This is a genomic window from Paenimyroides ceti, from assembly GCF_030409925.1.
Genome location: NZ_JAUFQU010000001.1, coordinates 519045 through 634387, shown reverse-complemented (window position 1 = coordinate 634387; position 115343 = coordinate 519045). Strand labels below are relative to the sequence as shown.

Annotated in this window: 106 protein-coding genes, 5 tRNA genes and 3 pseudogenes (2 of these 114 cut by a window edge); 54 read left to right on the top strand and 60 right to left on the bottom strand. The window is 35.7% G+C overall.

Annotated features, from left to right (window positions below; genetic code table 11):
* On the bottom strand, positions 1-77 hold the beginning of the coding sequence (locus QW060_RS02950) for a 3-oxoacyl-ACP synthase III family protein (RefSeq protein ID WP_290362216.1). Its footprint begins 931 nt before the window's first position; 77 of the gene's 1008 nt are visible here — the first part of the coding sequence; the start codon lies at positions 75-77; its stop codon lies off the left edge, out of view.
* Between the two features lie 130 nt (positions 78-207).
* On the opposite strand from QW060_RS02950, the gene QW060_RS02945 reads away from it, so the two are divergent.
* Positions 208-2628 carry a S9 family peptidase gene (locus QW060_RS02945; RefSeq protein ID WP_290362215.1) on the top strand — a complete coding sequence of 807 codons (2421 nt, stop codon included), beginning with the start codon at positions 208-210 and terminating at the stop codon, positions 2626-2628.
* 34 nt (positions 2629-2662) lie between these two features.
* Here the strand turns inward: QW060_RS02945 and QW060_RS02940 are convergent, their stop codons facing one another.
* The gene (locus QW060_RS02940) at positions 2663-3601 is read right to left on the bottom strand and encodes an ABC transporter ATP-binding protein (RefSeq protein ID WP_290362214.1); all 939 of its coding nucleotides are present in this window, start codon (positions 3599-3601) and stop codon (positions 2663-2665) included.
* A 186-nt stretch (positions 3602-3787) separates the two neighbouring features.
* Between QW060_RS02940 and QW060_RS02935 the strand changes: the two genes are divergently transcribed.
* The 4 genes from QW060_RS02935 to QW060_RS02920 are packed head-to-tail and all read left to right on the top strand — an operon-like array spanning position 3788 to position 7528.
* Positions 3788-4801, top strand: coding sequence for a DHH family phosphoesterase (locus QW060_RS02935; protein ID WP_290362213.1), 1014 nt, complete (start codon positions 3788-3790; stop codon positions 4799-4801).
* Positions 4802-4830: 29 nt separating this feature from the next.
* Positions 4831-5373, top strand: coding sequence for a gliding motility-associated peptidyl-prolyl isomerase GldI (gene gldI, locus QW060_RS02930; protein ID WP_290362212.1), 543 nt, complete (start codon positions 4831-4833; stop codon positions 5371-5373).
* Positions 5374-5375: 2 nt separating this feature from the next.
* A complete protein-coding gene (locus QW060_RS02925) occupies positions 5376-6446 on the top strand; it encodes a peptidylprolyl isomerase (protein ID WP_290362211.1) in 1071 nt (356 codons plus the stop codon).
* Positions 6447-6454: 8 nt separating this feature from the next.
* Positions 6455-7528, top strand: coding sequence for a peptidylprolyl isomerase (locus QW060_RS02920; protein WP_290362210.1), 1074 nt, complete (start codon positions 6455-6457; stop codon positions 7526-7528).
* A gap of 37 nt (positions 7529-7565) precedes the next feature.
* Here QW060_RS02920 and QW060_RS02915 read toward each other — a convergent pair whose 3' ends face one another.
* Both QW060_RS02915 and QW060_RS02910 read right to left on the bottom strand, forming a co-directional pair.
* The gene (locus QW060_RS02915) at positions 7566-7916 is read right to left on the bottom strand and encodes a hypothetical protein (protein WP_290362209.1); all 351 of its coding nucleotides are present in this window, start codon (positions 7914-7916) and stop codon (positions 7566-7568) included.
* A 51-nt stretch (positions 7917-7967) separates the two neighbouring features.
* Positions 7968-8933, bottom strand: coding sequence for an FKBP-type peptidyl-prolyl cis-trans isomerase (locus tag QW060_RS02910; protein WP_290362208.1), 966 nt, complete (start codon positions 8931-8933; stop codon positions 7968-7970).
* 79 nt (positions 8934-9012) lie between these two features.
* Between QW060_RS02910 and QW060_RS02905 the strand changes: the two genes are divergently transcribed.
* From QW060_RS02905 to QW060_RS02895, 3 genes are read left to right on the top strand one after another with little or no spacing between them, the layout of a single operon-like run.
* Positions 9013-9396: an RNA-binding S4 domain-containing protein gene (locus QW060_RS02905; protein ID WP_290362207.1), complete on the top strand. Its 384-nt coding sequence runs from the start codon at positions 9013-9015 to the stop codon at positions 9394-9396.
* A complete protein-coding gene (locus QW060_RS02900; protein ID WP_290362206.1) occupies positions 9383-9964 on the top strand; it encodes a methyltransferase domain-containing protein in 582 nt (193 codons plus the stop codon). Before QW060_RS02905 ends, QW060_RS02900 begins: the two co-directional genes overlap by 14 nt.
* A gap of 1 nt (position 9965) precedes the next feature.
* Positions 9966-10463, top strand: a complete 498-nt coding sequence (locus QW060_RS02895; RefSeq protein WP_290362205.1) for a phosphoribosyltransferase family protein — start codon at positions 9966-9968, stop codon at positions 10461-10463.
* Here the strand turns inward: QW060_RS02895 and QW060_RS02890 are convergent.
* Positions 10455-10973: a shikimate kinase gene (locus QW060_RS02890; protein ID WP_290362204.1), complete on the bottom strand. Its 519-nt coding sequence runs from the start codon at positions 10971-10973 to the stop codon at positions 10455-10457. The genes QW060_RS02895 and QW060_RS02890 overlap by 9 nt on opposite strands.
* A 136-nt stretch (positions 10974-11109) precedes the next feature.
* Between QW060_RS02890 and QW060_RS02885 the strand changes: the two genes are divergently transcribed.
* From QW060_RS02885 to QW060_RS02865, 5 genes are all read left to right on the top strand, one after another.
* Positions 11110-11182, top strand: a tRNA-Lys gene (locus QW060_RS02885).
* 44 nt (positions 11183-11226) lie between these two features.
* Positions 11227-11299 (top strand) — tRNA-Lys (locus QW060_RS02880).
* Between the two features lie 43 nt (positions 11300-11342).
* Positions 11343-11415 (top strand) — tRNA-Lys (locus QW060_RS02875).
* Between the two features lie 27 nt (positions 11416-11442).
* Positions 11443-11527: transfer RNA gene (locus QW060_RS02870), tRNA-Leu, on the top strand.
* Between the two features lie 27 nt (positions 11528-11554).
* Positions 11555-11627, top strand: a tRNA-Lys gene (locus QW060_RS02865).
* A 269-nt stretch (positions 11628-11896) separates the two neighbouring features.
* On the opposite strand, the gene QW060_RS02860 is transcribed toward QW060_RS02865, so the two are convergent.
* Positions 11897-12568, bottom strand: coding sequence for a YciE/YciF ferroxidase family protein (locus QW060_RS02860; protein ID WP_290362203.1), 672 nt, complete (start codon positions 12566-12568; stop codon positions 11897-11899).
* Between the two features lie 51 nt (positions 12569-12619).
* Positions 12620-13456: a stress-induced protein gene (locus tag QW060_RS02855; RefSeq protein WP_290362202.1), complete on the bottom strand. Its 837-nt coding sequence runs from the start codon at positions 13454-13456 to the stop codon at positions 12620-12622.
* Between the two features lie 665 nt (positions 13457-14121).
* Here QW060_RS02855 and QW060_RS02850 point away from each other — a divergent pair.
* The 4 genes from QW060_RS02850 to QW060_RS02835 all read left to right on the top strand — a co-directional run bounded on the left by QW060_RS02850 (position 14122) and on the right by QW060_RS02835 (position 17489).
* Entirely contained in the window at positions 14122-14976 is an 855-nt protein-coding gene (locus QW060_RS02850; RefSeq protein ID WP_290362201.1) for an SDR family oxidoreductase, read from the top strand.
* Between the two features lie 49 nt (positions 14977-15025).
* On the top strand, positions 15026-15517 hold the full coding sequence (locus QW060_RS02845) for a CinA family protein (RefSeq protein ID WP_290362200.1): 492 nt from the start codon (positions 15026-15028) through the stop codon (positions 15515-15517).
* Between the two features lie 734 nt (positions 15518-16251).
* Entirely contained in the window at positions 16252-16431 is a 180-nt protein-coding gene (locus tag QW060_RS02840; protein ID WP_290362199.1) for a hypothetical protein, read from the top strand.
* Between the two features lie 914 nt (positions 16432-17345).
* Complete coding sequence (locus QW060_RS02835; RefSeq protein WP_290362198.1) at positions 17346-17489, top strand: hypothetical protein; 144 nt, start codon at positions 17346-17348, stop codon at positions 17487-17489.
* On the opposite strand, the gene QW060_RS02830 is transcribed toward QW060_RS02835, so the two are convergent.
* On the bottom strand, positions 17468-18283 hold the full coding sequence (locus tag QW060_RS02830) for an AraC family transcriptional regulator (protein ID WP_290362197.1): 816 nt from the start codon (positions 18281-18283) through the stop codon (positions 17468-17470). The genes QW060_RS02835 and QW060_RS02830 overlap by 22 nt on opposite strands.
* 145 nt (positions 18284-18428) lie before the next feature.
* Between QW060_RS02830 and QW060_RS02825 the strand changes: the two genes are divergently transcribed.
* The 3 genes from QW060_RS02825 (at position 18429) to QW060_RS02815 (ending at position 20673) form a co-directional block, all read left to right on the top strand.
* Complete coding sequence (locus QW060_RS02825; RefSeq protein ID WP_290362196.1) at positions 18429-19340, top strand: GNAT family N-acetyltransferase; 912 nt, start codon at positions 18429-18431, stop codon at positions 19338-19340.
* A 134-nt stretch (positions 19341-19474) separates the two neighbouring features.
* Entirely contained in the window at positions 19475-19795 is a 321-nt protein-coding gene (locus tag QW060_RS02820; RefSeq protein ID WP_290362195.1) for a hypothetical protein, read from the top strand.
* Positions 19777-20673, top strand: a complete 897-nt coding sequence (locus tag QW060_RS02815; RefSeq protein WP_290362194.1) for a 3-hydroxyacyl-CoA dehydrogenase — start codon at positions 19777-19779, stop codon at positions 20671-20673. Before QW060_RS02820 ends, QW060_RS02815 begins: the two co-directional genes overlap by 19 nt.
* A 61-nt stretch (positions 20674-20734) precedes the next feature.
* Here the strand turns inward: QW060_RS02815 and mqo are convergent, their stop codons facing one another.
* The 4 genes from mqo to QW060_RS02795 form a co-directional block, all read right to left on the bottom strand.
* The gene (mqo, locus tag QW060_RS02810; RefSeq protein ID WP_290362193.1) at positions 20735-22327 is read right to left on the bottom strand and encodes a malate dehydrogenase (quinone); all 1593 of its coding nucleotides are present in this window, start codon (positions 22325-22327) and stop codon (positions 20735-20737) included.
* Positions 22324-22584, bottom strand: a complete 261-nt coding sequence (locus QW060_RS02805) for a hypothetical protein (protein WP_290362192.1) — start codon at positions 22582-22584, stop codon at positions 22324-22326. Before QW060_RS02805 ends, mqo begins: the two co-directional genes overlap by 4 nt.
* A gap of 98 nt (positions 22585-22682) precedes the next feature.
* Positions 22683-24035: a cation:proton antiporter gene (locus QW060_RS02800; protein ID WP_397386085.1), complete on the bottom strand. Its 1353-nt coding sequence runs from the start codon at positions 24033-24035 to the stop codon at positions 22683-22685.
* A gap of 57 nt (positions 24036-24092) precedes the next feature.
* On the bottom strand, positions 24093-24293 hold the full coding sequence (locus tag QW060_RS02795) for a hypothetical protein (RefSeq protein WP_290362191.1): 201 nt from the start codon (positions 24291-24293) through the stop codon (positions 24093-24095).
* 269 nt (positions 24294-24562) lie between these two features.
* On the opposite strand from QW060_RS02795, the gene QW060_RS02790 reads away from it, so the two are divergent.
* The 3 genes and pseudogenes from QW060_RS02790 (at position 24563) to QW060_RS02780 (ending at position 30671) form a co-directional block, all read left to right on the top strand.
* Positions 24563-24904 carry a DUF6660 family protein gene (locus tag QW060_RS02790; RefSeq protein ID WP_290362190.1) on the top strand — a complete coding sequence of 114 codons (342 nt, stop codon included), beginning with the start codon at positions 24563-24565 and terminating at the stop codon, positions 24902-24904.
* Between the two features lie 127 nt (positions 24905-25031).
* A pseudogene (locus QW060_RS02785) lies at positions 25032-29395 on the top strand (CusA/CzcA family heavy metal efflux RND transporter).
* A 7-nt stretch (positions 29396-29402) separates the two neighbouring features.
* Entirely contained in the window at positions 29403-30671 is a 1269-nt protein-coding gene (locus QW060_RS02780) for an efflux RND transporter periplasmic adaptor subunit (RefSeq protein WP_290362189.1), read from the top strand.
* Positions 30672-30731: 60 nt separating this feature from the next.
* Here the strand turns inward: QW060_RS02780 and QW060_RS02775 are convergent, their stop codons facing one another.
* The 3 genes from QW060_RS02775 to rho all read right to left on the bottom strand — a co-directional run bounded on the left by QW060_RS02775 (position 30732) and on the right by rho (position 33276).
* Positions 30732-31259, bottom strand: coding sequence for a DUF4252 domain-containing protein (locus tag QW060_RS02775; protein ID WP_290362188.1), 528 nt, complete (start codon positions 31257-31259; stop codon positions 30732-30734).
* Positions 31256-31504 carry a hypothetical protein gene (locus tag QW060_RS02770; RefSeq protein ID WP_290362187.1) on the bottom strand — a complete coding sequence of 83 codons (249 nt, stop codon included), beginning with the start codon at positions 31502-31504 and terminating at the stop codon, positions 31256-31258. The genes QW060_RS02775 and QW060_RS02770 overlap by 4 nt, the downstream gene beginning before the upstream one ends.
* Before the next feature lie 98 nt (positions 31505-31602).
* Positions 31603-33276: a transcription termination factor Rho gene (rho, locus tag QW060_RS02765; protein ID WP_290362186.1), complete on the bottom strand. Its 1674-nt coding sequence runs from the start codon at positions 33274-33276 to the stop codon at positions 31603-31605.
* Positions 33277-33455: 179 nt separating this feature from the next.
* Here rho and QW060_RS02760 point away from each other — a divergent pair, with 179 nt between their 5' ends.
* Positions 33456-33866, top strand: a complete 411-nt coding sequence (locus QW060_RS02760; protein ID WP_290362185.1) for a DUF4293 domain-containing protein — start codon at positions 33456-33458, stop codon at positions 33864-33866.
* Between the two features lie 57 nt (positions 33867-33923).
* Here QW060_RS02760 and QW060_RS02755 read toward each other — a convergent pair whose 3' ends face one another.
* Positions 33924-34403, bottom strand: a complete 480-nt coding sequence (locus QW060_RS02755) for a DNA-deoxyinosine glycosylase (RefSeq protein ID WP_290362184.1) — start codon at positions 34401-34403, stop codon at positions 33924-33926.
* On the opposite strand from QW060_RS02755, the gene QW060_RS02750 reads away from it, so the two are divergent.
* A complete protein-coding gene (locus QW060_RS02750) occupies positions 34394-34612 on the top strand; it encodes a hypothetical protein (RefSeq protein WP_290362183.1) in 219 nt (72 codons plus the stop codon). The two genes, QW060_RS02755 and QW060_RS02750, sit on opposite strands and share 10 nt — an antisense overlap.
* Before the next feature lie 61 nt (positions 34613-34673).
* On the opposite strand, the gene QW060_RS02745 is transcribed toward QW060_RS02750, so the two are convergent.
* The 3 genes from QW060_RS02745 to QW060_RS02735 all read right to left on the bottom strand — a co-directional run bounded on the left by QW060_RS02745 (position 34674) and on the right by QW060_RS02735 (position 39174).
* Complete coding sequence (locus QW060_RS02745) at positions 34674-35168, bottom strand: DUF1648 domain-containing protein (protein ID WP_290362182.1); 495 nt, start codon at positions 35166-35168, stop codon at positions 34674-34676.
* Positions 35169-35454: 286 nt separating this feature from the next.
* Entirely contained in the window at positions 35455-37347 is a 1893-nt protein-coding gene (gene dnaK, locus QW060_RS02740) for a molecular chaperone DnaK (protein ID WP_290362181.1), read from the bottom strand.
* 153 nt (positions 37348-37500) lie between these two features.
* Positions 37501-39174 (bottom strand): T9SS type A sorting domain-containing protein, encoded by a 1674-nt coding sequence (locus QW060_RS02735; RefSeq protein WP_290362180.1) that lies wholly within the window; start codon positions 39172-39174, stop codon positions 37501-37503.
* Between the two features lie 201 nt (positions 39175-39375).
* Between QW060_RS02735 and QW060_RS02730 the strand changes: the two genes are divergently transcribed.
* The 5 genes from QW060_RS02730 (at position 39376) to QW060_RS02710 (ending at position 44283) form a co-directional block, all read left to right on the top strand.
* Positions 39376-40797, top strand: coding sequence for an L-serine ammonia-lyase (locus QW060_RS02730; RefSeq protein ID WP_290362179.1), 1422 nt, complete (start codon positions 39376-39378; stop codon positions 40795-40797).
* A 208-nt stretch (positions 40798-41005) separates the two neighbouring features.
* The gene (panB, locus tag QW060_RS02725) at positions 41006-41824 is read left to right on the top strand and encodes a 3-methyl-2-oxobutanoate hydroxymethyltransferase (protein ID WP_290362178.1); all 819 of its coding nucleotides are present in this window, start codon (positions 41006-41008) and stop codon (positions 41822-41824) included.
* 57 nt (positions 41825-41881) lie between these two features.
* Entirely contained in the window at positions 41882-42577 is a 696-nt protein-coding gene (locus tag QW060_RS02720; protein WP_290362177.1) for an RluA family pseudouridine synthase, read from the top strand.
* A gap of 43 nt (positions 42578-42620) precedes the next feature.
* Positions 42621-43478 (top strand): KPN_02809 family neutral zinc metallopeptidase, encoded by an 858-nt coding sequence (gene ypfJ / locus QW060_RS02715; protein WP_290362176.1) that lies wholly within the window; start codon positions 42621-42623, stop codon positions 43476-43478.
* 55 nt (positions 43479-43533) lie between these two features.
* Positions 43534-44283, top strand: coding sequence for a hypothetical protein (locus tag QW060_RS02710; RefSeq protein ID WP_290362175.1), 750 nt, complete (start codon positions 43534-43536; stop codon positions 44281-44283).
* 140 nt (positions 44284-44423) lie between these two features.
* Here the strand turns inward: QW060_RS02710 and QW060_RS02705 are convergent, their stop codons facing one another.
* The 13 genes and pseudogenes from QW060_RS02705 to QW060_RS02650 all read right to left on the bottom strand — a co-directional run bounded on the left by QW060_RS02705 (position 44424) and on the right by QW060_RS02650 (position 59309).
* On the bottom strand, positions 44424-45959 hold the full coding sequence (locus tag QW060_RS02705; protein WP_290362174.1) for a YifB family Mg chelatase-like AAA ATPase: 1536 nt from the start codon (positions 45957-45959) through the stop codon (positions 44424-44426).
* Between the two features lie 212 nt (positions 45960-46171).
* The gene (locus tag QW060_RS02700; protein WP_290362173.1) at positions 46172-46549 is read right to left on the bottom strand and encodes a hypothetical protein; all 378 of its coding nucleotides are present in this window, start codon (positions 46547-46549) and stop codon (positions 46172-46174) included.
* Positions 46550-46761: 212 nt separating this feature from the next.
* Positions 46762-47259, bottom strand: coding sequence for a hypothetical protein (locus QW060_RS02695; protein WP_290362172.1), 498 nt, complete (start codon positions 47257-47259; stop codon positions 46762-46764).
* Positions 47250-48116: pseudogene (locus QW060_RS02690) on the bottom strand (RHS repeat-associated core domain-containing protein); the annotation flags it as partial. The pseudogene QW060_RS02690 and the gene QW060_RS02695, both read right to left, overlap by 10 nt.
* 175 nt (positions 48117-48291) lie before the next feature.
* Positions 48292-48852, bottom strand: coding sequence for a hypothetical protein (locus tag QW060_RS02685; protein ID WP_290362171.1), 561 nt, complete (start codon positions 48850-48852; stop codon positions 48292-48294).
* Positions 48853-48941: 89 nt separating this feature from the next.
* Positions 48942-49478 carry a hypothetical protein gene (locus QW060_RS02680; RefSeq protein ID WP_290362170.1) on the bottom strand — a complete coding sequence of 179 codons (537 nt, stop codon included), beginning with the start codon at positions 49476-49478 and terminating at the stop codon, positions 48942-48944.
* Between the two features lie 17 nt (positions 49479-49495).
* Positions 49496-50056, bottom strand: coding sequence for a hypothetical protein (locus tag QW060_RS02675; RefSeq protein WP_290362169.1), 561 nt, complete (start codon positions 50054-50056; stop codon positions 49496-49498).
* A gap of 150 nt (positions 50057-50206) precedes the next feature.
* Positions 50207-50416, bottom strand: a pseudogene (locus QW060_RS28440) (RHS repeat-associated core domain-containing protein); the annotation flags it as partial.
* A gap of 78 nt (positions 50417-50494) precedes the next feature.
* A complete protein-coding gene (locus tag QW060_RS02670) occupies positions 50495-51025 on the bottom strand; it encodes a hypothetical protein (protein WP_290362168.1) in 531 nt (176 codons plus the stop codon).
* Between the two features lies 1 nt (position 51026).
* Complete coding sequence (locus tag QW060_RS02665; RefSeq protein ID WP_290362167.1) at positions 51027-54527, bottom strand: DUF6443 domain-containing protein; 3501 nt, start codon at positions 54525-54527, stop codon at positions 51027-51029.
* Between the two features lie 5 nt (positions 54528-54532).
* The gene (locus tag QW060_RS02660) at positions 54533-57274 is read right to left on the bottom strand and encodes a hypothetical protein (RefSeq protein WP_290362166.1); all 2742 of its coding nucleotides are present in this window, start codon (positions 57272-57274) and stop codon (positions 54533-54535) included.
* A 6-nt stretch (positions 57275-57280) separates the two neighbouring features.
* Positions 57281-58819, bottom strand: coding sequence for a T9SS type A sorting domain-containing protein (locus QW060_RS02655; protein ID WP_290362165.1), 1539 nt, complete (start codon positions 58817-58819; stop codon positions 57281-57283).
* Positions 58820-59066: 247 nt separating this feature from the next.
* Positions 59067-59309: a hypothetical protein gene (locus QW060_RS02650; RefSeq protein WP_290362164.1), complete on the bottom strand. Its 243-nt coding sequence runs from the start codon at positions 59307-59309 to the stop codon at positions 59067-59069.
* A 30-nt stretch (positions 59310-59339) separates the two neighbouring features.
* On the opposite strand from QW060_RS02650, the gene QW060_RS02645 reads away from it, so the two are divergent.
* The 5 genes from QW060_RS02645 to QW060_RS02625 all read left to right on the top strand — a co-directional run bounded on the left by QW060_RS02645 (position 59340) and on the right by QW060_RS02625 (position 65687).
* Positions 59340-59786, top strand: a complete 447-nt coding sequence (locus QW060_RS02645; RefSeq protein WP_290362163.1) for a GNAT family N-acetyltransferase — start codon at positions 59340-59342, stop codon at positions 59784-59786.
* Between the two features lie 61 nt (positions 59787-59847).
* Entirely contained in the window at positions 59848-62010 is a 2163-nt protein-coding gene (locus tag QW060_RS02640) for a S46 family peptidase (protein WP_290362162.1), read from the top strand.
* 107 nt (positions 62011-62117) lie between these two features.
* Positions 62118-62345, top strand: a complete 228-nt coding sequence (locus QW060_RS02635) for a hypothetical protein (protein ID WP_290362161.1) — start codon at positions 62118-62120, stop codon at positions 62343-62345.
* Positions 62346-62484: 139 nt separating this feature from the next.
* Positions 62485-65097: a DNA mismatch repair protein MutS gene (mutS, locus tag QW060_RS02630; RefSeq protein WP_290362160.1), complete on the top strand. Its 2613-nt coding sequence runs from the start codon at positions 62485-62487 to the stop codon at positions 65095-65097.
* A gap of 8 nt (positions 65098-65105) precedes the next feature.
* Positions 65106-65687, top strand: a complete 582-nt coding sequence (locus tag QW060_RS02625) for an HPP family protein (protein ID WP_290362159.1) — start codon at positions 65106-65108, stop codon at positions 65685-65687.
* Between the two features lie 24 nt (positions 65688-65711).
* Here the strand turns inward: QW060_RS02625 and QW060_RS02620 are convergent, their stop codons facing one another.
* Positions 65712-67571 carry an ABC-F family ATP-binding cassette domain-containing protein gene (locus QW060_RS02620; protein ID WP_290362158.1) on the bottom strand — a complete coding sequence of 620 codons (1860 nt, stop codon included), beginning with the start codon at positions 67569-67571 and terminating at the stop codon, positions 65712-65714.
* A gap of 101 nt (positions 67572-67672) precedes the next feature.
* Here QW060_RS02620 and QW060_RS02615 point away from each other — a divergent pair, with 101 nt between their 5' ends.
* The 3 genes from QW060_RS02615 (at position 67673) to QW060_RS02605 (ending at position 68912) form a co-directional block, all read left to right on the top strand.
* Entirely contained in the window at positions 67673-67798 is a 126-nt protein-coding gene (locus tag QW060_RS02615; protein ID WP_290362157.1) for a hypothetical protein, read from the top strand.
* 124 nt (positions 67799-67922) lie between these two features.
* Entirely contained in the window at positions 67923-68390 is a 468-nt protein-coding gene (locus QW060_RS02610) for a lipocalin family protein (RefSeq protein WP_290362156.1), read from the top strand.
* Between the two features lie 21 nt (positions 68391-68411).
* Complete coding sequence (locus QW060_RS02605; RefSeq protein WP_290362155.1) at positions 68412-68912, top strand: lipocalin family protein; 501 nt, start codon at positions 68412-68414, stop codon at positions 68910-68912.
* A 42-nt stretch (positions 68913-68954) separates the two neighbouring features.
* Here QW060_RS02605 and QW060_RS02600 read toward each other — a convergent pair whose 3' ends face one another.
* A complete protein-coding gene (locus QW060_RS02600) occupies positions 68955-69575 on the bottom strand; it encodes a hypothetical protein (protein WP_290362154.1) in 621 nt (206 codons plus the stop codon).
* A gap of 32 nt (positions 69576-69607) precedes the next feature.
* A complete protein-coding gene (locus QW060_RS02595; protein ID WP_290362153.1) occupies positions 69608-71209 on the bottom strand; it encodes an ABC transporter substrate-binding protein in 1602 nt (533 codons plus the stop codon).
* 96 nt (positions 71210-71305) lie between these two features.
* Between QW060_RS02595 and mtaB the strand changes: the two genes are divergently transcribed.
* A complete protein-coding gene (gene mtaB, locus QW060_RS02590) occupies positions 71306-72640 on the top strand; it encodes a tRNA (N(6)-L-threonylcarbamoyladenosine(37)-C(2))-methylthiotransferase MtaB (protein WP_290362152.1) in 1335 nt (444 codons plus the stop codon).
* 46 nt (positions 72641-72686) lie between these two features.
* On the opposite strand, the gene QW060_RS02585 is transcribed toward mtaB, so the two are convergent.
* Positions 72687-72968, bottom strand: a complete 282-nt coding sequence (locus tag QW060_RS02585) for a GNAT family N-acetyltransferase (protein WP_290362151.1) — start codon at positions 72966-72968, stop codon at positions 72687-72689.
* 163 nt (positions 72969-73131) lie between these two features.
* Between QW060_RS02585 and QW060_RS02580 the strand changes: the two genes are divergently transcribed.
* A complete protein-coding gene (locus QW060_RS02580) occupies positions 73132-73842 on the top strand; it encodes an alpha/beta hydrolase (protein WP_290362150.1) in 711 nt (236 codons plus the stop codon).
* Entirely contained in the window at positions 73823-74728 is a 906-nt protein-coding gene (locus QW060_RS02575; protein ID WP_290364674.1) for a lytic transglycosylase domain-containing protein, read from the top strand. The genes QW060_RS02580 and QW060_RS02575 overlap by 20 nt, the downstream gene beginning before the upstream one ends.
* A 32-nt stretch (positions 74729-74760) precedes the next feature.
* On the opposite strand, the gene QW060_RS02570 is transcribed toward QW060_RS02575, so the two are convergent.
* A complete protein-coding gene (locus tag QW060_RS02570) occupies positions 74761-75276 on the bottom strand; it encodes a DUF2892 domain-containing protein (RefSeq protein WP_290362149.1) in 516 nt (171 codons plus the stop codon).
* A 220-nt stretch (positions 75277-75496) separates the two neighbouring features.
* Between QW060_RS02570 and rpmH the strand changes: the two genes are divergently transcribed.
* Together rpmH and carB are read left to right on the top strand one after the other, a co-directional pair.
* On the top strand, positions 75497-75658 hold the full coding sequence (rpmH, locus tag QW060_RS02565; RefSeq protein ID WP_007136275.1) for a 50S ribosomal protein L34: 162 nt from the start codon (positions 75497-75499) through the stop codon (positions 75656-75658).
* A gap of 129 nt (positions 75659-75787) precedes the next feature.
* On the top strand, positions 75788-78640 hold the full coding sequence (gene carB / locus QW060_RS02560) for a carbamoyl-phosphate synthase large subunit (RefSeq protein WP_290362148.1): 2853 nt from the start codon (positions 75788-75790) through the stop codon (positions 78638-78640).
* 46 nt (positions 78641-78686) lie between these two features.
* Here carB and QW060_RS02555 read toward each other — a convergent pair whose 3' ends face one another.
* Both QW060_RS02555 and QW060_RS02550 read right to left on the bottom strand, forming a co-directional pair.
* Complete coding sequence (locus tag QW060_RS02555; protein ID WP_290362147.1) at positions 78687-79130, bottom strand: hypothetical protein; 444 nt, start codon at positions 79128-79130, stop codon at positions 78687-78689.
* 3 nt (positions 79131-79133) lie between these two features.
* The gene (locus tag QW060_RS02550; protein ID WP_290362146.1) at positions 79134-80651 is read right to left on the bottom strand and encodes a GH3 auxin-responsive promoter family protein; all 1518 of its coding nucleotides are present in this window, start codon (positions 80649-80651) and stop codon (positions 79134-79136) included.
* Between the two features lie 103 nt (positions 80652-80754).
* Between QW060_RS02550 and QW060_RS02545 the strand changes: the two genes are divergently transcribed.
* Positions 80755-81549: a DUF2797 domain-containing protein gene (locus QW060_RS02545; protein WP_290362145.1), complete on the top strand. Its 795-nt coding sequence runs from the start codon at positions 80755-80757 to the stop codon at positions 81547-81549.
* A gap of 31 nt (positions 81550-81580) precedes the next feature.
* On the opposite strand, the gene QW060_RS02540 is transcribed toward QW060_RS02545, so the two are convergent.
* The 6 genes from QW060_RS02540 to sppA form a co-directional block, all read right to left on the bottom strand.
* Positions 81581-82390 (bottom strand): siderophore-interacting protein, encoded by an 810-nt coding sequence (locus tag QW060_RS02540; RefSeq protein ID WP_290362144.1) that lies wholly within the window; start codon positions 82388-82390, stop codon positions 81581-81583.
* A 22-nt stretch (positions 82391-82412) separates the two neighbouring features.
* Positions 82413-83351 (bottom strand): siderophore ABC transporter substrate-binding protein, encoded by a 939-nt coding sequence (locus tag QW060_RS02535; protein WP_290362143.1) that lies wholly within the window; start codon positions 83349-83351, stop codon positions 82413-82415.
* Between the two features lie 12 nt (positions 83352-83363).
* A complete protein-coding gene (locus tag QW060_RS02530) occupies positions 83364-84125 on the bottom strand; it encodes an iron ABC transporter ATP-binding protein (protein ID WP_290362142.1) in 762 nt (253 codons plus the stop codon).
* On the bottom strand, positions 84122-85072 hold the full coding sequence (locus QW060_RS02525) for an iron chelate uptake ABC transporter family permease subunit (RefSeq protein ID WP_290362141.1): 951 nt from the start codon (positions 85070-85072) through the stop codon (positions 84122-84124). The genes QW060_RS02530 and QW060_RS02525 overlap by 4 nt, the downstream gene beginning before the upstream one ends.
* Positions 85069-86010: an ABC transporter permease gene (locus tag QW060_RS02520; RefSeq protein ID WP_290362140.1), complete on the bottom strand. Its 942-nt coding sequence runs from the start codon at positions 86008-86010 to the stop codon at positions 85069-85071. The genes QW060_RS02525 and QW060_RS02520 overlap by 4 nt, the downstream gene beginning before the upstream one ends.
* A 134-nt stretch (positions 86011-86144) precedes the next feature.
* Complete coding sequence (gene sppA / locus QW060_RS02515; protein ID WP_290362139.1) at positions 86145-87914, bottom strand: signal peptide peptidase SppA; 1770 nt, start codon at positions 87912-87914, stop codon at positions 86145-86147.
* A 125-nt stretch (positions 87915-88039) separates the two neighbouring features.
* On the opposite strand from sppA, the gene folK reads away from it, so the two are divergent.
* The gene (gene folK, locus QW060_RS02510) at positions 88040-89179 is read left to right on the top strand and encodes a 2-amino-4-hydroxy-6-hydroxymethyldihydropteridine diphosphokinase (protein ID WP_290362138.1); all 1140 of its coding nucleotides are present in this window, start codon (positions 88040-88042) and stop codon (positions 89177-89179) included.
* A 76-nt stretch (positions 89180-89255) separates the two neighbouring features.
* Here folK and QW060_RS02505 read toward each other — a convergent pair whose 3' ends face one another.
* Positions 89256-89792: an RNA methyltransferase gene (locus QW060_RS02505; protein WP_290362137.1), complete on the bottom strand. Its 537-nt coding sequence runs from the start codon at positions 89790-89792 to the stop codon at positions 89256-89258.
* A 187-nt stretch (positions 89793-89979) separates the two neighbouring features.
* On the opposite strand from QW060_RS02505, the gene QW060_RS02500 reads away from it, so the two are divergent.
* The 5 genes from QW060_RS02500 (at position 89980) to QW060_RS02480 (ending at position 96415) form a co-directional block, all read left to right on the top strand.
* Positions 89980-90498 carry an FUSC family protein gene (locus tag QW060_RS02500; protein WP_290362136.1) on the top strand — a complete coding sequence of 173 codons (519 nt, stop codon included), beginning with the start codon at positions 89980-89982 and terminating at the stop codon, positions 90496-90498.
* A gap of 142 nt (positions 90499-90640) precedes the next feature.
* Positions 90641-93451, top strand: a complete 2811-nt coding sequence (locus tag QW060_RS02495; RefSeq protein WP_290362135.1) for a TonB-dependent receptor — start codon at positions 90641-90643, stop codon at positions 93449-93451.
* A gap of 60 nt (positions 93452-93511) precedes the next feature.
* Positions 93512-94522: a metallophosphoesterase gene (locus QW060_RS02490; RefSeq protein ID WP_290362134.1), complete on the top strand. Its 1011-nt coding sequence runs from the start codon at positions 93512-93514 to the stop codon at positions 94520-94522.
* A 4-nt stretch (positions 94523-94526) separates the two neighbouring features.
* On the top strand, positions 94527-95600 hold the full coding sequence (locus QW060_RS02485; RefSeq protein ID WP_290362133.1) for a phytase: 1074 nt from the start codon (positions 94527-94529) through the stop codon (positions 95598-95600).
* A gap of 188 nt (positions 95601-95788) precedes the next feature.
* Positions 95789-96415 (top strand): MarC family NAAT transporter, encoded by a 627-nt coding sequence (locus QW060_RS02480; RefSeq protein ID WP_290362132.1) that lies wholly within the window; start codon positions 95789-95791, stop codon positions 96413-96415.
* Between the two features lie 85 nt (positions 96416-96500).
* Here QW060_RS02480 and QW060_RS02475 read toward each other — a convergent pair whose 3' ends face one another.
* Entirely contained in the window at positions 96501-97151 is a 651-nt protein-coding gene (locus QW060_RS02475) for a TetR/AcrR family transcriptional regulator (protein WP_317623161.1), read from the bottom strand.
* A 201-nt stretch (positions 97152-97352) separates the two neighbouring features.
* Between QW060_RS02475 and QW060_RS02470 the strand changes: the two genes are divergently transcribed.
* The 4 genes from QW060_RS02470 (at position 97353) to QW060_RS02455 (ending at position 101348) form a co-directional block, all read left to right on the top strand.
* Entirely contained in the window at positions 97353-98246 is an 894-nt protein-coding gene (locus QW060_RS02470) for a tetratricopeptide repeat protein (protein ID WP_290362131.1), read from the top strand.
* Between the two features lie 201 nt (positions 98247-98447).
* Positions 98448-98762 carry a hypothetical protein gene (locus tag QW060_RS02465; RefSeq protein ID WP_290362130.1) on the top strand — a complete coding sequence of 105 codons (315 nt, stop codon included), beginning with the start codon at positions 98448-98450 and terminating at the stop codon, positions 98760-98762.
* Between the two features lie 192 nt (positions 98763-98954).
* A complete protein-coding gene (locus tag QW060_RS02460) occupies positions 98955-99521 on the top strand; it encodes a hypothetical protein (protein ID WP_290362129.1) in 567 nt (188 codons plus the stop codon).
* Between the two features lie 207 nt (positions 99522-99728).
* The gene (locus QW060_RS02455; RefSeq protein WP_290362128.1) at positions 99729-101348 is read left to right on the top strand and encodes an alpha/beta fold hydrolase; all 1620 of its coding nucleotides are present in this window, start codon (positions 99729-99731) and stop codon (positions 101346-101348) included.
* Positions 101349-101450: 102 nt separating this feature from the next.
* Here the strand turns inward: QW060_RS02455 and QW060_RS02450 are convergent, their stop codons facing one another.
* From QW060_RS02450 to rpsM, 13 genes are all read right to left on the bottom strand, one after another.
* Entirely contained in the window at positions 101451-102719 is a 1269-nt protein-coding gene (locus tag QW060_RS02450; RefSeq protein WP_290362127.1) for a T9SS type A sorting domain-containing protein, read from the bottom strand.
* Positions 102720-102727: 8 nt separating this feature from the next.
* Complete coding sequence (locus QW060_RS02445; RefSeq protein ID WP_290362126.1) at positions 102728-104125, bottom strand: HmuY family protein; 1398 nt, start codon at positions 104123-104125, stop codon at positions 102728-102730.
* A 5-nt stretch (positions 104126-104130) separates the two neighbouring features.
* On the bottom strand, positions 104131-106257 hold the full coding sequence (locus QW060_RS02440) for a TonB-dependent receptor plug domain-containing protein (protein WP_290362125.1): 2127 nt from the start codon (positions 106255-106257) through the stop codon (positions 104131-104133).
* Positions 106258-106417: 160 nt separating this feature from the next.
* Positions 106418-107353 (bottom strand): citrulline utilization hydrolase CtlX, encoded by a 936-nt coding sequence (gene ctlX, locus QW060_RS02435; protein WP_290362124.1) that lies wholly within the window; start codon positions 107351-107353, stop codon positions 106418-106420.
* Between the two features lie 6 nt (positions 107354-107359).
* Entirely contained in the window at positions 107360-108280 is a 921-nt protein-coding gene (locus QW060_RS02430) for a dimethylarginine dimethylaminohydrolase family protein (RefSeq protein WP_290362123.1), read from the bottom strand.
* Positions 108281-108412: 132 nt separating this feature from the next.
* Positions 108413-109696, bottom strand: a complete 1284-nt coding sequence (locus tag QW060_RS02425; RefSeq protein ID WP_290362122.1) for a citrate synthase — start codon at positions 109694-109696, stop codon at positions 108413-108415.
* Between the two features lie 240 nt (positions 109697-109936).
* Positions 109937-111229 carry a phosphopyruvate hydratase gene (gene eno, locus QW060_RS02420; protein WP_290362121.1) on the bottom strand — a complete coding sequence of 431 codons (1293 nt, stop codon included), beginning with the start codon at positions 111227-111229 and terminating at the stop codon, positions 109937-109939.
* 67 nt (positions 111230-111296) lie between these two features.
* A complete protein-coding gene (gene carA / locus QW060_RS02415) occupies positions 111297-112412 on the bottom strand; it encodes a glutamine-hydrolyzing carbamoyl-phosphate synthase small subunit (protein ID WP_290362120.1) in 1116 nt (371 codons plus the stop codon).
* Between the two features lie 128 nt (positions 112413-112540).
* The gene (gene rplQ, locus QW060_RS02410; protein ID WP_290362119.1) at positions 112541-113029 is read right to left on the bottom strand and encodes a 50S ribosomal protein L17; all 489 of its coding nucleotides are present in this window, start codon (positions 113027-113029) and stop codon (positions 112541-112543) included.
* Positions 113030-113063: 34 nt separating this feature from the next.
* Positions 113064-114056, bottom strand: a complete 993-nt coding sequence (locus tag QW060_RS02405) for a DNA-directed RNA polymerase subunit alpha (protein WP_290364672.1) — start codon at positions 114054-114056, stop codon at positions 113064-113066.
* Positions 114057-114080: 24 nt separating this feature from the next.
* Positions 114081-114686 (bottom strand): 30S ribosomal protein S4, encoded by a 606-nt coding sequence (gene rpsD, locus QW060_RS02400; protein WP_290362118.1) that lies wholly within the window; start codon positions 114684-114686, stop codon positions 114081-114083.
* A gap of 88 nt (positions 114687-114774) precedes the next feature.
* The gene (gene rpsK / locus QW060_RS02395) at positions 114775-115158 is read right to left on the bottom strand and encodes a 30S ribosomal protein S11 (protein WP_290362117.1); all 384 of its coding nucleotides are present in this window, start codon (positions 115156-115158) and stop codon (positions 114775-114777) included.
* An 8-nt stretch (positions 115159-115166) separates the two neighbouring features.
* Positions 115167-115343 carry the final stretch of a 30S ribosomal protein S13 gene (gene rpsM / locus QW060_RS02390; protein ID WP_290362116.1) on the bottom strand. The gene runs 198 nt beyond the window's last position, so only the last 177 of its 375 coding nucleotides appear in the window; its start codon lies off the right edge, out of view; its stop codon occupies positions 115167-115169.

Genomic DNA, 115343 nt, shown 5'->3' with positions numbered 1-115343 from the left:
AATTGAGACAAATCCTGATTGGTAACAACATTTTCCGGCACATAATATCCCAGACCGCTTATTTTTGAATGATACATAGTCTTTTTTTTAGGTCCATAAAATTACACTTTTTAGCTAATAAAAGTACTTTTAAAAACAAGGAATTTTCTCACAATTGGCTGTATAAAATAAAAACCTTATTTTTAGAAAATATATAAACTACTAAATATGAAATTAATTTACTGTTCCATTTTAGCGCTACTTATTGCAAATACATCTATGATTGCACAAGAAAATATTACTTACCAAAAACCTTCAAAAGAAATTTTAGCACTGGCTGATTTCGAACGGGCACCAACCGTTTCAATTGATTCAAAAAAAGAAACGATGGTATTGTTATACCGAAATACGTATAAAGAGTTAGACGACCTCAATCAGGATGAATTGCGTCTGGGCGGTCTTCGAATCAATCCGAATACCAATATAGGAAGTACGACTACCTTTGTCAATAACCTCAAAGTAAAAAAGATAAATGAAGGTAATGAAATTCAGGTAAATGGGCTTCCTAAAAACCCCAGAATTGCCAATCTTAGCTGGTCACCCGATGAATCAAAAATAGCCTTTACCCATACTACTGCTACAGGAAACGAACTGTGGGTCTTAGACATTAAAACAGTAACGGCAAAAAAACTTACTGAAGCTGTATTAAATGCTAACCTTGGCAATCCGATAACATGGTTCAAAGATGCTCAGAGTATTTTAATAAAAACATTACCTGCAAACAGAAAAGGTATTATTGATCCATCAAAAAATATTCCGGAAGGACCTATTGTGTCAGTGAGCGAACAAGGAGTGGTTTCACAAAACAGAACCTATCAGGATTTATTGAAAAACAAAACTGATGAGATTAATTTTGAAAACATCACTACATCCGAGTTGTATAAAACGGACCTCAACGGAAACAAAACACTTTACAAACCGGCAGCTATGTATTATGGAGAGTCTTTTTCTCCGGATGGAAAATACATTATGCTCACTGTTATTGAAAAACCATTTTCCTATATTGTTCCATTAAGCCGTTTTCCAATGAAATCAACTGTCTATGATGAAAAAGGCAACCCGATACGATTAGTAAATGACGTTGCCTTGTCAGAAGTAATGCCAAAAGGTTTTATGGCGACACGAAAAGGAAAAAGAAGTATGAGCTGGAGAAGTGATAAAGCTGCAAGTTTATTTTTTGTGGAAGCTTTAGATGAAGGAAATCCTGCAAATGAAGTAGCTTTCAGAGATGCTCTTTACAGCTGGGATGCACCGTTTAACAGTGAACCAAATCTGCTTACTCAGACTCCACAGCGCTTTGGAGGGATTCAGTGGGGTGATGAGGAAACAGCCATTGTCTACGATCAGTGGTATGATACCCGAAATATAAAAACTTACTTATTCAACCCGACGACAAAATCAGAATTAAAAATTATTTCTGACAGAAACTATCAGGATATCTATTCTGATCCCGGAGATTTTCAAACTGCTAAAAACGAATTTGGAAGATACACCTTACAAAAAGAAAACAATCAGTTATTGCTTGTAGGCGAAGGACATACCAAAAACGGTCAGTTCCCGTTTATCGATGCATTGGATTTAAAATCTCTTAAAACAAAACGGTTATATCAATCACGCTATACCGATAAGATAGAATCAATCCAGTCTATAAATGATTTAAAAAAGGGATCAATACTCGTAAACATTCAGTCTAAAACAGACTATCCAAATTATTACATTCGCAACATCAATAAAAAAGAAGATTTAAAACAAATCACTTTTAACAAGAACCCTTTTGAGAGTATTAAAGATGTGCATAAAGAAATCATTAAGTACAAAAGAAAAGACGGAGTTGAATTATCCGGAACTCTTTATTTGCCAGCCGGTTATGACTTAAAAAAGAAAAAAGAAAAATTGCCTTTACTGATTTGGGCATATCCTACCGAATATGTAGATAAAAATAGTGCAGGTCAGAGCAGTGCTAACCCGAATGAATTTACCTTTCCTTTTTACGGTTCGTTTGTATATTGGGCTGCAAAAGGGTATGCGGTATTGGATGATGCTTCTTTTCCTATTATTGGAGAAAATAATGAGCAGCCAAACGACACCTTTATTGAGCAATTGGTAGCCAACGCAGAAGCAGCAATTGATGCGGTAGATAATCTTGGTTATATAGATCGTAAAAAAGTTGCTGTAGGCGGACACTCATACGGTGCCTTTATGACAGCCAACCTGCTTACCCATTCTAACTTATTCAAATGCGGTATTGCAAGAAGCGGTGCTTATAACCGTACCCTTACCCCTTTTGGTTTTCAGTCAGAACAACGGAACTATTGGGAAGTACCAACTGTTTATAATACCATGTCTCCTTTTATGACAGCTGATAAAATGAAAACACCTATGTTACTTGTACATGGTGAAGCAGACAATAATCCGGGAACTTTTACCCTGCAGACAGAGCGTTATTTTCAGGCTCTAAAAGGATTAGGAGCTCCTGTGCGTATGGTTATACTTCCTAAAGAGAGCCATAGTTATGTAGCAAAAGAAAATATTCTGCACCTTCTTTGGGAACAGGAGCAATTTTTAGACAAGTACCTCAAAAACGAATAAAAAAAGCGGATTTAAATCCGCTTTTTTTTATTGTTTACACTACTGTTATACAGATAAAAGTATCCTCAATTAGAGGTTCAGCATTATTTACATACACCGTTCTTTCTTCAATTATTACCTCAATAACGTAATGCGTTCCCAAATAATAGTTTTTTTTCACTCTTCCTGTAATTCCTTTAGCTGATATCTTCAGTTGCTGCGGTCTCAGATATATATCTTCTTTTTCATCAATACCAAACCAATGCGCAGGTAAAACATTTACTTCGCCCAACAAGCGGGCAACATATAAAGAACGCATATCTTCATACAGAATCTTAGGAGTTCCGGTTGCCATAATAGCACCGTCTTTCACAACAGCAATTTCATCAGCAAATGCCAGCACATCATCAATATGATGAGTAGCAATTACCACCGTCATCTTTTTTTTCCGTACATACGCAAATAAACTGCGTCTTAATTCATTCTTTCTGAAATGATCAATATGACTAAAAGGCTCATCGAGTAACAATACCTGAGGCTCCAGAGCCAGTGCTTTTGCCAAGGCAACACGCTGCATCTGACCACCGCTGAGTAATTTCACTTTCGTTTTGGCAAACTCAGACATATCCACTAAGTTTAACAACTCCTCTACCCTATCCTGTTTAGCTGCTTTATGAATATTAGATAAAAACTGTCCTATATTCTCTTCTACAGATGTATAAGGCATCAGATCAAAATCCTGAGCCAGATATTTCATAAAAGGCATACCGGGAATCAAATGGTATTTTGGTCCTAAAATTTCTGTTCCGTCCCAATAAAGGTGACCTTTTGTAGCATCGAGCAACCCATACATAATACGAAGCAATGTCGATTTTCCGCTGCCACTTTCCCCCATAAGTCCCAATACACTCCCTTTCTTCAGTTCGAGAGAAATGTTTTTTAAAATTAGCCGGGAAGGTTCGTAACCAAAATCCACTCCTTTTACAATCAGCATACTCTTCTTTTTTAATTATAAGGCTTTATATAAACAAATATCGTCTTTGACAGCCGTCCGATACAAAAATAAAACAACCGGTTGAGCTAACCGCACGAATCAATAGATTTCCTTTTTATCAGTAGATATTATCCCTGAATCATATAAATATTTTTAATCAATAAAAATTTAGTTTATTTTCGCAAGATGATGAATCTGACAGATATTGAGTTTTTAAAAGAGTGTTTATCAACTCCAAAACAAATTGCGGTAATACCACACAGAAATCCGGACGGAGACGCTCTGGGTTCAACTCTTGGTTTATATCACGTTTTAAAACAGCTGAACCATAACGTTCAGGTAATTTCTCCTAATGAATTCCCCGATTTCATTGCATGGCTTCCGGGTGCAGATTCAGTAACCATTTTTGAGAAAGATAAAATACAGACTTCTGAATTTCTAAAAAATTCAGATCTTATCTTTACATTGGATTTTAATGCCTTACACAGAACGGGTGATCAGATGGAAATCGTACTCAAAACACTGGATGCTTCATTTGTAATGATTGACCATCACCAGATGCCGGATGATTATGCAAAAGTCGTAGTATCCGATGTCAATTTCGGATCTACTTGTGAACTCCTGTATCGTGTACTTATGGATCTTGAATTAGATGAATTTATTAATACAGATGCTGCTACCTGTATTTATACCGGAATTGTAACCGATTCAGGCTCTTTTAAATTTCCCAAAACCACAGGTGATACGCATCGTATCGTGGCAGACCTGATCGATCGCGGAGTAGATAACCCTACTGTTCACAACCGTCTTTTCAGTACCAACTCATATGCAAAACTGCAATTACTTGGAAAAGCCCTTGAAAATTTAAAAGTTTTACCGCAATATAAAGTAGCCTACACAACCCTTTCCCAAAAAGAACTATACCAGTTTAATTTTATGAAAGGAGACACTGAAGGCATTGTAAACTATGGTTTATCAATAAAAGGAATCGATTTTGCGGCCATCTTTATTGAAAATAAAGAAGAGGGAATTATCAAAATTTCTTTTCGCTCAGAAGGTGATGTTAACGTAAATGAATTTTCAAGAAAATATTTCAACGGTGGAGGCCATATCAATGCTGCAGGCGGAAAATCATTTTTATCACTTAATGAAACTGTGGCACAATTTGTTAGTATATTAGCAAAAGAAAATACTCATTAAAAATGAAAAATCTCTTAAAAATAAGTAGCTTGGGTATACTGTTCTTACTTTTGTCCTGCAAAGAAGAAACAGCAAGAAAACCGATCAGCTATTCTTCCGGAGAGTTTATAAAGGAATCTGTAACCAGAAATAAAGAACTCGTCAATTCAGAAGAAGAAATGATAAAGAATCTTATTAAAAAAGATTCAGCTCATAAATACTACCAGTCTACAAGCGGTTTTTGGTACAAGTACATCAAAGCCAATATACAGGATACTCTTACTCCAAAAACCGGAAATATCGTTGATATCGAATTTGAAATTCAGGATGTAAACGGAACGGTTATTTACAAAAAAGAAGAGACTACTCCGAAAGTATATGTAGTTGACAAACAGGAAATCATGGTCGGACTGCGCCATGCCATTAAATTAATGCGTAAAGAAGAGACTATTTCGTTCATTTTTCCCTCTCATATGGGCTACGGTTATTTAGGAGACAAAGATCGCATAGGATTAAACGAACCACTAATATGTGTGGTAACACTAAAAAACATCAGAACAGAAAAAGATATTCAAACACCTCCAAATCAATAAATATGAAAAAAATAATTACCGGATTCTTACTGCTATTTTCAATTGTGGTAATCGCTCAAAAGAAATATCCTGACGGCTTATATGCGGCGCTGGATACCGATAAAGGACTTATTGTAGTACAACTAACGTATGATAAAACTCCGGCTACAGTAGCCAACTTTGTTTCTTTGGCAGAAGGAACGAACGAATCAGTTGACGCCAAATTTAAAGGAAAAAAGTTTTTTGATGGGTTAAAATTTCACCGCGTCATTGCAGATTTCATGATTCAGGGAGGTGATCCTGACGGAACAGGAGGAGGAAATCCCGGATATCTGTTCCATGACGAAATAGTACCGGAATTGAAACACGACAAAGCAGGAACTTTATCTATGGCTAACCGTGGTCCGGCAACAAATGGTTCACAGTTTTTTATAACACACAAAGAAACTCCATGGTTAGACGGTAAACATACTGTTTTTGGTTATGTAATTGAAGGACAGAATGTAGTGGATAAGATTACTCAAAACGATAAGATAAAAAAAGTAACCATTATTCGCGAAGGAAAAGAAGCTAAAAAATTTGATGCTCCAAAAGTATTTAAGAATGCTGTGGAGAAAAATAAAAAAGAGGCAGAAACGGCTAAGCTAAAAGCAGAAAAACTCCAGAAAGAAACAGAAAAATATTTTGCTGAAATCCGTTCAAAAGCAATACAAACAAATAGCGGACTTGCTTTCTACATTTACGAGAAAGGAAACCAGGGACAGGGTAAACCAAATAAAGGAGAAGAAGTGAAAATTGATTATGCGGGATACCTTGAAAACGGAAAAATTTTTGATACCTCTAATGAAGATACCGCAACAAAATATCTTATTTTAGACCAGCAGAGAAAAGCGGCCAATGCCTATAAACCGATCAATTTTATGTATGGTAACAAAGACGGACTTATAAAAGGTTTTATTGAAGGTCTTGAAAACATGAACTACGGGGATAAAGCACTTATTTTTATTCCTGCTGAATTGGGCTATGGAGAACGTGGTATAGGACCTATTCCAGCCCATTCAAATTTAGTATTTGACTTACACTTAACTAAATAATTTTAACTATGAAGAAAATTTTAGGAGTATTAATGGGAGGATTCTTTTTATTTACAGCCTGTAATAATAAGGAGAGTAATCTACCCGATGGATTATATGCGGAGATCGAAACCAGCAAAGGAACAATTGTTGCACAACTGGAATATACTAAAACACCTGTTACAGTAGCGAATTTTGTATCTCTTGCAGAAGGAAACAACAATTTTGTAGAGGCTAAATACAAAGACAAACCATTCTATGACGGACTGACTTTTCATCGTGTGATCAATGATTTTATGATACAGGGAGGGGATCCTGAAGGAAACGGAAACGGTGGTCCCGGGTATAAGTTTAATGATGAAATTGTGCCTGAATTAAAACACGATAAAGCGGGTATTCTTTCAATGGCAAATGCTGGCCCTGGTACAAACGGTTCTCAATTTTTCATTACACACAATGCTACTCCGCATTTAGATGGCATGCATACCGTATTTGGTCACGTAATTGAAGGACAGGATGTCGTAAATAAAATTGTTCAGGGCGATAAAATCAACAAAATTAAAATCATTCGTTCCGGAAACGAAGCGAAAAAATTTGATGCTCCGAAAGTTTTTAAAGAAGGTTTAGAAAACAATCAGAAAAAACAGGCAGAAATGCAGGCTTCTGTAGAAAAAGCAGTAGCAGAAACCAGTCTCAGAATCGCAGATGCAAAAGCAAAAGCGACTAAAACAGCCAGCGGATTAGGGGTTTTCGTTTTCGAAAAAGGGACTGGCGAAAAACCTAAAGCAGGCGAAGAAGTAAAAGTAGATTATGCCGGTTACTTTGAAGATGGTCGCTTATTTGATACCGGAATAGAAGATATCGCTAACAAATTCAATGCTTTTGATGCACAACGCAAAGCAATGAACCAATATGGTCCTATTCCGTTCCAATATGGCAGTAAAACCGGACTTATTCCTGGATTCATTGAGGGAATTGAAAATTTAAATTATGGTGATAAGGCATTTATTTTTATACCATCTCATCTGGCATATGGAGAAAGAGGCAGTGGACCGATTCCACCAAATACCGATTTAATTTTTGAAATTCATTTATCAAAATAAAAAAAGAGGACAATGTCCTCTTTTTTATATATTATACTTACTGCTGTTCTGCTTCATCAATGATTTTTTGAAAAAAACGTTTGCTGTTATCATCAAAATCAGCATCCTTAAGTAAATTCATGGCTAGATCGGACATTTCTATATAATCCTCTTTAAGCAACTGACCTTCAAAAAATTCATTATAAAAATTGCTAACAATTCCAAAAACACCATTAATTTCTTCTTTTGTAATCGCCTTATTTTTTGTAAAAATGATCCGCATAAAATTGGCAGCTACATAAGCTCCAATCTCAATTGCTGCCGCACTGTCAATAGCAGCATTTCTGCTCTTTAATTCCAAAAAAGTAGTTAAATCTAATGGAATAAGTTCTTCTATAGGTTTTGACATATTAAAACAAATTATATTAAAAAAACCTGTCTAAAACAGGTTTTTAAACTATTAGTAACACGCTTTATCCAAGTGTTTTTTTACAGTTCCACCGGGACAATTCGGAATTTGATCAAACTCATAAAGTTTTTTTATGACATTACCACTTTCATCTACCGTTTCATAGGTTATTTCTTCACGGGTAGTCTTTCCATCGGCATCATCATCCAGATCAAGAAAATCGGGTTTTCCGTCACCGTCTGTATCATCATCCCAAAAATTGCCATTTCCGTTTATATCTTCATATTTTGATAAGATACCGTCGTTATCATGATCCACCTCTTTTTTCATGATCAGAGAAATATCAAAAATAATAGGTGTATAACCTCCAACTGCTCCTGTAGCTGTATTAAAGTAACCTAAACCGGAAGGTATAAAAACAATTAGCCTTCCCGCATTATTAAATCCATAAGTTCCATCCGGATTTTCGTAAATATCACTTGCTGTTTTTATTTGCTGTAGTATTTGTCGGTAGCCTGAAATCAATTCTACATTAGAAGCATAACGGGTTTGTGGATAAGAACTCCAGAAACCATAATCATTCTGATCAAATTTGGTAACGCCATCCAATAAAAACCCTGTATATTTCGTATACACATCATCAATTGTCTTAGCATGCTCTCCTCCTCCTTCATTGATGATCACATAATATACTTTATAAGTAACATCATCTTTAATACGTCCGGTTACGGTCTGAGAAGTATATGCATCATTTTTGAGTTCAACAGATTGCAACGGGTATTCCTGCTGATTCCATATAGAGCCTGAATTTCCTTCTGAAATATCTTCAAAAGACAGATTTCCATTTTCATCAAAGGAAAGTGCTTTTGTTTTTAAAAAAGTTTCGATTTTGCTTTTATCATCGTCATAAACTTCCTGTCGGTCTCTTACCTGTATAGCGCCATCATCGTTTTTCTTACAATTAGCAGCTACCAAAGCAAAACCAGCCAATACAAAAGTTTTTAAGATTCTATTCATTTTTACCACAATTTTAGGGTTGCAAGATACAATTTTCCTGTATTTTTGTTCAATAATTAACCCAAAATTATAACTTCTAATGCGGATTGATAAATATTTGTGGTGTACCCGTTATTACAAAACAAGAAGTATTGCGACTGATGCTGTAAAAAAAGGTCACATTACAGTAAACGGACAACAGGCAAAACCCTCAAGAGATGTTTTCGCCGGCGATAAAATTACTGTTCGTAAAGATCAGATCAATTATGTACTGTTAGTTTTAGATGTTCCTCAAAACCGGGTAGGTCCTAAACTGGTAGACCTGTACAGAAAAGATGAAACTCCTGCAGAAGCTTTTGAACATCTTGAGTTACTCAGACTTTCCAAAGAACATTACCGGGCCAAAGGTCAGGGTAGACCGACCAAAAAAGATCGCCGGGACATTGATGGTTATGTAATAGATGATGAGGATGAAACTGAATAAAGAATTTTGGAAAGAAAAGTACCGCCTTGAAGATACTCCGTGGGATGCAGGGTCAGCAACAACACCTATCACGACATTTATTGACGGACTTGAAGACAAAAACCTTAAAATACTTATACCGGGTGCCGGTAATGGTCATGAATTCGAGTATCTTTACAACAAAGGATTTAAAAATATATATGCACTGGATATCACAGAAGAGCCTTTGGTCAACATCAAAAGAAAATTACCAGAATTACCGGAAAAATATTTAATACTGCAAGATTTTTTTCAATTGACAGGTTCGTTTGACCTCATTTTAGAACAAACTTTTTTTTGTGCATTAGCTCCGGATTTAAGACCTTTATACGCAAAGAAAATAAATGAGATATTAACACAAAAAGGTCAGCTGGCAGGTGTTTTGTTTGATTTTCCGTTAACAGAATCAGGTCCGCCGTACGGTGGAGATATATCAGAATACATCCGTCTTTTCGAACCTTTTTTTAAAATTAAAACACTCGAACGCTGTTATAATTCCATTAAACCGAGAAAAGACAAAGAAATTTTCATCCATTTTTATAAAAAATAAAATGAACAAAAACATAATTTTAACCAAAGAAGAAATAACGCACATCACTAAACGAATTGCCTATCAGGTATATGAGACATTTGTCGATGAAAAAGAAGTGGTCGTTGCCGGAATTGCCAACAGCGGCTATATTTTTGCCCAAAAAATAGCAAAAATGGTAGAAGAAATTTCGGATATAAAAGTGCTCCTCTGCAAAGTAGAAATCAACAAACAACACCCTATTGATGCAATTCATACAAGTCTGAAAGCTGAAGAATATGCCCATAAATCTATTGTTTTAGTTGATGACGTTATGAATTCCGGAGCTACTTTAATTTATGGTGTCAAACACTTTTTAGATGTACCTGTAAAGAAATTTAAAACCGCTGTGTTAGTTGACAGAAATCATAAACATTTTCCTGTAAAAGCAGATTTCAAGGGTATTTCACTTTCTACTTCTTCATTAGAACATATTCAGGTTGTTTTTAATGAAGATGATGCGTACGCTTATTTAAGCTAAAGAAAGCATATCTAAAATTTCATTGACAACCTGCTGTATATCTTTATGATCTACAGTAACGCGATAACGCGCATGGTTGTAATAATAACTTCGCTCAAATAGATGCTGCCCTATAAAAGCCGGCATATCTTCCATATCTTTTAAAAGTGGTCTTTCTGTACCACTTTTTTTAATACGCTCTACGAGAGTTTCTATAGAAGCTTTAAGATAGATACTTTCTACTTCTTTATTCTCAAAAAATACATGATTATTTGCATAGCAGGGTGTTCCTCCTCCGAGGCTTATCACAGCTGAATTATTTTCTGTCAAACAATTTTTCAGCAACACATGCTCCTGCTTTCTGAAAAAGATTTCGCCTTTAGTTTCGAATATAGTGGGTATGGACATTTCAAGGGTTTCTTCAATCAGAGCATCTAAATCTACATAAGGCCAATTTAAGCGTATAGCCAATTCTTTACCGATTGTAGTTTTGCCGGATCCCATATAGCCCGTCAGCAAAATTTTTTTCATCTATATTAATTAATTGTTAACTAACGGCTTATGTTTACACACCCCGTAAACAGACAAATTTAATTAAAAAAAGTGTTGTTTTTAAAAAAAAGAGCTCTATATTTGCACCCGCAATATAGGTAGTAAATATTGCTATGACTCGATAGCTCAGTTGGTAGAGCACAACACTTTTAATGTTGGGGTCCTGGGTTCGAGCCCCAGTCGGGTCACTTTTTTTATTGGTACAATTTCATCTCTTTTTTTTAGAGATTTTGACTCGATAGCTCAGTTGGTAGAGCACAACACTTTTAATGTTGGGGTCCTGGGTTCGAGCCCCAGTCGGGTCACTTTTTTTATTGGTACAATTTCATCTCTTTTTTCAGAGATTTTGACTCGATAGCTCAGTTGGTAGAGCACAACACTTTTAATGTTGGGGTCCTGGGTTCGAGCCCCAGTCGGGTCACAAAAGTTCTTTATAAAATTTCATACAGGCCGCGTGGAGAAATTGGTAGACTCGCCATCTTGAGGGGGTGGTGTCGCAAGACGTGTCAGTTCGAATCTGATCGCGGTCACCACATCAACCAGACCGGTATTAAAAATCAGACTCGATAGCTCAGTTGGTAGAGCACAACACTTTTAATGTTGGGGTCCTGGGTTCGAGCCCCAGTCGGGTCACAAAAAAGGTACTTCTTAGAGGTACCTTTTTTATTTATTCCCTTTTCTAAAATACATAAAGGATATTTAGTACTATACTGAAACTCATAAATAAAAAAGTATAGAATCTCCTATTCAAAATAATTATTCTTCACATCTTTAACCGTTGAATAAAGATTGAGTATAAAACATTTTTTATTACCCTTATATCAAAATAAGGCACAAAAAATAAAGAACTGCCTTATGAGCAGTTCTTTAATAAGTTGAGTTTTTGAAGCGTCAATAACAGACTATTCTTCTTTTGCCTCGAAATTGACATGTTCTTCAGCAATTTCCGTTAAAAGGTGATCTGTTTCTTCCTCTTCATCCAATGTGGTTTCCAATAAATCGGCAATCTTATCATAACCTAATGTTATTGCAATCTGTAAAAGCCCTCCGTAAGTCGCAATCTCATAATGCTCCACCTTTTGTGCTCCAATGATGATAGCTACATCTCTGGTCATAGAACCATCTTTCGTAGATTTTACCATTTCATCAACTTCTTTCAGAATTCCATCGATAGCATCGCATTTCTTCTTTTTAGGCTCCTCACCTAAATGCTTGAAAACTTTTTCCAATCTAAGAATCTGCTTTTTGGTAACCAATTCATGATCTTCTATAGCTTCCTGCAATTCTTCCGACGTTGCTTTACTTTTAATTTTTGCTAAAGATTGTTCTATAGCCGCTTCAGCATAATAAATATCCTGAATAGCATCGGTGAAAAATTTTTCTAATTCCGTATTCTGATCATTGCTTTCCTTTTTCTGCTCTTTTTTACCAGATTTTACCTTATTATCTTCTTTCTTACCATCATCATCAGAGGAGTCCTTTTGTTTGGCTGCACTTTCTGCCTTTTCAATTTCATGAACTTCAGCACTACTATCTTGAGCTGTTTTTTCTGTATTGTTATCTTTCTGATTCATATCGACAAATATTAAAATTTTAAAAAAAGGGGAAGGTATCCCCTTTTCATTCTAACTATTTCTTCTTCCACCGAAACCTGAACGACTTCTACCAGAAGCTAATCCACCCATACGGGCAATTTTCGTTCTTTTGGATTTACTCATAGAAGCAAAACCTCTATTAGAAGTATCTCCTGTACTTCGGTTTGAACCGGAATTTCCTCCTCTTGAACCCGAACCTCCTCTTCCTGAAGTTGAGTTACTTCTTCCTGAAGTTGAATTACTTCTTCCTGAAGTTGAGTTACTTCTTCCCGAAGTTGAGTTACTTCTTCCCGAACCAGAACTTCCTCTTCCTGAACCAGAAGTTCCTCGTCCAGCCCCTGAGTTACTACTTCCAGATCCAGAATTTCCTCGCCCAGATCCAGAATTTCCCCGTCCTGAGTTAGAATTCCCATTCCCAGATCTTCCTGAGCGTGAACTACCACCTCTTGAGTTAGATGAACTTCTTGAACCTCCTCTACCTGATCGTGAATTATTGCCTGAAGATCTTCGGTTTGATTGACGGCCACTTGAAGTAAAACGCCCTTGAGAATCTCTTGGATGTTGCTGATCGAAATCGTCGTCATCGTCGTCATCGTAATCTTCATCATCCCAATCATCGTCGTCATCGTAATCTTCATCATCCCAATCATCTTCATCATCCCAATCGTCGTTGTCATGAGAATTATGATGGTCCTGATTAAAGTTATCTTCAAAATCAGAGAAATCATCATCGTATTCCTCATCTTCTGATCCATCCTCAAATCCGTGTTCATAACCTAATTGATAAATCTCTTCATGTATTCTTCTCATATCGTCGTTTTGAGAACCTTGAGAGCTTCTTGAGCTTCTGTTACTTCTTGAATTCATAATCTATATGTTTAAAGTTAATATTGTACAAGTGCTAGCTTCTTGCATTAAAAATGATACAATAGATATTCCTTAATAATAATAAGCCAATAGTTAGATCTATATACACTTTAAAAAAATATATAAAGGAATCCAGTCAGAAAAAGCATTCCGAGACGAATATCGATTTTAACATTTACACTATAAATAGATCATTAAAGTTGTTAGACATAAGAGTCGTATTTTTCTTTTAAAAAAGAAACGCAACTACAAATAAAAACAATCTTAAAAATGTTAAAAAAACAAGAATAAATCAAAATGATAAAGATTAAAATTTACAAACAACTCAAAAAAAGTTAAAAAATAAAAATAAAAAGTATTTCAAAAATTATTAAAAAAAACAATCGATTAAATAAATTTTATCTTAAAAAACCTCAAAATGTATATCTTTTACCCAGAAAGAAGAAAAGCTCCACATCTTTTTATACAATAAAAAATTCTCATCCATATTTACATTTTTTATTTAAGTATACCCTTATTCTATAATAAGACTATGGGGTATATATCATTCTGAACAAGTCACATTTAACTCGTTTCAAAATATTCTGAATTTATAGTATTACATTATAATGATTTATAGTATAGTAATTGCATTATATAAGATCAACACAAAAAAATATCTCACCATGAAAAAAGAATTATCCCAAAAAACTGATTTTATGTATTCTGAAAGTAAAGTGAATTCATTTATGAAAATAACACCTAAATACAATACAGAAGAATACATTGGGAACAATAAATTACAAGACAAAAATGTAGTCATTACAGCCAGTGACAATGGTGTAGGTAAAGCGATCAGTATAGCTTTTGCTAAAGAAGGGGCAGATATCATTATGGTTTACAACCATATAAGGCATGAAAAAGAATTAAAAGACCTACTGAGCATCATAAAAAAAATAGGAAGAAAAGCCTGGCTTTTTAAATCTTGTACTTTTGATGACTTTAAATGCAAAAGATTATTTGAAAATATCAAGAAAAAAGTAAAACATATCGATATCATTGTTAACACCTTTCCTATACATCATAAAACAGAAACCGAGAAAGGACATTATCTGTTAAGAAAAAACGATACGTTAAAAATACAATCATTATTTACTCTGGGTCGTATAGCTCCAGATTATCTCTCTGCAAACGGCATCATCATCAACTCAGCTACATTATGTGCTTATGCACAACCTGATCAGTTGATCTTCTATTCTGCTCTGAAAGCAGCTATAAAAAACTACACTCAGGAGATGAACCGTATGTTAGCATTTCACAAAAACAACATACGCATTAATGGAATAACCACCGGATTTATTTGGAGTGATATTTTACCTGAGGCATTGCCAAAATATGAAAACCTTCCTATTGGTATGGAATCAATTGCTCCCATGCATCCATATGAAGTAGCACCACTTTATGTATTTCTGGCCTCAGATGAGTCAAAAACAATAGCAGGTGAAACGTTGGATGCCGGAGGTAAAATTTTTAAGTATTAATAAAACAGTAAGTTCACAAAGAAAGGTGTAAAATAAATTTAACAGTCATATGAAAGATAGTAAACTGGTAAAATGTTGTTCGCTTTTAGCCCAGAAAAAATTAAAAATAGCATTTGCAGAAAGTGCCACTTCAGGAGCATTAGCTGCAAGTTTTGCCTTAACACCAAATTCAGGTGATATATTATTAGGAAGTATGGTATGCTATGATGCCGATGAAAAAAGCAATATACTCCAGATTCCCAAAAAAGTAATTGAAGAATATACACCTGAATCATCAGAAGTAACCGCTTTGATGGCTAAAGGTGCTAAAAAAATATTTGAAAAAGCGGATATCATAGTAGCGGTTACGGGACTTATAAAGAAAGGAGGTAGCGAAAAAGTAGGCAAACCAGTGGGTACTATGTTTATTCATTTTATATTCCCAGACTATGAATATAGGTTAAAGGAAGTCTTTCATGGAAATTCAATAAAGATCATGCGTCAGACGATACTTAAAATTGCAGATATAGTTACAGAACAAATTGTAGAAATTAAAATGTAAATCATTCAATAAGCAATTTCACATCTTAAATATTCTGATGTACCGGAAAATTTTCTAAAGTTGTATTTTCTACATTTGCATAATAAAGGAGAACCAAGTGATAAGCTTTCAATATTGATTGCTACTCACCTTTAGTTCTTTTTGGTAGTGCTTATCTTAAAGATAAGCACTATCTTTTTAGATTCAAATAAACGATAATGATGTATCAAAGGTGGCATTAATTTGTTATTTGTTGATATTCGGATAATACTAATTTCACATAATTAATTATAAGAAGAACACTATCACTCAATTATACTATTCTTACAATTTAAAAAACGAATGATCATAGCACTATAAAAATTAAATATTTTAATCTAATTCTAATAATAACCTCTTGCATAGTATCTTTAATAGTTCCTATATTTGTAGACTCACCTTTTAGTTTCAAAAACTCTGTTAATCGATGACTTTTGTCCTCCGCTAATGGGGTTTTTCAACTCAGAAAAGAATTAAAAGGTGAGATATTTAATTTTTGCGGAGGACTTTTTTTAGAATTTCTTTATTGAGCAAAAATACTTCAATAAACAGCTAAGCCAAAAAATTTATTAATATTATCCATCAGATTTGGATAAATTATTCTTTACTCATTACTTATGACCATCTTATACTATAAATAAAAAACAAAAGTTATCGGATATTACTCATAAAAAAACAGTAACTTTATGATTAACAATAATCTCACCTTTTAACTTATGGTTTTTCCTATTAGATTTATACAGCATCCTCATGATGGAAATATGATGGTTGACCTTAAGGACATCATTGCTATTGATATAGCAACAGATCAATATCATACTCACGTCTTTATCAGAAATGGTAGTTGGATCAGGTTAAAACAAAGTTTTCATTATGTTTCCCAGCATATATATTAGTCTGAAATATAATCTTATTTTTGTAAAAAAAAGTCAAAATACCGTTATTCATTCTACAATTGAAGCATAAATAATACTATTTTTTATTTTTAGCTGGTCGTAACTTTAAGAAAAATCCATATTTACATTTATTCTCTTTTTCCATACACTTAATACCTAAAACGCACCTCTTATTACTTCACGTTATGAATTTCTTTTAATGCATAATACCTTTGAAGTGTCCATTCTACTAAAAGCTTCATTATAAAGACTTCTTGATTAGGGTAGGATCAAGAAAGTAACTTCTCTAAGAATCTTTTAGATGGTGACGGAAAAGTATTGAGTTTTAGGTTATTAATTTTTTTCATAATTCCGTCCCATCTGTTCTAAAAAAGATTTACATGCTATGTTCTATAGCATTTTAAAGCGGACAATTAATAGGCAAAGAATTGGTAAAGCATCCTTGTTTTACCAATTTTTATTTTTAGCCTGATTCAAAATAACAAAACATATAATTTCCTCAGATAAAAAACGAATCCTATTCAATACATTAAATTGGTACATAATGAAAGTGGAATGATTAGATACTTATCACTAAATAATATTTGGAAAAAACAACTGTAAGCTTTCATTCATCTCTTCCATAGTCTGTTCAACGACTTTTTGATCAGTGACAAGCCAAGCTGTAAAAACTATTTAAAGATAGAGGTTCATGAATACCAATAAATAAAACCTGATCTGTATTATTTTCCTTGCTATTTTCCATACCCCATAAAAAAACAGTTATTCCTTATTATTCAACGATATAGCTTATATTTTATCACTTACTACTTTGCATTATCACAACTAAAAAAAAACAGTCATCTTTGACATACAAATTGTAATTCGCAAATTAATTCTTCTCTCCATGGTCTTTTTTTGCTGATTTACATAACATGGATGAGGCGGAGCGAAAAGGGTTAATTTCACATAGTTTATTTTTCATAACTCCGCCGATTCCATATTACTTCCAATATCATTTCCCTTCCAATTTATTTTACTACTATAAAACAATTACTTATAGAGTTGATTTTCTGTAAATCAAAGGTGAACTATTTGTATATTTCTTAAAATAACGGCAAAACTGAGAAGCATCAGTAAAATTTAATCGTTCTGCTATTTCATATACTGGCAAATCACTGGCACTTAAATACGATTTAGCCTTAATAATTACCAGCTCTGTGATAATAATAGATATCGATTTACCCGTTCTCTGACGAATAAGAGTGGTTAAATATTTTGGTGTCAGTTTGAGTTTATCTGCATAAAATTGTACTGAACGTTTATTCATATAGTGCTGATGAACCAGATTAAAAAAATTAAAAATAACCAAATCTTTTCTTGATGCATTGGTAAGCGTTTCTTCTTTTTGCGCATAAAACACATTTATCTGACCGATGAGTGAAAACAATAAATACTTTAGAATGCTATCATGAAATATAGAATGAGCCTGCTCTTTGTTGCTCTTCAACAATTCAAAATAGCGAATATACATCTGCGTTTCTTCCAGAGTCAAAGCCAAAATCGGATGCTGTGTCAGCGTATTGAGAAAACGATAATCTGAAGGCAAGATCAATTCTGAAATGGTATCGAAGCGGAACATAAGACAAAAGAATAAACTGCCTTTATCAGCATCTTTTACTGTAATAACACTTTGAGGCATTACCACCAGCAAATCGTTCTGCAACATCTGTTTATTCTGAATGTTTACCGCTACCTGAACAGTACCTTTTACACATAAAGAAATAAGAATGCCATCAGAAGCATATCCTTTTTTATAAAAAATATCCGGTATCAAAACTTCCGATTTTAAAACAATAAAATCATGTATCATCAATTTACAGATTATTAAATTTATTACTCCAATACTTACAAAAATAATTAATAGCCTCTATAAAAGAACCATTTGCACATTATTTAATGCTTTGAGTACAACAGATTGTCACGAATTGTAAGGAATTTTGTAAAAAACATAGAAGATGAAAACAGAAAGTATTTTAGTAAACGATAAAACATATAACTTATATATTGAATATCAGACGGATGAAAAAAAACGTTTTGAGTTCAATAATATGACAGAAAAAGAATGGGGTTTCGATTTTGAGAGCTTTTACCAATCCGGATATTGGAAAAACAATTGTTGTCTCTATTCGATATTTTATAAAGAAGAAATTGTATCCCACACAACGGTAACCTTATTCGAAGTAATAGTAGCGTCAGAGAAAAAAGTTTGGGCACAAATTGGCACTGTGATGACCAAAAAACACTTTCAAAAACAGGGACTATCACGCTATCTTATGCAAAGAATTCAGCAGGATTTTAATGATAAAATTGAGGGGATGTTTCTGTTTGCAAATAATTCGGTTTTAGATTTTTATCCAAAATTTGGTTTTATACCGGTAAACGAATTTCAGGCTGGCAAAAAGATTCACTATAAACAATCCTCTTTTCATGTAAAACAATTAGATATGGATCATGAAAACAACAGAAAGCTATTAGAAACTTATATTGAACATGCGCACCCAAATTCTTTTTTTAACCTTAAGAATCTTGATCTTACTTTTTTCTATTGCTATGCCTATCCTGATTTTGGCTTTAAGAACGCTGTATTTCATATAGAAGCTTTAGACACTATAGCAATAGCACAAATTGAAGAAAACGTGTTGCACCTTCTCTATGTATTTAAATTGAGAAATGTAGATATGAATGACATAATACAGGCATTAAGCAATCCTGAGATTACAGAGGTTGTGTATGGGTTTACACCGCAGGATAAAGACGTAACCTTTACCCCATACAAAGAAGAAGATCTCACTCTTTTTGTTTCAAAAGAGTTAGAAAGTTTATTTAAGGAACATCAGCTTATGATTCCGCTTCTTGCACATACTTAATATCATCTTTTAAAACATTCGGTCTCCTATACAACTTGAGACCGTATGCTATAACATTCCATAGTGAAAACATAGTATTGCTAGCATAAATTTCTTTCATTTTTTATAAACTAAAAGAGTTCGATAAAAATTTTTTGGTTATATTCGAACTAAAGGATTCTAAATCCGAAAAGATGAAGTATACCTGCAAAAAAATAAACGATTCGCATTCTTCTTTTGACAGTTCCCATAAAGAAAAAAGATTTTTTTTTATAAATGAACTCATTTCAGAATATCAAAATCTGATCTTGTTCAGAAACCAATGTTTACAAACAATATGTCATGTCGGCAATCGAAAATATATGCTTTTACTCATATTGATATTGAGTTCAATAGATATAAGTTTATCAGATTCAGACAATATCTCAATAACAAACCTATCTCAAATACATAAACTATGGAAATTAATAATGTAACTGTAGCCGGAAGTGGTGTTTTAGGAGCACAAATTGCTTTTCAAACTGCTTTTTACGGATATAAAGTCACTGTATATGACATCAGTGACGCAATTTTAGAAAAAGCAAAAATAACTTTTAACAGACTCAGCACAGCCTATAAAGAAGACCTGAAAGCTACAGACCATCAGTTAGAAACAGCTTTCAATAACCTCAACTATTCATCAGACCTTAGTTTAGCTGTTAAAGATGCTGATTTGGTGATTGAAGCCATTCCGGAAAATCCAAAAATAAAAATGGATTTTTATGAGAAACTTTCCAAAGCAGCTCCTCTAAAAACCATTTTTGCCACAAACTCTTCAACACTGCTGCCAAGCCAGTTTGCAAAATCAACTCATAGACCTTCACAGTTTTTAGCCTTGCATTTTGCCAATGAAATCTGGAAGCACAATACAGCTGAAATCATGGGGCATTCGGGCACAGATCCGCAAGTATTTGAAACGGTTGTTTCATTTGCTAAATCAATAGGTATGGTCGCTCTTCCGTTACATAAGGAACAACCCGGATATATTGTAAACTCGTTGTTGGTACCCTTCCTAAGTGCAGCGACCAATCTATTGGTGGAAGGCGTAGCTGATGTAGCTACAATAGACAAAACATGGATGGTAGCAACCGGTGCTCCGGTGGGACCTTTTGGTATTCTTGATATTGTAGGGATTACCACTGCATATAACATCAATAAAATGGCTGCAGATTCTACAAAAGATCCTTTAAAAATCAAAACGGTAGAATACCTCAAAACGAATTTTATAGATAGTGGAAAATTAGGTGTTGCGGCAGGCGAAGGTTTTTACCAATATCCTAATCCCGAATATAAAAAAGAAGATTTTCTAAAATAAAACAGAGGCTGCTAATGCAGCCTCTACTTTACTTCTATATAGTAAATTACATATCTTATTTTTATTGATCTACCTTCATATTATATTTATTGGTATCAATTTCTTTCCAAATCAATCCCAAAGTTTCCGCATTGTACTTTCTGATCTCATTTGCCATATCAAGATTTTCAGAAAGCTTTTTACCATAAGAAGGGATCATTTTTTTCATCTTGGCTTGCCACTCAGGTGTTTTCATTTTATCTGCATAGCATTTTTCTACTACTTTAAGCATAATAGATACTGACGTAGACGCACCCGGTGACGCGCCTAATAATGCGGCTACACTCCCATCTGAAGCGGTTACCACTTCCGTTCCAAACTGTAAAATACCGCCTTTTGTAGTATCATCAAGTTTTATCACCTGTACTCTTTGTCCGGCAATCTTAAGATCCCAATCCTTCATTTGAGCTGTAGGCATATACTGTCTTAAAGCCTCTAAACGTTGTTCCGGAGTCAAGACAACCTGTTCTATAAGATATTTTGTCAGCGGTATATTATCAAGCCCTGCTTCTAAAACAGGTCTTAGGTTGTAAAAATTAAAAGATTCCGGAAGATCAGTCCATTTGCCATTCTTTAAAAATTTTGGAGAAAAGCCGGCAAACGGACCAAAAAGTAGTTCTTTTTTTCCATTGATGATTCGTGTATCTAAATGAGGTACCGACATCGGAGGTGAGCCAACAGAAGCTTTGCCGTATACTTTTGCTGCATGTTGTGCAATAATATCAGGATTATTACATACAAGCCACTCACCGCTCACCGGAAAACCACCATAACCTCTTGCTTCTGGGATGTTGGTTTTTTCAAGTAAAGGAAGGGTGGCTCCGCCAGCTCCAATAAAAACAAATTTTGAATGAATGCTTTTCAAAATATTATTTTTGAGATCCTTTACGGTTACTCTCCAGGTAGCATCTTTATTTCGTTTAATATTAATAACCTCATGGTTAAATTCTATCCGCATATTAGATGATTTTTCCATATTAGAGGCTAACTCTTCTGTAAGAGCACCAAAATTTACATCAGTACCAATATCAATTTTTGTAGCCGCAATTTTCTGACGGGAATCCCTTTCTTTCATAATCAGAGGAGCCCATTGCTTGATCAGTTCAGAATCTTCAGTAAATTCCATCCCTGTAAACAATGGATGTTTTTGGAGTGCTAAAAAACGTTTTTTAAGATATTCGCTGTCTTTTTCTCCAATTACAAAACTCATGTGTGAAGTGGGGTTTATAAATTTCGAAGCTGAACTTATTTTATGATTGGCTACCAGATAAGACCAAAACTGTTTAGAAACTTCAAAAGACTCATTTACTTCCACTGCTTTATGAATATCAATGCTTCCGTCACTTAACTCCGGCGTATAATTAAGCTCACACAAAGCAGCATGTCCTGTACCTGCATTATTCAGCGCTGCTGAACTTTCCATACCTACGGCCTCAAGTCTTTCATAGGTGACCATAGTAAGATTGGGGTCTAATTCATGAAGCATATTAGCCAAAGTAACACTCATTATACCGCCACCAATCAACACTACATCAACTGTTTCAGTTTCACTGCTTTTATTATTACAGGAAATAAAAGCAAGAATACACAATAAACCTATTAGTTTCTTTTTCATTTATTACTGATTTGAATAAGCAGATTAATGACTTTTGAAAAAGAGTAAAGAAACAAAAACACAATTGCTCCCGTAAGAAAACTAAAAGCTGGTAAAATCCATGCTCCGGTTCCTCTTGGTGTAGCCAAAAGATAAACAGTGATTATCAATGCACCAATACCTATAACATAGGATAAAAACAAAAAAATTGCCGACAGAATTTTTAATGTTTTTTGCTGTTTGTTGTATTCATTTTGAGTCGCAGTCATATCAATCATATATTTAATTAATGAATATTCTTTCTTAAATATACAAAAAAAATTATGAATACTTTAACAATAAAACAAAATTATCAATAAAACAATTTTATAAATATTTACAGATGACCGGATCCTGTTATTTTTAATTCATTTAAATCAATCTGTACTTCAGCTTTTCTTATTTCTTCATCTTCAAATGCATGCTCCTTTTTTAGTCTGAACAATTCCTTACGCTGCTCAGAATAAATTTTCATAAGTAAAGAATGGTATTTCTTGATTTCTTTATGCTTAATCTCTCCACATTCAAAAGATTCTAAACGTTGCTGTATATTATATACTTCATTTTTTATAGTTGTTCTGTACAAAGCTATCAATTCATTTCCTTCAGCATCTGAGTTACCATATTTTTCGAGTAATCTTATCGCTACATCATCCAGACACAACTGTATACGCGCCTGCTGTTCATCTTCAGGCATAATATCATCAATTTCTTCAATTTTAATAAGCTTGATCACTAAAGGTAATGTTAAACCCTGAAAAACAAGAGTAACAAAAATGACGACAAAAGTCGTAAATATGATCAGGTTCCTTTGTGGAAAAGTTACACCGTTGTCCATAAGAACCGGAATTGACAATGCCGTTGCCAAAGAGACTACTCCTCTCATTCCTGCCCAGCTGATGATTAAAGGACCTTTCCAGCCTGGTGATGGATCTCTTCTTGCTTTGGCACTTAACCATCTCGGAATATAAGCTGAAGGATATACCCACAGATAACGCAATACAATAGTAATTGCACTTATAATCAATCCATAACGAATACCATCGGCAATAGAATAACTTCCTAATCCACGTATGATTTCAGGTAACTCTAATCCAATCAGAATAAACACTAATGCGTTCATGACAAAAATAAGCGTTGTCCATACTCCCAGCATATTCAAGCGGGTACTTCCGGTTTTAAAAACTTCATGAGCTCTGTAAGACATGAACAATCCACCACTCACTACGGCCATTACTCCTGAAAAATGAAATTGTTCTGCACAGAGAAAAAGTATATACGGAGTCATTACCGTTAAAGCCGCATCAATTGGAGGAGTAGTAGGTAAAAAGCGATGAATTACATAAAGAATATGCGCTCCTGCCAGACCAACTACTGTGCCCATACCTGCTACCATAAAAAACTGGCCCGTTGCCTCCTGCATCGAAAAAGTTCCGGTCAATACAGCTGCCAGTGCAAACCGGAAAACAATCAAAGAAGAAGCATCATTTATAAGGCTTTCTCCTTCCAATATTGTCATAAGTCTTTTAGGTACTTTCATTCCTTTTAAAACCGTTGCAGCAGCTACTGCATCAGGAGGAGAAACAATACCTCCTAATAAAAAACCCAAAGCCAGAGTAAAACCGGGAATAAGCAGAGCTGATGTATAGGCAATAATGGAAGACGTAAAAAATACGAGTCCAAAAGCCAGTAAAGCAATCGGTCTCTTCCACTTCCAAAAGTTATTCCATGAAGTATACCATGCAGCTTAATACAGCAGAGGAGGCAGAAAAAACAGAAAAATAAGTTCAGGGTCTAAATGAAGTTCCGGAACTCCGGGAATAAAACTGATTCCGAGACCTGCTATTACTAAAAATACAGGATAAGCAACCCTGATACGCTGTGCCAGCATTACAAGCAAGAAAACAACAAATAGTAAGCACAGAATTAAAAGTAAATTGTGATGCATGATGTAAAAAAATAGTCCATAAATAAAAAACTTCCCATTGAGCAAATCATAAAGACTAAAATGATATAACTCTCAATTGCTAAAAAATGCCTCTGATTCGACAGTATTAAATATATAAAAAAACAGAATATCCCTTTCTAATCCATTAAATTCCATTTCTTTTTGAGGAAAAAAAATATTCTGTTTACAAAATATTTATTTACAATTCCCTAATTTATTCATAAATACGTTGCTATGAAGAAGAAAAAATTTTTACCTTTACGGCGTTAATGAAACTAAGAGTCTTCATATTATCTGTTTTTATCATGGCCTTATCTTTAGTACCATGTAGTGACAGTATGCCTCTGAGTAATATCTTTACACCACTGAAAACCCTCACACAGAGTTCAATAAATCACAACGGTCACGATCATTCAAACAAGACAGATTTATGCAGTCCTTTTTGTAGTTGTAACTGTTGTGGCAGTATCATTGCTTCTATTTCTCTACCTGAAACTCTAAGTTTTTCAGCATTGATACCCATGAATGGTGCGCGTGAAATTATATATAACAATCCGGAATACTCCAGTTATATTGATAGTATCTGGCAGCCGCCAAAAATTAAAGCTTAATTTATTGTAACCAGTCTTTGAAGAGGATAACTGTTTCTTGCACACTGCAAAAACAGCTGTTTTCTTTATATACTATCTGAAATTTATATTCAGAATATTCAATAATTAATTTTTAATTAAAAAATTCATGTTAGATACTATAATCAAGTTCTCTATAAAGAACAAATTCATTATTGCCATAATGACTTTGTTATTAGTCATCTGGGGAATATGGAGTGCCACAAAAATCCCTATCGATGCACAACCCGACATCACCAACAATCAAGTCCAGATTATTACGCTATGTCCTACTCTTGCCGGGCAGGAAGTAGAGCAATTAGTAACCTTCCCTATCGAACAAAGTATTGTAAACCTTCCTGATTTAGAAGAGGTAAGAAGTATTTCAAGATTTGGTCTTTCTGTTATAACAGTTGTATTCGATGATGATGTTGATATTTATTTTGCAAGACAGCTCATATCTGAAAGATTAAAAGAAGCTGAAAGTAAAATTCCTGCCGGAATCGGAATACCTGAATTAGCCCCTGTAAGTACCGGTTTAGGAGAAGTATATCAATATATATTACATCCTAAAAAAGGAAGTGAAAAAAAATATACTGCTATGGATCTCCGGACTATGCAGGATTGGATTGTAGCCCGCCAGTTATATGGAACTCCCGGAATTGCAGAAATCAATAGTTTCGGAGGTTTACTCAAACAATATGAAGTAGCTGTAAATCCGGATCGGTTAAAAGCAATGAGCATCAGTATTACTGATATCTTTACTGCATTGGAAAAAAACAATGAAAATACTGGAGGTGCTTATATTGACAAAAAACCAAATGCCTATTTTATACGTGGAGTTGGTCTTGTAAAGACATTAGAAGATGTAGGCAATATTGTAGTAAAAAATGATACCGGCAGCGTGCCGATTTTTATAAAAGATGTAGCAGAAGTTCGCTTTGGAAGTGCTGTCCGTTACGGAGCCATGACTTATAACGGAGAGGTTGACGCTGTTGGAGGTGTTGTCATGATGCTCAAAGGAGAAAATGCAGATAAAGTAGTAAACAGGGTTAAAGAAAAAATCCCTACCATCCAGAAATCACTTCCTGACGATGTTATTATAGAACCTTATCTCGACCGTACCGATTTGGTAGGAAGAGCTATGAACACGGTAAAAACAAACCTTATTGAAGGTGCTTTGATTGTTATCTTTGTTCTGGTTATTTTTCTTGGGAATTTAAGAGCCGGACTCATCGTTGCTTCTGCCATTCCTTTATCCATGCTTTTCGCACTGGCCATGATGAATCTTTTTGGAGTGAGTGCCAACCTTATGAGTTTGGGAGCTATTGATTTCGGACTGATCATTGACGGATCTGTCATTGTGGTGGAAGCCACTATGCACCATCTTGGAATGAGGAAGTCCATGAAACGTCTTACACAACAGGAAATGGACGAGGAAGTATTTGTGTCGGCTTCAAAAATCCGTACGAGTGCCGCTTTCGGAGAAATTATTATTCTTATTGTTTATATACCGATTCTTACATTGGTAGGCATTGAAGGAAAAATGTTTACGCCTATGGCTAAAACAGTAGGTTTCGCAATCTTAGGTGCACTTATTTTATCGTTTACATACATTCCTATGATGAGTGCATTGTTCTTGCCTAAAAAGATGAGTGGTAAAAAGAATTTCTCGGACAAACTAATGGATTTTCTGCAAAAAATATACGAGCCATTATTGCATAAAGCCATCAAAGCAAAGTATATATTTATAGGACTTTCTGTGAGCTTATTTGCCTTCAGTATTTATCTTTTTTCCAGAATGGGAGGCGAATTTCTACCGACATTAGGAGAGGGTGATTTTGCCTACCATTGCATATTACCTCAGGGAACTTCCCTGAGCCAGAGTATCGAAACATCTATGCAGGCATCCCGAATCATCAAAGAATTTGATGAAGTGAAAATGGTTGTAGGGAAAACAGGAGCGGCTGAAGTACCTACCGACCCCATGCCGCCGGAAGCAACAGATATGATGGTGATTTTGAAACCGCAAAAAGAATGGAAAACAAAAAAAACTTATGATGAACTAGCAGAAGAAATCAATGAAAAACTGGAAGCAATTCCCGGAGTTTTCTTTGAAAAAAACCAGCCGATACAAATGCGTTTCAATGAACTGATGACAGGAATACGACAAGATGTAGCCGTAAAAATTTTCGGTGAAGATCTGGATGTATTACTGGAATATGCAAATAAAGTAAGTGCTGTAATCCAAAGTGTTGAAGGCGCTACTTCACCTCAGGTAGAACGCGTATCAGGTTTACCTCAGATCAATATTGAATACGACCGCACCCGAATGGCAAATTACGGTTTGAACGTACAGGATGTTAACAGTATCATTAGTACGGCTTTTGCCGGAAAAGCTGCAGGCGTTGTATATGAAAACGAGAGAAGATTTGACCTTGTTGTTCGTCTGGACAGTCTTCACAGAAGTTCGATTGAAGATGTCAACAATTTATTTGTTCCAATGGCAAACGGTAATCAAATTCCGCTTTCACAAATTGCAAAAATTGATTACAAACTGGGACCTGCGCAAATAAGCCGGGAAGATGGTAAAAGAAGAATCGTTATCGGATTTAATGTACAGAACAGAGATGTTGCCAGCGTAGTAAAAGAAATACAGGCAAAATTAGATACAGAAGTCAAACTTCCGTCAGGATATTATTTTACCTATGGAGGGCAGTTTGAAAACCTCCAGAAAGCAACTGACAGACTTTTAGTGGCTGTACCCATCTCATTACTGCTGATTTTTATTTTGTTATATTTTACCTTTCATTCGATACGGGAAGCCTTACTTGTATATGCAGCCATCCCTATGAGTGCTATCGGAGGTGTATTTGCGATGTTACTCCGAGGAATGCCCTTTAGTATCTCCGCAGGTGTCGGTTTTATTGCTTTGTTTGGTATTGCTGTTTTAAACGGAATTGTATTGATAACCACTTTTAACAGGCTGGAAAAAGAGGGGTGGAAAGACCTTGTTCCAAGAGTTATTGAGGGGACAAAAACCAGATTGAGACCGGTTTTAATGACTGCAATGGTAGCCAGTTTCGGATTTTTACCAATGGCAATCAGTACTGGTGCAGGAGCTGAAGTCCAGAAACCTTTGGCAACTGTAGTCATCGGAGGGCTTATTTCTGCCACTTTGCTTACACTATTTATACTGCCGTTGCTGTATATTACTTTTAACGGAAAAAATAAATCTAAAAAAGATATCTGATGAAAGCTGTTTTCACCACACTAATTATAACTTTTATGTTATTGGGCACTTCAGATTCCAGTGCCCAAACCAGAATCATAACACTTGATGAAGCTATTGATCTGGCACTGGAAAACAATTTGAATATCAAAGCAGCATCCTTAAATAAAGAAGCTGCTCAAAAACTGGAACAATCATCATTTGAACTACCTAAAACCAATGTTTCTTTTCAATACGGGAACAATGAAGGCTTTGAGTATAACGATGGTATCCAGATTTCACAAAGCATCCCTTTCCCCACTCTTTTCGGAGCGAAAAAACAATTATTCGAAGCACAGACACAAGGAAAGGAATGGGATAAACAAAATTCAGTAAATGAATTAAAAAGTCAGGTCAGAAGCTACTATTATCAATTGAGATTTCTTGAAAATAATGCCGAAAAGCTGCGTTACTTAGATGGCCTGTATGAAGACTTTGTAAAAATTGCTTCTCTGCGTTATAAAACAGGAGATACACGAAAAATAGATATCAATACAGCAGAAACGCAACGCGGAGAAATTACATTGTTGTATCAGCAAAATGAAATATACATTCAAAATGCCTATAAGAATCTGAAAACGCTTTTACAGATAAAAGAAGATTTCAACATTCAGAAAGAAACCTTCAGTCCAATGTTTTTAAGCTCGGTCATAAACAGTGATGCAGTAGCCAATCATCCAAAAATAAATGCTTTGCTGCAACAGGCAAAAATTGCAGAACAAAGCAAGAAAGTGGAAAAAGCACAAGCGTTACCCGATATCAGTCTGGGGTACAACAATGTGTCCCTGATTGGTATGCACACAAAGAATAACATAGACAGCTATTACGGAAGAAGCCAGCGTTTTAGTTTTTTTGATGTTGGTATCACTATTCCCATTACTTTCGGTGCCACAAAATCACGTATACGCTCATTAGAAGCTCAGAAACAGGCTGCCGAACTATCTGCTGAGATGCAACGACAGCAATTAATTACCGATTTTGAGAATTCAATGCAGCAATATGAACAAAATGTGAGACAGTATAACTATTACTACAAACAAGCATTACCTAATTCAGAAGAAATGATCACCATTTCGCAACTCGGGTATAAAACAGGTGAAATATCCTATGTAGAATATCTGTATGCATTGAATATGGCAACGAATGTTCAGTTAAAATATTTAGAAGCGATCCAGAAAATTAATCAATCGGTAATTGATATTAATTCATTAATTAACAAATAATAAAGCTATGATGCTATCTATAAAAAAAATAATTAAAATTTCGGGAGTACTCTTTTTGGTACTTTCTCTTACTGCCTGCACAAAACACAAAGAAGGAGACGGTCACAATCATGGATCAGAAACCAAGAAAGAAGCTACGGAGAAAGAAGAACATGATGAGTCAGAAGAAGAAATAGCAACGCTAAATGATGAACAAATTAAAGCAGTTGGTATTACTTTTGGTAAAATAGAAGAAAGACAACTCACTGCTACCATCAAAGCAAACGGTTTTCTAAAAGTTCCGAATAACAGTCAGGCCAATGCTACTTCCCTATTTGGCGGCGTTATCAAAAGTCTTCCTATTGAAATCGGAGACTATGTAAAAAAAGGTCAGGTTATTGCCCGTATTGAAAACCCACAGTTTGTACAATTACAGGAAGAATATATGACGATTAAAAATAATATCTCTTTGACAGAGCAGGAAATTGCTCGTCAGAAAGAATTGAATGAAGGAGGTGCGGGTGCTTTAAAAAATCTTCAAAATGTAGATACACAGATAAAAAATTTCCGGGCGCGAAAAGCTTCTCTTGAGAAACAGATACAGCTGATGGGAATCAATCCGGCAACCATCAGCAATAGTAATTTGCAGGCATCATTAAACGTAACCAGCCCGGTCTCAGGCACCGTAAGCAACATTTTTGCTAAAATTGGCAGTTATGTAGATGTATCTTCACCCGTGGCTGAAATTGTTGATAATTCTAAATTACACTTAGATTTACAGGTGTTTGAAAAAGATTTGCCTAAATTAAAAATGGGACAGACCATTTATTTTACTCTTACCAATAATCCAACAGAGCAATACAGTGCCACTATATTCAGTATCGGTTCTTCCTTTGAAAACGACAGTAAAACAGTAGCTGTTCACAGTGAAGTTACCGGAAATAAAAAAGGACTGATCAACGGAATGAATGTAACAGGACTGATCAGTCTGGAAAAAGCCAGTACGCCATCTGTACCCAATGATGCTATTGTCGGAGATGGAGGAAAATACTATATTTTTGTTTTAAGTGACAAAGAACCGGAACACGAACACAAAGAAGGAGAAAGTCATGACCATGCCAAAGAAGTAAAACAAACCCGTTTTGAAAAGGTAGAAATACTTAAAGGTACTTCCGAAGCAGGCTATACCGCTATTACGCTTGTTTCAAAAAATATTCCGACAGATGCAAAGATTGCTACAAAAGGAGCATTCTTTATCAATGCCAAACTCAGTAATACGGAAGGACATGCACACTAAGTAAAAATAAAACAATATATAATAAATAAAAGGGTTTGTAATGCATTACAAATCCTTTTATTATTTAGCAGCTTTACTGATAGCCCCGCCACCGGGAATGTTCATTTTAGAAGTCAAAGCTGATATCTCATCAAGACTGAAATTTCCGGTAAGTATCAATACTACTGTTTCACTTGTACCCGCACCATCTGTAAACATTACCAATTCATTGATATTATTTCTGGTTGCCGCTTTGTTTACATAAAACACAATATTGTTTCCTTTCTCATTTACCGTCATTAGCTGATCCATATTTTTTGATCCGGTATATTGAGTAACGGCTGTTTTTAGTTCTGCTGATTTACCTGCATTTTTTGTTTTATACGTTGTCAACAAATCCAGTTTTTTGATCAATGCGAGATAGGCTTGATTTTCTTTATCATTTGAATCCATCTTTACATTAGCCATCATCTGAAACATTTTTTTGTTGACCACAACTGTTTCTACATTGGGTTGCTTTTGGAACTTGTCAAAAACATCCTGAGCCAATAGTTTCTGACTTGTCAGAAAGAAACTTATGAACGCTATATAACATACAATCGTCTTCATTTTTTAGATATTTTGTTTTTTGTTTTTTCAAATTCTTCCAGATGTTTCACTGAAATAATTCCTTGGTTTATATGGGCAGAAACATTCTGTAAGGCTTTTTTTACGGCTGCATTAGCCTCTTCGGGAGTCGCAAACGTATTTTCGATATCTGTTGTTTTCTTTTGATTAAACTGATAATATATGATTACACTTACCAGTAAGGTAGCAAATAGTACGCCATAGAAATACAAAATATTCTTATTCATCCGTTATCTTGTTTAAAACAAACTTAGTAATAAACTTTAAATAAAAAAAGCCGTCTGAAATCAGACAGCTTTTTGAAGAATCTATAATTGACTTATAATTAATCATTCATGGTATGTAAAAATTCCTCGTTTGAGGTAGTCTTCTTTATTTTATCATAGATAAGCGTCATCGCTTCTACAGAGTTCATATCTGCCAGGTGATTCCTTACAATCCACATACGCTGTAACACTTCAGGATCTAATAGTAAATCATCACGGCGTGTACTTGACGAGGTAAGATCAACAGCCGGGAAAATACGTTTATTAGCAATCTTACGATCCAATTGCAATTCCATGTTACCGGTACCTTTAAATTCTTCAAAAATAACCTCATCCATTTTTGATCCCGTATCTGTAAGCGCTGTTGCTATGATACTTAATGAACCTCCGTTTTCAATATTACGTGCCGCACCGAAAAAACGTTTTGGTTTTTGAAGTGCATTTGCATCAACCCCTCCGGAAAGGACTCTACCTGAAGCAGGCTGTACCGTATTATAAGCTCTTGCAAGACGTGTGATTGAATCTAACAGGATAACTACATCAAGACCGCATTCTACCAATCGTTTTGCTTTTTCTAAAACGATATTAGCCAGTTTCACATGTTTTTCTGCAGGTTCGTCAAAAGTAGAAGCCACTACTTCTCCCCGCACACTTCGTTGCATATCGGTTACCTCTTCCGGACGTTCATCGATAAGTAACACGATCAGATAAACTTCCGGGTGATTTGAAGCAATAGTATTCGCAATATCTTTTAATAAAACAGTTTTACCTGTTTTTGGCTGTGCCACAATCATACCGCGTTGTCCTTTTCCAATTGGAGCAAACAAATCTATAATACGCGTAGAAATAGAACTGTTTCTGCTTGCCAGATTAAATTTTTCATTAGGAAATAAAGGCGTTAAGTGTTCGAATGCAATACGATCGCGAACAGCTTCCGGATCATGCCCGTTGATTTTTTTTACTTTAATAAGGGGAAAAAACTTTTCTCCTTCTTTCGGAGGACGCACAACTCCCTTAACGGTATCACCTGTTTTAAGACCAAACAAACGTATTTGCGACTGAGACAAATAAATATCATCAGGAGAAGAAAAATAGCCATAATCAGACGAACGTAAAAATCCGTATCCGTCCGGCATCATTTCTAAAACTCCTTCAGTTTCAATGATTCCGTCAAACTCATAGTCAGGTTCCCGGTAGTTCGGTTTTTTCTGATTTGAATTCTGGTTTTGTTGATTTTTATTTTTGAATTGGTTTTGGGCCGCTTTTGGGGTATCGTCTGTAGACTCATTTACTTCGGAAGAAGTATTTTCCTTTGAAACAGGAGGTGTATTTTTATTGGATTTGGAATGCTGTTCTTTACCTTTCCGGTCAAAATCTTTTTGAGGTTTTCTTTGTTGAGGGACACGTGAACCGTTATCTGCTTCTTTTACTTCGCTGTCAGATTCTGTATGTTCTGTTTCATTTACCTTTTGCGCATGCGGTTCATGCTTAGGTTGCTCTGCAACAGCTTCAGTTCTTACAATACGTTTCCTTTTCGATTGCTCTTTTACCTCTTCTTTGGCTGCTTCCGGAGCAGGAGGTTCCTGAGCACTCGTATGCTTACTTTGAAATTCTAAGATATTTTCGATTATTTCATTTTTTCTTAATGTACGATAACTTTTAATATCAAGAGTTTTTGCGATTTCCTGAAGCTCAACAAGCTTCATATCTTTTAATAAAGAAATGTCAAACATATATGACTTATTTGTTGTTTATTTTTTTTGAAAATAATAAATTGAAGTGATTTTTGCCAGAGATTACTCGTATAATGAAGCACTTACGAATTTCTAATGCAATATTACAATTTTTTTTTAATAAACAATAGGTATTTAAGAAAAAGAAACTGTATTTTTGTAAGAAATACCAGATCCAAATGATTCAAAGGATACAAACTGTTTATTTATTTCTTGTTTTTGTTGTTTCAGGGATTCTTTCTCTGCTATTTCCATTATGGAAAGACATGAACGGAAAAGATGTATATGCGGGTCAGAATACGTTGTACGTAGTTCTTTTCGGAGCTGCTGCCGCGTTAAGTGTTATTGCTATTTTAGGATACAAAAAAAGACAATCCCAATTTGTGTATAACAGATTGAATATGATATTGAACTTTATATTACTAGGATTATTTGTGTATCAGTCGCTAAATTTATCTGGAGAAGCTACGGTTTCTGAGAAAGGTATTGGGATGTTTCTTCCTGTTGTTTCTATTTTTTTATTAGTTTTTGCTAATAAAGCCATCAAAAAGGACGAAGACCTTGTAAAATCTGCCGACCGTATACGATAAACCTGTCATCTTAGTTTATTAGTGCGTTAAAAATCCGGCTTTATAAGTCGGATTTTTTTATGGATTGATTTTCACTTTCCAGTCTGCCAGTTTTTCTTCATATCGTAAACGGGCATTAGCAGGACTTGGTGAGGCCAGCACCACTAAACGAACCGGAAGCGAATCTTTATAAACCTTAAAAAACCATTGATAAGCCTGTTGACTCGTAAAATAAAATGTACCCACATTAGGATATTGCTTTAAAAGAGTTTCAAAATCATTAATTTCCCTGTTTTTTATGGCACTATCCAGACTGCCTTCTCTGTGTGCCTGACGCACCACATCCCACAGACCAAAACCTTTAGTTTGCAGATAACGTACTCTATCTTCATATTCACTATTTAATTCTGCCTCAAAAACATCATAAAAGAGTTTCCAGAACTTATTTTGAGGATGCGCATAATACCTTTGCTCAGATAAGGATCTTTCTCCCGGCAAAGTACCTAAAAATAATGAATGAGTGTTTTCGTTAATAAAAGGGCTAAAAGATGCTTTCATATTTCAAAAATATAAAAAACAAGGCAGAAAGCTGTTTCATTTTACATCGTATAATAATGTACAATGATAACCATACTTCTATAAATTGTAAGTTGAACAGTTTAGCAATAATGATTTCCTTCACACCTGTTTTAATACCCGGCACTCAAACTGAAAAACAGATTAAGGAAAGATATGAACTCATAGGCAGGTACATTGCATTCCTATAAGTCTGGTATAAACAAAAAATTGCCGAAAAAGGGAAAAGTATAATAACCCCTTGTTTGACAACTAATTAATTTTATAAGATTTTGATGTGTAATAGGCTATTATAAAAATTGGAACGATTCCTATTAAGATAAATAAAACCTCATTCAGTTCTTTAAAAATACCATCTTGGGTAAATAATATTGGGATGTCAATTATAAAAAACGAGAAAACAATACCAAGATTTAATACTCTTATCATTTGCAAGGCATTTCTATATTGTCTTTCTGAATTTTCCGTTGTTATAGTAACATTATAATGAAATTTATGTGGCTTTTTTACACCAAAAAACAAACCTAAATAAATAATAGTAGCAAGAAAAGGAGAAATAAAAATAAAAATCTTGTTGCCATAATTATCAATAGAACCATCGATGTCATAATGAATAGGAATAACATCTGGAATGTGATTGTATCTGTAAAATACAGCGAGCCAATACACAAAAATAAATGCAGAAGTAAAATAGTCAAGTCGCTTTTCTGCTTTTATTTTCTCTATTTTAAGTATGGGATTTTCCATAAGGTTTTTCTTTTATCGTAAACATACTTTATTTCAAGAACAATATTGTATTTAAATAGCTTATAATTAAAAAACAAATGATAACATTTTAAATATAAACACACTTAATTCTCTTAAAATAATCAACAAATGCCGAAATTAAAGCTATTTTAAAAAATAAAAAAATAGCTTAAAAATAATTTCTTTTTATTTCGTACGAATGGATCAGAATTATAAAAGGAGGATAATCAAAAAACCGCTGTAAATATAATTTACAGCGGTTTTTTGATTAATTATCAGTAATTGCTTATTTTACTTCTTCGTAATCTACATCTTGTGTAGCATCCCCAGCATCACCTCCTTGGTTTGGCTGTGCCTGTTGAGCTCCACCCTGCTCAGCCTGAGCTTTATACATTTCTTCTGAAGCAGCTTTCCATGCTTCATTGATTTTATCAAGTGCCGGCTGTATTGTAGCAAGATCTTTAGTTTCATAAGCCTTTTTCAACTCTTCTAAAGCCGCTTCAATGTTAGATTTATTGTCTGCTGACAATTTATCTCCAAACTCCGTCAGCTGTTTTTCTGTTTGAAAAATCATTCCGTCCGCTTCGTTCAGTTTATCTGCCGTTTCTTTAGCTTTTTTATCAGACTCTGCATTCGCTTCCGCTTCTTTTCTCATTCTTTCAATTTCTTCCGGTGTTAATCCTGAAGAAGCTTCAATACGGATATCATGTGATTTTCCGGTTCCTTTATCCGTTGCTGAAACTTTGATAATACCATTGGCATCGATATCAAAAGTTACTTCAATCTGAGGTACTCCACGTTGTGCAGGCGGAATTCCGTCTAAATGGAAACGTCCGATTGTTTTATTATCATTTGCCATTGGACGCTCTCCCTGTAATACATGGATTTCTACCGATGGCTGGTTATCTGCTGCTGTAGAGAATACCTGTGATTTTTTAGTAGGAATAGTGGTGTTTGATTCTATCAGTTTCGTAAATACACCTCCCATTGTTTCAATACCCAAAGACAATGGTGTTACGTCTAATAACAATACATCTTTTACATCTCCTGTCAATACACCTCCCTGAATTGCTGCCCCGATTGCTACTACCTCATCAGGATTTACTCCTTTTGATGGTTTTTTTCCGAAGAATTTTTCTACCTGATCCTGTATTACAGGAATACGTGTAGAACCTCCTACTAAGATTACCTCATCAATATCTGATTTGGAAATACCCGCATCTTTTAATGCTTTTTCACAAGGTAACATAGAACGGCGTACCAAATCATCTGCTAATTGCTCAAATTTTGAACGGGTCAATGTTTGCACCAAGTGTTTAGGTCCTGTTGCTGTAGCCGTAATATAAGGCAGGTTAATCTCTGTTTGTGTTGAAGAAGATAATTCAATTTTTGCTTTTTCAGCCGCTTCTTTTAAACGCTGTAAAGCCATAGGATCTGCTTTTAAATCAACACCTTCAGCAGACTGGAATTCAGAAGCCAGCCAATTGATGATTACCTGATCAAAATCATCTCCCCCTAAATGTGTATCACCGTTTGTCGATAATACTTCGAAAACTCCGTCTCCTAATTCAAGGATAGAAATATCAAAAGTACCTCCACCTAAATCGTATACCGCAATTTTCTTATCAGATCCGCCTTTATCCAATCCGTAAGCCAAAGCTGCAGCTGTTGGTTCGTTGATGATACGACGCACTTTTAAACCAGCAATTTCTCCTGCCTCTTTTGTTGCCTGACGTTGCGCATCATTAAAATATGCCGGTACTGTAATAACAGCCTCCGTTACCGTCTGACCTAAATAGTCTTCCGCTGTTTTTTTCATTTTTTGAAGCGTCATAGCAGACAATTCCTGTGGTGTGTATAAACGCCCGTCGATATCTACACGTGGTGTATCGTTATCTCCCTGAGTCACTTTGTAAGGAACATGCGCTATTTCCGCTTTCATCTCAGAAAACTTCTCTCCCATGAAACGCTTGATAGAAGCGATCGTTTTTGTTGGATTTGTCACAGCTTGACGTTTTGCCGGATCTCCCACTTTGATTTCACCACCTTCAACAAAAGCTATTACAGATGGTGTTGTTCTTTTTCCTTCTGCATTAGGTATTACTACCGGCTCATTACCTTCCATTACAGAAACACATGAATTTGTAGTACCTAAGTCAATTCCGATTATTTTACTCATTTTCTATAGTTGTTATATTTTGTTATTCTTTTTACTTGTGAGTTTGTCACGCCTTCTATTAGTCAATGATTATGCCAACCAAAAAAAACAAGTATTTTGTCATTTTTATAACGATACAACATTATTTACACTGACACATTGTCACGAGTTGTGTTATTTTATCCTTATTTTCTGAGAATATATGACGTTCTGTGCTTTTCTTATTTTAATATAATAGACTCCCGCAGAGAAATCAGTCATTACTTTCTGTTCCGTTTCCTTAATACTGCCCTTTATGAGTCTCTGTCCTCTCATATTCAGGATTTCATACTCTGAGCCCAGAAATTGTTCATCAGTGGCGATGATAATATAATCAATGGCCGGATTGGGATAAACGTACAACAACTGCTCATCTTCAAATGTTTCATTGTTCAAATTGGTATTAACAATTCTAAAAAGATACTGGGCAAAAATATTCGAAACGCTTTCCGATTCATACGGCAATTCAAATAAAGCATCGTAATTGTAGATTTGTGCTCCACTGTCTCTATATAATCCATAGGAAATAAAATTATAGTCGTTTACAGCTACATCGCTAAAATCACTTTGACCCACCGGATCTTTTGTTCCGAATAAATCAGCAGCAATTCCTGTTTTACTGTATTTCAGACAAAAGGAACTTCGTATATTGGCTGGAAAATCTGTTTGCTCCTGATTATTAAACATAACCGGACCGTATACATCTCCAAGTGTATACACAGCCTCACCCTGTATTCTGATTTTTCTGATCAGGGTAGTCACTGGCTGATTTGTAATATCTACCCAGGTAAGCACTCCTGAAGGACTGTATTTTGCAAGAAAGGCATTTTGAAAATATCCGTTTGGATGTGTAAAGGAAGTATGGTTAGAAGCAGTCCCATTCATATTAAAGTTTGCCGTTCCGCTTAAGCTTCCTCCGAGATAAAAATTACCCTGATTATCTAACGCAACTGCATTTACAGATGGGTCAAAACTATGCCCCCATGAAAAATTGCCCTGAGGATTAAGCTTTACTACAAATGACTTATAATCGTACTCAGAATTATTTTGAAGTATATGTGTACCGCTGCCGGGATCTACATCAAGACTTCCTCTGTAGAAACCTCCCATATAGAAATTACCCGTAGCATCTACAGCAGCATCTGTCAGTTGAGTATCGCTGATACTGCCAAAAGTACGATAATAGAGTACTTCAAAATTACTGTTCATTTTTATGACAAATACATTATCATTATGTCCGATACTTACAGCTGTCTGGGTAACAGAAGTTCCGTTGATATCAAAATTGATGGTACCTCGATAGGCACCAATCAGGTAAAGGTTCCCTTGAGTATCGGGTATTATTTTACTTAATCTGGAGGTAATGGATGACCTGAGTACTTTGCCTTTTATAATATTACCATTCAAATCGTATTTAGCGATAAAAGCATTAGAGATAGATCCCGCTGTTTTATTAAGATTCAAAACACTATTGTCATTCAAATCCGCATCAAAATTTGTTGAGAGATTACCAATCATATATATTGACTGATTGTTTACTACACTGTGGGCATACGAAACCGTGTTACTATTAAGTCTCGTACCTTTGGCCCATAAAAGATTGCTGTTAATATCATACTTTGCAATAGCAATGCCCCATACAGTAAGATCTGTAAATACGGGATCATAAAAAATATGTTCTGAGTTTTTTGAAAAATCGAAATCCTGTTCTTTTCCAAAACCTCCGGCATAATAAAAAGCATCCGAATCTTTTAGCAGAATATCGAATCCCTGCAGACCAACTCCTCCAAAGCTGTGAATCCAGTTCACTTCAGATTGTGCATTTATTTTAAAAAAAAATAAAAAAACAACCCCACAAAAAAAGTAATTCTCCCCATAATTTTATTAAATAAATGTTAATTAAACAAATATACCAACAATATTAATAAAAAAGTACAATACTCATATTATTATCAAAAATGCATCAGAAATATTTAGCTATCTTCGTAGCTGTAAATTATCTTATTTTTTATGGAATATATTTCTGTTTTTGATATGTTAAAGATTGGTGTAGGACCCTCAAGTTCTCACACTTTAGGTCCCTGGCGTGCTGCCGAGCAATTTTTAGCGGAAGTAAAGCAACTCCATATTTTTGATAAAATAACAAAAGTTACCATTGATCTCTATGGTTCCTTATCATTGACAGGAATAGGTCATGCCACTGATTTGGCAGTAATGCTGGGATTGAGCGGTGCAGATCCCGAGTATGTACCTATTGAAGACATCAGTAGTATTATTGAAACCATTAAATCGAAAGGAGAACTTCATCTGGGAAATGAGCGAATGGTGTCTTTCTCTATGAAAGAAGACATTCATTTCAATAAAAACTTTTTGCCTTTTCATGCTAACGGACTTACTTTTTCGGCTTCGTATGAAAACAAGGTATATGAATCAACCTTTTATTCTATAGGTGGTGGATTTGTTGTGAAAGAAGAAACTCCGGATAAAATAGAAAATCTGGATCAGACTACTCACTTTCCTTTCCCGATTGACCGCGCAGATGAACTCTTGCAATATTGTGTTGCTGAAAATAAGATGATTTCTGAGATTGTCTATGAAAACGAAAAGGTATTACGATCTGATCAAGAAATACATACTGAATTGTTACGCATATGGAACACCATGCTGGAATGTATTTACATCGGCTGCCACACTGAAGGCATTTTACCGGGTGGACTCCATGTTCGCAGACGTGCCTATGACACCTATGAAAAACTAAAAAGCGGATTGCCTTATAACAATCCTCAGGAATGGCTTGAAACAATTCGCCAGACCAAAGTATATTTTCGTCAGATTCTCAAATGGGTAAGCTGTTTTGCTCTTTCCGTTAATGAAGTAAATGCTTCGTTAGGCCGAGTTGTAACAGCACCTACCAATGGCAGCGCCGGGGTGATTCCCGCTGTACTTATGTACTATCTGACTATAGAAAACCACAAAGCCGGTGAAAAAGAAATCAAACAGTTTCTAACCGTGGCCGGAGTTATCGGCAGTATATTTAAGAAAAATGCCACTATATCAGCTGCTATGGGTGGATGTCAGGCAGAAATCGGCGTATCATCAGCTATGGCGGCCGCCGCTTTGTGTGAGCTTATGGGCGGTACTCCTGCACAGGTATTAATGGCAGCAGAAATTGCAATGGAACACCATTTAGGCCTTACCTGCGATCCGATCGGAGGACTTGTACAGATACCGTGTATCGAACGCAATACTATGGGAGCTGTAAAAGCCATTAATGCTGCCGAACTGGCGTTGGATACCGATCCAAAAAATGCTAAAGTACCCTTAGACAAAGTAGTGGACACCATGTGGAGAACAGCTCAGGATATGAACAATAAATACAAAGAAACATCAGAAGGTGGTTTGGCAGTAGCCGTAAACCTCGCGGATTGTTAATAAAAAAAACTAAGACTCTTTTTCAGGAGTCTTTTTTTATTCCTCACCGGTATTCACATTCATCAATTTATCCAGGATATTCTTTTCTTTTGTTCATAAAAACATTACCTCTTCTATACTTTACGGGTAACAATTGTTAAATTCGAGTTTTTAGAGTGTTTTATAATAAAATAAGTAACTTTACATATATAAACTAACACTCAATAAAATGTCGGTTGCAAAAAAAGATTATAAGATCATAACCACCAAGTCGCTTATTGATATGAAAGCTAATGGTGAAAAAATTTCTATGTTGACTGCCTATGATTACACCATGGCAAAAATTGTGGACAGTGCCCATGTAGATGTGATTCTTGTAGGAGATTCTGCCAGCAATGTGATGGCAGGTCATGAGACTACTCTACCTATTACATTGGATCAGATGATTTACCACGCCTCTTCTGTAGTTCGTGCAGTAAACAGAGCACTGGTCGTTGTAGATCTTCCTTTTGGAACCTATCAGTCTGATCCTAAGACAGCTTTACATTCAGCAATCCGTATTATGAAAGAAAGCGGTGCTCATGCATTGAAACTCGAAGGTGGAAAAGAAATCAAGGAAGGTATTAAAAAAATTCTCGGAGCCGGTATTCCGGTAATGGGACATTTGGGATTAACTCCACAATCGATCTATAAATTTGGTACTTATACGGTACGTGCAAAAGAAGAACAGGAAGCAGCTCAGTTGATAGACGATGCCAAAATGCTCGAAAAAATAGGCTGTTTCGCTATAGTACTTGAAAAAATACCTGCTAAACTCGCGGAACAGGTAGCACAGTCGGTGAGCATTCCCATTATTGGTATCGGAGCTGGTGGTGGCGTTGATGGTCAGGTACTTGTTTTACATGATATGGTAGGAATGACCCACGAATTCAGTCCTCGTTTTCTAAGAAGATATATGAACCTGTTTGAAGATATGACACAAGCTATCGGAAAATATGTGACTGATGTAAAATCAAAAGATTTTCCGAACGAAAAGGAACAATATTAATTTGTAATTTTGCTTTTATCTAAAACCATCATATTGATGGTTTTTTTATACCTTTTTATGAAAATAATTTCCACAAAAGATAACCTTGAGGTTTTATATGAAGACAATCATATCATCATTGTCAACAAAAGAGTCGGTGATATTGTTCAGGGAGATAAAACCGGAGACAAACCTTTGAGTGATGTAGTAAAAGAATACCTCAAAGAAAAACATCAGAAGCCCGGAGCTGTTTTTTTGGGGGTGGTACACCGTCTTGATCGCCCTACAACAGGAATTGTGTTATTTGCTAAAACATCAAAAGCGCTGAGCCGTTTAAATGAGTCTTTTAAAAACAGAGAAACACAAAAAACATATTGGGCGGTGGTCAAAAACACACCAATCCATGAACAACAAACCCTGGTTCATTATCTGGTAAGAAATCCTAAAAACAATACTTCAAAAGCGCATATAAAGGAAGTACCAAACAGTAAAAAAGCATCTCTTACCTATACTGTTTTTAAAAAACTAAAAAATTATGCCGCTCTCGAGATCGAATTGCATACGGGAAGACATCATCAGATCAGAAGTCAGCTTTCCCAGATAGGCAGTCCAATCAAAGGCGATTTAAAATACGGTGCAGACCGCAGCAATCCCGATGGCGGTATCCATCTGCACGCCCGCAGACTTGTGTTTCTCCATCCGGTAAGTAAGGATGAAATAAGAATCACTGCTGCAACTCCTGACGAAGTAATTTGGAATGAAATCAGTCGTTAATTAAAAAAATAAGTTTATTTTTATTTGATAAAATGCTATAGCTATGAAATGGGAAAAAAAACAAAGCGATGATTTTGAAGACCGCCGCGGCAGATCCGGAGGAGGAAAAACACTTATCGGTGGTGGAATATTGGGTATTATAGTCGTTCTGCTGAGTTTGTTTGGAGGCGATTTCGGAAAAACAGTAGCTCCAATACTCGATCAGTTCAATCAGGGTCAGTCCACAGAAAATCAAGAAGTTGTCACACGAGAATTGTCTGAACAAGAAAAAACACTGGGTGAATTTTCTAAAAGTGTATTTGTTTATAACAATGAAACATGGCAACAGATTTTTGAAGAAAACGGTATGACATACAAAAATCCCGGTATGGTGCTGTTTGATGATGCAGTGAATACCGCTTGCGGATCCGCAACGTCTGCCGCAGGTCCGTTCTATTGCCCTGCGGATGAAAAGGTATATATGGATCTGCGTTTTTTTGAAGAATTGCACACACGATTCGGCGCTGAAAAAGGAGACTTTGCTATCGCTTATGTTATTGCACATGAAATAGGACACCATGTACAGCATCTTTTGGGTACCAATGCAGAAGTGAGAAGATTACAACAGCAGACCGGAAAAACCCAAGCAAACAAATTATCCGTTGCACAGGAATTACAGGCTGATTTTTATGCCGGAGTATGGGCAAGCCGAAATAAAAACAGATTAGAAGCAGGTGATATAGAAATTGCCATAAGCGCAGCACAGGCAGTTGGTGATGATGCCATTCAGTCTAAAATGCAGGGACATGTACAACCTGAAACCTTTACACACGGAACTTCAAAACAACGCGTTGCCTGGTTTATGAAAGGCTATAATACAGGTGACTTTAAACAAGGCGACACTTTTAGTGAAATAAGATAATTATTTATAGTAATTTTGCAGAAAACATAAATGCTCTTTTTAAGAGCATTTTTTTATGCCAGCGATGATAAAAAAAATAAAAGACCGGATAGAAAACGGTTATACCATAGACAGTATTAGTTTATACAAAGACACCTTTGATACGTTTAAGAGAATGTTTCTACCGGCTACTTTGGTTATGTTTTTAGTAAGTGCTGTTATTTTCTTTATGTATCTGATGGTGATACTTATCTATTTTAAGACGCCCCAGCAAGCTTTAGAAAAAATGGAGGGCTTCAGCCTTGAGCAATTAGAAAATGATGAACTTGCTGTTTATTTCATCATTAATGCCCTTCTGAATGCGCTCTTTTCAGTGGTAGGCGCCGGATTTATCAGCCTCGCAAAAAAGGTATCAGAAAATAAACTTCCTACAATCGGAACTGTTTTTCAGTATTTTATAAAAATAAGCGGACTTAAAGTATTTTTCTTTGTCTTTATGGTACAAATCCTTTTTAGTATTTTATCATTATACCTTCAAATAAACAGTTTGGATCTGGTAGCTCTGTTCTGTCTGTTTTTAATGCACGCTCTGACTATTTTGGTGGTACCTTTGATTATTTTTGATCAATTATCCATTCTTCAGGCATTGACAACAAGTGTACGTCTGGTAAATCAGCAGCCGCTCAAAATATTTCTTTTTCTATTTTTTATGGGGTCTTTTGCCCTTGGAGGCTTGTTCTTGTTTATCATAGGGATATTAGCCACTTTTCCGCTTTTGTATGCTTTTATCTATCATCTGTACTCTCACATTATCGATAAAGAATAAATGTACAGTATATTGAAAGAAAAACATCTTATGTGTTATTTCTTTTCTCTATTTACGATTCAACAGCCATTGTAGTGTTTGCCTATCAAAAACATTCCTATTATGGTAATATATTTCAGGAAATAGCATCATTTTGCCTTTTAAGCATTCCAACCTTCTCTATCAAGACTTCTGTACTGAATCGCTTCTGCAATATGAGATGGCTCTATCATTTCAGCGGCACTCAGATCAGCTATTGTGCGTGCCACTTTAAGAATACGATCGTATGCTCTGGCAGATAAATTAAGCCGTTCCATTGCATTTTTTAACAGAAGCAGAGAGTCATCTGCCAAACGGCAATGAATGCGAAGCTGTTTTACAGACATCTGTGCATTGTAGTGTATACCCGGTGTTTTCACATACCTTTCTGACTGAATTTTTCTTGCTGCGATCACCCGGTTTCGAATTACCGAACTCTTTTCTGACAGAGTGGTATCCGAAAGTTTCTCAAAAGGTACCGGATTCACTTCTATATGGATATCAATACGATCCAGTAAAGGACCTGATATTTTACTGAGATACCGCTGCATTTCCTGCGGAGTTGTATTTCCCGGATTTTGCGGATCATAGAAATAACCGCCCGGGCTCGGGTTCATACTCGCTACCAACATAAAAGATGAGGGATAGGAAATTGTGAATTTTGCCCTTGAAATCGTTACTTCCCGATCTTCCAGCGGTTGGCGCATGACTTCTAAAACTTCTCGTTTAAACTCGGGTAATTCATCCAAAAATAAAACTCCGTTATGGGCCAGTGATATTTCACCGGGCTGCGGATAGCTACCGCCCCCTACCAATGCAACTGAAGAAGCTGTATGATGCGGACTTCGGAAAGGTCGCGTGCGAATCAGTCCTACGTTATTTGCTTTACCAACTACACTATGTATTTTGGTTGTTTCGAGCGCTTCCTCCAATGTCATGGGCGGTAAGATTCCTGAAAGCCTTTTGGCAAGCATGGTTTTTCCAGAACCCGGAGGTCCGATCAGCAAAATATTATGTCCGCCTGCCGCTGCAATTTCCATAGCTCTTTTGATGCTTTCCTGACCTTTTACTTCTTCAAAATCCAGCTCAGCTACTTCCTGATGTTCATCAAACAGTTTTCCGGAATCCAGAATTACTGGCTCTAATATTTCAATACCTTCAAAGTGATTGATTAACTCTCGTATGTTCTTGATCCCATATACCCGTAATCCCGAAACAATAGCGGCTTCCTTTTCATTTTCATACGGCAGATAAATTTCTTCAAACCCTTCTTCCTTTGCTTTGAGTGCAATAGGCAAAGCTCCTTTAATAGCATGTACACCGCCATCTAAAGACAGTTCACCCATAATGACCGAACGACTAAAATCATGGGTTTTTATTTGTTTAGATGCAGACAAAATACCTATGGCAATAGGTAAATCATACGCCGAACCTTCTTTACGCAGATCTGCGGGTGCCATATTGATGGTGATTTTTTTGCCGGGAAGCTGATATCCGGTGTTTTTTAAAGCCGCGGCAATACGATGGCTGCTTTCTTTGATGGCATTGTCAGGAAGTCCGACAAGATGATAACCGATGCCTTTATCAATATTTACTTCAATCGTTATAGTAGTAGCATCAATTCCGAAAACAGCACTTCCGAATACTTTTACTAACATATGCTTTTGAGTTTATTTCTTAAATATACTCTTTTTTGCGCATATCTCATCTATAAGACTATAATTCAGATGATTAATTGTAACAGAAACAACAGGATTATAATTTTGACTTGAAAACTTACACACTAATTTTGTATTAAATTTCGGTTTTTTCATGACAGAACACTTATTTTTAAGTTAATACTTTTAATCTGTGTTAAAAATGGGGAAGTTTACCATACCATTTCTTCAGAAACATCTTGAATACTGATTTTTTTTGAGAAATAATCATTATTAGTCAAATAATAATACTTGTTATTATCGACATCGTATACACAAGCATCTATTCTATCAAAACCAGCATTGTCCATCATAGGTAAACACCAGTAATAGATATGATTTGTATCTTTTAATTCTTCTTTTAAAAATCTTAAAAAGTATTTATCTATATCAATATGATCTTTTTTTATTTCCCAAATTCTTCGATCCTCTTTAGATCTATTTATTTGCTCTTTATCAATCTCTTTTATCTCTTTATAAAACTTTGGTGCCGTACAGGCTGTAAAGCAGCCTATCAGCAATAAAACTAAGCTTATTCTTAATCTATCCATTGTATTCCTTTATTTTGATTTTTTTATCATCAACATTAAACCTAACGCCTGATCATATTGTCTGAAATCCATAGTGGTCATATTCAGCCCCATTCGTCCTGAAACTCCTGACCTACATACGTGTATTTATAGAATCATGTATTCTTAGATTATTTTTTTAAAAAAGCCCCAAAATGATTTAATGGGGCTCTTTATAATTTAGCAAATATTATCTATCGCTCTAATACCACAACTTTTTTAGTAAGATATGAACGAAATAAATATCCTGGAAGTTTACCTTTTTTGCTGTCTCTATTTAAACTATCTATCAATATTTCATCATCAATATAACCGCTGATATACTTTATACCGGGCGTACTGATTGCTATTTTATAAAGCTCTATTTTATTTTTATTAGAACTAAAAACACTATCTTCTATCTTATTTTCAATCATCCCGATATCATATCTTACAGTATCTATAGTAAAATAAAAAGCGAGAGATCGTATTATTTTATGATTGTCATTTAGATGATATGAATCAAATTCGGGGTATGAATAATCTATATAACTTTTATAAAATGTGTCTGAGAATATAGTATCTGGAAAAATGAGTTGTCCATAAAAACCATCTATTTCTTCTTTATTTTGTTTAGTTTCATTTACCCGATTACAGCCTACTATTAATAGTGCTATTATGAATAATGTCTGTTTTACCTTAATTATTTCCATCTCTTTTCTGTATTTCTAATTGAATCTGCTCTCTCTAATTGTCGATATCTAGCTTCTTGATCTCTATATATATCTAAATTATAACGTGAATGTACTTTTGCCTTTCCTGTATCCTCGAATAATTTTTCAGGAGAATAGACTTTAATTTGAATCGTTATAATTTCTCTCTCTTCTTTAGTAACTGGTTTTATAACCTCTCCTTCGGTTCTATTGGAACCATTATTAGGTAATAAACTATTCGTTCTGGTCTCGGCTCCATTTAGCCAATCCTTTAGCCTTTTCATCCACTCTTTTCCCTTTGTAACGGAACTCACAGAAGGATTAATAGCCTGATCATAATTTATTGAGGCATCTACAGGACTTCTTTTTCTTGAATTCTTTTTAAATCCAAGGCTTTCTTTCATTACTCCCCAAACCTGAAACATACCTCCGGTTTCCCAAAATTTCCAAAATTTACTATTGCTCTTATTAGATGATGAACCGTTTGAGCCACCTCCTTTAGATTTTATTTCTACAGTATCTAATAATTCCGAATAATCATAAAAGGTTGTTCCTTCAAATTGTCCTCCTGTGACAACTAAATTATAGCCTCCATTTGTATTATTTGTAACGTAATAATCATTAGCACTGATACCAAGTACAAAAGCATAAGTCCGTGCAAGGGCATCTGTTTCAAACAATCCCATTTTATCCTGCCAAAACACCGGATTATTAAATCCATAACGATACGGTGTATGGTCATACGCCATTTCACTAAAGATATCCATTACATTAAATCGTCCTAACGCCTGATCATATTGTCGGAAATCCATAGCGGTCATATTAAGACCCCAATCATCCTGAAACTCCTGACCTACATACGTGTATTTATAGAATCTGTTTCTATTAAATGATTATTTTAAAATAAAGCCCCAAATGAAGTAATGAGGCTTTGATTATTCAATGGAAGAATTTAAGTGAATCCTTTGATATCTAATTTAAATCAATTCAAAATTTAAGCTACCACTTTAAAATCTCATTAAATATATATACTCAAAATTCATAATAACTGACATTTTTAAAACTGCACTTTTCATATATGTCATTCTTCAAATCTATTTTATATAAATATTTCAGGGTAATTTCATACAACTCAGTTTCTCTTAAAGTATGAATACGATTTTTTAAAATCTGACATTTGTTCTTATTAAAATCATTTATTATTTTTTCGAATTCCAAATGCGATTTCTGATCTCTATTTTCTATTAAAGAAATTTTTTTTGAAAAAAAATCTTCATTTTCAAGATAATAGTATACATCATTATCTACATCATAAACAGAGGCAAAAATTATGTCATAATCATCTTCCCCATATATAGGTGTCAGTAGATAATATATATTAGAAGTATTCTTCAATTCTTTTTTTAAGAATCGAAAAATATATTTATCAATATCTATTTTATCCTTTTTTAAACTATAAATATATAAATCTTGTTCTGAATCATTTTTTAAAGATTTATCCAAAGTTTGTATCTTTTTATAAAAATCAGAAGAAGAACAACTCATTAATAAACAGCATATAATAAATGCTTTTAATATATTTAATCTTTCCATTTTATTCCTTTATTTTTTACAAAAACATTTCAATAAAACGTTTTAATTACTGCTAGAACTGCTACTCCTATTTTTCTCGTTCTTGAACTTTAATATGGATAATAATTCTGATCTAAAATTTCTAAAAAAGAGCATTTTTTAATAATATTGTTTTTTAGATCAATTTCATAAATAGCCTGTGTACCTAACAAAGTGGAGGCATCTGTTCCCAATTCACCTAACGCTTTTAATTTTTCACAATTTCCATTTGTAAAATGTTCATATATAATTTTATAATATAACAATACCATTTCTTCAGAAACATCTTGAATATTGATTTTTTTTGAGAAATAATCATTATTAGTCAAATAATAATACTTGTTATTATCGACATCGTATACACAAGCATCTATTCTATCAAAATCAGCATTGTCCATCATAGGTAAACACCAATAATAGATATGATTTGTATCTTTTAATTCCTCTTTTAAAAATCTTAAAAAGTATTTATCTATATCAATATAATTTCTTTTTATTTCCCAAATTTTTCGATCCTCTTTAGAACCATTTATTTGCTCTTTATCAATCTCTTTTATCTCTTTATAAAACTTTGGTGCCGTACAGGCTGTAAAGCAGCCTATCAGCAATAAAACTAAACTTATTTTTAATCTATCCATTGTATTCCTTTATTTTGAAAACTTTTTTTGTAATTGTTATAAATATTGAGGGCAGGTACTGTTAATTCAAATTGACCTGTTTTTGGATCTTCATTATATATCCTTGATTGCTCAAATATCGAAGGCTCATTACTTTTTATTTTTGGTCCAAAATAATGTGTTCTAATTGGTGTTTTATTCTCTCCTCTGATATAATTTTCAATAATCGTAGCAAATACTTCGTCTACAGTAGCATTTCCTACAGTTGTGTTAAGCCAATTATAATCTATTTGAGCTTTATTAATATAATTATATGATAATCCATGTGCCAATTCATGAGCTATTGCAATAAATAAATCAACTTTTTCAAATTTTTTATTAGACGTAAAAAGTTCAACCTCTCTCTTTAAACTAACAGAAATTTCTCCTTTAGTGTGTCTAATTTTTCTTGTAAAACTCTCTTTAATGTCAACATTAATTTTATCATTCTCAAATAAACTTAAAAACCACGCTCCAAAAGAATTACTACTATTTCCTCCTCCTTTACTTGCTTTGTAAATATCTGTCAAAGCATTATATACCGTTGCTAAAAAAGTTCCGGCTTCAGGTTCATACTCCTCCCATTTACCTGTTTCTTCATTTTTAGAAAATAACTTACCTGCATCATATCTATATGGCTTACCACCATCATAAACATAAATATAGTCTCCGTTTACATCTACGTAATATACAGGATTATTCGCTGCATATTGATAAGGTGAGTATCCTAAATAAGCTTCTGCATAATTATCTATATTAAAAAACCTTCCTAAGGCCGGATCATAGTTTCTGGCTCCGTAATCATACGTATTTAAGGCATGCTCACTCTGCCTTTCTTTGTTGTTGTATTTATACTTTTGCGCCTGTTCATTTCTATAACCATAACCTATGATTATTAGTAGAACATTTTACAGAATGGTTATAAAAATATTCCCCTTACTCAAAGATTGATTAAGGGGAAGATAAGATTAGTCTATTACCACTACATTTTTAAATATCTGCTGTTTTCTTCTGGCAATATGGACTGAATCACGTTTTCCTCTATCATCATAAAATTCAAATACTATTACATCATTGATTAAGCCACAAAAAGTAAACGCTCCTTTTTCTTTAAAGACAATATTCTTTACACTAAATTCTTTGTTAGGAACAAATACAGAATCTTTTACTACAAAATTTCCTTTAGTTTTCTTTGAAGATTCTATAGGTTCAAATTGATAAAAGATGATTGTTCTTACTCTTGTAGTATCTATTTTCTCTATATATTGAATTGGTTCAATAATAGTATCAAAATCACTCTCAAATACAATAGTTGCTTCATAAGGTTTATTAAGTTGGATAGTATCAGGAAATATTATCTTATATTTAAGTTGATTGTATGGAGGTTGTGGATTCTCTGATGAAATTTTCAGATCTTTATAAATAGCATCCTTATCTACCTCCTTTTTACACGAATAAAGTAAAATCATCAATACAAAAATTAAAATTTTTCGGGTCATATTAGTCCAAATTAAGTTCTTTATTTAATCTTTTTACCTGTTCTGAAATTTTTATTGAATCTGATATTCTTAAATCATTCCAATTCATATTTCGAGCCTCATTTCCAGGCAAAGTAGTATCTTTTATTATTTTCATTGCTCTATATTTAGCAGGATAATATGGAGTTACCCCTACCATAAATGTTTCATGTTCAATTTTTACAAATTTATTCTGTATTTTATCATTATAATCAGTTTCATATCCAATTTTTGTTTGAGGACCTACAAAGGCGTTGACAAGAAAATAAATTAAACTTACATCCCATATTTTACCATTTCTACTTCCTTTATCTGGTTTTAGAGGACCGTTTTCTCCTGTATTGGTAGCAAAAACAATCCCATCTTCATTTTTACCGCGTTTGTCCGATTTTCCTCCTCCTTTCCCCTTTTCTGTTTTATCCATAACTAGATCAGGCATCAATATTGTATTATCATAAAACTTATCCCCTTTAAATTCACCACTTGTTATCGTCAATACATAACCTCCAAGACCTGCATTATATTCTATTTTATAATCATCTCTTATACCCTCTGTTGCAGCAAAAACATAAGCTTTCCAAGCACTTGGAAATAAGCCTGTTCTATCTTCCCATAGGATCGGGTTATTAAACCCGTATTGATAAGGTGTTTGATTATGAGCCAATTCACCTAACATATCCATTCCATAAAACCTACCCAATGCCTGATCATATTGTCTGAAATCCATAGCGGTCATATTCAGTCCCCAATCGTCCTGAAATTCCTGACCTACATAAGTGTATTTATAGAACGGATGCGGACTCGACAGATCATTATACCCCTCTTGTTTTAATCCAAACGGGTAATAGTTGTTTTCTTCGAGGATTTCGGTGGGCTGGATGCTGCCGTCGCCGTTGATGTCCTGATAGCTTAACCGTATATTGCCCAGATGGTCTTTGTACTGATACACGTAAAGATACTCTTTTTTGTCTTTAGGATAAACATAGCCTTCTTCTGTTGGAAAAAACTGCAGTTCGTTTTCATAGTACTGAAAGCCTCCAAGGTAGTCCGTGGTTTTCTCTCCCTCATCTGTTTTTACGATTTTGGCTACTTTGGTACCGTTTGCATCGTAGAGATAACGGATGCTGTGGTCTTTGATGTTGATCTCTAAAGGCAGGTTCAGATGGTTGTAACGGATATTGAGGATGTCTTTGTTACGGTCAATGATCATATTGCCCAGTTTATCGTATTCATAGTCTCTGCCATCGGTATGTCCGTCATGGAATCCATCGGGGTTGTTGGTCTGATCGGTGACTTCCGTAAGCTGATTGCCGTGGTAACGGTAGCGCAGATCGTCCAGATCTAAGGTCTGTCCGTTGACTTCCTGTCCGGTGCGTAGCAGTCGCTGGATTTTGCCGTTTTTATCGTAAGAGAGGCGTTCCCCATACGCATCTATAGGCTCAAAATAGCCCGCACGCGGACTTTCATTGTAGTTGTAGCGCAACATGGTTGATTCACCCAGGCGGTTGAGTTTGTCGTAACGGAATTCCGTTCCCCGCGTCTGGTTGTCGGTAGCCGTGCGCCAGCGTACGCTGTTGATATTCCCGTTGTACTGATACGGTGCACCTATCATATACTCCGAGGTGTTGTAGTTGAGCTCATAGCCAAAAAGGGTGTTGCTTCCTTCATCGGCAAAGTGCAGATACGACGGGTTGATTTGTTTGAGCCAGCCCCGGATGTTGTAGGTATGGCTTACGCGTTGCAGCGGTTCGGAGGCTGTGAGCAGTCCGCCTACTTTTTTCAGGGATAAAGCGCCGAGTTCGTCATAGCTATTTTCCACGATGCGCTGTGCTGCTGCTCCATTGACTGACTGGCTGTGGCTTAGCAGTCGGTCTCTGTTGTCATAGGTATAGGTGTCTGCTATGGTGAGCGGTGCTGCTGATGCCGTGCGCTGATGGGTGGTGATGGTGCTCAGTACCTGGCCTGTAAAGCTGTAGGTATGGTCGTTTTGGGTAAAGCCTCCCAAATAGTTTTGCGTAAATACACGCAATGGACGGTAGCGTACATCATAGAGGGTGTAGCTGCGGTCGGCAGCATAGTCGTTCGAACTTTGCAGGATGCGCGTCCAGCTGCCTGTTGCCAGTCCTTTTACTGCCGTTTGTGTTGCCGTGCCCTGAACTATGGGAAATTGTGTCGGAGCATCCGGAAACGCATAATCGTCATAATAGTTGACGGTTAGCAGGTTAATGTCTTTTGGAAACAGATCGTTGCTGTACCACACCGGTTGGTTGTCGATACTGCCCGAGGTGGTTTTGCGTTCGTTGATCGGATCCTGATTGTTGATGATGTCCTGAAGGTCTTTACGGCTTTCAAAAGAAATTTTGGCTATGTGAAATCCGGTATAGACCACACGGTTAAATACATCGTATTTGCTGATGAGCCAGCCCGGTTTTCTTTCTCCAAACGGGTTGTGTACCGGTCCGGTCATTACAATACGGTCTGCCTTGTCATACACGATGTATTCCCAGTCTTTACCCGGTAATTTTTTTGCGGCCAGACGGTTTTTATGGTCGTACAGGTACTGGTAGCCCAACCGGTCAAACTGGTCCTGATCCATTTTGCTTTCTCCTTCAGGGGACAAGACATACGCCAGATTCCCAAAGCGGTCGTACACATAATAGGTGTCGTGCGGATCTTGTTTGTTGTAGGTGCGTTTAAGCACCACTTTGCCGTCTACGCGTTTGAATTCTTCGGTGGTGTTGCCCAGACCGTCTTCGGGTTTCCAGTTTTCGTTTTTGATAATGGTTTTGTGCAGGCTGTTGTGTGCATACGTATCACGAATTCCTATTTTATTGCGGTATAAGCCATAATCCTCATCCCAATAGGTATCCATCTCAAGTTTATATACCGCTTCTTTGTCTCTGTGGTTAAAGTCATAGCTGTATTTGATGGTGTGCTCTCCGAGTTCCATATGCCAGTCTCGTCCCGGTGGGGAGCTTTCTAATACCCGCTGTGCAGGAGCCCGTTCCAGACGGTTTTCACTGTACGGATTCGGAGTGTATTCGTATTTCTGGCTGCTGTAGAACGTATGTGTTTTTTGTTTCGCATTTTCTACGTAGTCGGAATTGTAAAGATATATATGTGCTCCCGGAAAGCCGCCTTGTGTTACTCCCGTTTCAGTAAACGGCAGGTATTGGCGCGTTTGTCCGATGTTTTTTTCGTATTCGATATGCGTGACGATTTTTTTGCTTTCATCCGGTGACATCCCTTCCTGTACCTGTTGGATCGGACGCCCTAATCCGTCGGTATACGTGGTGGTGATGTAATGGTTGTTGGTGTTTTGTATATAAGGGAAAGCTATAAATTCTCCTGTTGTACCAATGATATCCGGCAGGGTACGGTAGATCGTTTCTTTGACGTAGTTCTGATTCGCACTTTGCGCATACAGATTGCCAAGGCTGCTCAAAAGCAGCAGGCTGTAGATAAGTGTTTTTAGCTGTTGCATGGCCTTTAGTTTTTATAATGGTATTCATACGCTTTTAACCGGTTTCCGTCATGGTCTTTGACGACTGAGAGGCGGTTAAATTTATCGTATTCGTAGTATTCGGTGCGTCCGTTGGTATCGGTCAGGCTGCTCATGCCGATCATCGGACGGTAGGTATAGGAGGTTACCATGCTCTGCGGATGCGCCTGACGCAGGATCTGATATTGTGTACGGATGTAGTTTTCGTTATAACTGTTGTCGGTAAGGTTGGTCTGATAGTGAATGCCCGCTATTATACCCGCATCGATGTCTTGATAACGGATGTTTTTAAGCTCACATACGATTTTGGTATCATGGTATCCCCAGATCTGTGAAACGTAAAGACCTTCTTTGGTACGGTATTCCAAGACGTTGCCATACGCATCATAGCGCGTGATTTCCTGTTCGGTTTCCAACGGACGGTCGTCTTTGGCTACTTCACTTTTGCGCAGCTGATACAGCTGCGGATTCCCGTTTTCAGGTGTATAGGTAAACGAACTGCGGTTGAGCAAATCCCCATTTTTGTATTTTAATACTTCTTTGGTACGGTACGTTTTATGGTATTTTTCATAGCTATAGCGCTCTTCAAAATGTTCCTCCTGCTGCAGGTCGGTTATCTTTCTATTAATGAGATTTCTGTTAACAGGATCTATATTGCTTTCTGTAATCGTTGTCAGTTTATTGTTTGCAGCATAAATATCAGCTGTAGTAGTAATATAGCTCATAATAGGTTGACGTTTTGGTAAATCAGATTCAAAGAAAATTTCTATTTCATTTTGTTCGCAACTTGTTCTCAATCCACTTGCATTATATGTTGTTGTAGAAACAGGTATCATAACAACTTGTGAGATCTCTTTGAAAGTACCACTAAAAAGTTCACGATTCATTTTATATACTGTTTTTCCTGTTCCAGTGTTTTCAATGGCTACATATTCATACAATACGGGAACAGGAGTTCTACTGACGGTATTTCGCCCCCCATGAGTAAACCAAACTGGCGAACAGATAACTCCTGAACTGGTTTTTGGGTGATCTGGCATAGTATAAGTATAATGGGTTTCATTTGCTAAGATTCCCTCTTCTGCATAATTAGATATTTTTTTTATTCGAATTCCCGGTCCGTATAAAAATGTATTCCATTCCGATGGATCTTTATATACTTTTTTTAGTATTTTAACCTGACTGATATTTTGTGGATAATTCGGATCACAACGGAGTTTAACAATGGAATTAGAAACTGAAAGATTTATTTTTTCTCCATAACTACATTGTTTCGTAAAATCAAATCCTTTCATCAAATTTCCCTGAAGATCCCACACCTTTAAACCTGGATAAAAAAAAGAAGGTGTTCCTGAAATCTGGCCATCAACTGTAACTAACTGAGAATGAAACTTCAGATATAGTTCTGCTGCATTATCATACATAAAGTCATATGATTTATTTATGGGATCATAAGTCACAGGAAGTTCCTCATAATAATAATTTTCTGGATTTTGAGCTGTCAATTCTTCTAAAGGATTTAATGAACCGCTATGAGGTACTGCATATGTGTTAGGCTCATACTCAAATTCTGTATATCCCCCTGTAGGATAAATAAGTTGTCTGAGAAGTCCCTGAGTATATAATAAATCTTCTTTATTATATAACAAATTATATTTAATAGAACAGTTATCCTCTTTATAATAATTTCCAAAACCATTCAAGACAGCAGTTCCCGGAACTCCATTGTTATAACGCATTTTGTAGGAATAGCTGGATTGTAAATTATTTGAATAAAATTTAATTTCATTATTGGTAAATGCAATTTTAGAAATAAGGTGTTGAAACTTGTTAACTATAGACAAATCAAGATAACGCTTCGAACCCGTATTAAAATTAAAGTGAATATCACCTATATTTTTGATATCAATGTCTTTCAAATAAAGTTGATCATAACTAAAATTATCACTGACCTCTGTTAAATGAGCTCCATAAGAACCGTATATATATTCAACTAAAACAGTTCCTTTGTTATCAATGACTTTTTCTAATAAAAAATTTTTCACATAGGGAATATAACCCGAAAAAGTATCAAGACCCTTATAAATACCACTCCATCGCAGAGTATTATGACCATAAGAAAAATATAATCCTGACATTTCTTTTACAGAAAAAAGATATATAAACCCATTCTTATCTGTAATCTGGAAAGAATCGATAGTAATATTCATTCCATTTCCCTCAATAGAAGAAGTATAATTTATATGTATATCTGCATAATCATTTGTATATATTTTTTTCACAACCAGTTCATTTCCTTGACGTATAAGATTAAATTTTCCTGAAAGACCAAAAACGTTATAAGAAAATACATTCGGATCGTTTAGGGGTTTTTCAGTATATCCGTATGGCAGTGTATTCATTCCATGATATTCTTCATCAAACAAATCACCGGATTCTATTTGCCGGTTTATAGAGGGTATTATATTCATTTCCCATCCTTTTCCGAAGAAACCTACTTCACTAAAAACAGTAGATGCTGCTGCTGCATTATAAGATAGATCAGCTGTAAGTGAAAAATTTTCATTTATTGTCTGTAAATTAAACAATGGAACTTTAATCTCAGGAGTTCCAGTAGCATAGGAAATGGGATAATCTACATTATTAGATAATGAAGTCGCAGTCTGCGCTTCAACAAAATAAATATTAATGATAAAACAAAATATTGCTAATTTTTTAATAGACTTCATAGTAGGTTATTTTTTGATGACTTTTACCGAACGGTTGATGACATTGGTTTTGATGTTGATGATGTAAACTCCCTGAGGATATCCGCTCAGATCTACTGCAATCATATCGTATTGCAAAGGTGCCGTATACAGTATCTTGCCACTCAGATCCGATAAAATCATCTGCCCTTCTTCGTATTCATGGTTGATCACCACATTGGTAAATCCTTCGGTTGGGTTCGGAAAGGCTTCGATCTGTATTTCCGGAGTTTTGGTTTTTTCTTTGGTGTTGAGCTTTACAATCCAGTAGTCGTTTCTCCCCTGATAGCCCTTTTTAAGCGCAGAGGTTTTCCCCGTGGAGTTTCCAGCAAAGACATAACCGCCATCTCTGGTGATGATGGCTTTGCGCAGCAGATCGTCTCCGTCTGTAGAGAGTTCTTTTTCCCAGATTTTTTCGCCTTGGGCATTGATATGGATCGAAACATAACTCTTTTTATGGGTTTTGGGATGTATCGTATAACCGGAAAGCAACAGATTGTTGTCGGCATCTAATAGTACGGAGGTCAGTACATCATCGCCTTTAAAATCATAGGTTTTCTGGTCTGTCGGCTGCATTTTCGCATCGAGTTGTACCGTCCAGAAATCGTTTTGTGTTTCTGCCGATACAGTTTTAGTACCGCTGCTTTCGGAACTGCTCGTTCCTGCCAAAAGATAACCGTTGTCTACAGGCAGCAGATCGGTCAGAAAGTCGTCTGCCGTTCCGCCATAGCTGTATTGTTGCAACAGGTTGCCGTTGTGATCCAAAGTCAACAGCCAGATGTCATAACCACCGTTGGTATCCACGGCTTTGTTGGCGCCGATCGGGGAGTTGGATTGTGCACCGATGATAAAACCGTCTTTTGTCGGTACTATGGTTTTGACTTCATCATTATAGATACCACCAAAGGTTTTTTCCCAAAGCAGCTTGCCTTTTTTGTCTAATCGCAAAATCCACAAATCGAGTCCGCCGAGGTGCTGCTGGCTTTTTTCTCCGGATACCGGGGAGTTGGTATTCGCTCCGATGATATAACCACCGTCTGCCAGGCGTTTGATCGTGACCAGACGGTCATCTCCCGAGCCTCCCAGGGTCTTTTGCCATTCTTCTGCGCCAACCGCATTGATTTTTATGAGCCACAGGTCGTTTTTACCACGGGAAGCTTCTGTTTTATGGCCGTCTTTTGGGGAGTTGGAAGTACCGCCAAGCAGATAACCCGCATCTCCCGTAGGAATCAGGCATTGCAGAAGGTCCATACCCGAAGCACCAAAGCTTTTTTGCCATTCTTCTTCTCCGTCTTTATCCATCTTCCAGAGCCAGTAGTCCAGATTGCCCTGGCCTTCGCTGGTTTTAGAGCCCGTCTTGTCTGAAAAGGAACTCCCCGCCAAAAGAAAACCATAATCTACGGTAGGCACCATGTCAAATAAATACTCGGAGTGTTTGCCGCCAAGGGTTTTTTCCCATACGACTTTTTGCGCATGAGCAGACAGCAGCACAAAGCCTGTAAACAGGCATAGCAGTGTTTTTTTCATCGTGTTTCGTAAAAAACGAAGGCAGCGGTAGAAGGAAAACTGCCTTTACGTTAATATTTTGTAAAAATGATTAATTTATATTAAAAAACAAAACATAAAACACTCTTTTTTTAAATTGTTACAACATTGTAACACGTTTTTATGACAAAAACACAAGGTTTTAAAGGCGTGAGAGGATACAAAAAAAACCGTTACTGAGTAACGGTTTTTAAGCATTCAACAACCTAATAATTTTGTACCTTTGATTTTAGACAGATTTCAGGCTTCTTTTTTGATGGAAATAGTAATTCAAAAGATAAAAAAGCGGTACTGCTACAGGAAAAATCAGAAAGCTGACCAACCAAAGCAGTTTCCCAATACCCGGTGTATTTGTATTTTTGATCAGTAAAAAACTGCTCCATATAAAAGGAATTACGCAAAACACAATTATGAGAAGCAGATATTCATGTAAATAAAGTCCGAACGAAAAATCATTCAATAGTAAATCCATTATTTTATTTTTTTTAAATATACACATTTTATGGTACAATTTATACCCCTGCAAAAAGAGCATATCGAAAAAGCGGTTGCTTTGATGACCGATTTTTATGCTATAGACCACTATCCTATTGATCCGGTAGTAAGTGCTAAAAATTTTGACTATTTTATCGACCATCCGGAATTGGGTAATGCATTTCTCATCACCTACGAACAACAGATCGTAGGATATATTATACTTGCAAAGATGTTTAGTTTTGAATTTGGCGGTACCATTGCCTTTTTTGACGAACTCTACATTGACGGCAGCATGCGTGGAAAAGGCTTAGGAAAAAAAGCCGTTGCTTTTGTACAGGAATACGCCAAAAAAGAAGACTTAAAAGTATTGTATCTCGAGGTAGAGCCTCATAATATGTCTGCTCAGGAATTGTATAAGAAGATGAATTTTCAGATGCATCACCGCCATCTGATGATTCATAAGAACCAATAAGTGGCTATTTTTTTGTAACTTGCCGTTTTTCAAAAAATATTAACCATAAAGTTGTAAATTGATGAAATTACTAAGACTTATTTTAGTAGTAGTATGTTCCCTGCCTATGTTTGCCCAGCAGGGCGGAATGTGGATTCCTTCTTTGCTGAAAGGAATGAACGAAACAGAAATGAAAAATCTGGGAATGAAAATTTCTGTTTCAGACATCTATGATGTCAATAACTCCAGTCTGAAAGACGCTATTGTACATTTTGACGGAGGATGTACTTCAGAAATTATTTCTCCTAAAGGTCTGTTACTGACCAATCATCACTGCGGGTATGGTGAAATTCAAATGCATTCTACTGTAGAGCATGATTATTTGACCAACGGTTTTTGGGCTAAAAATTTCAGTGAAGAATTACCCAATCCGGATCTCACGGTTACTTTTATTATAAAAATAGAAGATGTAACGTCAAAAATATTGGCAGGAGTAAATGAATTGAGCACTGAAGCGGCAAAAAATGCTAAAATTCAATCTAATATTACTTCTGTACAAAACGAATATAAAAAAGAATCGTGGCAGGAAAACAAAATCAAAACTTTCTTTGACGGAAATCAGTATATATTGTTTGTTACTGAAACCTTTAAAGACGTACGTCTGGTAGGAACACCACCCTCTTCTATAGGTAAGTTTGGTTCGGATACGGATAACTGGGTATGGCCGAGACATACAGGAGATTTTTCACTTTTCCGTATTTATGCCGATAAAAACAACCGCCCGGCAGCGTATTCAAAAGACAATGTACCTTATACCCCAAAACACTTCTTGCCAATTTCTGTTGGCGGCGTAGAAGAAAATGATTTTACACTGGTTTTTGGTTTTCCGGGACGTACTCAGGAATATCTTCCTTCCTATGCCGTAGAGCAGATTATTAATGATCTGAATCCTGCAAAAATAGAAATCCGCGATGCTTCCTTAAAAGTAGCAGACAGCTATATGCGTCAGGACGCGGCTATCAAAATTCAATATGCATCTAAATATGCAAGCATTGCCAATGCATGGAAAAAATGGATTGGTGAAATCCAGGGATTAAAAAAATCGGATGCTGTAAAAGTAAAACAGGCTTTTGAAAAAGATTTCACTGCGCGTGCTGCTGCAAAAAACAAACAAAAGGAATACGGAACGCTATTGCCGGAATTCGAAAAACTATATAAGGAAATCACACCTTATGCTCTTGCAAGAGATTATTTTCAGGAAGTTGCCTTACGAAACAATGAGCTGCTACAGGTAGGATTTCAACTTTACCAGCTTGAAAATGTTTACAAAAACCGGGGCGAACAATCTTTTAACGATCGAAAAGCGAATCTGATCTCTTCTTTAGAAACACTTTATAAAGATCTGAATACCGATGTAGATAAAGGTATTTTTGAAAAAGCGGTTGCTCTTTATGGTAAAAAAGCACCTAAAGAACTTACTCCTGCTTCGATTCAAAACATTAATTATGAACAACTCGCAGAAAAAGTATACAGCACCTCAGCTTTAACAGATTATAATAAATTAAAAGCTTTATTGGACGGAAAGGCAGAAGATGTTATCAAAAAACTCAACAAAGATGCCGGATTTATATTGGCAAAAGAGATGGGAGACAATTACTTTTCAAAGATAGCTCCTGCTTATGATGCCTTAAATGAGCAAATCAATGCTTTGCAGCGTACTTATATGAAAGCGCAGCTCGAACTGTATCCGGAAGCACGAATTTTTCCGGATGCCAACAGTACTTTGCGTCTGACCTATGGAAAAGTAAAAGGATATGAACCAAGAGATGCGGTTTCTTACAGCCATATTACCTATCTGGACGGCGTTATGGAAAAATATGTACCCGGAGATTATGAATTTGATGTTCCTCAAAAACTAATGGATTTATACAATGCAAAAGATTTTGGAATTTATGCAGATAAAAATGGTAAACTGCCTGTAAACTTTATCGGTACCAATCATACTACGGGTGGTAACTCAGGTTCTCCTGCCATTGATGCCTATGGAAATCTTATCGGCTTGAATTTTGACCGCGTATGGGAAGGAACGATGAGTGATATTTATTACGATCCGGAGATTTGCAGAAACATTATGGTAGACAGCAGATATATTTTATTCATCATTGACAAGTTTGCCGACGCAAAACATCTGATTGATGAAATAAAAATCGTAAATCCGAAACAAAAAACCAAAACAAAGCGTTAACAATCAATATGTTAATCTTTTTTAAAAAAAATATCACATTTTTATCATCGAATCAAAAATTTCATATCTTTGTTTCGAATTAATAATTAACTTTTATAATTAAAAAAATGAAAAAAATCGCATTAAGCTTAGCATTCGTTGCTTCATTAGCATTCGTATCTTGTAAAGAAACTAACAAAGAAGCAGCAGTTGAAGAAACTCCAGCAGTTGAAACTCCAGCAGTTGAAGAAGCTCCAGCAGTTGAGGAAGCTCCAGCAGTTGAAACTCCAGCTACTGAAACTCCAGCTACTGAGACTCCAGCTAACGAAACAGCTCCAGCTACTCCAGCTAACTAATTTTTAGCTTTGGAAATAAAATCAGCCTCGCATTGCGGGGCTTTTTTTATTTCGTTATTTTTGTTTCTGACACTGCTGTGATTTTATCTTACTGAAATCTATATTATATTTGTATAAACTAAAATACACCCCTAAAAAAATGTCTGCTAAAGTAAAAACGCCGAAAGAAGTAAAAGAAACCCCTTTAATGAAACAGTACAACGAGATTAAAAATAAGTATCCCGATGCGTGCTTGCTTTTCAGAGTAGGTGACTTTTATGAAACATTTGGTGAGGATGCAGTGCGGGCGGCAGGTATTTTAGGCATTACACTCACTAAAAGAGGAGCCGGAAGCCCGAGCGAAACTGCTCTGGCAGGTTTTCCGCATCACTCCCTGAATGTGTATCTGCCAAAATTAGTAAAAGCAGGTCTCAGGGTAGCCATCTGTGATCAGCTTGAAGATCCAAAAACCACAAAAACGATCGTCAAACGCGGAGTTACAGAGCTTGTGACGCCAGGGGTATCGATGAATGATGAAGTATTGCAGGCAAAAACGAATAATTTTCTTGCTGCCTTACATTTTGGAAAAAAAACAATCGGGATTTCTTTTTTAGATGTTTCTACCGGGGAGTTTCTTACCTCACAAGGAAATGAAGAATATATAGATAAACTGCTTCAAAACTTTCAACCCAGCGAAGTACTGGTTCAAAAAGGAACAAAGAATAACTTTTTGCATCATTTTGGAAGCGATTTCAATTTGTTTTACCTCGAAGACTGGATTTTCAAAGAAGATTATGCAAACGAAAGCCTGACCCAACACTTTAAAACCACTTCTTTGAAAGGATTTGGTATAGAAGAACTTACTGAAGGTATCATTTCTTCAGGAGCCATTCTGTATTATCTATCGGAAACACAGCATAACAAAATTCAGCATATTTCCAATATTCAGCGTATTGCCGAGAATGCCTATGTGTGGATGGACCGTTTTACCATACGAAATCTGGAATTACACCATAGTAATAACCACAATGCTACAACACTGCTTGATGTAATTGACAAAACCCTGTCGCCTATGGGCGGACGTTTATTAAAACGGTGGCTTGCGTTGCCTCTAAAGGAAATCAATGCGATCAACCATCGCCTTGAAGTAGTTGATTATCTGAAAACGAATCCTGAAACACTACATACATTTCAATATCAGATCAAGCAAATTTCTGATCTCGAAAGGCTGATCTCTAAACTGGCTACAGGCAAAATTTCTCCGCGCGAAATCAATTATCTCAAAGAATCTCTTGATGCGATTATTCCGATGAAAGAGTTGGCATTAAAAAGTAAAAATGAAGCGTTGCGTATAATTGGTGACAATCTTCATGCATGTGAACTTCTACGCGAAAAAATTACGGCTACCATTACGGCTGATGCTCCGGTTGCCTTAAATAAAGGAAATGCGATTGCACGCGGAGTGAATGAAGAACTCGATGAGTTACGCGATATTTCACAATCTGGCAAATCATATCTGGAAGCTCTGGAAGCACGGGAAAGTAAAAATACCGGAATTCCTTCTTTAAAAGTAGCTTTTAACAATGTGTTTGGCTATTATATCGAGGTGCGCAACACCCATAAAGACAAAGTACCTGAAAACTGGATTCGCAAACAGACATTAGTAAACGCGGAACGCTATATAACGGAAGAGCTCAAGGAATACGAAACCAAAATTTTAGGGGCAGAAGAGCGCATCTACAAAATAGAATCTGAGCTTTATGAAAAGTTCATCATGTGGTGCGCACAATACATACAGCCTGTACAACTCAATGCCAATCTGGTCGCACAGCTCGACTGTCTTCAGTCGTTTACCCAAATGGCAATTGATCATAATTATGTACGTCCGGAATTTAAAGATGATTTTATTCTTGACATTAAAGACGGCCGCCATCCTGTAATTGAAAAACAATTGCCACCCGGAACTCCCTACATCTCAAATGATGTATATCTGGACAATGAAAATCAGCAGATTATCATGATCACCGGTCCTAATATGTCGGGTAAATCAGCTATATTAAGACAAACCGCCCTCATTGTATTGTTGGCTCAAATGGGTAGTTTTGTACCTGCAAAATCCGCAACTATGGGGATTACAGACAAGATCTTTACCAGAGTAGGTGCTTCAGACAATATCTCTATGGGAGAGTCTACGTTTATGGTAGAGATGAATGAAACCGCATCGATTCTGAACAATCTTACCGACCGCAGTTTGGTTTTACTGGACGAGATCGGACGGGGAACCTCTACTTATGACGGAATTTCGATTGCATGGGCAATTGCAGAATATTTACATGAGCATCCGGCAAAAGCAAAAACACTGTTTGCTACTCATTATCATGAGCTCAATGATATGCATGAGCAATTTCACAGAATCAAAAATTTCAATGTTTCTGTAAAAGAACTCAAAGACACTGTACTGTTTTTACGAAAACTTATACCCGGTGGCAGTGCACACAGCTTTGGGATTCATGTAGCCAAGATGGCAGGAATGCCGCAAATGGTCATTCAAAAAGCACAAAAAGTATTGAAAAAGCTCGAAAAAAGCCATAAATCAGAAGGTTCGGTTGATCTTACAACAAATGATGAACTGCAACTCAGTATTTTTAATATGGATGATCCGTTACTCGAAGAAATAAAAGAAGAAATTCTGAATTTAGACATTAATACATTGACTCCGGTTGAAGCATTGATGAAACTGAATGAGATCAAAAAGATGGTCAGCAAAAAGTAGCTTTTCCCATGAATAAATTAAAGAAAAACCGAACTTTTCGAAAAACAAAGTACGTTTTATATAAAGAAACTCTTGTCGATTTCAATGAACATTTCTGGGCTTTTGTAGGTTCATTTGTCGGTTTGGGAACGATCTGCTATTTACAATATGAAAAATTCAGTCCGGCTGAATTCACATTACTTATTGGTTCGTTCGGAGCCTCCTGTGTACTGATTTACGGTGTTATCTCAAGTCCGCTGGCACAACCGAGAAATCTGATCGGTGGTCATCTCATCGCAGCATTTATAGGAGTCTCAATAACAAAACTATTGCCTGATCTGGTATGGGTAGCAGCGCCTTTGGCAGTTTCACTGTCTATTATTCTAATGCAGATTACGAAAACGCTGCATCCGCCTGGTGGAGCAACAGCCTTAATCGCTGTGACGGGCGGAACTTCTGTACGGGAATTAGGTTATTTTTATATGCTGTCGCCTGTTTTGAGCGGTGTACTTATTTTATTGCTGGCAGCGCTGATCTTTAACAACATTCCGCATGGACGGCAATATCCATCCCGTGCCATGAGTCTCAAAAAGATTTTTATTAAAAAATAAATGCGCTCCTGAGAGCGCATCTGTCTATTCTGTTTTAGCGGATAATTCAAACCAGCGTTCTTCTTTTTGTTCCAGTGTTTCTATAATTTTTCGCAATTCCGTTGCCTTTTTATTCAAATCGGCATCTGAAACTTTTCCATCAGAAAACTCTTTTTCAATCTGTGCTTTTTTGTGTTCGAGATCTTTTATCTCACGCTCTATTTTCTGAAATTCTTTTTGCTCATTAAAAGAGAGTCCTTCTTTTTTAACCTGATTTTCTTTCCAGTTTACTTTTTCTTTTACTACTTCCTCTTTTGCAGGTTCTACAGAATCTTCATAGGCTCTGAAATCAGAATAATTACCCGGAAAATCTTCTATGACACCCTCACCTCTGAAAACAAACAAGTGATCCACAATCTTATCCATAAAATAGCGGTCGTGAGATACCACAAGCAGACAGCCAGGATAATCGAGCAGAAAACTTTCCAGTACATTCAGCGTTACTATATCCAAATCGTTTGTAGGCTCATCCAGTATCAGAAAATTAGGATTCTGAATGAGTACAGTACACAGGTATAAACGTTTGAGTTCTCCCCCACTGAGTTTTTCTACAAAGTCATATTGTTTTTTACGGTCAAACAGGAAGCGCTCGAGCAGTTGGGCTGCAGAAATCAGACGTCCTTTTGTCAGAGGTATGTATTCTCCGTATTCTTTAATGATATCAATTACTTTTTGTTCGGGTTTCGGGTTGATACCACTTTGTGTATAATATCCCAGCTTAATGGTATCTCCTACGACTACCTTTCCGCTATCAGGAGGCATTGTTTGTGTTAGTATATTGAGGAAGGTAGATTTTCCTGTTCCGTTTTTGCCGATAATACCGATACGTTCCCCTTTGTTAAAGGTGTAACTGTAGTTTTTGAGAATAACTTTGTCCTGAAATGTTTTGCTGACATTGTGTAACTCCACAATTTTGCTCCCCATCCGTTCCATGTTGATTTCCAACTCTATCTGATGTTCTTTTCTACGGGAATGTGCTTTTTCTTTGATAACATAAAAATCGTCCTGACGCGATTTTGATTTGGTTGTACGTGCCTTTGGCTGACGGCGCATCCAGTCTAATTCTTTTACAAAAAGGTTTTTTGCCTTATCAATAGAAGCATTCTCAGCAGCAATCCGTTCTTCCTTTTTCTGAAGATAATAAGAATAGTTTCCTTTGTACTGATAGATTTTACCGTGATCGAGCTCAATAATCTCATTGCACACACGCTCTAAGAAAAAACGATCGTGAGTGACCATAAACAGGGTTATATTTTCTTTTGCAAAATAGCTTTCAAGCCATTCTATCATTTCCAGATCAAGATGGTTGGTTGGCTCATCTAAAATCAGAAGGTCGGGCTTATTAATCAGAATAATGGCCAATGCCAGACGTTTTTTCTGACCTCCGGAAAGATTTTTTACTTTTAGTTTTAAATCTTCGAGCTTCAGTTTGAATAAGATCTGTTTGTACTGTGTTTCAAAATCCCATGCATTATGCATGTCCATACGATCAAAAGCTTTCTGATACGCTTCTTCATCATTCGGATTTTCAAGGGCTTTTTCGTACTGCTCAATTACTTTGAGGGTTTCATTGTCAGAAGCAAAGATACTTTCTTCAATTGTGAGTTCTCCCTGTAAATTGGGTTCCTGAGAAAGAAATTCCATACGAATGCCTTTTCTGATTACTACCTGCCCGGAATCTGCCGTATCCAATCCGTTAATTATTTTAAGAATCGATGTTTTTCCCGATCCGTTTTTGGCGATAAAAGCAATTTTCTGATCTTTATTAATTCCAAAAGAAACGTTTTCAAATAATGTATGGGCTCCAAAAGACTTGGATATATTTTCAACTGAAAGGTAATTCATATACTGTGTGTCAAATTTTATGGCTCAAAAATAGTTTGATGGCTTTGTATAGCAACAAAAAGACATAACTATTATTATCACTGCAAACTTAACCATTTAAAATGAGAATTATATGCAAATCACATACAGTGCATGTTGAGAATTCTTCCAATTTATTTTTTAACATTTCATCCCACCCTTTCCAAAGTCCTCACCAAATCCTGTCTAACCCTTTGATAAATCTGTAAAAATCATTTTTTTCAGAATCTTTTTAAGCAATTTTTAAAAAAATCATAAGAGATAAAAAGGGTTATCTATTTGTTTCTTAATAGTTTTTTGTTTTCTTTGCACTTTAACCATAATCACAAAATAATGAAAAGAATCTTTACACTTCTGGCACTTACTACCTTAACTTTTTCAACTTTTTCATGCAGTAGCGATGACAGTAGCCCTGTTGTAGTTAATCCACCTGTGGTAAAAGATAAATTAATAGGTAAATGGGATTTAAAGACGTTTTCTATGGAGATGACTGCTGAAGGGCAAGAACCACAAATAATAGAAGATCAATCTGTAGAGGGTTTATTAGTCATGCAGTATGACTTTAAAGAAGACAATACCATTGATTTTTTAATTCAGCAAGGACAACAAGCTGAGCAAAGCGGTACAGGTACTTATACAAAATCAGGTAACTCTGTAACCATCACTTTGGCTCAAACACCTCAGACGTTTACCCTGAGTAATCTGGCAGATACAAAGATGTCTCTAAAAATGACAGAGCAAGTTCCTGTAAACGGAGTTACATACACAACGGTATTCAGTTATAATTTCGAAAAAATGTAAAATTTAACATTCCCTCATAAAATGAAAAAAATAATTACTTTGGCTGCCCTATTGGTATTCACACTTTCCAGTTTGTCCTGCAGCAGTGATGACAGCAGCACTACAGAAACTCCTGCACCGGTTGATTTATTAATCGGTAAATGGGATTTAAAGATGACTGATCTTAAAACAACCAAAGATGGCAAAGTTACCGAATCTTATGAAAATCAGCCTTCCTTGAACAAACTGATCATGCAGTTCAATTTCAAAGCAGATAAAACGGTAGTGTACACGATGAAAAATGTTACTACAGGATCAGCTCAGACATTAAAAGGTACTTATGTAAGAAATGGTGACAGTGTAGTGCTTTCTTTTGAAAATGTACCGGATCCTGTGACTTATAAGATTCTGAACCTGCAAAAAATCAAATTATCATTCCACCGCCTTCAGGAGTTTACAACGAAAGAGGTAAAAAATGGAGTGGAAGTTGAAGTTAAAACAAAGATTGAAAATACGTACCATTTAGAAAGAATGTATTACTAAAATACAATCCCTTTTGTATAAAATTTTATTGAGTACACTATGTTAATAGGTACTCAATAATTTTTTAGTTTCTGTTTTACCCCAATCCGGAGACAGTGCAGAAGAGGCTTTATATTCTTTATATTTGACAAGTGCTTTTTCCAGATAGGGTTTTGCCTTCTTTTTTCCGCCGCCAAATATAGCCGGCGTATTATAAATCCCCATGCCTCTCACATAATAATATCTCGGATTATCAGGATTGGCTTTTTGTGCCAGATCTAACTGTTTCTTACTGGCTTTCCCCATACTCGCTCCTCTCATCATCGGATTTACCTGTATCCTCGCACTGAGTAAATAGGCTTTTAATACATAGTTTTCAGATGATGCCTTTTCTATAGCAAAGGCATTGTTGAGATAGGTTTCTGCTTTATCACACCAGGCATCTTTATCTTTCTCCAATGCATTTGCCAAAGCGATATACGCATACGAAGTATAGTATTGAGCATACCAGTTTTTTGGAGCTTCTTTGGCTATTTTTTCAAATTCTTTGGCAAGTTCCAACCAGGCTTTCTCGGTTGTTGTTTTTTCAATTTTCACGATCTGTCTCGTCAGAAGCTCAGTAGTGTTTTGCGAAAAAGAAACAAGTGTGCTTAAGAAGAAGCCGATAAGTGCAATATATTTCATAGAATTATAAATTTCGACTGTGAAGATATCGTTTATTTTTTTTGTTTATACACGGTTTTCAAATTCAACAGATTCATCGGATTGGTATCCAGCCCCATAACTTCTTTACGTGTAAAACGGGCTACTTTATCATAAAACAGAACAATTACCGGTACTTCGTTCAAAATAATCTCATCCATTTTTTCATAGTGTTTTTTTCTCTCAGACAAATCAATTATTTCAAAAGATTTTTGATACATCTGATCAAACTGTTCATTTTTAAAATGGGTATAATTCGGTCCGTTTGGTGTAAAGTTAGTGCTGTTAAACAAAGAGAGATAGTTCTCTGCATCCGGATAATCAGCAATCCAGCTTGCTCTGAAAAAAGTAAGCTTATTAGTAGCAATTGACTGTCGTAATGTAGAAGGAGGCATTACATCAATGGTTACGTCCACTCCTATTTTCTGCCATTCGCGTTGGAGATATTCTGCAATATCAATATAAGTAGCATTTGTAGAAAGCGTGAGCTTTACTGGCTGTTTGTGTGTTTTCTTTACTTCATTAATGAGTTCTCTTGCCTTCACCGGATCGAACTGCACTGCCTTATCAGCATTATAGCCCGGCAATCCATCCGGAATGATTCCTGTTACTTTTGCATTCCCCATACCGTTTCTGAGGTAAGCAAGCATTTTCTTACGGTCAAATCCTATATTTAGAGCCATACGCAACTTTTTATCCTTTACCATAGCACTATTCATATTAAACCCCAGATATTCCGTATTGAGATAAGACCCTGTAAGCATTTTGAGATTGTGTTGGTATTTTGGCTGTAATGTACCCTGTGGTGTAAGCAATTCATCTTTATATGAAGGATCTAAACCTGAGATAAAATCCAGTTTTCCCTGAATAAACTGTAAAAAACCACTCTGCTTATCCGGTAGAAAAGAGATGGCAACGGCCTCTAAATAAGGTAATCGTTTGCCCTGAGCATCTGTTTCATGATAATGCTGGTTTTTTCTTAAGACTAATTTTACGTTTTCTTCCCAGATTTTAAAATAGAAAGGTCCCGTACCTATCGGATGGGAACGGAAATCTATTGCAGGGTCTTCTGTAATCTCTCTGGGAACAACAGAAGCATATTTCATTGAAAGCAATCCTATAAAAGCAGGAAAAGGTCTTTTTAAACGTATATGAAAGGTGCTGTCATTAACCGCTCTGTAATTTTCTACCGACTGAAATACCCAGGTGCCCGGAGATGCCAATTTTTCGCTTAATAGACGATCAAAACTGTATTGAAAATCATAAGCTGTAACCAACCGGGTGCTGTCTTTACCGAAATTGATGTGTTTGTGAAAATAGACATCTTTTCTCAATATAAACTCATACTCCAGTCCGTCTTCAGAAATCGTCCATGACTTGGCAATATCCGGAGCTACCTGCAATGAATCGTTAAGCTGCACCAGCCCGTTAAACAATTGGTTGGTTGGCCATATAATAGACATATTGCGGGCAAAAGCAGGATCAAGCGTCTGTATATTGCCACTTTCATTGTATCTGAAAACCATAGACTCATCATAAACAGCTGTTTTCTTCTGGCAGGAAACAAATGTTAAAACAATATAAAATAATGATAGGCAATAAATTATAGATTTCATCAATCCGATTTTTGTTTATAAATTTGCAAGTTCGATCCATCAACATACAGATGGTAAATATAATTCAAAATTACTACTCTTAAGTAGCTAATTACTATGGAAAACACGAAAAGAGTCGCTTTTTATACTTTGGGATGTAAACTGAATTTTTCAGAAACCTCGACCATTGCCCGTAATTTTTCAGATGAAGGCTTTCAGAAAGTACCATTTGAAGAAAAGGCAGATATTTATGTCATCAATACCTGTTCGGTAACGGACAATGCAGATAAACAATTTAAACAGATTGTAAAAAAGGCCCTCAAAATAAACGATAAAGCCTTTATTGCTGCTGTTGGCTGTTATGCACAGCTGAAACCGGAAGAACTCGCTGCTGTTGATGGCGTGGATCTGGTATTAGGTGCTACCGAAAAATTCAAGATTACGGATTACATCAATGATCTGTCAAAAAATGATATGGGTGAAGTACACTCCTGTGAAATCGGAGAAGCTGATTTTTATGTCGGCAGTTATTCTATTGGAGACAGAACGCGTGCTTTCCTAAAAGTACAGGACGGATGTGACTATAAATGTACGTATTGTACCATTCCATTAGCACGTGGTATTTCACGTTCAGATACTATGGATAATGTACTACGGAATGCCAGCGAAATTGCCGCTAAAGGAATAAAGGAAATTGTATTGACAGGCGTAAATATCGGAGATTACGGAAAAGGTGAATTCGGCAATAAAAAACACGAACATACTTTTCTGGAACTTGTTCAAAATCTGGATAAAGTGGAAGGAATTGAGCGTTTACGAATTTCATCTATTGAACCTAATTTATTAAAAAATGAAACGATTGACTTTGTAGCTACCAGCAAAACTTTTGTACCTCATTTTCACATTCCTCTGCAATCGGGCAGTAATACCATTCTAAAAAAAATGAAACGCCGGTATCTGCGTGAACTTTATCAGAACCGCGTTTCCAAAATCAGAGAGGTAATGCCTGATGCCTGTATCGGAGTAGATGTTATTGTAGGATTTCCCGGAGAAACAGACGAACTCTTTCTGGAAACCTATCACTTTCTGAATGATTTGGATATTTCGTATCTGCACGTGTTTACTTATTCTGAAAGAGATGATACTGAAGCTGCCATCATGGAAGGTGTAGTTCCTGCCAACGTAAGAGCCAAACGCAGTAAAATGTTGCGCGGTTTGTCGGTAAAAAAAAGAAGGGCTTTTTATGAGGCACAATTAAACAGTTCTCATACCGTTTTATTTGAGAGTGAAAACAAAGAAGGTTATATTCACGGTTTTACAGAAAATTATGTAAAAGTAAAAACCCCATGGAACCCGGAACTTGTAAATACACTACACCCTATACACCTTACAAAAATTGATGAAGACGGAATTGTTCGATTTGACTTTATTGAACAACCCGTATTTTCATAAAAAAGAAAAAGCGCAGAAAAATTTCTGCGCTTTCTATTTTCTGAAGTTAGATTTTTATACCTGTAGCCAATTGCTCTTTGTAGCTCGGATTTTTTTTAAAGAAACCTACAATACCTGAGTTAACCGGAACAATACGCAATTTGCTTTCCTCTGCTTTATTTAAGATCTGTTTGATAAAATCATTAATCAACTCTTCATCTTCACAACCGTTGGTGTTCAACTTTGTCAAAAACAACTTTCTTTCCTGAATGGAATACTCAATTATAATCTGATTATCACCGCATTTACATTCATACTGTCTTAATAATTCATTATTTTTAAATTCCATTATTAATAATTTTCTATATTTATACTGAGTTATATCTTATTTTTACTGGTTAAAATTAAATTTTAATCAAATAAGTTTAGATGAAATTTATATATCATCAATTAAAATCTAAATTTAGACCTAAATTGAACACAAAATAACCACTTTTTTTTGAATATTACAAATGGATTCAACCGCAATCAATGCTCAAAATAAAACAGCAATCTACTTTATGCCGGGCATGGCTGCCAATTCTTTGATTTTTGAAAAATTACGTTTTGATCCGCATTTTTTTGAATGTTACTACCTGGAATGGTTAGAGCCCAACAAAAATGAGTCCCTGAAAGACTATTGCAAAAGACTGGCAGAAGCTATTCAACACAAAAACCCTGTTTTGATAGGAGTCTCTTTTGGAGGAATCATTGTACAGGAAATTGCAAAACTGATTAAAGTACAACAGGTAGTCATAATTTCCAGTGTCAAAGATCCTTCTGAGTTTCCGTGGAGGATGAAACTCGCCCGCAAATATAAATTATACCATTTATTCCCTACCCGCTATATAAATTTTATTGAACGCATTTCAAAAAAAATTGTATCTTCAAAAAAAATAGTTCATCGGATTGATATGTATCAAAAATACCTTACAGTCCGTTCCAACAACTATTTAAAATGGGCTTTCAAAAATACGATTGAATGGACAAATGACCATCCGGTTTCCAATATCATTCATATTCATGGAAGCAAAGACCATATTTTCCCTGTCAACAGGATTAAAGATGCGATCATTCTGAAAAATGCAACACATATACTCATATTGTTACAGGCAAAGTGGATCAATGAAAATTTACCGGAATTACTTAAAAAAAATGGCTTACATGAAAACAACCTGGATTAAAAACACTTTAGCGCTTACTGGTATTGTATCAACCAGTCTTTTATTATTTCAATTTACATCTGAAGGCACCAATCACGTAAGTGTAGATGTAAGAAACCATGCTTATCTGCCCAATAATATGGCTTTCTGTGAAGAACGCGTTCCTCTTTCAATTATTGACGTAAAAGAACGTTTAGACCGTGAAATGACGGTAAACATTAATTTACATTCAGCCACTACTCTCATCATCAAAAGAGCCAACCGGTACTTTCCGACCATAGAACCTATTTTGAAAAAAAATGGTATTCCGGATGATTTTAAATACCTCGCAGTTATTGAAAGCAGCCTTACCAATGCTACTTCTTCTGCAGGAGCTAAAGGTTTCTGGCAGTTTATGCCAGAAACAGCAAAAGAATACAATCTGGAAGTGAGCTCCACAGTAGATGAACGCTATGATGTTGTCAAAGCTACAGAAGCAGCCTGCAGGTATCTGAAAAGTGCTTATAATAGATTTGGCAACTGGACTTTGGTAGCTGCAGCCTATAACAGAGGTATGGCGGGTGTACAAAGACAGATGGATGCGCAAAGTGTTACAGATTATTATGATCTGTATCTCAATGAAGAAACATCACGTTATGTATTCCGCATACTGGCACTGAAAGAAATCATGCAAAATGCCTCTAAATACGGTTATGATTTACCAAAAGATGTATTGTACCGTCCTATTAAAACCAAAACGGTACCGGTGAATTATGATATTTTTGATCTGGCAACGTTTGCTAACGAACAGGGTATTAATTACAAAATTCTCAAACTTCACAACCCGTGGCTTCAGAACACCAATCTCACAGTAAGTCCGGGCAAGACGTACTCTATTGAGATTCCGACAGAAGGGTATAAAAAATAAAAAAAAGCGATAATATCGCTTTTTTTTATTTTTTATATTTTCTTCATCTGTTCTTTCATCATTCTCACCTGCTCTTTCAACATATTGTTTTTATCGAGCTTCTGAGCTTCTGCCAATAATTTTTGTGCTTCTATTTTTCTTCTCTTCGTCATTGCAATTCCGGCTAACTGCAATTTTGCAACGGCCATATCCTGATCCATATTCAAACCAAGCTCTACAGCCTTTCTGAAATATTTCTCTGCCTGTGTAAGATTGGTCTGAGACACTACAATACCATTTAAGTAATTATAATATCCGTATTGTTTTTTCAGCAAAGCGCCTTCCGGATTTTTGATGCGATCCAAAACTTTTTTCGTTCCTTCCATATCCTGTTTTCTCAACTTGAAAAGCGCCATAATCAAAAATTCATTTTTAAAATACAAAAGCACTACAATAGCTGCAATTAATAATAAAAAGATTCCGTTTCCAATATTGTTTTCAGTAAATTGCCAAACAGCGGTTGCTACAATAAGAGCAGCTAAAATTATTTTAATATTTTTATGAAACATTCTTCCTGTTTTATTTTTTAACTTTGCAAATGTAGAAAAAATATGACGAGGAATAAAACCGGTTCTATCAAATCATTCCTTTTTTATGGAAAGAAATGTATTTTTTCAAAAAAGGATTTGTAAAAATAAAAAGGTTTCCTATATTTGCACTCGGTTTTGAAACTAGTCTTTTTCAAAGCTGGACATTTGTAAAATTTATTTAGAATTAAAGATAATAGCAATGAGTAAGAGAACGTTTCAACCATCAAAAAGAAAAAGAAGAAACAAACATGGTTTCATGGACAGAATGGCAAGTGCTAACGGAAGAAAAGTGTTGGCTCGCAGAAGAGCGAAAGGAAGACACAAATTGACTGTTTCTTGCGAACCAAGACATAAAAAATAATGATGTTTCCATCATAAATAAAGGTGTTACTTTACGTGTAACGCCTTTTTTTATACTCATTTTTTATAACTATATTTAGCTTACTAAACTACCAACTCGTAATTTTTATTAAAACAACACAACGTAATAATGCCAAAAGATAATTCAATAAAAACGGTTTTGATTATTGGGTCCGGTCCCATTATCATCGGTCAGGCCTGTGAGTTTGATTACGCAGGATCTCAATCTGCACGCTCTTTAAAGGAAGAAGGAATTAAAGTAATCCTTATCAATTCCAATCCGGCCACTATCATGACGGATCCTACTATGGCGGATCATGTATATCTGAAACCGTTGACTACAAAATCAATCATTGAGATTTTGACTGCACATCCGGATATTGATGCTGTATTGCCTACTATGGGTGGACAAACAGCTTTGAATCTGTGTCTGGAAGCAGATGAAAAAGGAATCTGGCAGGATTTCAACGTACGCTTGATTGGGGTTGACATCAATGCCATCAATATTACAGAAGACAGAGAACAGTTCAAACAGCTTTTAAGTAAAATTGGCGTACCATTTGCTCCGGCAAAAACCGCAACCTCTTTTTTAGAAGGAAAAGAAATAGCTCAGGAGTTTGGTTTTCCATTAGTGATTCGCCCTTCCTTTACACTCGGAGGTACCGGAGCAGCTTTTGTACACAAAGAGGAAGATTTTGACAATCTGCTTACTATGGGGCTTGAAGCTTCTCCAATACACGAAGTACTTATTGATAAAGCCTTACTGGGATGGAAAGAATATGAACTGGAACTGTTACGCGATAAGAATGATAATGTAGTCATCATCTGTACCATAGAAAATATGGACCCGATGGGTATTCATACAGGCGACAGTATTACCGTGGCACCAGCTATGACTTTATCGGACAGAACATTCCAAAAACTACGTGATATGGCCATCCTGATGATGCGCAGTATCGGTAATTTTTCAGGAGGATGTAACGTTCAGTTTGCCGTTTCACCGGATGAAAACGAAGATATTGTTGCCATTGAGATCAATCCGCGTGTTTCCAGATCATCTGCACTGGCTTCTAAAGCTACAGGATACCCGATTGCAAAAATAGCGACAAAACTTGCTTTGGGATATTCACTGGATGAATTACAAAATCAAATTACAAAATCTACTTCTGCTCTTTTTGAACCGACACTCGATTATGTAATTGTGAAAATACCACGATGGAATTTTGACAAGTTCGAAGGTGCAGACAGAACATTGGGTCTGCAGATGAAATCAGTCGGAGAAGTAATGGGTATCGGCCGTTCTTTTCAGGAAGCATTACATAAAGCTACACAATCTCTGGAGATTAAGCGAAATGGTTTAGGAGCAGACGGAAAAGGATACACCAATTACGATCAGATCATTGAAAAGCTTACGTATGCAAGCTGGGACCGTGTATTTGTCATCTATGATGCCATTGCATTGGGAATTCCGCTAAGCCGTATCCATGAGATCACCAAAATAGATATGTGGTTCCTGAAGCAATATGAAGAATTATATGCTTTGGAACAGGAAATATCAAAATACAGCATTGAAAGCCTTCCAAAGGAACTTTTACTCGAAGCAAAACAACGTGGATTTGCGGACAGACAGATCGCTCATATGCTGAATACACTGGAGAGTAAAGTACATGAATTGCGTGATCGTATGAACATCAACCGTGTATTTAAACTGGTAGATACGTGCGCAGCTGAATTCGTAGCACAAACTCCTTACTACTACTCTACTTTTGAGGAAGAAATAAAAAAACCGGATGGAACTGTTTATACTTCCAATGAAAGTGTAAGAAGCGATAGAAAGAAAATAGTAGTTCTTGGATCAGGTCCAAACCGTATCGGACAGGGAATAGAATTTGATTACTCCTGCGTACACGGTGTATTGGCTGCTAAAGAATGTGGATATGAAACCATTATGATTAACTGTAATCCTGAAACGGTTTCTACAGATTTTGACACGGCAGACAAATTATATTTTGAACCGGTTTTCTGGGAACATATTTATGATATCATTCAACATGAAAAACCGGAAGGTGTTATTGTACAGCTTGGAGGTCAGACCGCATTAAAACTCGCAGAAAAACTCGACAAGTATGGTATTAAAATTATCGGTACAAGCTTTGAAGCACTTGATCTTGCAGAAGACAGAGGTCGTTTTTCAGAACTGCTTACTCAGTTGAACATTCCGTTCCCTCAATTCGGAATTGCTCAGACAGCCGATGAAGCTTCTGCTCTGGCAGACGAACTCGATTTCCCTTTATTGGTGAGACCTTCGTATGTATTGGGTGGTCAGGGAATGAAAATTGTTATCAATAAAAAAGAACTGGAAGAACACGTAATTGATTTGTTGCGTACAATTCCGGGTAATAAACTCTTGTTAGATCATTATCTTGCGGGTGGTATTGAAGCGGAAGCGGATGCTATCTGTGACGGGGAAAATGTTTATATCATAGGTATTATGGAACATATAGAACCTTGTGGTGTACACTCAGGAGACAGTAATGCTACATTACCTCCTTTCAATTTAGGTGAGTTTGTCATCCAGCAGATAAAGGATCACACTAAGAAAATTGCCGTAGCTCTAAAAACAGTAGGTCTGATCAATATACAATTTGCGATAAAAGATGATACGGTGTATATTATTGAAGCCAATCCGCGTGCGTCACGTACTGTGCCTTTTATTGCTAAAGCCTATGGTGAACCTTATGTAAACTATGCTACCAAGATAATGCTGGGCGAAAAGAAAGTCACAGACTTTACCTTTAATCCGCAATTAAACGGATTTGCGATCAAACAACCTGTTTTCTCTTTTAATAAATTCCCTAAAGTAAATAAAGCTTTAGGACCGGAAATGAAATCTACAGGCGAAAGTATATTGTTTATAGACAGTCTCAAAGATGATGCTTTCTATGATTTATACTCCAGAAGAAAAATGTATTTAAGCAAATAAAAAAAGCCTCGCAATGCGAGGCTTTTTTTATCATTTTTTCCATCAATTAATTTACCTGAGCGTTTAACGGAATCGCTAAATCTTCTTTGATAAATTCTCCGTTGATCATTGGAATAACCAGTTTGTTATGTTTCATACCTTCTGTTTTTGCATGCAATACACCACGCGCTGTATTCATGGTAAAAAACGCTAATTGTTCGAGTAAACCTTTTGGTAAAATCAATTGGTCTCCCTTAACAAAAAACTGCCAACCTGCTGGTTCAAACTCAAATTCACAAGAAACCGCGATTTTCAAAACTTCCTGTTTTTCCAATTGAAAAACAAATTTAGAAATAGCTTTGATAAATTTTTTCTCATTATTAACACCAAACTGAAAATCAAAATTCAGGTCTAAAGTTCCGTTTTCCTGATTGATATCTGCTGCATTAAAATCTTCTGTGTTAATACTAATTAAGCGATAATTAATATTCGCCGGCTGTTGTTCACTCATAATTTAATTTTTATTTAATTCTAATAGTTGTTCTACATACTCACGGTCATTAGACAAGCGAGGTATTTTATTCTGTCCGCCCAGTTTGTCTTTTTTACTGAGCCAATCATGGAAAAGTCCGTGTCTGGCTATATTTAAAACTAACGGATTTAAGGTCATATTATTATATCGCTTTGCTTCATAATCTGAATTGATAGCCTGAATATTTTTATCGAGTGTTTCAGCAAATTCTTCGATATTTATCGGATCTTTTCTAAATTCGATGATCCATTCATGCGCTCCTTTTTCACGATCTTTCATAAACACCGGGGCTACTGTGTATTCGACTAGTTCAACATTAAAAGTCTCACATGTTTTAGCAATTGCCTTATCCGTATTCTCAATCATCAGCTCTTCTCCGAAAACATTGATATGATGCTTTGTTCTGCCTGTAATACGAATGCGATAAGGATATAAAGAGGTAAACCTTACCGTATCCCCTATCAGATAACGCCATAATCCTGAATTAGTGGTTATCACTAAAGCATAATTTTTATTGAGCTGTACCTCTGACAGTGGAATTGCCTTTTGTTTGGAAGTACCAAAAACATCCATGGGAATGAATTCGTAAAAAACACCATAATCCAACATCAGTAATAAATCAGAAGAATTATTTAAATCCTGAATCCCGAAAAATCCTTCTGAAGCATTATAGATTTCATAGTATTTAAAAAGATCACTCGGAAACATTTTTTTATATTGTTCCCGGTAAGGTTCAAAACTTACTCCGCCGTGAAAATAAACTTCTGCATTAGGCCACACTTCTAACAAATTGTCTGTACCTGTTTCATTGAGTACATTGTTAAATAACACCATCATCCACGAAGGTACTCCTGCAAAACTGGTGACATTTATGTTTTTTGTCTCCTCTACAATGGCCTGCATCTTTTCATTCCATTCACTCATCAAGGAAACCTTGTTACTCGGTGTGGAACTGTATTCTGCCCAAAATGGGAGATTATCTATGATAATAGCTGACAAATCTCCAAAGAACGTATTGTTATCTTCATACAGCTGCTTGCTGCCACCCAAACGAAGACTTTTTCCGGTAAACAGTTGCGAGTCTTCATTATTATTCAAATATAAGCATAACATATCTTTTCCAGCCTTGAAATGGCAATTTTCTAAGGCTTCGTTGCTTACCGGAATAAATTTACTTTTCGCATTGGTGGTTCCGCTGGATTTAGCAAACCATTTGATAGGTGTATTCCAAAAAACATTCTGTTCCCCTTTTCTGGCTCTTTCTATCAGTGGTTCAAACTGTTCATAGGTAGAGATTGGAACCCGTTCTGCAAATCGCTCATAATTATACAGAGTTGAAAAATCATATTTTTTTCCAAACTCGGTGTTTTGGGCTACGGCAATTAAATTTAACAATAATTCATTTTGTACTTCATTGGGAAACTTCTGAAAGAGTTCAATTTGGTGAATTCTTTTTTTCAGGATCCAGGAAGCAATGGAGTTTATGATAGTTAATGCCATAGGTGTATAAACTTTGCGGGATAAATTTACTAAAATTCAAATTTATAATTATTTTTAAAAGTATTAATTTTACTTGGTTAAAACTAAAAAACATCATAAGATAATGCAATTTGAAGGACTATTAAAAAAAATGCAAACAGAATTAGGAAATCCGATTCAGTATTTCGGAATCTTTCAACAGGATGTTTTAAATTACAATCAATTACTCAATAAACAAATAGAAATACAACATACGGGATATGAATGTCTGAACTGTGGAAAACAAAAAAAAATTTTCAGACAGGGTTTTTGTTATGATTGCTTTATGTCAAGTCCGGCAGTTGGCGATTGGATTATGAGACCCGAACTGAGTACCGCACATTTAGATATTGAAGACCGTGATCTCATCTACGAAAAAAAGGTTCAATTGCAACCTCATGTCGTATATCTGGCAGCTTCCAGTGATATTAAGGTAGGCGTTACCCGAAAAACCCAGGTTCCAATCCGTTGGATTGATCAGGGAGCAAGTAGTGCAATCTCTATTGTAGAAGTACCCAACCGCTATCTGGCCGGTATTACAGAGGTGCATCTGAAAAATCTGTTTACAGATAAAACAAGCTGGCAAAAGATGTTGAAAAACGAAGTAATAGCTACCGATCTTCAGGAAATAAAAAATTCGGTCAAAAGCAGACTTCCGGAAGAAGTATTACCCTATTTTACAACTGATGCCACATTGTTTTATGAAATGCATTATCCTGTGTTGTACTACCCTCAAAAAGTAAGCAGTCTCAATTTAGAAAAAACAGCTGTGTTTACTGGTAAACTGATCGGTATTAAAGGTCAATATCTGATTTTTGAAGACGGAACGGTTTTTAATATCCGAACCTATGAAGGCTATAGAGTGAAAATTTCCTTATAAAAAAAAACGGGACGTTGTCCCGTTTCTTTTTTTAAACAGCATTTTTTTCCTGCTGTCTGTCAGTAACTGATTTATCTTCTGCTACTCCGGCTTTCCAATATGAGTAGGCATAAAGTTCCTCTTTGGTCCATTGGAGTTCTTTTCTGAAATACGTTCTCAATTCTTTTACAGAAGAGAATTCTGCTGCTACATAGGCAAACCGGGTACTGTCAGGTATGCTTACCTGTCGGGCAACATCAGCAAGGTTACTCCCCTTTTCCGGATGCGGATTAACAATCCATTCAATATTAAAATTCTCTGGCATTTCTAATTTCTGAATATCAGCTTCCGTAGGCACTTCCAGAATACAGGTTCCTTGTTTATCTTTTGGCAGCGATTCCATAATGGCTCCCAATACTGGAATAGCTGTAGCATCTCCGATTAAAAAATACCAGTCAACCTCCGGATACAAGGCAGAACTTCCGAGTTTCATAGCAACTCCCAACGGATCGCCTACAGCTGCATTCAGGGCCCAGCTTGAAGCCGGTCCGGTTTCTCCATGATTGACAAAATCAATAATAATTTCATTATTAATTACATCTATTCCGCGATGTGTATAGGTGCGTACCAAAGGCTTAACAGAAGGATCCTGTTCCAGCCATTCCTTTTTTTCCTCATCAAATTCAGGAAAATACACCGTATCTACACCTGAGGGAGGAATGAATATTTTATTATTGACACCAATAGTACAGGCTTCTAATTTCGCTACATCTTCCGGTGCACCGGATAAAGTAATGCGGATAAAATGAGGTGTTATAAATTCTCTTTTCTTTAAGTGAAATAAGGCTCTTGCTACTTCCATGATTTTTTGTTCTTATTTCTGACTATTTTACAGCTGTCACGATTTCGTCAATCATTTTATTTGTTGAAAGTAAGCCTCCACCAGAGAGATACCATACCTGAGGATCAAGGTATACAATTTTACCGTTTTTATAGGCATTCGTTTTCTGTATGAGTACATTTTCAATATCTTTTTTATCAGCTCCCTTATCGGTTACCGCCGCATTTCTGTCGATGATGAAGAGAATATCCGGATTTGCCTCTGCAATAAATTCGTTAGACACTTTTTGACCGTGCGTAGAAACCTCAATATCTTTTACAGCTGGCTCCAAAGGCAATACATCATGAATGAATCCAAAACGGGATCCTTTTCCGTATGCACTGAATTTCCCATTATTATGCAATACAATAAGTGCTTTTTCAGGTTTAGCAACCAGATTTTGCTGTGCCTCGGCAATTTTATTTTTTATGGCTTCAACAGCCGTTTTTATGTCTGCCTCTTTACCGAATATCTGTCCCAATTTAGTAGCATTTGCTTCAAAAGAGCCCATATAGTCTTTATTATCTACAGCCATATAAACAGTTGGAGCAATTTTGGACAGTTCAGGATAAGCGGATTGTAAACGTGCAGAAATGATAATCAAATCCGGATTCAAAGCGTTGATTTTTTCATAATTAGGTTCCTTTAAAGTTCCTACATTTTCAATACTGCTGTCATTTTTATATTTTGAAAAATAATCCGGAAGATTGTCTTTTGCTACTCCGGCTACTTTAATCCCCAATTGATCCAGTGTTTCCAAAGATCCGATATCAAAAACGACTACGGTCTTTGGATTTTTAACCACTTTAGTTGTACCAAGCTGATCGGTTATTTCTATTGTTTCAGAAGAAGCATCTGCCGCTTTTTGCTCTTCTGTTTTTTTATTGCAACTCATAAAAGTTACCAATACTACCATTGAGGTAATTCTTAAAATATTTTTCATATACTGAAAGGTTTATAGGTTAAAATAATTACAAATTTTCTTTTTATTTTTTTCAATGATGTCAAACTCTATATCGAATATATCTGCTAATTTTTCAGCTGTAATCATCTCACTGGTTTCTTCATGGTATAGAATACGACCATTTTTCATGGCTATAATAAAATCAGAGTAACCAGAAGCAAAATTGATTTCATGGATGACAATGACTACTGTTTTTTGCAGTTCATCTACCAGACGTCTTAATGTTTTCATTACCTGAACCGCATGTTTCATATCTAAATTATTGAGCGGTTCATCTAATAGAATATATTCTGTATCCTGAGCTATAATCATGGCCAAAAACGCTCGTTGCCGCTGACCTCCGCTTAATTCATCTATATATGTATCTTTCAACTCTTCAAGTTCAGAAAAAGCAAGTGCCGTAGCTATCTTTTCTTCATCAGTTGCATTGAGCCTGCCTTTGGAATACGGAAACCTGCCAAACGAAACCAGTTCTTTAACTGTGAGTTTCAGTTCGAGATGGTTGGATTGTTTGAGTATAGACAGTTTTTTTGCCAGCTCATTATTTTTGTAGGCTGTAAGCTCTTTGTCAAACACACTTACAGAGCCAGAATCCTGCACAATGAGACGGCTAATAATCGACAGAAGGGTACTTTTTCCTGCGCCATTAGGTCCGATCAGCGATGTGATCTTACCTTTTGCAATAGTGTCAGACAAATTATCAAGTACGATCTTGTCCCCGTATTTTTTTTGTATGTTTTTAAATGTTATCATATTTTTCTGCGTGATGTCAACATGAGATACATAAAATAAAATCCTCCGATAAAATTGATCACAATGCTTACCGTTGTTGAAAAATTAAACAAATGCTCAATCAGAATCTGCCCCATAACTAAAGCTATACAGGCTATAAGCGCACATATAACTAACATAGAACGGTGTTTTGCCGCCGGAAAGAGCTGATAGGTAAGGTTGGTTATCAGTATTCCCAGAAACATCATAGGTCCAACCAAAGCAGTTGCTGTTGCTACCAAAACTGAAATAATGATCATATAAACCTGTAATAGACGGTTGTAGTTCAATCCCAGATTTATGGCATGATCACGCCCGAGTGCAATTACATCCAAATATTTGACATATCTGTGAGCTGTCATTAAAGTTGCCAACATGATAACAGTTGCTACAACCAATAAATCCGTATTCATTTTATTAAAGGATACGAACATAAAGCCTTCTATAATAGAGAATTCATTCGGGTCAATAACAATCTGAAAAAACTGGCTCATAGTCTGAAAAAGGGTTCCTAATACCAGACCGATCAGCAAAAGATGGTAGACATTTTTGCTTCCTTTTTTAAAGAGTAAAAAATACATAAAAAAGGAAAAAAGCATCATACAGGCTATGGACAGATAAAAATTAGTCTGATGGTTCAGCACCTGAAAAGTTTTATCTCCATACGTAAATACGATTAAAGTCTGGAAAAGAATAAAAACAGATTCATACCCCATAATGGAAGGGGTGAGAATCTTATTGTTGGTTATGGTTTGAAAAATCAATGATGCATAAGCTGTACTGATCCCTACAACCAACATGGTAGCCAACCGGATACCTCTCTTTGGTATCACATAATCCAGATTTACTCCTGTATTATAGGTCATGAAAAGTGTCATCAACAGCAGTAACAGACCAATTATAATAATGATTTTTACAGCTGCTCTCATTTGTTCTTTTTTAATATCAGATATAAAAATATGATCCCACCGATTACCCCTACCATGAGTCCGATCGGAATTTCATACGGATAAATAATCAGCCTTCCCGCAATATCACAAAACAGCAAAAAGACAGCTCCGAATAAGGCAGTTGTCGGTAGCGTTTTTTTGAGATTATCCCCGCGAAACATACTCACAATATTAGGTACAATCAATCCTAAAAAAGGAATGGCACCTACTGTTATCACCGTAACACTTACCGTCAATGAAACACAAAACAATCCGAGTGTAACGATGGATTGATAGGGAAGTCCCAATGTTTTTGAAAAATTTTCGCCCATACCTACTAACGTAAACTGATTCGCATACAAATAGGTAATTATTACGGCAGGTAAAATGAAATAAAGGGTTTCATACTGTCCTTGCAAAATGGATGAAAAATCTCCCATAAGCCATCCCTGAACATTTTGTATGATGTTATTTTTATAAGCAAAAAAAGTAGAAATGGCAGTGAGGATATTCCCCAGCATGATCCCAATAAGCGGTATGAATACCAGACTCTTGAATCGGATTTTACGCACCATAAAGATGAAGAGCAAACTCGTCATAAATGTGAATAATAAAGCGAATAACATTTTACTTATCATGCTTTGCTGTGGCATCCATAAGAGGCTGAACAGTATTCCCATTTTGGCAGCATCTAATGTTCCTGCTGTTGTGGGAGAAACAAATTTATTTTGAGAAATCTGTTGCATAATAAAACCTGCGATACTGATTCCGGCGCCCACCAGTACTAATGCAATGGTTCTGGGAATACGGCTGATCGTAAAAACCAAAACCTCATCTTCAGACATTTTCAGAATGTCTGATAGGGATATGTCTTTTACTCCGATGAATAAGGACGTAAAAACCAAAAGGATGAGTAAGAGTAGTAAATATTTATTCAAAACTTATTATTAAGACTAAATAAAAACAAAGATACTTTTATAATTTTGGTTTTACAAAAAAAGAGGCTCTAAAAAACTTAGAACCTCTCTCTTTGAATAATAATTTGAGTATAACGGGGTAATTAAATTCTTACTTACCGAATGATGATTTGATAAGGAAGTAATGCCTGAATTCCTTCTGTTTGTTTAAGATAATTCATTCGTTGCAGCATTTCATAATTATCGTATCCGATTTTTTCTGCGATTAATTCATCTTGCGTTTCTTTAATTGAAATACCTAAAAATTTTCTAAACAAGTCTTCTAATTTAATTTCATATTCGGGATAAGAAACCAAACGGTAATCTTTTATTTCTGCTTTTTTGGCAGCATATGCAATTGCCTGATCCAATCCGCCTAATTCATCTACCAAGCCTATTTCTTTTGCCATTTTACCAGTCCATACGCGTCCCTGACCAATAGCATCTACCTGCTCGTAAGTCATCTTTCTTCCTGCTGCCACATGGTTTACAAAGGTTGTATAAACACGTTCTATGTCTTCCAGAATAAGACCTCTCATTTTAGGATCCAGTTTTTTGAATGGAGAATAACTCACAGAGTTTTCGTGTGTTTTTACCTGCTCGGCATTTACTCCGAATTTTGTAGCCACTTCTTCAAAATTAGGCAGCATTCCAAATACACCTATTGATCCTGTGATAGTTCCTGGTTCAGCAAATATATAATCTGCTTTCGAAGAAATATAGTAACCTCCTGAAGCTGCCATCGCTCCCATTGACACGATAACCGGTTTTACTTTTTTAGTCAGTTCAATTTCACGTAAAATAAGATCTGATGTTAGAGCACTACCCCCCGGGCTGTTAACTCTTAAAACGACTGCCTTTACATTATCATCATTACGCGCTTCAAATAACGCTCTGTTTACGGATCCTTCACCGATAACGTCAACACTTCCTTCTCCGCCTCTGATTTCACCCTGTGCATATACTACAGCAATACGGTCTTTTGCTTTGGATAATTTCATTTTTCCGTCTGTCGCTTTTACATAATCCAGTATGCTTATTTCATTGTACTCTTTATCATAGTCGACGCCCAATGCTTTGCGAATTCCATTCGAAAATTGATCAACATAAGCTACTTTATCTACCAGTTTATGCTCTTTCGCAAGTTCTGGTGTTCTTGCTGCCAGGTTATTTGCAATAGCATTTAAGGTATCTACCGGTATTTTTCTTGTAGCCGCTATATCTGTAACATAGGTATCCCATATGGAATTCAAAAGAACAGTTATTTGTTCTCTGTTTTCAGGACTCATGTGCTGTTCCAGATAAGGTTCTACAGCACTTTTATATTTTCCATGACGGATTACTTCCATCTTCACACCTGTTTTTTGCTGTAATTCTTTCATATAAAGAATTTCTGATGCGAGGCCTTTAAAATCAAAACCACCAACCGGATTTACATATACAGTATCTGCCACAGAACTCACATAATATTCGCCCTGAGTATAATTGTCTGAATAAGCAACTACAAATTTCCCTGTCTTTTTGAACTCATCCAGTTTTTCACGCACTTCTCTTAGCTGAGTAATTCCCAGAGAAGTCTTGATATTAAACAAAGTGATTCCCTTTATATTATCATCTGTTTTAGCATATTCGATGGCATTCAATACATTTACAAGTCCATTTTTATTAACTTCTCTGTACTGAAAATCTTCAATATAAACTTTTCCACCATAATCATTATACACTTTTTCCAGATCCAGATCAATTACAGAATTGTTTTTTACAGCTACATTCTCAGACGTACCAGCCGAAAAAGCCATACTTACAATGATCAGCAAAAAGAAACTTACAAACGAAAAAACGATTAATCCAACGATAGTTGCTAAAACATTTTTTAAAAAATTCATTTTTATTTTATTTATTGTTCTTAGTATAAGTAGGTAAAAAACGCATAATGTTACATTTAAATAAAAATTTATTTAAAATGGAACCAATATCCTGTTTTCAGAGGCAATTTTAGTTACTTTGCAGGATGATTACACAAAACCATGTTTTATTATCGTTGGGAAGCAATTTAGGAAACCGGCTACAGTATCTTCAGCAAGCTGTAGATGCTGTTCACTGTGAATTGGGTACGGTGATCCGGCTTTCTTCTGTATATGAAACACCGCCCTGGGGTTTTGAAAGTACACCATTTTATAACTGTCTTATCAGCATACACACATATAAAACACCTGAAGAAGTACTCAAAGGCGTTTTAGCGATTGAAAAAAAACTGGGTCGTGTTCGCTCCGGAGAAAATGGATATAGTGCCAGAACCATTGATATTGACATCATTGCTTTTAATGAAGAAACCATCGTGACTAAAGATCTCATAATCCCGCATCCGAGATTGCATGAACGAAACTTTGTAATGGTACCGTTAGCTGAAATAGTTCCCGATTGGCAACATCCGGAATTGAATGAAAGCATCGGCTCAATGCTAAATAAAGGAACAGATGCCTCGGTATGTGTAAAAACAGCTGTTTTAGAAAATCCGTTGAGTGCTTACACATTTGATCACATCCGATTTATGGCAATTGAAGGGAATATCGGTGCAGGAAAAACTACGTTAGCCAATAAAATAGCAGAAGATTTTAATGCCAAACCTTTATTGGAACGCTTTGCAGATAATCCGTTTCTTCCAAAGTTTTATAAAGATCCGCAACGTTATGCTTTTTCTCTTGAGATGTCTTTTCTGGCAGATCGATACTCTCAATTAGCAGAAGATCTCAATCAGCTTGATTTGTTTCACGATTTCATTATATCGGATTATTATATTTATAAATCCTTGATTTTTGCAGAAGTCACTTTAGAAGAAGAAGAGTTTACACTCTACCGGAATATCTTTAATGTGATGTATAAAGAAACACCGAAACCGGATTTGTATGTTTATCTGAATCAGCAGACACATCAACTCGTTAAAAATATTGAAAAAAGAGGACGTGATTATGAAAATGAAATCAACCTGGATTATTTTGAAAAAATCAATCTGAGTTACCGAAGATTTATGGACAGTGCCAAAGATCACTCTGTCTTACTCATCAATATGGAAGGCCGCGATTTTGTAAACAACCAACAAGATTATCTCTACATACTGGACCAGATTCAGAAAAAAATCACAGATAAATAAGCTTTTTGAAACGTTTTATTATCTAACTAATGCAACTGCAAAAGTATTTTTGAGATAACATTTTCCTGTCTCTGCTCTATACTAATGCCTGAAGTTTCTGAAATACGTCCCATATTACTATTCCTGCACTTACCGAAACATTTAATGAATGCTTGGTTCCGAGTTGCGGAATTTCCAATACACCATCTGCATTATTAACCACTGATTGCGCTACTCCTTTGACTTCATTTCCAAAAACAACTGCATATTTTACTCCGGCAGTTACTTTAAAATCATGTAACATAGTAGCATTTTCTACTTGTTCAACCGCATACACTTTAATGTTTTGCTGCTTCAACTGGCTTACCACTTCATCCACTTCTTTGACATATTCCCAGGCAACTGTTTCCGTAGCTCCGAGTGCCGTCTTGTGAATTTCTTTATTAGGTGGTGTTGCCGTAATCCCGCATAAGTATATTTTTTCGATCAAAAAGGCATCTGAACTTCTAAAAATGGCTCCGATATTATGCAAACTACGAATATCATCAAGTACAACAATAATCGGTGTTTTTTCTGCTTGTTTAAATTCTTGTACATTTTTACGGTTCAACTCGTCTAAAACTAACTTTTTCATGATCTGCTATCTTACGGCACAAAGATACTTTTTAAGTTATTATTGTTCCAAAAGTTTTTTGTTGGAAACCGTAAACAAAATAATTTGTAAGCTTATCCGATTAAGGCTATAAAAAACCCTCAACAACTTGGCTATAAGATATGCTTTGATTCAAAACTTGTACTAAATTTGTAAAAAACAAGGTATAATGTGGTATAAAAATGCAACTAAATTAATTGAATCTCAGTTTATTGTATATGTAACCCGGTGTTTATTAGGCTTTGTAATCGGGTATTTGTTGACACTTGCCTTTCCTAAATTCGATTTATTCTGGACATTGCTTACCATTATTTTAGTCATTTCTCCTGAAGAGGATCAGGCCCGTAAGCTTTCCATTGAACGGTTTAAGTCAAATTTTATTGGTTCAATCAGTGGTTTATTGGTATTTTTTCTTCCGTTTGAAGATGTCTATAAAGTAATTATCGGAATCGTTTTGGCTTGCTTTATCTGCAAGCTGTTTAACTTACTCAATGTTGCCCGTAGTGCCATTGTAGCGCTTATCATTATCCTTATTGAGCATAAAAATGATGTTATTTTTTCACCTGTTGCCCGTTTTCTTGCAGTTGCTGTCGGTTGTATCATAGGACTCGGTGTAACATTGACTACCTCTTCCCTGCTGAAGTTTTTAAGCAATGTTATCAGAATTAAAAAGATTAGAGATGAATAAAGAAATTTCATCACTGATGGCATTCATACGCTAATAACTTTTTATTTACATATCAGAAAAGATAGTAAAGCTTTATTGACTTTAAAGTAACATTCATTTGATTTAGCCAAAGTTTCTTTGCACGAAACAAACAACTAACCTCATGAAACAAATTTATGTAGTCGTTGCTTCACTTATCGGAATGGGTGCCTTTGCTCAAAGTGGAGTAATTTCAGGAAAGATTATCGATGCACAAGACAACTTATCTCTACCCGGAGCTTCCATCAAAGTTGAAAATTCTAACCGGTACACCATATCGGATCAGAACGGAGGATACCAGTTTCTGGATTTACCCGAAGGAACTTATTCCGTATATGTAGAATATATTGGATATGTGAGCGAAACACAAGAAGTTGTAGTCGATAAAAATAAAACAACACATCTTACTTTTAGTCTTTCTCCTGCCAGCAATGAAATGGAAGAGATGGTTATCATCGGGAATTTCCTAAGCGGACAGGCAAAAGCACTGAATAAACAGAAAAACAATCAAAATATTACAAATGTGATTTCTTCGGATCAGGTAGGTCGTTTCCCGGATGCCAATATTGGTGATGCTCTCAAAAGAGTTTCGGGAATTACCATGCAAAATGATCAGGGTGAAGCAAGAAACATCATCATTCGTGGTTTGGCTCCTAACCTGAATTCCGTTACCATAAATGGTGACCGAATACCATCGGCTGAAGGAGATAACAGAAATGTACAAATGGATTTGATTCCTTCTGATATGATTTCTACCATCGAAGTCAATAAAACACTTACTCCGGATATGGATGCTGATGCAATCGGAGGTTCTGTTAACCTTATTACGAGAGCCAATCCGAATGGAGAAAGAATTTCTGCTACTTTAGCAGGCGGTTATGCTCCTATCCGTGACAAGGGTAATTATACAGCAGGTCTCGTTTACGGAAATCGCTATCTGAATGACAAATTAGGAGCTGTATTCAGCGCTTCTTACAATAATAATAATTTTGGTTCTGATAATATTGAAGCTGTATGGAGCTTAGGCAATAAAGATCAGGCTTATATTTCTGAATTCGATATTCGTAAATATGATGTTCAAAGAATACGGACGAGTTTTGCACTCGCATTGGATTATGAGTTTAATGACAACAATAAAATCTATGCAAATGCCATGTATAACCAGCGTTATGACCGTGAAAACCGTTACCGCGTAAGATACAGGGATATCGAAGCATTATATGATGCCGATGATAACATTACAGGTTTTGAAGGAAGTATCAGACGAGAAACAAAAGGTGGTATTGACAATAATAAAAATAAAAACACCCGTTTAGAAAATCAAAAGGTACAAAATTATGCTTTGGGCGGTGAACATCTTTTAAGTTCAAAAATTGATTTGGACTGGTCTGTAAATTATGCAATGGCAAGTGAAGATCGCCCAAATGAACGCTATATCGATTTTCAGTTAAAAGATGTAGCCATGCAGCAAAACCCAAACGATACCAATAATCCGTTGGTTACTTCTGAAGCTGATGTACCTGAACGTTTTACTTTGAGAAAAATAACAGAAAACCACAATTTTACAGAGGAAAAAGAATTAGGAGCTAAAATCAATATCCGTTTTCCGTTTTCTGTTATAGAAAATCAAAAGGGTAGAATCAGAACCGGTCTCAGAACTCGTATTAAAGACAAAGAAAGAAATAATATTTTTTATGAATATAAGCCTGTAGATGCAATGGGTAATCTGTCACAGATTCCCAACAATTTTTACAGCGGTAAAGGATGGCAACAGGGTTCACAGTATGTACCGGGCTATTTTGCTGACAATCAATATCTGGGTGGTCTTGACCTGAAAAATCCAAATAAATTTGAGGAAGAAGCAGCTCCTGGTGAATTTTTAGCGGTGAATTATAAAGCTAAAGAAAAAATTTATGCAGGGTATGTAAGATGGGATCAGGATTTCAGTGACCGTTTGTCCATGATTACCGGAGTGCGTATTGAAAATACCGAAATTGACTATACCGGAAATTATGTGGTTAATGAAGAAGATCTGGAAGGTCAGGTTACAACTACTAATTCGTATACGAATATATTGCCAAGTCTTGCTTTCAAATTTAATGTGCAGGATGACTTCATTTTACGTGCTGCTTTTTCAACTGCATTGGCACGTCCGAATTATTATGCACTGGCTCCGTTTGTAAATGCACTGCCGGATGATACGCAAATTTCTGCCGGAAATCCTGATTTGAAAGCAACGTATGCCTATAATTATGATTTTATGGCTGAAAAGTATTTCCAGTCTATCGGAATCGTTTCAGGAGGAGTGTTTTACAAACGTTTGAATAATTTCATCTACAACCACAGAGACAATCTGTACAATAATGCCAAATTTGCAAATGATTTTCCAGGTATTGCCAATCCGATTCCGGTGGGTGAGCAATGGCGCTTTGTACAATCAAGAAACGGAAAACATGTAAATGTATATGGATTTGAAGTTGCTGTACAACGTCAGTTAGATTTTATTCCGGGAGCATTCTTTAAAGGACTCGGTGTTTATTTAAACTATACTTATACCAAATCTGAAGCAAAAGGAATTACCAATTCAGAAGGAGAAGAACGAACCGATGTAGGTTTACCAGGTACTGCTCCGCATATGTTTAATGCTTCATTATCATGGGAAAACAAAAAATTCTCTGCACGTGTTTCTCTGAATTATGCTTCTGATTATATTGATGAATTGGGTGGAACCGCTTTTGAAGATCGATATTATGATAAACAAACTTTTGTAGATGCCAATGCGTCTTACAAAATCACCAATAATTTCAGAATCTTTTTAGAAGCAAATAACCTGACCAATCAACCTTTGAGATACTATCAGGGAATTTCTTCCAGAACGATGCAATCTGAATATTATCAGGGAAGATTTAATCTGGGAGTAAAACTGGATTTCTAAGACCAATAATTAATAAAAAATCCTGCAAATAATTTTTTTGCAGGATTTATCTTATCAATCATGAAAATACAAAAAATAGTTTTTTTATTATGGCTGCTTCCCAGCAGTATTTATTTATTTGCCCAACAAAAAACCAGTCCTTTTGAAAGTGAAAAAAGTACCGGATACCGCGGAAATGATATTCCGGAGCTCCGCTATTATGACGATGGATTTAGCTTTTTGGTTCTCGGAGATTTCGGACGTGTAGGAGATTATTATCAGAAAGATGTTGCCAGGGAACTGGGAAATGCTGCTATTGTCAGCAATGCCGAATGTATTATTTCAGTAGGAGACAACTTTTATCCGAATGGTGTTGCCAGTACTCAGGATCATCATTGGAAAGCTTCATTTGAGGAAATCTATAACAATCCCGGTCTTTATACCGATTGGTTTGTAGCTTTGGGAAATCACGATTATCAGGGCAGCATTCAGGCGCAGATAGAGTATAGTTCTGTGAGTCGACGCTGGAATATGCCTGCAACATATTACAGTAAAACCTTTACAACCGCTAAAGGAGAAAAACTGCTCATGCTTTTTATAGATACAAATCCGTTTATTGACAGTTACTATAAAAATCCTCAAAAATATCCTGATCTTGCAAAGCAGGATACCATAACGCAAAGAAAATGGATAGAAGAAACGCTTAATACATCAGATCCTGCTATAAAATGGAAAGTGGTAGTAGGTCATCATCCGCTGTATTCCGGAGGTAAAAGAAAAAATAACAAGGACACAGCTTCTTTTGAATCTAAATTTGCAGATTTATTTGACCAATATAAGGTTGATGCTTATATCTGCGGACATGAACATGATTTACAGATTGTTAAACCCAAAAAACGTTATACGACACAGTTTCTGTCCGGTGCGGGAAGCGAAGTGCGTGAAACAGGAAATCGTGAAGGAACTGTTTTTGCAGCTGCTGAACCCGGCTTTATGACGTTTACTATAGTGAAAAATAAAATGATTGTACAAACCGTAAAAGCAAATCCTGCATCTGCCAGTGTTTTGCATACGTATGAAATAACAAAATAATAAAATGAAAAAATATTTTTTAGCCGTTTTATCCGGTCTTTTCCTCATAACTGCCTGTTCTGACAAATTGGCTCCGGTAGCAAAAAATGCCGTGATACCAACCATCATTACAGAGAAAACTCCTAATGATACTGATGATCCTGCAATATGGATTGATCATCAAAATCCGTCTAACAGTTTGATTATTGGTACTGATAAAGAAATGGGAGGCGGATTGTATGCCTATAATCTCGATGGTAAAATTGTACGTAAGTTTATTGATATGAAACGTCCCAACAATGTTGACATTGCGTATGGGATGCTGATCAATGGCAAGAAAACGGATATTGCCGTGGCTACAGAACGTAAAACACAAAAGATACGTATCTTTAGTCTTCCTGATTTATTACCTGTTGATAATGGCGGAATTGATATTTTTACTGGTGAAACCGGCGAAGATGAGAGGGATGGTATGGGAATCGCGCTTTATACCAAAAAAGACGGAACTACAACTACCATTTATGCTATTGTGGGCAGAAAAACAGGTCCTTCGGGCAGTTATCTATGGCAGTACAAACTGGAAGATGCCGGTAATGGGAACGTTACTGCAAAGGTGGTTCGTAAATTCGGAACTTATAGCGGGAAGAAAGAAATAGAAGCTATTGCAGTGGATGATGAAGCCGGATTTGTATATTATTCTGATGAAACTGCCGGTGTGCGTAAGTATTATGCAGATCCTGAACGCAATGACGATACAGAACTGGCTTTTTTTGCCCGGAAAGATGCCAAACGCGACCATGAGGGTATTGCGCTATACAAAACAGGAGAAAAGGAAGGTTATATTCTGGTTTCCAATCAGCAGAAAAATACTTTTTTAGTCTATGCAAGAGAAGGTACTGACGGTAATATTCATCAACATGAGCTGTTAGCAGAAATTCCGGTTTCTACAATAGAGTGTGACGGAGCAGATGCTGTAAATTTTAATTTTGGTCCGAGATTTCCAAAAGGTTTTTTAGTAGCAATGAGCAATGGTATGGTCTTTCATTTATATGAGTGGAGCACAATTCAGCAACGCATTGATGAACAGATTAAAAAATAGCATAAGCGGGAATATATATTCCCGCTTTTTTATTCAAAATTATCATCTCAAAACCATTTTGTTTATGATTCATTTATGAAAATATTCTAAATTTTTTTTCAGATATAATACTCAAAATACAAGAGAGAAATAAAATAAATAAGTATTTTAGATAAAACGAAAGAAATATAATTTCACCCCTACCCTATATGGATTTATTTTTAATCACATTTGCCGCTTTATTCTCCGTATTGAATCCAATCGGAACAGTGCCTATCTTTTTAGGTCTGACTCAGGATGACACTAAAGAAATGCGGAACCGCACAGCATTCTGGGCAGCTGTTAATGTATTCATTATTCTGCTGATCTCCTTTTTGATTGGCGAATATGTTTTGAAATTTTTCGGGATTAGTATTGATGTATTACGCATCGCCGGAGGAATAGTAATCTGTACTTCTGGTTTCGGATTGCTATCCGGATCGTTTGGTAAAAAAAGAGGCGTAAGCAAGAAAGTTACCAACGACGCTCAAAAACGCAGTGATATAGCTGTGACGCCTTTAGCGATACCGCTTATGGCAGGTCCGGGTGCGATGTCATTACTAATTGCAATGTATCAGGATTATCCTGAAATAGCAGATAAAAGCATTATTGCCACAGCAATTCTCGGTGCTGCTATAAGTATCTATCTCATTTTAAAAAGTGCTAATTATATTTCCAGATTATTAGGTGCTTCCGGTATTGTAGCGATTTCCAGAATTATTGGTTTTCTGGTTTTAGCGATCGGTGTTCAGTATATTATTAACTCACTATTGGTTATCTTCAGAATAAATGAGTAATAACTATAAAATCTATTGTAAAAAACAGCTGTGAATTTTAATTTACAGCTGTTTTTTTATTGCCCTTTTGGTTTCTAAAAGTATTCTATTCATATTTTTTATAAGTACTATCAATTATAAAAGACAGGGCTTCTTTTATCTTATCGCGATCCTGGGGAGATTTCATATCTAATCCGCAAAAAACACTTCCGTTTTCATTACTATATAAATTAAGATAATAAATGCCTGATATCAATATCGCAATGACAGCTCTGTATTGCTCTGAATGTGACTTGAAATGAGGATCAGTAATGGTACTGAATAAATATTCTCCGTTTGCTTCCTGACGATCTGAAAGTTTTTTTAATGTGGTCCGCTTTTCTGATAACCGCCAAAGCAATAGCTTTTGCAATTCTTTGTTTTTATCTACATAATCAAATTGTGATTGCAACATTTTTTGAGTGAGTACTTTCCCACCATCTTGAATTGGAATCGATGGATCGACCTTTACATTACTCCAAAAATCCTGTGATTGTATATAAGCATCCAAAAGCCCTTCAGTACCACCAAAGTAAGTATAAATCATTTTCTTATCTAAGCCCGCTGTTGCTGCAATGTTGTTTACTTTAAGAGCACTACACCCTTTTGTCATCAGAATTTGACCTACAGCATCTAAAAACTTCTTTTTGCTCCGTTCCTTGTTGCGTATGCTTCCTGCAGCTGGTTTTCTTTCCATCATCTTGTATTGAACATGCAATTTACTAAATTTTAAGAATAAATTAAAACACCAAATGGTGTCTTGTATCTATATTTGTATCCGCTATTACGCTATTCAGATACTATTAATCAAGAACGACATACTCAAATTGGAATACTTCTTGTAATCAGTCCATCTAAGGTGAAAATTTCAGCAATTATATCCTAATGAGAAAATTTTGAACTAAAAAAGATAATTTATATGATGTATAATATACACAAAATGTTCATTCAGAGTATGATATTTTTTATAGGATACCTGGGATACACACAAAATGACAATACTGAATTACAGCAGCTTGCAGATGCCGATCAGCGCGCAAGAAACATGTCAGACATTGATTGGCAAATGCTTAATAAAGAAGACAGTCTGAGACGTTTGAGGGTTCATGAACTGATGGCTCAGGGTAAAGTAAATACAGCCAAAGATCATTTTAATGCAGGAATTATATTTCAGCACGGTAATGATACGGTATCTTCTACCCTTGCTGTACAAAGTTTTAAAACGGCACTTGATCTCGACGGGAGTCTTAATCGGTGTTGGTATGCAGCAGCTGTTGACAGGGATCTGATGCGTAAAAACCAACCTCAGATTTACGGGACACAATTCATTCAGGATGCTACAACAAATGGTAAATGGAAACGCTATACAATAGATGCTTCAAAAGTGACAGATGAAGAGCGTCGCTATTACAGTGTAGAGACTCTGGCTGAACAGGAAGAAAAGGAACGTCTTATGAATCAAAAGACCATTGAAGCGTTTTATGCAGAGACACAGTCCATTGATCAGACCATTGCTGAAATTAAAAATCAACATAGTAATGGATCTCTTTCTGCCTATAATGCGAGCGAGGAGGCGATCAATAATTTCGGATATACATTGATGAATAAAAACTTGTATGAGGAAGCGCTCAAAGTATTGGAACTGAACACAAAACTGTATCCGTCTGCGTTCAATACTTTTGACAGCTACGGCGAAATTTTATTGAAGATGAATAAAAGAAAAGCCGCTTTGAAAGCCTATAAAAAATCGCTTTTGCTCAATCCAAAAAATGAGAATGCAGCAGAGATGATAAAAAAGCTTACTCAAAAGTAATTATTGATATAAAATTCCCGATGAAACACTTTATTATTTTTTTATTCTTTTTATCGTTTATTTCTTATAGACAAAATACAAACATAATAGCTAAGACCACTGCCCACATAAATTCGTTAACAGCCTGTAGCGGTGAAATAACGGCAATTTTGTTTATCGGACATCCGAATGTAAATAAATGGCTACCATAATAGAATTCATATGAGACACTTCTTTTTACTCGGTTATTATTTTACATCGGTATTATTATTAAGTTGCCCGGCTGTAAAACGCGATATATATACTCCTAAAGCAAAAAAGATGAGGATATTAAAAAACAGGCGATTGACTCCGTATGTTTGGATCCCGGTCACGCAAAATGTCAGTGTAGAATATTCAAGAAAATTAAGAATCACTGATTTTGATTTAAATGCTATTACAGCCGTAAATACTCCTGATAAAATAAATTCAGAAAACGAAGAGGTGACTGCTTTGGGGATATTGAGGAAAGCTGAAAAAGCAAAGCTTTCACATTAAAAACAGATTTAATGAACTCCTTTTACAACAGCTGATAGTCTTCGATAATCCATTTTTATAAGATCAAATTTTCTAACAGCCAGTAGAATCTCACACTGAAATTATTTTATAATAGTATTAAGAAAACAACAGTTTGAGTTTGAGTTCTAAAGTTTAAATTAGCTTATACAATTGGGGCAATAAATATAAGATATGAAACATTTATTATCATGCCTGCTGATCATGTTTGGATTGATACAACAAATTGTATCGGCACAAAATAGACCACCGCTCGCAGAGGTATTTGATGTCAATGAAATGACATTTAACGGCAAAGTAAAACGTTTTTTCAGTTTTTCTGAATTTGAAAAATATTTTGGTACAAGTGACAGCATCCATCTTTTGGTTGACGTCCAGCCCTGTAGTTATATTTTTGAAAATGATGATGCTACAAAAGATCTTAAGGATAAATATTTATATAAAGACGGATCACGCTTTGAAAATAGCGGAGATAAAGTAGCCGTTGATGTGTTCAGATTTACCGGAAGAAATTACATCCGATATAAAAACGTTAAACTCAATCGATTTACAAAACTGCGCAAATTAAAAAAGTTATTTCCAAACGCCGTAGATCAGATAGAGGATATAGAGGTTCAGGGCGAAGGTAGATTACAGATTATACAACTCAGAGAAGATGCTGACAATTTTTCTGACGGACATATCAATGTTTTTCTCAAAAATGGCAGGCTTTATTATATGCACTGGTGGTTTCCATGTTAATACAACAAGAGAATAGAATATCCGAATTACTGTTATCTCCCCAGACTATCCATAACTTCCGCATCGTTAAGTATATGAACAGATATGATCATTGCAATTCATGTGTACTGTATACATTATTAACTGTAGATCATTTTTATGCTCAAATATATGTGAATTTACGCCTAACTCAATAACAATAACCCTATGTATAAAAAACTCTTTTTAATGTTCTGTATGTTTGCAATCAACTATATGGCTAATGCGCAAACTACAATCCGTGGTACTGTAAAAAACCATAATGGAGAACCCATTTCTTATTGTTCTATCGGAATCAGAAATTCAGACACGGGTGCTGTATCCGATGAAAATGGAAATTATACGCTGACAATTTCTGATGATCTGAAGGAAGATATCATATTTAGTGCGTTTGGCTATCAAGATGAAAAGAAGCATAAAAACGAACTGCTAAAAAACAGTCATCTTATTTTGGAACCGGAATCTACCGTTATGGAAACGATGGTGATCAATCTGCAAAAAATGAAAGAAAAAACAATAGGCCAGAAAAAGAGACCTATGCTTACTTTCTCAAAAATGTTTGATAAAAATGTTCCGACTATAGAACAGGGAACTATTTTCAAACTCTATGAAAAGACTAAATTAAAATCGTATCAATTTCATATTATTCCCAGCTCAAGATATGCACAGATTACATTAAAGCTCAACATCTATGAAGTAAAAAATAATATACCCGGTAAAGTGCTTCTCGATGAAAACATTATTTTTAAAACGTCTGCTACCGGATGGCAAAAAATAGATTTATCATCTTACGGATTAGTGTTTAATAATAAAAATGAAATTGCTGTAACGATGCAGCTTGTAGATTATAAGCCACTCGAAAATGAGGCTTTTTCTTTCGGAATTTCAGCCAAAAAATCACTTGCAAAAAATCTGCTGTTCCGATATCAAAGCCAAGGTAATTGGGAGCGTAGCGAAGGTATATTTATTTCCAGTCTGGAAATTGCATACCTGAAAAAAAATAATGACAAGGAAGTTTTAAAGGATATTGAAGATGAAATTGTAAGTGCGGAAGATGCTCAAATAAAGATGCTTGCTACTTATTATCAAAGCAAAGAGCAGGCGGCAAAAACAATTTACGGGAAAAGTAAGAAAGGAAAATATGTTGATACCGGAGATGCTACAATATATTATGAATCTTATGGAAAAGGCACTCCGTTACTTCTCTTACACGGCAATAATGGCAACATATCTGACTTTTACAATCAGATTCCACTACTTTCTAAATACTTTGAAGTAATTGCAATAGATACACGCGGACAGGGAAGAAGTACCGATATGTCTACGGCCGATTACAGCTACGAATTATTTGCTGCTGATCTGCTAAAAGTAATTGAATCAAACGGGTGGAAAAAAGTAAGTATTATCGGATGGAGTGACGGTGGAAATACAGGATTGATTTTTAATTCTCAACATCCTGATAGGGTTAATAAATTAGTTACTATAGGATCGAATCTGGAACCTTCAGGTGTCAGTGAAGATTTGCTTGCTGAATTTGAAAAACAACTCGCAGAGAAAAAAGGAAAGTTACGACTTGTGAGGCTGATGCTCAACCATCCGCATATCAATTCTGCCCAGCTTGCCTCAATACAAAATGAAGTATTAGTAATTGCGGGAAGCGAAGATGTGATTAAGAAAGAGCATACACAACTGATACATGAGTCAATTAAAGATTCAGATATTGAGATTATCCCCGATGCAACGCATTATATCCCTTTTGAGCAACCAGAAAAGCTTAACAATATCCTTCTGACTTTTCTTTTAAAATAACATACTGTAACACTATTTAAGTCCCTAAAAAACAGAAAAGGTTTCCGTATGGAAACCTTTTCAAACTTAACAAAAAGTACTACTAAACTAACAACAATAAATCTATTTTAAGATTATTTTTTTCATCTCAGACTTATCACCTGATTTGAATTCAAGCATATACATACCGCTTGATAAATGGCTTAAGTCTAATGTTTGGCTGTAAAAACCATTTTGTGTATTCGCTTGTGCTTTATAAACTACTGCACCTGATAAACTATAAATAGCGATGGTATTCTGAGCTGAATTAGCCGTTTGTATATCATATACTACATTTATAATTTTGTCAGTTGAAGGGTTTGGATATACATCAAATGAAACGCCTGGTGCTACTTCTTCTACTGATAAAGTAGCCGTGTTATCTATATTAAATTTCACAATCCCCGTAGAAGAACCTGCGAACTGAGTAAAGTTTACCTTATAAACTACATCTGAATTATTACGTTTTACAAAATAATTTGTATTTGTATTTATTGTATATGACCCGCCAGTAAAAGTTTTCCAGTCATATCCTACGACACTGATATTAGCAGACAAATCTTCTACATTTGCAGTTGCATCCGTTGTTTTAGCAATTTTCACATTTGGCGATTGTAAAACTCCTGTTACTACATAAGGTATTGTAGTACCAGGTTGACCAGGATTTGGATAATCTGTTGTATACTGAGTAAACAAGAAATCCCATTCCGTTGCTACAGGCTCAAAATCCACTAAATCTTCGGTTGTAAAAGAGAAATAATTAAATGTTTTTCCTGTATTAGAAGTATTTGCTACAGTTTTTGTTACATCAGCTCCCCAAGCAGTTCCATCCCATTTTGCATACGTAAAAGTATAAGTTCCTCCTGCATACTGGTCTATTTTAACTTTAGTATATTGAGCAGGACTTCCTGTTGCTCCAGGTTTTTTTACTACAAAAATGACTGTTCCTGTCACAGCATGTGTCGTTGAATTATAATTTCCCCAACCAAAAGCAGCAGATCCTCTGTCAAAAGCACCTTCATTCCAGGCTGCATCACTGTTATAAAGCTGAGTCCAGTTTGCTTCATTCGTTACAGAAATAGTACTCCAGTCTGCTATGTTATTTGATGCTTCAAATACTGATAATTTGCCACCATCATTGATTCTGATCCCTTTATCAAGTGAAGAAACTCTGTAAAAAGCGATATCCCATGTATTGGATGCAATAGTGGTGTCATCCTGATCTGCCAGATTATAAAATACATTATTTGCATAACCAGCTCCCATAGTTACCTGCCCTTCTACCTGTGTCTGAGCGTTTGCAGAGAACATAATGCTTAATGCTCCTGCAATTGTAAGTAAAGATTTTTTCATATTGTTTACTATTTAATTAATTGATATTCAAATTTTGGAAATCCGCGTTCCCCATTATTGTTTAACATCTGAAGCATACGTATTTTAAAATAGTTACCTTCAATATCTTTAAGTATATAATAACGGTCTGCGTGTACTACTTTATCAAAAACATTTCTCCAGTCTACACCAATAACTCCCTGATTCTGTACAAAAAGATTATTCTGAATGTCCCCCTCAGAAAAGGCTTCATACGATTTGAAACCGGTGGAAACTTTGTATACTTTTACTCCGGCTTTCAGATTGTTTATCACAAAATCTGAATAACCATATGATCCTGAACCGTCGATAATGTCTGTAAATACAGTAAAGTTTAAATCCCATTTATCTTTTGCAGGCTCTACCTCTACAATATTATTGGTTGTAAAGCTGAAATGCGTAAAGTTATGCGATGGCGTTCTGTTTATTTTTACTGTTTTGAAAGTAGTTTCATTTAAATCTGCATATTGCAAGACATAGTTATCGCCTTCCAACAAAATACGCATCTTTTTAAACCCTCTTGGAGTACCACTGACAGCAACACTCCCGGTAGGAGGCGTTTCAGTACCCGGCTGAAATCCAAGATTTACGAGATAAACAAAGTTCTGACTGTTATCCGATGAAATTTCTGAAATAGCTGTCATTTGGATATCGCCTGAAGGATCGTCAACATAATTGGCATTGGCCGCATCAAAAGTACCTACGGCTACTTCAGACAACATGCTTTGAACAGATGCCTGTGTTACTGCATTCATATCCGTAGTCTCCAGTTTTTTTGCCGCCATATAAATAGATCCATTTATAGTGACTCTGTTCAGGTTGCCTGAATAGAATCCAAGATCCCAGCTGTCTCTTTTTATTTTGGTCATGCGTTCTGTACTCAAATCTACATATACATTATAGGCTTGATTGGGTCCTCCTATTTCTGGCTCTAATACGGCTCCTAAAGTCCGTCCGAAAGAGATAACAGCCGTAGAATATCCCTGAATAGCTGTAGCGAAGGAATAATCAACTTTTTCTATTTTAAAAGTGATCATCTTATCTTCTCTGTCAAAAGGATAAATAAGGTTTTCAAATATAAAAGAGACCTCCGTATCATTATTATTAAACGGTAATTCAATAATACGATCAGTCTGTTGCGGTATTGTAGTGTAATCAATTCCTTGCGAAGCATTATCTTCTGATACGCGAATGTATACTTTACCAGCAGATTTTGCCGGTTCAGAAAATACCAATCTCATATTATAATTATCCTGTATTGTAGAATAATCTATCGATTGACTTTTAAAAGCAACAACGAAAGGTTCCTGAGTAAATTCATTATCTTTCTCACATCCTAAAGTAAAAACCAAAGAAAGAACTGCTATTATTTTTAAGATTGATTTCATTTTATTTATATCGATAGTTTATATAATAGTTTTACAAAATAACTGCGCCCATATCCCATAAGAAGTGTATTGGCACCAGCAGTATGCGCTCCGGCTCCTTCTGATGAAGTTCGGATTCGGGTAACATCAAACAGGTTACGCACCCCAACCGTTACGTCTAATTTATTGTTATAGAATCCCTGACGTACTGTTGCATCTACCCATGATATCTCCTGTCTCTTTCCTCTTGTATAAGTTGGATTGATAATATCTGTACCCGTTTGAACATATTCATATTCCGGTCCGGTATATTTGAAAAGAAGGGAAGCAGTGGTATTGGTTTTTTCAATTTTATAAGACACATTGAAATTCAGGTTCATACTATACAGATAATCATTTGTATCTTCTGACTGATTTAAAGTTTTCAAAGTGGCTCCATAAGTAATACCAAAGCCTGCATCAAAATTCTTGTATCTGAAATTCCCCATATAAGAGATGTTTCTGTTTTTATAGGTATCAACATTCAGATATCTATATACAAGCGGATCTCCCGGTGCACTGGCAACGACTAAATCAATTCTGTCTTCAACCTCAAATAAACTCAATGATAATCTGTTGGTATAAGAACCTTCGTTAAATTCAAATCTTTTCTTCAAATGCAGAAAAGCAGATCGTCCTTTTTCGGTTGTCAGATTTTCATTTCCCTGTATATCATGATTTGCATCAAAATAGTAGCTGTATAATTCTTCATAATTAGGTAATCTTGGAGACATTCCATATACTGCTCTCAATTCATATCCTTTCGGAAGAATGTATTTTGCACTTACTGAATATGCGATTTCCTGATCAAAAAGATTAGAATTCAGCAGTCGCATACCCGGACGTATTGAAAATTTCGGGGTAATATTAAATTCAGCAGATCCGAAAATGTCATAAGAACCTATTTTTCGATCTATATTTTTTCCGTCAAAAAAACCTTTTCTGAAAGAAGTAAAACCATTCATTTCGCTGATTTCATATCCTATCTGAAAATCAAAAAAATCTGATTTTACAAAATTAGAGAAAATACCTTTGGAGTATAATACCTTTCTGCTTTCAAAATCATATTTCAGCACATTGGTTCTTTCATCCTTTTTAATCAGATATTTATATTCTTCAACAGAACGGGTTTGCTGCTGATAAGAAAGTGAAACATCATATTTGAACCAATTTGCATTTCCTGAAGCATTCAACAGATTGAAATAACGGTTAGTGGTAATGATTTCATCATTGGAAAATGGCTGGTAAGTTGCTGTTTCAGGATTATAACCCGGTGAAACGATTTCACTATACTTATTGATTTTCTCGTTATAATATTCCGATTTAAAAAAGATTCGGTAATTATCTCCTGTGTAAGCCATTGTCATTTTTGCCGACTGTTGCAGTTTAGGCAGCCATTCATAACCTCTGAGACTATCGTTTAGCGCATATTGTTCTCCTTTTCGATCAGCCCAGTGTCCTTTGAAATCATTACGGCTGAATGTAGCATCCATATACAATCTGTCTAACAACTGATGAGCAATTTTCAAAGATTGAATATGACGTCCTTTAGTATTTAAATTGTACTCATTACCAATAGTCTCTTCCTGCAAAACCGGTGTAATTTCCCAGCTACCCGGTATTGATTTTTTAGTGATGATATTGATAATACCTGCGGCTGCATTGGCTCCGTATTCAACCCCCATAGCACCCTCTACAATTTCAATCTGAAGGATATCATCGAGATTGATTTGGGTTAAATCAGTATTGCTTCCAAAACTTTCATCATTTACCAAAGGAACATTATCTACCAATATCTTAAAGTACTGAGCATCCAGACCGAACATTTCAACACCTGATTTCCCAGTAGATGCATTAGGGCGTATATTTAAATTTAAGGTTTGATTCAAAACATCAGCCAGGTTGTTACCCGCCAAACGATCAATCATTTCTCTATTGATTACCCTAACCTCATAAATTGATTTATTTACTTCCTGAGGACTATATTGTCCTGAAATAACAATCTCTTCGAGTACAGTGTCATCCTGTTGCTGACCATCTTTATCTTCCTGAGCATTTACCGAGGTTATCCCGAATAAAGCGATCGCAAACAGTATATTTCTACGTATAAACATTATTTATAACTAATCTCATTTAATTCAATGGCAAATATAGTCATTAAATTTTTATTTAGAATTGATTAAAATAACAAATAATAATTGTTTTTTTTTATATGAAGTTTATAATGATAAGTATTATCTATAAAAAAAGCCGGGTTTTATACCGGCTTTTTGATTATTTCTTAGGCAGAAAGACTTCTGCCAACATACAGCGGGCACTACCACCGCCGCATGCTTCAATTGTATCTAATGATGAATGCAAAATTGGGCAATGCTTTTCAATGGCAGCAACCTGTGCTTTTGTTAAGCTATTATAGGCCTGAGTACTCATTACCAAATAGCTTTGATCATTTGCTCCTTTTACCTGAAGCATATTACCTGCAAAATTATTTACCTGCTCTTCAGTAATATAAATAACTTCTTTTCCAGAATCTTTTAAATGATTTATTACAATCTTGCGCTCTGCTTTATCGTCAATGCTATCAGCACAAATAACAGCAAAGTGATCAGCCAAACACATCATTACATTGGTGTGATAAATCAGCTTACGCTCTCCGTTTACAGTCTGGTAAGCTTCAAAAATCACAGGGTTAAATTCAAAATCTTCGCAGAATTCAATGACTAGTTCTTCATCAGCTCTTGGTGACAATGCGCAATAAGCGATTTCATTTTCACGATCTAAAAGCAAACTACCTGTTCCTTCCAAAAAGATATTATCTTCTTCAGCTGATGTATAATCAATGATGTTCTCTACTATAAAGCCTTCATCTTCCAAAAGATCTAATATTTCTTCTCTTCTTTCTAAACGTCGGTTTTCAGCAAACATAGGATACAGGGCCACATCACCGTTTTCATGAAATGAAATCCAGTTATTCGGAAAAATACTGTCCGGTGTATCAGGATCAAGTGTATCCTCTACAACAATTACATTTACACCTACACTTCGAAGTTTTTCAACAAAAGCATCAAACTCTTGCTGTGCCTTAGCATTTACTGAAGCCGGAGTAAGGTTATCTAATACTTTTTGATAATAGTTATTTACAGCCGTTTGCTCATTCATACGAAAAGCAACCGGACGAATCATTAATACAGTATTGGTTATCTGACTCATATTTTTTTATTTTTTATCTCTTATTAAAGGTAATGTTGAACATCTGAGCAATCCTTCCTGTTTAGATATTTCGGCATACGGAATCTCTTCTACAATAAAACCATTAGATCTCAACCATTCATTTAGTCTTGTAAATTTCTTCTCTGTCACAATAACATTGTGATCGATAGAAAACACATTTGAAAACATATGATACATCTCTTCTCTCTCAATATGAAAGAGGTTTTCTTTTCCAAATAGGTTTACAAGATAATCATAATCTTCTTCATCGATAAATCCGCCTTTATAAATGATTCCTTTATCAACCCCTATGGGCTGAAAACAGCAATCTAAATGTAACGCATTATCACGAGGTTCAGTTTTAGATTTAACAAGATTAAACTCTTTTACTATTTTATTCGGAAAAAGCTCTTTGATATACTGAACTCCTTCTTTATTAGTTCTTGCCGTAATAAAATCTTTATAATCGGCTCCTTTGTAAGTACCTATAAATACATGGTCATTCCAAGGCATTACATCTCCACCTTCAATATGCACTTCTTCAGGCGGTCTCTTTACTTTTGCAGGATCTATCTGATCTATAATATATTTAATTGCATCCAGCTCTCTCTCTCTGTCAGGCAATATATTTGCTTTGATAAATACATCTTCGATTACAAAACCGATGTCTCTTGTAAAGATCTGATTATAATTTTCGATCAATTCAGGACGATATACTTTTACATCATATTTTTCAAAAACCTTATTGAAGGCTTCCATTTCTTTTATCATATCTTCTTCTACAGGATAAGTACCTGCTTTGATATGTTCTAATGATTTTGGATCATATGCCTCTTCTATAGTTGGCGTTGGTCCGTTACTAATTGCAGTACCCAGTACAACTGCTCGTAGCCTGGACGTTTCGTCATTTATATTTAACTGAATCATAAAAAGTATTTTAAACAAAGTTAAGACTTAAAAACATTTTTTTCTAATCCCTGCAACAATATTAGCATCTTAGCAAATTGAGACCAAAAAAAAGCCGGAATTAAATCCGGCTTATCTATAAATAAAATGAGATTAACGCTCATTCATTGTTTTAAATTTACGCAATGGTTCTCCGATGTATATCTGTCTCGGACGTCCAATAGGTTCTTTGTTTTCACGCATTTCTTTCCATTGAGCAACCCATCCCGGAAGACGGCCAATAGCAAACATTACCGTAAACATCTCCGTAGGAATTCCTAAAGCACGATAAATAATACCTGAATAAAAATCTACATTCGGATATAAATTTCTGGATACGAAATATTCATCTTTCAATGCTTTTTCTTCTAATTGTTTAGCAATATTCAAGATAGGATCATCAACTCCAAGTTCGGCAAGAACATCGTCTGCTGCTTTTTTAATGATACGGGCACGCGGGTCAAAGTTTTTATAAACTCTGTGTCCGAATCCCATTAGACGGAACGGATCATTTCTATCTTTTGCTTTTTCGATAAATTTATCAGCATCTCCTCCATCTTTTTGAATTTCTTCCAACATTTCCAATACCGCCTGATTTGCACCTCCGTGTAATGGTCCCCAAAGTGCAGAAACACCTGAAGAGATAGAAGCAAACAATCCTGCATGAGAAGAACCTACCATTCTCACTGTAGAAGTGGAACAGTTTTGCTCATGATCAGCATGTAATATAAACAATTTGTCAATTGCATTTAAAACAGTCTGATTTACTTTATAAGGACCTGTTGGCAACTCAAACATCAAACGTAAAAAGTTTTCAACGTATGGTTTTGTATTGTCATAATAGTTCAAAGGGTATCCAATAGTTTTTCTATAAGTCCATGTGGCAATTACCAAAAATTTACCCATAATTTTACAGATTGCTTCATACATCTGATTCTCATTTTCAACGTTTACTACCGTTGGATTGAAAGCTGTCAAAGCGCAAGTCAATGAAGATAAAACACCCATTGGATGTGCATGCTTAGGAAAACCATCAATGATTCCCTTCATTTCTTCATTTACAAGTGTATGTTTACGAATATCGTTTTCAAATTTTTCTAATTGTTTTTCTGTCGGTAATTCACCAAAAATGATCAGATAAGAAACTTCCAGAAAGTGTGCATTATTTGCCAATTCTTCAATTGCATATCCTCTGTAACGTAATATTCCCTCTTCACCATCCAAAAAAGTAATAGCACTTTTGCATGAACCTGAGTTTTTATATCCCGGATCCAATGTAATAGCACCTGTTAAAGCTCTCAATTTTTCAATATCAATGGCAACTTCGTTTTCCGTTCCTACAAATACAGGAAGTTCTATTCTTTTACCATCTAACTCAATAGTTGCAGTTTTTGACATATATTTTAAAGTTTATTTTTTTTATAGCTAAATGCGAATTTAATAAAAATCTTTCATTACTTAAAGCTTAAAACTGTAAATAATTTCTTAATACTCACGCATTCAATTTACTAATAACACCTATTTAACACAAGGGTAACATTTATTTAAAAGAAGCCATCTTTTTTTTTTATTAACAATAAAATGTTTCATAAAAAAAGCCTGCAACTGCAAGCTTCTTAATTCGTTTTATTTTTCAGACTATTTTACCTTAAAAGCATTTTTTTGAGGAAAATAAGCTACCGTTCCTAATTCTTCTTCTATACGAAGCAACTGGTTGTACTTTGACATACGATCTGAACGTGAAGCAGACCCTGTTTTGATTTGTCCACAGTTGAGAGCTACTGCAAGATCAGCTATGGTATTGTCTTCAGTTTCACCTGAACGGTGAGACATTACAGAAGTATATCCCGCATTATGTGCCATGTTTACCGCTGCAATTGTTTCTGATAGCGTTCCGATCTGGTTTACTTTAATTAATATGGAATTAGCAATATGCTCATCAATTCCTCTTTTTAATCTTTTTACGTTGGTTACGAACAGGTCATCTCCAACTAACTGTACTTTATGACCAATTTTATCCGTCAGCATTTTCCATCCGTTCCAATCATCTTCATACATACCGTCTTCAATAGAAATAATAGGATATTTATCGCATAACTCTGCTAAATAATTTGCCTGTTCTTCAGAATTACGCACAATACCAGAAGTTCCTTCAAACTTTGTATAGTCATACACCCCGTTTACATAAAATTCAGAAGCCGCACAATCCAGTGCCAACATGATATCCTCTCCAAATTTGTACCCAGCGTTTTCTATTGCCAGTCGTATCGCATCTAATGCATCTTCTGTACCACCAGCAAGATTAGGAGCAAAACCACCTTCATCGCCAACAGCCGTACTTAGATTTCTATCATGCAATACTTTCTTTAAATGATGAAAAACCTCTGTTCCCATTTGCATCGCATGTGTAAAATCTTTTGCTGCAACGGGCATGATCATAAATTCCTGAAATGCAATAGGAGCATCAGAATGTGAACCTCCATTGATAATATTCATCATAGGAACCGGTAATGTATTTGCTGAAACACCACCTACATAACGATACAAAGGCATTCCCAATTCATTAGCAGCCGCTTTTGCAACCGCAAGCGAAACTCCTAAAATAGCATTTGCTCCGATGTTGGATTTATTGGGTGTTCCATCTACTTCGATCATTGTCTGATCAATAGCATTTTGTTCAAATACATTAAACCCTACTATATTTTCTGCAATAATTGTATTTACGTTGTGAACTGCATTTAAAACACCTTTCCCCATGAATGCTTTTCCGCCATCCCGCAATTCAACTGCTTCATGCTCTCCGGTAGAAGCTCCAGAAGGAACGGCTGCTCTTCCCATAATTCCGTTATCCGTATAAACATCTACTTCAACTGTAGGATTTCCTCTGGAATCCAAAATTTGTCTTGCGTGTATTTTTACAATGGTACTCATAAATAATTGTGTGGTTAGAATTTAATAGTTGTGCAAATGTAATAAAATATTAAAAGTAAAGGAACTGTTAAACAGTTCCTTTTGATGTTTTCATATAATTCACAAATTCATCAAAAAGATATTTTGAATCATTTGGTCCCGGACTCGATTCCGGATGATACTGTACAGAAAATACTGCTTTGTCTTTTAAACGGATTCCGGCTACGGTCTGATCATTGAGATGATAATGTGTAATTTCTAAATTCTCATTTGCTTCCACTTCTTCTCTATTGACTGCAAATCCATGATTCTGAGAGGTAATTTCACCACGATTTGTCAAAACGTTCATAATCGGATGGTTGATACCTCTGTGTCCGTTAAACATTTTATAAGTCGAAACTCCCTGTGAAAGTGCAATGATCTGGTGTCCCAGACAAATACCAAATACCGGCTTATCGCTTGCTATAAGCTCTTTTGCTACTTCTATAACATCATGAAGTGGTTGCGGATCTCCTGGTCCGTTTGACAAAAAGTAACCGTGAGGATTAAAGGCTTTAAGCTGATCATAGGTTGCATTATAAGGAAATACCTTTACGTAGCAATCTCTTTCCGCAAGACAACGCAAAATATTGGTTTTTATACCTAAATCTAAAGCTGCCACCTTATAGGTTGCATTCTCATTTCCGTAAAAATAAGGCTCTTTTACAGAAACTTTAGATGCCAGCTCCAGACCATTCATATCCGGAACAGCATTTAATATACTTTTTAATTCTTCAATACTCTTACCATCGGTGGAAATAACAGCATTCATAGCTCCATTATCCCGTATATAACTTACCAAGGCTCTGGTATCGACATCAGAAACCACTACAAGATTATTCTTTTCAAAATAGTCATATAGAGAACCCGAAGCCGCAGGTCTGGAGTAGTGAAAACTAAAGTTCTTACATACCAATCCAGCAATTTTTATCCCATCAGAATCTACTTCATCATCATGTACTCCATAATTACCGATATGCGCATTTGTACTCAGCATAATCTGACCGAAATAAGAAGGATCTGTAAAAATTTCCTGATAACCGGTTACTCCAGTATTAAAACATAGTTCTCCATGTGTAGTTCCTTTAATACCGATTGATTTACCATAAAAAATGGTGCCGTCACTTAATAAGATAACCGCTTTATCTCTTGAAGTATATTTCATTATATGTGTGTTGTTATTTTCGTTGCAAAATTAGTATAAAAAAAATTGAGTTTAAAGTGAAAATAAAAAAAAGGACAAACTGTAAAAGTTTGTCCTTTTTTAAATATCAATTAATGTATAATTTTAAATTATTCATTAGTTTCTGTAGATTCTGTTGAAGTTGTTGGCTCTACAGTCTCAGTAGTAGTAGCATCAGCTTTCTTTCTACCTCTTCTTGTAGTTGCTTTTTTAACTTCTTTTTTACCAGGATTATATAAATCATTGAAATCTACCAATTCGATCATTGCCATTTCAGCATTATCTCCTAAACGATTTCCTAATTTAATAATACGTGTATATCCACCTGGTCTGTCTCCTACTTTTGGAGCAACCTCTCTGAATAACTCAGTAACCGCATATTTATCTCTTAAATAAGAGAAAACCACACGACGGTTGTTAGTGTCGTCAGTTTTTGATTTAGTAACCAAAGGCTCTACAAATTGTTTAAGAGCTTTTGCTTTAGCTACAGTAGTATTTATACGCTTGTGCTCAATTAATGAACAAGCCATATTGGCTAACATAGATTTTCTATGTCCTGTTTTTCTACTTAAGTGATTTACTTTTTTTCCGTGTCTCATTGCTTTCTAGAATTTAGACTTTTTTGAGTCTAGATTATTCTTTATCTAATTTGTATTTTGATAGATCCATTCCGAAATTTAATCCTTTCACCTGAACCAGTTCTTCTAATTCAGTTAATGATTTTTTTCCGAAATTTCTAAATTTCATTAAATCATTTTTGTTATAAGAAACTAAATCACCTAATGTGTCTACTTCAGCCGCTTTTAAACAATTTAATGCTCTAACCGAAAGGTCTAAATCTACCAATTTAGTTTTTAGAAGCTGTCTCATATGTAAAGATTCTTCATCATATGAATCAGTTTGAGCAATTTCATCGGCCTCTAAAGTAATTCTCTCATCAGAGAATAGCATAAAATGATGAATCAATGTTTTAGCTGCTTCTGTCAATGCCTCTTTTGGATGTATGGAACCATCAGTCACGATATCAAAAACAAGTTTTTCGTAATCTGTTTTTTGTTCTACACGATAGTTTTCGATAGCATACTTTACATTTTTTACAGGTGTGTAAATTGAATCTGTAAAGATGGTACCTATTGGAGCATTTTGTTTTCTATTTTCTTCAGCCGGAACGTATCCTCTTCCTTTTTCGATAGTCAATTCCATATTGATATTGATTTTACTATCTAAGTTACAGATAACTAATTCAGGATTTAAAACCTGGAATCCAGAAATATATTTCTGAAAATCTCCAGCTGTCAATTGATCTTTTCCTGTGAACGAAATACTTACAGACTCATTATCAATATCTTCAATCTGACGTTTGAAACGTACTTGTTTAAGATTTAAGATAATTTCTGTAACATCCTCAACAACACCAGGAATAGTCGAAAACTCATGTTCAACACCATCAATGCGTACCGAGGTAATCGCATATCCTTCAAGTGAAGACAGAAGTACTCTTCTTAGTGCATTACCAATAGTCAATCCATAACCAGGTTCTAAAGGTCTAAATTCAAACTTACCTTTAAAATCGGTTGAATCGATCATGATAACTTTGTCGGGCTTTTGAAAATTGAATATTGCCATATTATTTCGACTGAATGTCAATTATTATTTGTTGTACAACTCTACGATTAACTGTTCTTTGATGTTTTCTGGAACTTGCATTCTTTGAGGTACAGAAACAAATGTTCCCTCTTTTGTGTCATTGTTCCAAGTAATCCACTCATAAACAGCACTAGAATTAGATAACGAACGTTCTATAGCATCAAGAGATTTTGATTTTTCACGAACAGCCACCTTATCACCAGCTTTCAATTGGTAAGAAGGGATATTTACTAGCTCACCATTTACAGTAACGTGTCTATGAGAAACTATTTGACGTGCAGCTCTACGAGAAGGAGCAATACCCATTCTGTAAACTACGTTGTCTAATCTTGATTCACATAATTGAATTAAAACTTCACCTGTTACTCCTCTGGAAGCAGATGCTTTTTTAAATAAATTACGGAATTGTTTTTCTAAAATACCGTAAGTATATTTAGCTTTTTGTTTTTCCATTAATTGGATAGCGTACTCAGATTTTTTACCTCTCTTCTTTGCTAAACCATGTTGCCCAGGAGGGTAACTTCTTTTATCGAAGGCTTTGTCTTCTCCGAAGATTGCTTCACCGAATTTACGAGCAATTTTTGTTTGTGGACCAGTATATCTTGCCATGTTAAAAATTAAAATAAGGTAGGGATTATGAATTCAGGTCTCATCCTCCGATAATCTCATTCCTACCTTTGGTTATACTTTATTATTATTAAACTCTTCGTCTTTTTGGAGGACGACATCCATTATGTGGCATAGGAGTAATATCGATAATCTCAGTTACTTCAACACCGCTGTTATGGAGTGAACGGATAGCAGATTCTCTACCGTTACCTGGTCCTTTAACGTAAACTTTTACTTTCTTTAAACCAGCTTCAATAGCTACTTTACTACAATCTTCAGCAGCCATTTGCGCAGCATAAGGAGTGTTCTTTTTAGAACCTCTGAATCCCATTTTACCTGCTGATGACCAAGAAATAACTTCACCTTTTTTGTTTGTCAACGAAATGATGATGTTGTTAAAGGTTGCACTAATATGAGCTTCGCCAGTTGACTCAACAATAACTTTACGTTTTTTTGTATTCGCTTTAGCCATACTACTAATTATTTAGTTGCTTTTTTCTTGTTAGCAACAGTTTTTCTTTTACCTTTTCTTGTTCTAGAGTTATTTTTAGTTCTTTGTCCTCTTAATGGAAGACCAGCTCTGTGACGAATACCTCTGTTACATCCGATATCCATTAAACGTTTGATGTTTAAAGATATTTCCGAACGCAACTCACC

Bases quoted from the DNA above. Each gene is read 5' to 3' on its own strand.
- QW060_RS02945 (WP_290362215.1), top strand. From the start codon at position 208: ATGAAATTAATTTACTGTTCCATTTTAGCGCTACTTATTGCAAATACA.
- QW060_RS02940 (WP_290362214.1), bottom strand. From the start codon at position 3,601: ATGCTGATTGTAAAAGGAGTGGATTTTGGTTACGAACCTTCCCGGCTA.
- QW060_RS02935 (WP_290362213.1), top strand. From the start codon at position 3,788: ATGATGAATCTGACAGATATTGAGTTTTTAAAAGAGTGTTTATCAACT.
- QW060_RS02925 (WP_290362211.1), top strand. From the start codon at position 5,376: ATGAAAAAAATAATTACCGGATTCTTACTGCTATTTTCAATTGTGGTA.
- QW060_RS02920 (WP_290362210.1), top strand. From the start codon at position 6,455: ATGAAGAAAATTTTAGGAGTATTAATGGGAGGATTCTTTTTATTTACA.
- QW060_RS02915 (WP_290362209.1), bottom strand. From the start codon at position 7,916: ATGTCAAAACCTATAGAAGAACTTATTCCATTAGATTTAACTACTTTT.
- QW060_RS02910 (WP_290362208.1), bottom strand. From the start codon at position 8,933: ATGAATAGAATCTTAAAAACTTTTGTATTGGCTGGTTTTGCTTTGGTA.
- QW060_RS02905 (WP_290362207.1), top strand. From the start codon at position 9,013: ATGCGGATTGATAAATATTTGTGGTGTACCCGTTATTACAAAACAAGA.
- QW060_RS02900 (WP_290362206.1), top strand. From the start codon at position 9,383: ATGAAACTGAATAAAGAATTTTGGAAAGAAAAGTACCGCCTTGAAGAT.
- QW060_RS02895 (WP_290362205.1), top strand. From the start codon at position 9,966: ATGAACAAAAACATAATTTTAACCAAAGAAGAAATAACGCACATCACT.
- QW060_RS02890 (WP_290362204.1), bottom strand. From the start codon at position 10,973: ATGAAAAAAATTTTGCTGACGGGCTATATGGGATCCGGCAAAACTACA.
- QW060_RS02860 (WP_290362203.1), bottom strand. From the start codon at position 12,568: ATGAATCAGAAAGATAACAATACAGAAAAAACAGCTCAAGATAGTAGT.
- QW060_RS02855 (WP_290362202.1), bottom strand. From the start codon at position 13,456: ATGAATTCAAGAAGTAACAGAAGCTCAAGAAGCTCTCAAGGTTCTCAA.
- QW060_RS02850 (WP_290362201.1), top strand. From the start codon at position 14,122: ATGAAAAAAGAATTATCCCAAAAAACTGATTTTATGTATTCTGAAAGT.
- QW060_RS02845 (WP_290362200.1), top strand. From the start codon at position 15,026: ATGAAAGATAGTAAACTGGTAAAATGTTGTTCGCTTTTAGCCCAGAAA.
- QW060_RS02840 (WP_290362199.1), top strand. From the start codon at position 16,252: ATGGTTTTTCCTATTAGATTTATACAGCATCCTCATGATGGAAATATG.
- QW060_RS02835 (WP_290362198.1), top strand. From the start codon at position 17,346: ATGGATGAGGCGGAGCGAAAAGGGTTAATTTCACATAGTTTATTTTTC.
- QW060_RS02830 (WP_290362197.1), bottom strand. From the start codon at position 18,283: ATGATACATGATTTTATTGTTTTAAAATCGGAAGTTTTGATACCGGAT.
- QW060_RS02825 (WP_290362196.1), top strand. From the start codon at position 18,429: ATGAAAACAGAAAGTATTTTAGTAAACGATAAAACATATAACTTATAT.
- QW060_RS02815 (WP_290362194.1), top strand. From the start codon at position 19,777: ATGGAAATTAATAATGTAACTGTAGCCGGAAGTGGTGTTTTAGGAGCA.
- mqo (WP_290362193.1), bottom strand. From the start codon at position 22,327: ATGAAAAAGAAACTAATAGGTTTATTGTGTATTCTTGCTTTTATTTCC.
- QW060_RS02805 (WP_290362192.1), bottom strand. From the start codon at position 22,584: ATGATTGATATGACTGCGACTCAAAATGAATACAACAAACAGCAAAAA.
- QW060_RS02795 (WP_290362191.1), bottom strand. From the start codon at position 24,293: ATGCATCACAATTTACTTTTAATTCTGTGCTTACTATTTGTTGTTTTC.
- QW060_RS02790 (WP_290362190.1), top strand. From the start codon at position 24,563: ATGAAACTAAGAGTCTTCATATTATCTGTTTTTATCATGGCCTTATCT.
- QW060_RS02780 (WP_290362189.1), top strand. From the start codon at position 29,403: ATGATGCTATCTATAAAAAAAATAATTAAAATTTCGGGAGTACTCTTT.
- QW060_RS02775 (WP_290362188.1), bottom strand. From the start codon at position 31,259: ATGAAGACGATTGTATGTTATATAGCGTTCATAAGTTTCTTTCTGACA.
- QW060_RS02770 (WP_290362187.1), bottom strand. From the start codon at position 31,504: ATGAATAAGAATATTTTGTATTTCTATGGCGTACTATTTGCTACCTTA.
- rho (WP_290362186.1), bottom strand. From the start codon at position 33,276: ATGTTTGACATTTCTTTATTAAAAGATATGAAGCTTGTTGAGCTTCAG.
- QW060_RS02760 (WP_290362185.1), top strand. From the start codon at position 33,456: ATGATTCAAAGGATACAAACTGTTTATTTATTTCTTGTTTTTGTTGTT.
- QW060_RS02750 (WP_290362183.1), top strand. From the start codon at position 34,394: ATGCTTTCATATTTCAAAAATATAAAAAACAAGGCAGAAAGCTGTTTC.
- QW060_RS02755 (WP_290362184.1), bottom strand. From the start codon at position 34,403: ATGAAAGCATCTTTTAGCCCTTTTATTAACGAAAACACTCATTCATTA.
- QW060_RS02745 (WP_290362182.1), bottom strand. From the start codon at position 35,168: ATGGAAAATCCCATACTTAAAATAGAGAAAATAAAAGCAGAAAAGCGA.
- dnaK (WP_290362181.1), bottom strand. From the start codon at position 37,347: ATGAGTAAAATAATCGGAATTGACTTAGGTACTACAAATTCATGTGTT.
- QW060_RS02730 (WP_290362179.1), top strand. From the start codon at position 39,376: ATGGAATATATTTCTGTTTTTGATATGTTAAAGATTGGTGTAGGACCC.
- panB (WP_290362178.1), top strand. From the start codon at position 41,006: ATGTCGGTTGCAAAAAAAGATTATAAGATCATAACCACCAAGTCGCTT.
- QW060_RS02720 (WP_290362177.1), top strand. From the start codon at position 41,882: ATGAAAATAATTTCCACAAAAGATAACCTTGAGGTTTTATATGAAGAC.
- ypfJ (WP_290362176.1), top strand. From the start codon at position 42,621: ATGAAATGGGAAAAAAAACAAAGCGATGATTTTGAAGACCGCCGCGGC.
- QW060_RS02710 (WP_290362175.1), top strand. From the start codon at position 43,534: ATGCCAGCGATGATAAAAAAAATAAAAGACCGGATAGAAAACGGTTAT.
- QW060_RS02705 (WP_290362174.1), bottom strand. From the start codon at position 45,959: ATGTTAGTAAAAGTATTCGGAAGTGCTGTTTTCGGAATTGATGCTACT.
- QW060_RS02700 (WP_290362173.1), bottom strand. From the start codon at position 46,549: ATGGATAGATTAAGAATAAGCTTAGTTTTATTGCTGATAGGCTGCTTT.
- QW060_RS02695 (WP_290362172.1), bottom strand. From the start codon at position 47,259: ATGGAAATAATTAAGGTAAAACAGACATTATTCATAATAGCACTATTA.
- QW060_RS02685 (WP_290362171.1), bottom strand. From the start codon at position 48,852: ATGGAAAGATTAAATATATTAAAAGCATTTATTATATGCTGTTTATTA.
- QW060_RS02670 (WP_290362168.1), bottom strand. From the start codon at position 51,025: ATGACCCGAAAAATTTTAATTTTTGTATTGATGATTTTACTTTATTCG.
- QW060_RS02665 (WP_290362167.1), bottom strand. From the start codon at position 54,527: ATGCAACAGCTAAAAACACTTATCTACAGCCTGCTGCTTTTGAGCAGC.
- QW060_RS02660 (WP_290362166.1), bottom strand. From the start codon at position 57,274: ATGAAGTCTATTAAAAAATTAGCAATATTTTGTTTTATCATTAATATT.
- QW060_RS02655 (WP_290362165.1), bottom strand. From the start codon at position 58,819: ATGAAAAAAACACTGCTATGCCTGTTTACAGGCTTTGTGCTGCTGTCT.
- QW060_RS02650 (WP_290362164.1), bottom strand. From the start codon at position 59,309: ATGGATTTACTATTGAATGATTTTTCGTTCGGACTTTATTTACATGAA.
- QW060_RS02645 (WP_290362163.1), top strand. From the start codon at position 59,340: ATGGTACAATTTATACCCCTGCAAAAAGAGCATATCGAAAAAGCGGTT.
- QW060_RS02640 (WP_290362162.1), top strand. From the start codon at position 59,848: ATGAAATTACTAAGACTTATTTTAGTAGTAGTATGTTCCCTGCCTATG.
- QW060_RS02635 (WP_290362161.1), top strand. From the start codon at position 62,118: ATGAAAAAAATCGCATTAAGCTTAGCATTCGTTGCTTCATTAGCATTC.
- mutS (WP_290362160.1), top strand. From the start codon at position 62,485: ATGTCTGCTAAAGTAAAAACGCCGAAAGAAGTAAAAGAAACCCCTTTA.
- QW060_RS02625 (WP_290362159.1), top strand. From the start codon at position 65,106: ATGAATAAATTAAAGAAAAACCGAACTTTTCGAAAAACAAAGTACGTT.
- QW060_RS02620 (WP_290362158.1), bottom strand. From the start codon at position 67,571: ATGAATTACCTTTCAGTTGAAAATATATCCAAGTCTTTTGGAGCCCAT.
- QW060_RS02615 (WP_290362157.1), top strand. From the start codon at position 67,673: ATGAGAATTATATGCAAATCACATACAGTGCATGTTGAGAATTCTTCC.
- QW060_RS02610 (WP_290362156.1), top strand. From the start codon at position 67,923: ATGAAAAGAATCTTTACACTTCTGGCACTTACTACCTTAACTTTTTCA.
- QW060_RS02605 (WP_290362155.1), top strand. From the start codon at position 68,412: ATGAAAAAAATAATTACTTTGGCTGCCCTATTGGTATTCACACTTTCC.
- QW060_RS02600 (WP_290362154.1), bottom strand. From the start codon at position 69,575: ATGAAATATATTGCACTTATCGGCTTCTTCTTAAGCACACTTGTTTCT.
- QW060_RS02595 (WP_290362153.1), bottom strand. From the start codon at position 71,209: ATGAAATCTATAATTTATTGCCTATCATTATTTTATATTGTTTTAACA.
- mtaB (WP_290362152.1), top strand. From the start codon at position 71,306: ATGGAAAACACGAAAAGAGTCGCTTTTTATACTTTGGGATGTAAACTG.
- QW060_RS02585 (WP_290362151.1), bottom strand. From the start codon at position 72,968: ATGGAATTTAAAAATAATGAATTATTAAGACAGTATGAATGTAAATGC.
- QW060_RS02580 (WP_290362150.1), top strand. From the start codon at position 73,132: ATGGATTCAACCGCAATCAATGCTCAAAATAAAACAGCAATCTACTTT.
- QW060_RS02575 (WP_290364674.1), top strand. From the start codon at position 73,823: ATGAAAACAACCTGGATTAAAAACACTTTAGCGCTTACTGGTATTGTA.
- QW060_RS02570 (WP_290362149.1), bottom strand. From the start codon at position 75,276: ATGTTTCATAAAAATATTAAAATAATTTTAGCTGCTCTTATTGTAGCA.
- rpmH (WP_007136275.1), top strand. From the start codon at position 75,497: ATGAGTAAGAGAACGTTTCAACCATCAAAAAGAAAAAGAAGAAACAAA.
- carB (WP_290362148.1), top strand. From the start codon at position 75,788: ATGCCAAAAGATAATTCAATAAAAACGGTTTTGATTATTGGGTCCGGT.
- QW060_RS02555 (WP_290362147.1), bottom strand. From the start codon at position 79,130: ATGAGTGAACAACAGCCGGCGAATATTAATTATCGCTTAATTAGTATT.
- QW060_RS02550 (WP_290362146.1), bottom strand. From the start codon at position 80,651: ATGGCATTAACTATCATAAACTCCATTGCTTCCTGGATCCTGAAAAAA.
- QW060_RS02545 (WP_290362145.1), top strand. From the start codon at position 80,755: ATGCAATTTGAAGGACTATTAAAAAAAATGCAAACAGAATTAGGAAAT.
- QW060_RS02540 (WP_290362144.1), bottom strand. From the start codon at position 82,390: ATGGAAGTAGCAAGAGCCTTATTTCACTTAAAGAAAAGAGAATTTATA.
- QW060_RS02535 (WP_290362143.1), bottom strand. From the start codon at position 83,351: ATGAAAAATATTTTAAGAATTACCTCAATGGTAGTATTGGTAACTTTT.
- QW060_RS02530 (WP_290362142.1), bottom strand. From the start codon at position 84,125: ATGATAACATTTAAAAACATACAAAAAAAATACGGGGACAAGATCGTA.
- QW060_RS02525 (WP_290362141.1), bottom strand. From the start codon at position 85,072: ATGAGAGCAGCTGTAAAAATCATTATTATAATTGGTCTGTTACTGCTG.
- sppA (WP_290362139.1), bottom strand. From the start codon at position 87,914: ATGAATTTTTTAAAAAATGTTTTAGCAACTATCGTTGGATTAATCGTT.
- folK (WP_290362138.1), top strand. From the start codon at position 88,040: ATGATTACACAAAACCATGTTTTATTATCGTTGGGAAGCAATTTAGGA.
- QW060_RS02505 (WP_290362137.1), bottom strand. From the start codon at position 89,792: ATGAAAAAGTTAGTTTTAGACGAGTTGAACCGTAAAAATGTACAAGAA.
- QW060_RS02500 (WP_290362136.1), top strand. From the start codon at position 89,980: ATGTGGTATAAAAATGCAACTAAATTAATTGAATCTCAGTTTATTGTA.
- QW060_RS02495 (WP_290362135.1), top strand. From the start codon at position 90,641: ATGAAACAAATTTATGTAGTCGTTGCTTCACTTATCGGAATGGGTGCC.
- QW060_RS02490 (WP_290362134.1), top strand. From the start codon at position 93,512: ATGAAAATACAAAAAATAGTTTTTTTATTATGGCTGCTTCCCAGCAGT.
- QW060_RS02485 (WP_290362133.1), top strand. From the start codon at position 94,527: ATGAAAAAATATTTTTTAGCCGTTTTATCCGGTCTTTTCCTCATAACT.
- QW060_RS02480 (WP_290362132.1), top strand. From the start codon at position 95,789: ATGGATTTATTTTTAATCACATTTGCCGCTTTATTCTCCGTATTGAAT.
- QW060_RS02470 (WP_290362131.1), top strand. From the start codon at position 97,353: ATGATGTATAATATACACAAAATGTTCATTCAGAGTATGATATTTTTT.
- QW060_RS02465 (WP_290362130.1), top strand. From the start codon at position 98,448: ATGAGACACTTCTTTTTACTCGGTTATTATTTTACATCGGTATTATTA.
- QW060_RS02460 (WP_290362129.1), top strand. From the start codon at position 98,955: ATGAAACATTTATTATCATGCCTGCTGATCATGTTTGGATTGATACAA.
- QW060_RS02455 (WP_290362128.1), top strand. From the start codon at position 99,729: ATGTTCTGTATGTTTGCAATCAACTATATGGCTAATGCGCAAACTACA.
- QW060_RS02450 (WP_290362127.1), bottom strand. From the start codon at position 102,719: ATGAAAAAATCTTTACTTACAATTGCAGGAGCATTAAGCATTATGTTC.
- QW060_RS02445 (WP_290362126.1), bottom strand. From the start codon at position 104,125: ATGAAATCAATCTTAAAAATAATAGCAGTTCTTTCTTTGGTTTTTACT.
- QW060_RS02440 (WP_290362125.1), bottom strand. From the start codon at position 106,257: ATGTTTATACGTAGAAATATACTGTTTGCGATCGCTTTATTCGGGATA.
- ctlX (WP_290362124.1), bottom strand. From the start codon at position 107,353: ATGAGTCAGATAACCAATACTGTATTAATGATTCGTCCGGTTGCTTTT.
- QW060_RS02430 (WP_290362123.1), bottom strand. From the start codon at position 108,280: ATGATTCAGTTAAATATAAATGACGAAACGTCCAGGCTACGAGCAGTT.
- QW060_RS02425 (WP_290362122.1), bottom strand. From the start codon at position 109,696: ATGTCAAAAACTGCAACTATTGAGTTAGATGGTAAAAGAATAGAACTT.
- eno (WP_290362121.1), bottom strand. From the start codon at position 111,229: ATGAGTACCATTGTAAAAATACACGCAAGACAAATTTTGGATTCCAGA.
- carA (WP_290362120.1), bottom strand. From the start codon at position 112,412: ATGAAATATACTTCAAGAGATAAAGCGGTTATCTTATTAAGTGACGGC.
- rplQ (WP_290362119.1), bottom strand. From the start codon at position 113,029: ATGAGACACGGAAAAAAAGTAAATCACTTAAGTAGAAAAACAGGACAT.
- QW060_RS02405 (WP_290364672.1), bottom strand. From the start codon at position 114,056: ATGGCAATATTCAATTTTCAAAAGCCCGACAAAGTTATCATGATCGAT.
- rpsD (WP_290362118.1), bottom strand. From the start codon at position 114,686: ATGGCAAGATATACTGGTCCACAAACAAAAATTGCTCGTAAATTCGGT.
- rpsK (WP_290362117.1), bottom strand. From the start codon at position 115,158: ATGGCTAAAGCGAATACAAAAAAACGTAAAGTTATTGTTGAGTCAACT.